The following is a 91,207-nucleotide window of genomic DNA, read 5'->3' on the forward strand; positions in this document are numbered from 1 at the left end:
AAGCCTATCACCTTTCCCTTTTCCGCCGGTCTTATTTAATCCACGTTCCTTAGTGCCTGCAATTGCGACCGCACCGATTGCCCCACAAATCATTCCAGCAACGCTGAACGGTCAACCCGTTTATGTTTTGAACATGACTCGTAGTGGCGATAAAGTGTTAGTGCGTTGCTATCCAGGACAACAGCCCAAAGTCGTGGTGCAAGCCAAACCAAACGGAACGAAAGAAGGAACATTGACCTGCGGAAACTAGACGCTGCGCTGAATCATAATTCTGGTTGCAAAGGGTCGAATTTCTCACTGAGTGACAACAGGCTGATAAAGTTTCATAGAAGGCCGGATTGGAGCGACACAAGCAGAAAAAATAGGGTGAAACGAAATGATTCATCCCGTTGATTGAACCCTAACATTGTCCCCAGCGCAAGCTGGATTAACCGGATCGATGTCCGTTCTGCCAATGGTCATCTGCGCCGCCGCAGGACAAAGGCAAATCAACTGCCTCGGTAGGTGCTGTAAGCCCAAGGAGAAGCCAGCAATGGAATATGGTAGTGAGCCGTGGCATCGGCAACACTAAACTGAATCGGAACCCGATTTAGAAACGGTGGATGCGGCAAGTCATGGCTTCCTTTAGCAAAATAATCTCCGATCGCAAAAACCAACTCATAGGTTCCGGGCTGGAAGGCGTCATCAACGAGCAGGGGTTGCTCGGTGCGTCCATCCGAGTTTGTCGTCGTGGTTGTTAGGCGGGTTCTCTCGCCCGATGATTCATCGATCCACCAGAGTTCGATCCTCAGGTCAGCCGCCGGGCATCCGCAAGCCGTGTCTAAAACGTGAGTGGTAAGTTTGCCCATCAGTTTAGCGGCCCACCTAGAATTGTGTTGGCGATCGCAGCCATAATATTAGAGCCATCTTCCCGCTTTAGTTCTTCATACCATTGCTGCGTTTTTTCTGGCTGTTTACCGTGGGTCATATCAGACCGTTTGCGAGCACGTTGAATGATGTCAGCGACCCGATCAATTCGAGCCGCTTCATATCGCTTGAGTGCATCCTCTACGCTCACATTGGTAGTTTGTAGATAATTTGCTAAAACCAACGCATCTTCCAGTGCCTGACAGCCTCCTTGTCCTACATCGGGTGCAGTGCCGTGGGCGGCATCTCCGAGCAACGCAACTCGACCCCGCACTAACGTCGGTAACGGATCAACATCATGGATTTCGACCCGGCTGGTTGTCGTCGGATCGAGTCGTTCAATCAAGGTTTGAACGGGAGATGCCCATCCTTTGAAGAAGCTGAACAGTTCTTCTTGATAGGTTTCAGGCCGGCTCACCGTACCTTTGGGGAGCGGAACATCAAGGAAAAAGTAAAAGCGATCGCCTCCGCCAAGCTCCGAAGGATCGCGTCCAACAGGCATCAGCGAGGCTCGTTTGTGTTCACCCACATACAGCACCCAACTGTTCTTAGGGGCAAGATCTTCACTTGCGGGGACTAATCCATTCCAGTTAACGTAACCGACATAATTACGCTCAATTGGATAGCCCAAAACATAGCTACGCAATACCGAATGGGTTCCATCGGCTGCAATTAGCACGTCACCTGTGGTTTGATGCCCGTCTTCAAAGAACGCGGTGACTCCCTTCTCATCTTGCTCAACGTTTAGGCATTTAGAATTGAGTCGCACCGTCTCCACTCCAACCGCACGGAGTAATAGTTGTTGTAGCTCGGTTCGGGTGACTGGGTAAGGGCGTTGCCCAACTTGGTCAATTAGCGGCTGCAAACTAAAATCAGTCAGCGGTTCACCGGTGGAACTGTAGTACGCTGTTCGATCCATTTGTCCGCCGACCTGTGCGATCGCGTGACCCAATCCGAGTCGGTTGAGAACTTTAACGCCATTTGACCACAGCGAAATTGCTGCACCTGCGGGACGGAGTTCTTTGACGCGATCGTAGATCTCAACGCTATATCCTGCTTGCTGAAGCGCGATTCCAGCCGTGAGTCCTCCCATTCCTGCACCAATGATGATGACTTTTAAGTTCTCCACAGCAATCTCTCCCGATTTGGATTTGGTGCCAATCAAATTCTTTCTGTATTGTTGGCAACAGTGGATGCTTTAGCAGTTCAGACTGGACAATTCCGGTTTGGAGAGTTGAGTTGCTGAGCGATCTTCCTCGTTTGTTTTTTTGACTTCTGTTGGAATCATTTTAACCACATCTACAGAATTGCTGTTAATTATCGGCTAGTGCAATCAAATTCTGATTCACAAAAAGCTTCTGCTTCTGTTCGGAGGCCATTGCAGTAAATATCTCCTTTCGCGGTACTAGCGATCGCGGCTTATGTTAAACATGCGCGTCAATCGTCCGTCGCTTAAGTGAGTCAAGTATGGTCTCTACTTGAATCGATCGATTCTCAAACAGTGCCGCTGATCGGAGTGTCGCGATCGGAACGCTGAGCGCGATCGCGTTAAATTCATGCCCAAAATTCTACAAGACTGCTGCATTGGAATTAGATCTGGCTGAAACCAGATCTAATTCCAATGCAGCAGATCTGTTCTAATGCATCAAACTACGAATCGCTTCTAGAACGCCTCGCGCTTTACTCAGCGTTTCTTCGTATTCCGTTTCGGGTACAGAATCGGCAACTAGACCTGCTCCCGCCTGAACGCTGACCGTATGTTTGCCATTGCCTAACGATCGAACCACCATAGTACGAATCGCGATCGCGCTGTTCAACTGTCCCTCGAAATCGTAATAGCCATAGACGCCAGAATAAACGCCCCGGCGACAGGGTTCGAGATCATGAATAATTTCCATTGCCCGAATCTTCGGCGCTCCGCTCACCGTTCCTGCTGGAAAACAGGCTTTGAGCAAGTCCCAAGCGGTTTTACTTGGCGATAGTTGACCGACGACGTTACTGACAATGTGCATCACGTGAGAATAGCGCTCAATCACCATGAGTTCGTCTACCTGAACCGAACCGTTGATGCAAACTCGACCCAAATCATTACGACCGAGATCAATCAGCATCACATGTTCCGCGACTTCTTTTGGATCAGCCAACAAATCCTTTTCTAACGCCACATCTTCTGCGTGAGTTTTGCCGCGACGACGTGTGCCCGCGATCGGGCGGACGGTCGCAATTTTCGGCTGAGTTGGATCGCTGGCTAACTCTGCTTTTACCATCACTTCAGGACTCGATCCAATAATCTGCCAGTCGCCAAAGTGGAAGTACGCCATGTACGGTGAAGGATTGACCAACCGCAGCGATCGATACAGTCCAAACGGCTCACCGCTATACTCTGCCGATAGCTGCTGAGAGATGACCACCTGAAAAATATCACCTGCTCGAATGTGATCCTTCGCCTTCTCGACGTTGGCGCAAAATTGCTCTTTCGTAGTGTTGCTTGTCCACTGAAGTGCTGCTGTTTCAGGCGTTGGGGCTTTCCACGGCAGCAGATGGGCTTGCTCGGATAGGGGAGACTGGAGTTTGCCCACAAGTTGAGAGACGCGATCGCAGGCTTGCCCGTATGCCGTCTCTAGATTCACGTTCGGATCGCGCAAATCGGCATATGCGATCGCCCAAATCTTCCGTTTCACCTGGTCAAAAATCAGCAGGTTATCGATCTGCATCCACAACCCATCTGGCACGTCATTCTCAGTCGCAGAATAAACCGGAACTCGTGGCTCCATCCATTGAATCAATTCATAGCCCCAAAACCCAAACAGCCCGCCAATTCCAGGCGGTAGCTGTGGTAACTTCACGGGGTGAACCGACTCAAGGCATTGAGACAACGCATCAAACGGATCACCTTGGTAGACCTGCTGCGTTCCGTCCCGCTGAGTTTGAGTCGTGCGATCGCCTCGTGCTTCTAATACCCAAAGCGGATCGCAGCCCAAAAAGCTGTAGCGACCAAGCGTTTCTCCGCCTTCCACTGATTCCAACAAAAAGCTGTAGGGCTGTCCTGCACAAACTCGATACCAGGCCGACACTGGGGTATCTAGATCCGCCACCCATTCTTGATAGACCGGAACAAAATTTCCCTGATTCGCAAGTTCTGCGAATTGAGACAAGTCTGGAAAGATCATAACATTTTTGGAGGGATGAGGGACGCCTTACGGCAACGCTGACGCAAGGAGGGATGAGGGATGAAAAATAGAAGTTGCAAAGTTTAGGGTATAACACACCCCTAACAGAACTCAAACGTCCTGTTTCATCTCTCATCCCTCATCCCTAAAAATTAGGAGCCAAACTCCAGAGCAGAAACTCTGAGATGGCTCCTAAAATGATGTCAACTAGAAAACGTGTGATTTAGGGATCGTAGGTTTTCTTGCTGCTGAACTTCAGTCTAACGGGTTCTCCATTAGCACCGATGTTGCGCGGTACGCTGTTGACCGCAACGCGACCAGGATTTACCTTTTCGGGGAATACACCATCTGCAGGGTGCAAATACTGCAATTCGCCATTGGGGAATTCACGATAGATCTTGTAATCGGTGATTTTGAACTTCGTGCGAAGTTGTCCACCGAGGGCAAGACAGTGTTCCTTGCGAGCTAAATACAGTAAGTTGTCACCTTGACGCATTTTTGCAGCGCCACTGATCGGCATCTCAAAAACCTGTTCTTTGGGACTAGACCAGGTAATGGCATATCTTTCTTCTACTAGGGCTTTGGTAAGCAGTCCGCCTGTGCTGCCACCAAACAATGGAGCTTGTCCTTTAAGAGTTTCTGACATAAGGTCTCGCTCTAAACGTTTTTAGGCATCCTATCACCGAGGGTTTACTTCAATGTCGAAACTGTAATAGTTGTTAATAGGAGAGGAATGCCGAGTGCTCTAGTGATTGCGTCTTCGGCGAGTGGACATTGACTGCTGTTCTTCGAGCGACACCGTGGGAATGGTGAAGTGAAACTGACTGCCACGATCTTTACCCCCCGATTCTGCCCAAATTCGTCCGCCCCAATTGGTAATAATTTGACGGCAAATCGCCAGTCCAAGTCCGGTTCCTCCGGTTGTGCGACGCAGTGCGCCTTCTTCTTGATAAAAGCGATCAAAGACGGTCTCCAGCCGGTTGGCTTCAATTCCTCGTCCTGTATCGGAGACGGTGACTTCTAGCATCTTGCTGCCGATGCGCTTTGCTGCGATCGTAATTCTGCCGTCAGGATCGGTGAATTTACAGGCATTGTCTAACAGCTTGGTCAACACTTCTACAAGCCATTCTCCATCGACCTTCACTAAAGGTAGCTCGGTCGAAAGTTGGGTCACAATTTGTGGAATTGGATCGGCAAATCGGCGGGCTTGAACGCTGCTCAGGGCGAGATCAACACATTCCCAAAGGGGCAAAGGCTCCATTCTCCATTCGACGCGTCCGCTCTCTAGGCGTGAGAGCGTTAGGAAGTCTTGAATGAGCTTCCGCATTCGCTCCCCGTCCGTCAGAGCGGAATTTAACAGCACTTGCCGCAGATCAGGCGACATGTCAGGCTCACTGGCAAGACTTTCTAAACAAACCTGGATGGTCGATAAGGGGGTACGGAGTTCGTGTCCGGTGATGGCGATCAAATTGCTGCGCGTGCGATCGAGGGCTTCTAGCTGCTGGTTGAGGTCTTCTAGATTCTCGAACGCTTCGGCTTGGATTAAAGCGACGCCAATTTGACTTGCGATCGCTTCGATCATCTCTAGTTCATGCTCATTTAGTTCGTGGGGTGTTGGGTTGCAGAAATGCAGCTCTACCATGCCCAGAAGTTGATTTTGATGCAGTACCGGAACCATCAACCACGAGCGAATATGCCACCTTTGCGCTAGGGCTTGAATCGTGAATTCTCCGTCTTTAATCACCGAGAGTCGGTCATCGGCTTGAGTGTCTTGAATGTAGACGGGTTCTTGCTCCTGCACCACTTGCTCAAACAGCGGATTGCCTTGCAGCGTCCAAGTTCGACCTGCCAAGGACGGCACAGGCTCATCGCAGACAGAACCGAGATATTCATGATCAAGCGTGGCGCTGGTGTCGATCGCTTTACAGCGATAAATCAAACACCGACCTACGCCTAATACCTGTCCGAGTTCCGTCGCTGCTACTTGGAGAATCTCGTTGGGGTTGAGCGATCGCCGCACAGCGGCTGTAATCAGGTTAACCAATCGCTCTTTTCGTTCTTGCTCCGCGATCGAGCGGTAGGCTTTTGTCAGTTTGTACTGTCCTGCCTGAAGATACGTCACCAATCGCTGCGCAAAGGGAGCCGGGTCAACATGAATGCCACCTGAGCGCGCTTCGGTTTCAATGTGCTCAAGAATGCCATCTGTTTTAGATTTTAATTCCGGGCGGTACTGGGCAATTCGGTGCAGTAACAATTCGGCTGCTTTGCAAACCATTGCGCGATCGAACGTCCAAATTCCTTCAAAGCGCCGAGCCTGATCGACATGTAATTCAGGAGTGTCAGTCCGCAGTTCTGGCAATTCTCGCTCTTTGCAAATTAAACACGAGGCGTACTGCTGTCCTAAAACGACCAGGTGCCACTCCTTGCTGAGCGCGTCTTTTGGCTCAAAAGCGATCGTTTCATAGTGATTCGATTGATTTGTGAAATCGGTTTCTGGAGCAGCTAGAACGTAGACTTGATCCGTTCGTTCAGAAATGCGTAAGTAGCGATGTGCCTCTTGCCGATAAAACCGTTCTCGCTGAAAGCTCGCAATGACCAGTGGATGATCGTCTCCCGCCAAGACTTGGTCTTCCATGGCATGAGAGAGAGCCGTCATGGAAGATTTGAAATACATTTGGGGATGCATCTGAGGAAGCGCTTTGAGCAGGGCATCCAGGACGGAATCGGAGATGATCATTAATCGTGTTACGAGCCAATCATATCGATCTTGGCAGATAAGTAAGCGGGTGATGATAGTCTAGCGGGTTGAGCTTCATAAGGTGGAAATACTGTAAAACTCTGTAACGCAATTTGTTGAAAACACAAAATGCTCGACGCAATCGAAAGCGAACACTATCAGCAGGCATTGCCCCTCAACTAGGTGCGATCGCACATTGAGAATTTGCAAATCTACTGAATCATCACCGTTGATTAAATCTACTTGTGAAAGCTTGCGCTGTTGCAGCGTCATTGCTGCCTAATCTTGTCCTGAAGCGTTGTTCAACGTATCGCTAACAACAGATTAAAGACGATGCTCTACATCAAATTAGGTGCGCTCTTGTCTTACTGAAGAGTGACGCACAAAAAACGTCTAGCTAGTTACCTAGGAAGAAGGAATGAAACAGACGCCAAGCCAAATAAAGTGGCGCGCTAAGTGTTGCTACAGACGCTTTTTATTCTCGTCTGGCAGCATATCAAACGCAGAAATTTAAGTCAAGGAGATTTTAATGTTTTATCACACAAAACGTTTACAATACTTTACTCCACCAACGAATCCCGATCCGGTTTATGCCAAGAGGCTGCAAGAACTCATCGGCGGTAGCTTCGGGGAAATGACCGTGATGATGCAGTACCTATTCCAGGGCTGGAACTGTCGCGGACCTGCTAAGTACCGAGATATGTTGCTGGACATTGGGACTGAGGAAATTGGTCACGTGGAGATGCTCTCCACGATGATCGCCCATCTACTGGACAAAGCACCGATCAAAATGCAAGAAGAAGGTGCAAAAGATCCTGTAGTCGGGGCGGTTATGGGAGGCACAAACCCACGAGACGTGATTATGGCGGCAATGAACCCCCAGCACGAAATTGTTGCTGGTGGTGGTGCCATGCCTGCTGATAGCGTTGGTTTCCCCTGGAATGGTCGCTTTATTGTTGCTAGCGGCAACTTGTTAGCAGACTTTCGTTCTAATCTTCATGCGGAATCTCAAGGTCTCATGCAGGCTGTACGGTTGTATGAAATGACCGATGACCCAGGTGTGAAAGACCATCTCAGTTTCATGATTGCCCGCGACACGATGCACCAAAACCAGTGGTTGGCCGCGATCGAAGATCTGCAAAGTGAAGGATTTGGGGAGACCGTTGTTCCTAGCATCGCTTACGAATACGGGAAAAACGAGCATGCTTATCAGTTCTGGAACCACTCTGAAGGACAAGAAAGCGCCGAAGGTCGTTGGGCAAAAGGACCTTCTATGGATGGCAAAGGTGAGTTCCAATATGTGGCCGATCCGCAGCCTATAGGTCCACAACCCGAACCACCACAGCCTGATCCGCGCTTGCATGGTACGCCCATGAAGCCAGAGGATATCCAGAAAACTGCGACCAAAAAACCGAACATCGTCGATCGCGTGGTTGAGGCGGTGGATCGGATCACTCCTGGCGGTCAAGAGTAGTAGGCAGGGTTAAAACATCAGGAGTTAGGAGTTAGAGCAGTCTATGTTTGCTGAGTCTAGTGGGGCAATACCTCTTTCCCAGGCTCTTTGATTCCTACCCAATTTCTTTGCTTACAGAGGATCGATACAACAACGCACTGTAAAAAGTTGAGGTTAGGAGGATTAAACATAATCCTCCTAACCTTGTAAAGACTCTATTAATCGTGTCTTTACGACCGGAATTGAAGCTGATTCATTAGGTCTACAACACTGTCAGTTAGCAGATTTAGTGATAGTGATGCTGCTAATCAGGATTTGGAAAATGATTCTGCCATTTCTGCACCCATTCTGCCAAAGCCGCTTCTAGCTCAGGCGGTGCAGAGTTCTGAGAGACTGCGATCGATTTCCCCGAAGACGCACTAGAACCTTGTTTTGCACCTTGAGCAGTCGTTGAAATATTAATCCACAGGCAACGGGTATCGCGTAGAGGAGCTTGTCCTAGCACCCACGGAAGTAAACGCTTTATCACCACTGATGGATAGGTTTCATGGCGGCGAAACTCGCTGTCTCGGACTAAAGTTTTACCGTGGGATGCAATACAAGTGCTGAGGTGCGGAATTCCTTGCTCATAAAACAAAACATAGGTGCCGACCCCTGCGCGATCGCGGATCAAAAATTCGGGTTGATTTAGCGTAAGGGTAGACTCTTGAAGGATCGAAGGCACGTCTACATAGCCTCTCATCAGATACCGTGTCTCAACTGAAATTGGGATGTCCTGACGCAAGTATTGGTAGTGACGACCCGCGATCGTGAATTCATCCAATCGAGACACCAAAGCGGGGCTGATGGTTCGCTGCACAGCGATTGGATCACTCTGAAGGATCTGCCAGCCTGGAATTGAGACGTTTGCTGGAAAGGCGTAGGTTGATGTTTGGGTTGATAAAGTATCGGTTGGTATAAAGGTTTTTGCGATCGCAAGAACGCTTGCACCCAGTACGATCGTTAACATCCCGTTTTGAAGCCGTTCCCCGTGTTTCATGTCCTGCGTTGAGACAACTGATGGTAGTTGAATTCACCTTATTCAATTAATCGAGCGATCCTGAGGTTCTCCGGACAGAATCACTGGGGATTGGTCGCGCTTTCGATTTCGCCTTCAGCTTGCAGCGCGATCGCTCTAAGGTGATCTAGCGTTTGTTGATCCACGTGTTGCCATAAGCCTCGCTGGTTGGCTTCTAGCAATCGCTCTGACATGTCTCGCAGTGCCCACGGGTTTTTCTGCTGCACAAAGGCTTGCACAGTCGAATCGAAAACGTACGCTTCAGCTACACCTTGATACATATAATCTTCAACACATTGCGTTGTGGCATCGTAAGCAAATAAATAATCCACTGTTGCTGCCATTTCAAATGCGCCTTTGTAACCGTGGCGCATGACTCCCGCAATCCATTTGGGGTTGACCACACGAGAGCGATAAACGCGGGCGATTTCGTCTTTGAGCGATCGCACTTTTGGATTTTCTGGCAAGGCATGATCGCCAAAATACGTTGCAGGATTTTTACCTTGAAGCGATCGCACGGCAACCGTCAACCCGCCTTGAAATTGGTAATAGTCGTCGGAATCTAATAGATCATGCTCTCTGTTATCCTGATTGTGTAAAACAATTTGCATATCTCGCAACCGATTTTCAAATGCTTCTGAAGCAGAATGAGCAACACCAGAGCCAACATAAGCGTAACTGCTCCAGTTAATATATGCACGAGCAAGATCGTGATCGTCTGTCCAGTTTTGCGCCTCAATCAGTCCTTGCAGTCCAGCACCGTAAGCTCCAGGCTTTGAGCCAAACATCCGGAAGCGCGATCGCTCCTCCGCTTGGTCTTGAGTGAGTCCCAGTTTTTGCCAATTTTGAACTTCTTGTTGAACGGTTGCAGCGAGTGGATTCTGTTCAGCAGGTTCGTCTAAGTTAGAAACCGCGATTATGGCTTGATCGAACAAACTAATCAGGTTAGGAAAAGCGTCTCGAAAAAATCCAGAAATTCTCAGCGTCACATCGACTCTAGGACGACCTAAAAGCGATAGAGGCAAAATCTCAAAGTCAATGACGCGACGAGATGCGCCATCCCAAACAGGTTGAACGCCTAATAATGCTAGGGCTTCAGCGAGGTCATCGCCACCTGTTCGCATCGTCGATGTGCCCCACATGGAAAGTCCAAGAGTTTTGGGATAGTCGCCGTGTTCTTGCGTGTACCGCTCGATTAGGGCTTCTGCGGCTTTGCGTCCGACATCCCAAGCGCTTTCAGTAGGAATGGCTCGAATGTCCACAGAGTAGAAGTTACGTCCGGTTGGAAGAACGTCCGGGCGTCCGCGTGTAGGTGCGCCAGAAGGAGCAGCAGGGATGTAGCCGCCGTCTAAGCCGTGGAGGAGATTGGTGAGTTCTTGGGAGGTATTTTGGAGGGCAGGAAGAAGTGTAGTTTGAATCCAGTGGAGTTCAGGATGAAGATGCTGGAAGTGAGGCGGTACGGATTTGAGTTGAGGATCGGCTAACAATCTTTCAATGATGTTAGCCGCTTGGTCTTCCAACGCGGCGATCGCGTCTCCAACCGTTCTCCAGTCGCGATCCAACATTACCTCTGTTGACGCTTCTGCTGGATCAGCCGTTAGCGGATCGAAGTCTAGGTTCCAATCTTTTGCTAAAGCGCGGGTGAATCCCAGGCGTCCAGGTTGAGGATGACGAGCGATCGCAATGATTAAATCCCGCAGTTGTCGCCCTTCTGGGCATTTGCCAAAAATATGTAATCCATCGCGGATCTGGGCTTCTTTGAGTTCGCAAAGATAGCGATCTAAATTTGTAATCAGATCATCGACGGATTCGATCGCGAATTCTTGGACTAAGTTTTCTTGCTGCACTAAAGCAATGATGCGATCGCGAATCACGGGCAATCGTGTTGGATCTAAACTTTGCGCTTCGTAGTATTCGTCAATTAACGCTTCTAACTTTTGCAAGCCGCCGTACAGTTCCGCGCGAGTCATGGGTGGCGTTAGATGATCAATAATCACGGCTTGAGCACGACGTTTGGCTTGAGCACCTTCACCCGGATCATTGACGATAAACGGATAGAGATGAGGAAGGGCGGCGATTGCAACTTCGGGATAGCAATTCTCAGAAAGCGCAATGCTTTTACCCGGCAACCATTCTAGGTTTCCGTGTTTGCCTACATGCACAATGGCGTTCGCGTGAAAATGCGATCGCACCCAGTAATAAAATGCCAAATATGAATGTGTGGGTTCTAAATCTGGAGCGTGATAATTTAACGATGGATCAAGATCATAGCCACGTGCGGGTTGGATGCCAACAAACACATTCCCTAACTGAATGCCTGCGATTGGAAATTCTTGATCAGTTAAATCATTCCAGCGATTTGAAATGCCTTTTTGAACCAAGTCGGGTAACGTTGCAAAATATTCTTGATACTCTTCTACCGATACTCGTTGCTGTATTTCTCTTAATTCTCTTGCTTCTACATCGTTTGTAATTCCCTGTGTTAATCGTTTGATTAGCTCATCTGATGTCTCTGGTATGTTCTCAACGGTATAGCCCGCTTGTTCTAACGATTTTAGAATCTCTACGCAACTTTGAGGAGTATCTAATCCAACACCGTTTGCAAGGCGACCGTCACGAGTGGGATAGTTCGCTAGAATTAGCGCGATTTTTCGGTCAGAAACAGGAGTTTGGCGGAGTCGAGTCCAATGAGCAGCTAGATCAGCAACAAATTGGATGCGATCGCGCACAGGCTCATAGGTGACAACATCCGTTTGCAGTTCGGGGTGACGAGCTTGCACCGTCTTAAACGAAACCGCTCGACTAATAATTCGTCCATCCACTTCGGGAAGCGCTACGTTCATCGCGGTATCCCGTGGTGAAAGCCCCTGAAAGTTCGATTGCCATTGTTCAAGCGTACCGCCGCTTAGAATGACTTGAAGTACGGGAACATCAAGCATTTTCCAAAAATCGGATGGGGATGATGGAGAAGAAATTGAGAAACTGGTGGTGTTGAGCAAGACATAAATACTTGATTGAAAATAAGTTAGCAGTTCGGCTTGAACGTCGGGATCACGCAACGACGACACAAACACTGGAACTGGAGTTAAACCACAATTTACTAATGCCTGACACAATGCATCGATTACATCTGTGTTTCCAGAAAGATAATGCGCTCGATAAAATAAAATTCCAGCTTTAGGACAACTTATTAATGTGGTTTTAGCCTCTTGCCATTGATATAGTCCAACCTTTGGTACAACGCTAGGAGAAACGACTTCGTAATCCCGGTTCAAACAAGCATTAGCAAGAAATTTAAGCGCATTCTGACTATTTTGAATGCCGCCCTCTGTAAAATACTGCCAAATCTGATTGGTCACCGACAGTGGCAGCGTAGAATGGCTCATCAAATCTGGATCAGGTCGATCGTCCCCTGGCAACACGATCAGCGCCGCCCCACTGCGATCGCATGTTTCTTTAACGACTTCTAAGCCGTATGACCAGTACGATCGTCCGCCCAACAATCGCAACACAATTACTTTTGCATGGTCTAGAACGTCTTCAGCGTAGATATCGATCGTTAGCTGTTGTTGCAGATTCAACAAGTTCGCAACACGCACCGCCGGAAAGCCCTTTGGCAAGTCAGAAACCGCTTTGGCTAGGGTTTGAATTTCGGTATCGGCAGCAGTCAAGATAACGATCGGAGCGGGCGTTTGTTCGATAAACACAACGCCTTCTGTGTCAGGATTCCAACCGCCGGGAATTGCCGCTAAACGATGCATAAAATAATTTGTAGATTGGGGAACGCAGGTTAACGGTAGAAATGACGGTGCAGATGCAATCAGTCAGGTGGCGATATCCATTGTAGAGGCGCGAATTGTCGCGCCTTTACCCGACGGTATGCCAACAACCTGAAATTCCAGGACAAATTGGCACAACACCATCACCGACCAATAATCATCGATTCAAATTATCGATTCATGTGTTCCTGCAACAACCGCTGTGCCCTAGGCTTGTACAACAGATAAAACAACGATTCGATATAGCGCAGCATGTCCTCTCGATTCTCTTGCGAGGAATAATTCCAGAAGCCGTAGATCTTAGCCAGCGACAGCAAGCGACTTGTATGAATCTTCCAGGTGTATGTGCTGTAGACGCGATCGATACTCTTCTGAGAAATTTGATCCCAATAATTCGGAGTGCGATCGCACTGCTCAAGAAATTCTACAACAACCGATGCAACCTCTTCGTGATCGGTTGGGTTAATGTAAAACCCATTGACTTTGTTCTGAATAATTTCTAACGGGCCGCCAAAGCGTGTAGCAAAGGTTGGCAATCCGGTAATCATCGATTCGAGAATCGTTAATCCGAACGCTTCAAACAATGCTGGCTGCACAAAAATGCCCTTGCGATCGGCAATGACTCGATAAACCTCTCCCGTATCGCTCTTCGTTAGCCGCACTCCAAGCCAGCGAATCTTTCCATGCAGATTGTATTGATCAATCAAATGGTATAACTTCTCGATTTCGCTAATTTCTTCGTGATCGGTTGAATCCTCTGTGCGGAGTTTACCTGCGATGAGGATCAAATTGCAGCGCTCTTGCAGTTCGCTGCTCTTGCCATACGCTTCGACCAGTCCAGTCAAATTTTTAATTCGATCCAGCCGCGCCATTGAAAACAACGGGCGCTTGTTCGGATCGTCTAACTTGCCAAAAATTTGCCCTGGATCATCATCGTTAAACAGAAGATTTTCTAAGCGATCGCGCTCAGTGTTCAACCGCTCTTCGTCTCGCGTGAAGGGGAAAAATACGACTTCGTTGACTCCCGGCGGCACAACGTTAAATTTAGGACTAAACAAATCAACGCCGCTCACAACGTGATACAGCTCTGGCATCGTAAACGACTTGTAGGACTCATACTGTCCCACACTTTCAGAGGTCCCGACAATTTCCTGATAGGTGCTGCCAATCACAAAATTAGCTGCATTCATGGCAATGAGATCAACGGTAAATTGCAGCGAGAAATGATACTGTTCTTCTAAATCTTGCCAATAGAGATTACTAAACAAATATTTCGATTTCTCTAACGCATGGGCAACAATGCAATGCGTCACTTTCAAACGGCGAGCTAATAAGAATGCGACTAAGTTGCCGTCAGAATAGTTGCCCACAATCAAATCTGGCGCTCCTCGAAACTCTGCTCTGAGTTCTCGTTCTGCATCCACGGCAAAGGTTTCGAGATAGGGCCAAATTTCAAAGCGAGAAATCCATTCTTGCGTCAGTTTCGGGTTAAACTCGCGGAACGGAACTCGCAAAATCCAAGCATCATGAGTGCCATGAATTTTTTCTAAACGCTGATTACACGTAGTTCCATCACTGTTAGGAATTAATCGCGTCAGCACCATCACTTTGGGAGAAACGTTCAAAACTCCCAGCCCAGCCAAGTGCAAATCTTCCTGAAGCTGCTTCTCTAGACTTTTAACTTGATCCAACACATAGACAACTTGACCGCCCGTGTCCGGTCTACCTAACACGCCTTCTTGCCCAAACCAGCCGTGAACTGAAACTAACACCACTCGAAAGATCATCGGAATGCGCGAAATGAACGCTTCCAACGCTTGGTGATCGGGCGAATCGATTAAGCCATCTAAAATCTCTAGCGTCTGCTGCACTCGCTGCGCTGTGTTGCCCCATCCCGGCTCAAATCCGAGGTTCTGTAAATCAAAGCGAAAGGTTTCATATGCCTGATCGGGGCTAAAACGGCTGACCATCTCTAGTGCCTGTTTCACTCGCTCCGATAGCTGCTGCTGGGTCTGAATCCGCTCGTTAATCAGCAGTTGAGAGCCGTCATAGCAATGCAGCCGCAAAAAATTAAACAGTAAGTCTTGCCCCTGACGCGGGTCATTAAATAGTTTGCTCGACAAAAATCGATTCAGATAGTCTACGCCCTTACCAATATTTTTTGGATCGCGAAGTGAGGGCGAATAGTCGTAGAACGGCTGAAAATCGATTTCAAAGGTGTCACCATCTTGCGGATTGTAGTGATTGACAAAGCGATCGCGCAAATCTAGCAATTCTTGGATAGTGATCGGCTCAACCGAGAGATCGTCAAGCAGCCGATACGCCTCTTGTTGAGCAATTCGCGGACGGATAATCAGATACAAACTCTCATCATCCAGAATGATTTCTTGAGTAAAATAAATTAATTTTCCTAATTGCGAAGATGTATAAAATTGCTGAGACTTTTCGTTACGTTGGCAATAGTCTCCAAAGGCTTGCAGAATTTCGTTTCTTAAGAAATAGCGCTTGTCTGATGCTCGTAAAAGACTCGCAAACTCCCGATAATCTATTCTTTCGTTGCTGCTCAGAACGGCTTGAATTAGCTCCGACATTGTGACTCCTTTTTCAGTGATCCAACTAGAGTGTAAAGGACATATGTAACTAAAGATGCCAGTATTGCCTTTAAAGTCCAAAGGCTAAAATGGTTCAATTAGACTCAAGCCTTTATCTGCTTTGAGCTTGCGACTCTGTCTCCTAATGTAGACATTTCAAATATCTTTAGGGTTGAAAGAGAACATTTACCGTTTTAGCTAGATTCCTTGTGATTTTCAAATATCTCAACAGCCACCTATCCTCCTGATCTCTACCCTTGCAATAAGCTCCGCGAATCAATATGATTTAGTCCGTTAAAGCCCTGAGTTCCGGCATGACTTCTGACACATCTGTTTCTACTCCGTCTGATCCCCCACCTCCGACTGAGACATCTTCTAGCCCTTCAAAGCCCCCTGTTGAGGTTTCTCCATCTGAGGCTTCTCCATCTGAGACTTCTTTAACGTCGTCTAGTCCAGTAGAACCTGTAATGGAGGAATTGCCGAAGCTCCTCGATATTCCTCAGAGTATGCAAGTCCGTCTGAAAAATGAGGACGGAAAGCTATTGCTGATTTTGCCCCCCGATGCAGAACAGACCAAATCGCCTGTTGGCTTCTCTTGGAACGAGATTTGGCAACAGTTTAAGCAACAGTTGCTTGGCCGTGAGCGATTTTGGCAACCCAACACGGCAGTGCATTTAGTAGTGGGCGATCGCTTGCTCGACACTCGCCAACTTCAAGCGATCGCAGACGAACTCGCCGAACTGCAACTCCAACTGCGGTGGGTTTACACGAGCCGTCGCCAAACTGCCGTGGTTGCTGCCACGGCTGGGTATTCTGTCGAGCAGCAAACCGCTGTCGCTCCAGGAGCAAAACCGGTGGGCACCTCCTCTGGGCTGGAAGAGCCGCTTTACGTGCAGATGACCCTGCGATCGGGCACCGAAATTCGTCATAACGGAACTGTGGTCGTGTTGGGTGATCTCAATCCTGGCAGTTCTGTGATTGCGGGAGGAGACATTTTAGTTTGGGGACGATTGCGCGGCGTGGCGCACGCAGGGTGTAAAGGCAATAGTCGTTGCCTGATCATGGCACTGCAACTCGAACCAACTCAAATTCGGATCGCTGATTTTGTTGCTCGCGCTCCCGAAAATCCGCCCGCACAATACCATCCAGAAATTGCCTATGTCTCTCCAAAAGGGACAATTCGGATTGCTAGAGCTGCTGATTTTCAGCGTCAGAGTGGCAACAGCAAGGATGAGAGATGAAAGCGGGTTAAGAGAAGAAGCTGTTTTTCTGGCATGACCATGAGCATACTCAGACGATTGAGCGTAAGCATCTCACGCTCAGTCCGAGTACAGAGCGCTTAGCTTGTAAAATCTATTCTTCCAAATCGGAATGGCTGCATGACGTTGTCATTGGCTAGTGAGAATCGTCATGGATTTGGACAAGCGATTTGATGTTGATCCTCATATCTAGAACATTACCTTCTACCGATTCGACTCTAGCTTTGGCACCGTTTTTTATCTAATCAAACTCATCTCACTAAACTGACGCGGGTAAAGCGCCAACACATGAACCTTGCTCACTCCTAGAGCAAGCTATTTGCGCCGTGCTGTTTGAAATTTTGCTACGGCAGGAGGATAGCTTTGAAATGTTCCATCTCTTATCACTTGACTCAGATCGCTTCTCAGATTTGAAGCTTCCTTATCTTTCAGCAAGTTGAAGTAATATCCATAGAACTGTATGGGAATCTAGCGATCGTGCAGCGAAAGTAAGCCTAACCTAGGTTTCTGCGATCGGTCAATTTCTGAGTGTTTTGTATCGGAATGTCACAATTCCCACTTTTCATTAATAAGTGTTGCGACTACTTGATTCCTTTGTTAAGGTATGCAGGTCAAACGATTACAGATTGATTCTTGTATTTAGGAGTTGCATCTCATGCTTTACCTCACTCTCGGCTCTAACCCCATCCTCTAAAGTCCAGAATTGTCTGTGGGAGTGGAGCGTAACGAAATGTAGATCGCTCTAGCAGCAGGTGCTCACTTAAAGCCCCACTCAAAAATAAAGCCCCACTCAAAAATTTCCCTCAGTTCTTTGCATCCTCTATCAGTTCAACAAAGGCTGAGAACACCTAAAACCTCAATACTTGGAGGCTTTAACATGAATATTCAAGGAAAGACCGTTCTGATCACGGGCGCTTCTCGTGGCATTGGACGAGCGATCGCGCTGGAATTTGCTCGACAAGGAGCGCAACGACTGATTTTAGTTGCACGAACGCATGAACGATTAATCGAGGTGGCAACTGAAATCGAAGCCCTAGGAGTTGAAGCTGTTCCTCTGGCTTTAAATCTAGCTCACTCTGTAGAAGTCAATATTGCTGTCGCTCAAGCTTGGCGCGATTACGGACCCATTCATCTTCTCGTTAACTGTGCGGGCGTTGCCCACCAAGCGCCCTTTTTGCAATCCCAACTGCCGAAGGTGCAAGAAGAGATTGCCCTTAATCTTATGGGGATGTACACCATTACTCGGCTGATTGCGCGACGGATGGCAGTGCAACGACAAGGAACGATCGTGAATGTGTCGAGTCTCATGGGAAAAATTGCTGCCCCGACAATGGCAACGTATTCCGCGACCAAGTTTGCGATTTTGGGATTCACTCAAGCGTTGCGGGGCGAACTTGCAGCACATAATATCCGAGTCGTTGCCCTACTACCCTCTCTGACTGATACAGATATGGTTCAGAACTTTCAGTGGTTTCGATGGGTCATGCCGACCACTCCTCAAAAAGTAGCTCAAACCCTGGTTGTGGGACTCAACAACAAATCGCCCGAAATCTTGGTGGGATGGCAAAGTCATCTTGCAGTGTGGGGCAATCGCCTGATGCCTTGGCTGGTCGAGAATGTTTCACGATTAGCGGCTCCCCTTTCCGAGAACCGTCAGGCACTTGATGCAAGACTGAGAGAAGCTAGAGCAGATTCTCGTTGAAGCATCCTAATCAACAGTTTCAAGGTTCCGCACTTGAAATACTGTTAAATCTGTTAACAAGTAACCACTGTTAACAAGTCGAATCTCATTCACGAAAGCCTCCCAAACTATGGGAGGTATTCTTATGCTCACTCTCCCCCTGCTCCTAGAACAAGTCCTTCAATCGTATCGATCGACAAGGGTAAAATTTCGGCCTTGCTGATTTTGTAATGGTATCGCTATCCCAAAGGCGGATTTCTTCGTGGAAAAATCATTACTTTTCAGCAACGCCGAAATTTGTAATAGTGATGGAAACGAGCAAACATCTCTAAAATCATTCTGCTTTAGGCTTATCTGCACCTGGTAATCCATCCGGAGTGTAGACAGCCTCTTTGACCTCGATTCGTCCCAGAATGGTCAACCCAGTTGTGGCTAGAACGACAACGATTTGCGACACGCTATTCGGGTCAATTCTGCCTGTATTTTGATAATTTTCGATGTTCTTGGCAACGACGGGAGCGAGGGACGCGATCGCGGTGAGGACGGCTCCCCAAAACGTCTTACTGTGAAAAATGCTTTTTGTAGGGACAACGGCAGCGGAATGGCTAGTCTGCATGGTAATGGCTCTTGAGAAGGGGGACAGTAATTGCATCAGTGACGAGAACCACCGCTACGGAAAACTTGAATTACCCTTTTGGGTACTTTGTGAGCTGAGTTCCATCTAGCGATTACCCCTTTGGGGAACTGCGAAGCAACCGCTCATCTTCGTTTGCGGCTCATCAGTCTCCACGAGCATTACTTCTCCGATGTGATGCGCCAAATCATGCATTAGAAGGTGATGTAAGGCGATCATCAAATTTATCTGATTTTTCGGACTCGAGTCTTGGCGGTAAACCTTGCTGTTGTCTTGTATCTCTATTGAACGAGCATAAGATATCTAGCCGATGAACCGTTTTTTCACCCTGTTTTTGACTACGATTCTTTGGATTGCAGCCTGCTCAGGTGTTGTATACCCTGCTTCTCGATTTGGTGTGATGGCACAACTGCCACACCCTTTGCAAGCTTGTCGTTCAAATGCTCCAGTACCGTCTGCTGCACCCTTCCCAACATTGCACCCCGATGCTTTGAACGCGAGAGTGCCAGTCCTGATGTATCACGACATTCTGCCTGCCAAGAAAGTCGCTTATGACTTAACGCCTCAAGAATTAAGACAGCACTTTGAGCGAATAAAGTCGAGCCAGCTCACGCCAATAAGCATCGATCGCTTGATTGCTCATCTGCGCACAGGCAGTCAGTTACCTGAAAAACCAATCTTACTGACCTTCGATGATGGCTACGGAGGGCACTATCAATACGCCTATCCACTCTTGAAAGAATATGGGTATCCGGCTGTGTTCTCGATTCATACCAGTTCGGTTGGTGTGAATGTTGGCCGAACGCATGTGAGCTGGCAAGACCTGAAAACGATGGCAAAAGATCCGCTCGTAACCATTGCCTCTCATAGCAAAACTCATCCTGCACTAACCAGACTTTCGGATCAAAAGCTGACCCAAGAAGTTGTGAACTCGAAGAAAATTCTTGAATCAAAGCTCGCTCGTCCGGTGCGGTACTTTACTTATCCATATGGCAATTACGATGCCAGAGTCAAGCGAGTTGTTGCGAATGCTCACTATCTTGCCGCGATCGCGTTTGCTATGCCAACGGAGCGCTTTGCGAATCAGTCACCAGATTTGTTGAGTCTGGCTCGATTTGAAAAATCTCAGCTTGAAAAAGTAATTCCTCGAGCTTGGGGTGGTTCTCCAAAGCAGTGCCAATGAACTGCAAACGGCTGGTGCGATTTCACTCGGATCAAGCGATCATGTCATGACTAATTCTGTCCGGTATCGTCAACTTAACGCAATCTAGCTCTACTGATTGAGAATGAGTACGTTTGGAACCCCGAAGCATCAGCATTCTGGTCTCTGTCAATTCACTCTTGTCTCAACCAAGAAGCTCTTGAACCGTTAAGTTGACGATCCCGATTGATGTTAGAGAAAGCTGAGCCTTCTCTAACATCCTTACGACAATGGTTGCGAGCACTCAAAACTGCGAAGACAAAATTTTGCTACTTGATTGACAACGCAACTTGAAGAGCTTGATCTAAAATTTTTATCGCTTTTGCTCGATTTGTAACTCGGTCTTTGGCATTGTATTGCGTCGCGATCGCGATCAGTGCTTGGCTCTTGTACTCTTTCGTTTGCGTCGTTTGGGCAACTCGTAAAGCTTGCTCAAGCTCTCCAACTTGGGCGAATGATTGAGCTAAAGCAGGCATCAACCAATCTAAATGAGCAGAATCACCAGCAGGCGGTTGAATCGATTGCGCAATTTGCTTTGCTCGCTCCGGTTTCCCTGCCTCAGCATACGCAAGCGCAACTTCGGGTAGAATGCCTTGAAGTCGTTCCCGTTGAGCGATTTGCAGAGCTTGATCATACTGCTGATTGGCCAGATAATATCTCACTATTTCGGAGAGGGTCAAATTTTTTGCAGTTGAGAGCGATCGCGCCACCTTCACCGCCTGAGCAACCTCTCCAGTTTTGGCATAATGCATCGCGATCGCTTGAAATACTCGCTCCCGGTCCATCCGCGTTCCAATTCGACCTGCCAGCTCACGCGCCGTCTGAAGCTGTCCGATTTCAGCATATCCGCTGGCCACTTGTGCCAAGGCAGAATTGCGAAGAGATGGTTTTAATGCCTGTGCTTTGGATTGAGCACTCACCAAAACCGTCTTGGCTTGGCTCAATTGTCCGATGGCTGCGTACTGAGTCGCCACTTTGGTTAGAAGATGGACTCGCTCGGGTGGAAACTGGGTTAATTGCAGTGCCTCAATTTCTGGTAGGACTTGATCGAGTAGTGAGATCGCTTGCGGTTTTTGTCCATTGGCGATTAGCATCTGGGAAATGTGCAGTTTTTGAGTGATGTCCCAAGACTTATCTTCTTGCGATTGCGGTTGAGCGCGAATACTCTCTAGAGCTTGCTGAAGCGTTGGTAGTAGGAAGTTTGATTGCTTGATACGTTGGAGTTCAAAGGTCATTCCCAGAAGAATTTGCCGCCTAGTTCGGAGATCCGGATTGCGTTGAGCAATGGCGATCGCTTCGTCTAAAATTTGCCTCGCTTGGTCGGGCTTTTGATCTTTTTGATAAGCTGCAGCAATTTTTACCATTGCCATCGGGCGGAACCCATTCTCAACTCCTCGAATAATTGACAGCGCAAAATCGTAATAACCCGCTTTTGCGTATTCACCCGCTCTGTTGAGTAATGATTCCTCTGGTGAGGTAGCGCTGAGGGTACAGTTCGCGATCGTCTGAGTGTGCGCAATCTGGAACGCTTTTGTGAGCAATTGTTGACCTTTACTCGTTTGCCCCACTAGCTTGTATCCGTTTGCAACTCGCATTAGAGGGGTCGCTTTATAACAATCACTCAGTATTGTCTCTGTGATGGATAACGCTTGATCCAAAATTTTCACAGCCACTTGAGATTGTTCGATCGCTGCATATTGAAACGCAATCTCAGCCACTAAAGGTGCTTTAGACTCGCTTCTCTCCTTCCCAAATCCTGGCTGAATCGGCAATAGCACCGTAAGCAGAGCAGTAACTGTTAACACTGTGCCTCGTTTGATCCTTAGCGCCATGTCTCCGTCCTCAATTTTGGAAATGTGGTTATAGTTTTAGTAACGCAAAATCAAACGATAAGTTCGACGTTGTTATTCAGTTTCACTTAAGCTTCATCAATGCCTTCAACTGGTATCGTCTGGTGTAGAGCAGGAGATGAATGGATCACAAATCATTTGCCCTTCTGGTCAATAATTTGTTGCTCTACATCGGTCATGCGTCGAGGTGACGGGAGTACGATAGAGTGAAGTAGTGCATTTGTCCTGCTGTGATGTAAGCGGTGTCCGTTCTCCTGAGTTATGCCCACGAAGCTGCTAATTGTCGAAAGTCCTGGCAAAGTCAAAAAGCTTAGCCAAATTCTGGGCTCTGATTGGCTCGTCAGAGCGAGCATGGGGCATGTACGGGAATTGGCTCAGGATGGGATTGATTCGCTGGGATTTGATCTTGGAGATCGGACCGTTCGTTGTCGCTTTGTACCGAGAGGAACGCGTGGCAAAGAGACGATTCATCAACTTAAAACTGCGGCTCGACAAGTCAAAACGGTCGTGCTGGCGACCGATGATGATCGAGAAGGCGAAACGATCGCGTGGCATCTTCAGCAAGCCTTGAATCTGAAACAACCCCAGCGCGTCGTTTACAGCGAAATTACGCCTGCTGCGGTCAAAAAAGCCATTGCCAACCCCAGACCGATTAATCAAGCCTTAGTCGATGCCGGTCTCTGCCGTACCGTTCTCGACAAGCTCGTCGGCTATAAAGGCTCGCCGTTGCTTTGGAAGTTACAGAACGGGGCAAAGTCTATGGGGCGAGTGCAAAGCGCAACGTTACATCTCCTCTGTGAGCGGGAACGCCAAATCGAAGCCTTTGTGCCGCAGGATTATTGGAATGTGTTCGTCGATTATGCTGAGGGATTTCGTGCCTTTTACCGTGGCACCGAGGGAACTGCAGAACCCGAAGCACCACAACCAGATGATGCAATGACAGTGCACGATCGTACCCCTCCAGAATCGGAACGAGTTTTGTCTCAAGCCGAAGCGGATCGGTTAGTCAGACAAGCACACGCCTTTCCGCATCACGTGATGTCGATCGACGGCAAAGTTGTGAATCGCACCCCACCACCGCCCTTTGTGACCTCGACGCTGCAACAAGCGGCGGGCTCGCGCCTCAAGTTTAGCCCCGAAAAAACAATGCAGGTGGCACAATCGCTCTACGAAGCCGGACATATCACGTATATGCGCACCGATAGCATCGACCTCAGCCCAGAGTACCGCGATGCGGCGCGGCAATGGTTGATCAATCACGATGCGGAGAATGTGCCGAAGAAACTGACGCATCATCGTCAGGTGAAAGGGTCTCAGGAGGCACACGAAGCGATTCGCCCCACCGATATCCATCGTGCCTCAGCTCAATTGAAAGTCGAATTGTCGAGTGATGCCTTTGCGCTGTATGTCCTGATTTGGAAACGGGCGATCGCATCGCAGTGTCAACCTGCACGAGTACGACAAACACGGATCGTCACGCAATCTGGCACCATTTTCTGGCAGGCGAAAGGACAAGTGATTGAATTTGCGGGCTACAGCAAGTATTGGAATAACTTGAGTGCCGATGTAGAATTGCCCCTCGTGCAGCCCCTTCAGCCGTTGACCTTAACCCAAGCTAACCAGGAACAGAAGCAGACCCAGCCCCCGCCTCGCTATAGCGAACCAAAATTGGTGCAAGGTATGGAGCGGCAGGGAATTGGACGACCCAGTACCTATGCCCCCACAATTCAGACGCTAAAGGAGCGGCAGTATGTGGACGTGCTCAAAGGTGCATTGCAACCCACGGCTTTGGGACGGGAGGTGGATCGCTTCCTCGCCCATGCCCTGCCGGAGTTGCTGCAAACCGAATTTACAGCTCAAATGGAACGCTCTCTCGACGCGATCGCTGAAGGCAAACAAGATTGGCAACAGTATCTTACCGATTGGAACGAAACCTACTTTGAACCCGCTTTACTCAAAGCACAACGCGTGATTCCCCAACATCTAAGCACGACGCCCGCTCCTCGCCCCGAAAAGCAGCTGCAAAAATCGAAAACCCGCTGTCCGAAGTGTCAAAAATCGCTTGCCAAAATTCCGAGTGCAAAAGTCAAAAAGAAATACTTCCTCAAGTGCGTCGAGGGGTGTGATAATGTCGTGCTGTTTTGGTCGGAGTACACGAAACAGTGGGAAGCACCGCAAGCAAAATCGACCTCAAGCGAACAGCCTAAGCCCAAGCGAACTGAGGCTCCTTGCCCCGTCTGTCAGCAGCCGCTCGAGCAGTATGCCTATCAAAAAGACGGTCAACCGAAAGTGCTGTTGCGCTGCTCAAATCCAAATGCACATCGCGACAACAAACACAAAGACGTAGTCTATTTTCAGACCACGACAGGGTGGTGGAGTCCCAAGCTGGGGGAGCTAGACGTTGCCGCATTGCATAACTCCTAGGGTCACAGTCGGCGCTGCAACGATTTCTATCTGCAATTGGACCGATTCGAGGACACTTTCAGCCTAAGCAAAATCAACTGACTGCACAACGCTACCGAGAAAATCTGCGCCAACGAGTTGAGAATTGGCGAGATGTTGTTGGGCTGAAACTGCATAGACTGAGCAATCCTGATTGCTCAAAATCGTCGTGCCGGTTTTTGAATTATCTCGTTAAGTTGACTGCGAAGATAGAAGCGTATTCCTTCGATCGTGCATGCCACTCCAGCTGGATAGGCTCTATCAGTGTGCTACCCAAATGCGAAATCAGGATGAAACGGACTATTGGTTATACCAAGCTTTGCGCCACTGCTCCATCTGATCGATTTCGGTTTGTTGTGAAGAAACGATTGCTTTAGCCAGTTGCTGAACTTCAGGACGCTTTGATTTTTGTTGCGCTTCTTTTGCCATTGCGATCGCGCTTTCATGATGCGGAATCATCGCGTTGATAAAGCGTAGATCGAATTGACCATCGGCTGTTCCCAGATCCATATTCATCATCATGTCGTTCATTTGGTCTTGCGACATTGGCATCATGCTTTTCGTCCCGCTATTCCATGCCATCGGAGTGCTAGCTGCATTCGCATACCACGCCTTGCGCCATTGCTGCATTTGAGCAATCTCTTTGTCTTGATCAGCAATAATAGATTGAGCCAGTTTCTTGATTTCAGGTCGCTTCGATTTCTGTAGCGCCTCTTGCGCCATTTTCACGGCTCCTTGATGATGCGGAATCATGGCATCCATAAAGCGCAGATCAAAGCTTTGATCTGCTGGACCTAAATCCATGTCCATCATGCTACCGTGCTGCATGTTGCCGTGATCCATTCCTGGCGTTCCTGCCATTGGTGAACCCATTGGTGAACCTGTTGCAGTAGGGCTTTGATTAGAGGTTGAATTTTGAGCATTCGAGCAAGCTGTTAGCCCACCAGCAGCAACGACTGCACCAAGCGAGAGTCCAAGTAAACCCGTTTTGAACAGTGAGCGGTTCATACTTAACTTACCAATTTCGTTTACACTTTTATTCTGAACTGTCTAGTTGGCTGGAGAGTCAAGGGCAGAAAGTATATTTCGGATCGATTCCTTAAATGTAGGGTCAACTGTCCAGTGATTCAAGGCAGCACAAAAAGATGAAAGCTGGATGAAACTGCTCTCTATCGATAGCACTGAACTTCTTTAAAAGTTTTGTACCTCAATCGTTAGATGCGATCGCATTAGCAACTTCCTATCGTAAAAGCCAAGAACTGCGCTTCAGCCTTTGTGCTTCAGTTCCCTTGTTGTTTCCTTTAGGAGTTAAGTTATGACAGCGACCCAATCTCATCAATCTCAGCTTCAATCTTGCATCGAAGCCTGTCTCGATTGCCTGCGCGAGTGCGAAAACTGCGCCACTGCTTGCCTTGATAGTGACATGGTGCAGATGATGGCTCAGTGCATTAAGACCTGTCGTGACTGTGCAGATACCTGCGATATCTGCGCTCGATTCATGGCTCGGAACTCTGATCTTCATGCTCAATTATGTAGCGTTTGTGCAGAAGCGTGCGATCGCTGTGCGGCTGAGTGTGCAAAACATGACCATGACCACTGCAAGCGGTGTGCAGAAGCGTGTCGTCGCTGTGCCGAATCCTGCCGCCAAATGGCTGCGGCAATGGTTTAACCGAGCAACGCGGTTCTGTACGGTTGAGGATGTCCTTGTGCTTGAGGGACATCCTCTTCTCGTTGTTTAGGAGAGTTTTCAGTTTAGGAGGGTTTTCAGTACGATCGCTTGACACTCCAGCCGACTAGATGGTTCAGAATAATCAATAACAAAGCTCTCGCTTCAAGGAAGCTCGAATGATGACGTTACACTTTACCGTTCCGAACATGGCTTGTTCTGCTTGCAGTGACACGATTACTCACGCAATCAAAGCGGTTGATCCCAGCGCAAAAGTAAATGCTGATCTAAAAACGAAGCTGGTTGATGTTGAAACGCAAGCTTCAGAAACCAGCGTTAAGCAAGCTGTAAGTGAGGCTGGATATACTGTTGCTTAGTTCAATCTGTTTTTGATTACGCGATCGCGGTGATGATATGCCGCCCGCGTCACTCTAAATTCGATGCTTGAGGAGTGCGATCGCCTTCGATCGTACTCCGCCTTAATCTCACTCTTAATCTCACAGTAATAACCGCGATAATAGAATTAATTCATTGAGGCTAGATCAATGGTTGCCACCCAGCCACCAAAAATAGCGACTACAGAACCTTCTACAGAAGAACAGTCTTTGTTCTCGTTAGAAGATTTCATGCTTCATCCTCCAAATCACATGGAGTGGATTGATGGAGAATTAGTGGAGACAACCGGAATGACCGTTCGACATGGCACTTTACAATCTAGGCTCTCTCGATTTTGGGGCAATCACGTAGATTCTCAGAAATTAGGAGGAGAGGTCGTTACTGAAACAGCCTGTCGTACTCTCAATCAAGGTCGTCGTCCTGATGTTGCCTATATGTCACCAGAACTTGTAGCTCAGTATGGACAAGCAGCAGGCTTGCCGCGTAGCTTCCCACTCATCGCAGAAATCGCTTCGCCAGATGACAGTGCAGAAGGTTTGTTTGCGAAAGCGATTGAATATCTAGAATCGGGTTGCCAAGAAGTATGGCTCGTATTTCCAGAGGCAAGAATTGTTCTGGCAAAAACAGCGGAGACGGCTTGGCAACTGTTCAATCCTGGGGATGCGATCGCAACTCAAACAACGCTTCAAGGATTTAGTATTCCACTCGATGAACTACTAGCGTGAATGCTAACAGCTGCGCAATCGTGTCAAAGCAACTACAGCTTCATCAACAGCACTACGAACTGTCGAGGCAGAATAGCCAGAATTAACAAGAATACTAAATACTAACGGCGAATAGCTGCGCGGTGTAACATAACCTGAAAGCGAAACAACACCAGAAATAGTTCCCGTTTTAGCAGCAACAATACCTCGAGCAGACGTATTGCGAAACCGATCTGAGAGCGTTCCACTGACGCCTGCAACAGGCAGAGATCGCCGATAAATTTGAGCTTCTGGCAACAGCGCGATCGCTTGCAAAGTTTGCACAAACGCTTCAGAACTCGCTCGATTACGACTGGCTAATCCTGACCCGTCTACCATGCTGTAGCGATTTGGGTTCACTCCCATCTCAGTCAGAATCGATTTCACAGCAGCAACACCGCTCGTGTTGGTATTGAGACTGGTTGGATCTTGTAGCCGACCCAGCGTTTTGAGCAGCGTTTCAGCGTAGACATTGTTGCTCTCTTGATTCGTTTCAAAAATCAAGCTCGATAGCGGTGGCGAGGTGACAGACGCGAGCGCTACTTCACCTGCTGGGGCAGGCGTGCGCTTCACGAGGGTTGAAGCCGTTACTTTAATGCCAGTTTTGGTCAACACGTTGCGGAATGCACCAACAAAATAGTTTCCAGCATTCGGAACTGCACCAGTGTAGATATTATTTTCATTCAACATCAGACTGTTGATCGGAGCCGCATAACCCTGCCCGCGATCGCCTTCGTTCCAGAATGGATTAAACGGTTCTCCCTGAAAAACCGTGTCGTCACCAATTAAGAGATTAGTTTGACGAATGCCACGTTGACGCAACTGTTGAGCAAGCGAATTTAGTTGAGTGGTGCTAAGGCTCGGATCTCCTTGTCCAATCACTCTTAGGGTAGCTAACTCTGCACCTGAGCTATTGCCGTAGACAGGCGTGGTGATGCGATACCCAGCACCGAGTTTCTTGAGCGCGGCAGCAGTCGTAAAAATTTTGTTATTAGAAGCGGGGACTAACTGCGTAGCCGCATTTCGCTCATAGACATTGCGCCGAATGCCAACTGCGCCTTGAGTCTGCACCAGCATACTCAACTTTGCGCTAGGAATGCGGGCAAGGGCACGATTGACGGCTCCTCCAAGCTGCGCTGGGCAAAGCGTACCCGCCGCAGCTTGAGCACGCACTGGACTAGGAACCATTAGACTCGTCGCGGCGAGCGTGGAAATGAATGCAGGACGAAACAGACGGGTAGGGTTCATACGATCGCACATCGCCTCTATCAAATACAACGCCTTTGACTGAAGACAGGCCAATTTTGTTGCAAATCTGATATTACGCGATCAAAGCAATTTTAGAACCCTAACATCCTCAGCATTTAGCGACTCATCTCTAGCATTCGTTGCATCGGGCGGAGAGCCGCTAACCGAGTTGATTCGGGTAGCGTGATTTCCGGCTCTCGGTTTTTCATCGCTAGATACAGTTTCTCCAGCGTATTGAGCCGCATGTGAGGACATTCATTACAGGCACAATTGTTGAGCGGCGGTGCAGGAATAAACTGCTTGTCAGGTGCGGCTTTCTCCATTTGGTGAATAATGCCCGGTTCCGTCACCACAATGAATGACTGACTCGCGCTTTGCTGGCAACATTTCAGTAGTGCAGTTGTAGAGCCAATATAGTCAGCATGCCGCAAGACACTCTCTTCACATTCTGGATGAGCGATCACCTCAGCGTTGGGATACTGAATTTTAAGCTGCACCATCTTCTTTTCGGAGAAAGTTTCATGCACCATACAGCTTCCCTGCCACAGCACCATGTCTCGCCCCGTTTGCTCCATGACGTATCTGCCAAGGTTGCGATCGGGCGCAAAAATAATCGGCTGATCTTCAGGAATTTGATTCACAATCTTCACGGCGTTAGCGCTGGTGCAAATGATGTCACTCATCGCTTTGATATCAGCGGTGCAATTTATGTAAGAAATTACCAAATGATCAGGGTGTTTTTCCTTGAATTTAGCAAATTCAGCGGGCGGACAACTGTCGGCAAGAGAACAGCCTGCTTCTAGATCGGGCAGCAGCACTAATTTGTTAGGATTGAGAATCTTGGCAGTTTCTGCCATGAAGTGGACGCCTGCAAACACAATGACATCTGCATCCGTTTGGGCAGCTTGTTGCGAGAGCCCTAGCGAATCTCCCAGAAAATCGGCTACATCCTGAATGTCAGGATCTTGATAGTAGTGCGCCAGGATCACTGCGTTGAGATCGCGTTTCAGATCGGCGATCGCGCCAAACAAATCTTTCGGCAGTGGCGGTTTGGACGGAGCAAAAGGTGCTGTAAACACAAGATTACCTGAGCGTTGGAATACCGCTAATTATAGTTCAAATTACCAAAATTAGAAAGATGATTTTATCTGAATCTACCAACTTGAATAATCCATTAGCGCGATCGCGCTGAGGACTCTTAATTCTCCCCCAAGAGATTCTAGCTTTTCGGTTTTTACGACTCAGGATTTGAGTCCTTGATCTGACATACTCGTAGAATGGATCTAATGGGCAATACCTTGCCCTCCTCGTCTTCTGCAACAGAACCTATTGCCACAGAACTTATGTTTGACGCTCTCGCCGATCGCTTAGAAAACGCCTGGAAAAAAGTTCGCGGTCAAGACAAAATCTCTGAATCTAACGTCAAAGAGGCTCTGCGGGAAGTCCGACGAGCGCTGTTAGAAGCAGACGCCAACCTACAAGTCGTCAAAGAATTTGTCGCAGAAGTCGAACAAAAGGCACTGGGAGCAGAAGTCATTTCTGGCGTTCGCCCCGATCAGCAGTTTATCGAAATCATTCACAACGAACTCGTTTCCGTTATGGGGGATGCCAATGTTCCCCTGGCTCATGCTGAAACTGCCCCGACGATCGTTCTCATGGCAGGCTTGCAGGGAACAGGTAAAACGACAGCCACCGCAAAGTTAGCCCTCCATCTTCGTAAAGAAGAACGCAGCGTCATGATGGTCGCAACGGATGTGTATCGTCCAGCCGCGATCGATCAGCTCATCACGCTCGGTAAGCAAATCAATATTCCTGTCTTTGAGATGGGCAAAGATGCTGATCCGGTCGAAATTGCTCGCCAAGGCGTAGAACACGCCAAAGCAGAAGGCGTTGATACGGTCATCATCGACACCGCAGGTCGCCTGCAAATCGACGAATCGATGATGGGAGAACTGAAGCGGATTAAAGACACGATCCGACCGCACGAAGTTCTGCTGGTCGTAGACGCGATGACCGGACAAGAAGCCGCCAACTTGACTCGCACCTTCCATGAGCAAATTGGTGTCACGGGTGCAATTCTTACCAAAATGGACGGGGATACTCGTGGGGGCGCAGCGCTCTCCGTCCGGCGGATCTCAGGTCAACCGATCAAATTCATCGGCGTGGGTGAGAAGGTCGATGCCTTGCAGCCGTTTTACCCCGATCGCATGGCATCCCGCATTTTGGGCATGGGCGATGTGCTAACGCTCGTCGAGAAAGCCCGTGAAGAAATTGATTTAGCCGATGCTGAGAAGATGCAGGAGAAAATCCTGTCGGCAAAATTTGATTTCACAGACTTTATTAAACAAACCCGCTTGCTCAAAAATATGGGGTCGCTCGGCGGCGTTCTCAAGCTGATTCCAGGCATGGGCAAGATGGTCAATGAAGAACAGTTGCAAAAAGGGGAAGAGCAACTGAAAAAAGCAGAAGCGATGATCGGCTCAATGACCGTTGCTGAGCGTCGTGACCCAGACTTGCTGTCCAACTCTCCCTCCCGTCGTCGCCGCATTGCCAGAGGTTCTGGACATTCTGACAAAGAAGTTACTGAGTTAATTAGCAACTTCCAGAAGATGCGATCGATGATGCAGCAAATGGGATCGGGTCAGATGGGCTTTCCCGGCATGGGTGGTTTCCCTGGTATGGGCGGCGGAATGCCAGGAATGGGCGGCGGCAACCCTTACGCACGTCAGCCCATGCCCGGACAACGAGGCTACGCTGGAGGCAATATGAATAAAAAGAAGAAAGCCAAAGACAAGAAGAAAAAAGGCTTTGGCACGCTGTGAGAATTAGGGATGAAGGATGAAGGATGAGGGATGAGGGATGAAAGTAATTACAGCCGTTCTGCTATTCCTGTTTACATAGCGTTGCTAAACTATCCTCCCTTTTTCATCCCTCATCCTTCATCCCTCATCCCTCTTTTAGAACGGCAACTGATTCAACGATGGATGCCCCTTCGACGGCAGTGCCTTGAGGTAGTGCAAGAACTCTAGCAACTCATCTTCGGTCAGTTCAGCCCGAGTCTTCTTACTGTAGGTTTGCTGTAAGTAGGTGCTGCCCTGTTTTTTCGTCCAGCCGATGCGCTCGATCTCGGTGCCAATTTGGGCGATCGCATCCGACAAATCGATCGGCTCACTCGATAGATCGGGAAGCGTCTCTTTCATTGGCTCATCTGCATCCGTTTCTGCTTGCAGTGGCTCCTCAGAGTACTCCGGTTCACTGGAATAGTCATCCTCAACTCGCTCAGGAAGTGACTCAAACGAGTCAAAACCTGAGAACGAGAGTAAGTCGCTTTCAGCAGGAACCTCTTCTTTTTCTTTCTTTCTCCGGCTACTCTTCTTGGCAGGTTCAACGACTTCAGGCGTCTCTTCAAACTCAGGAAGCGTTGAGTCAACCATTGATTCAACGGATGGCAGAGAATCTGGAATGCCCTGCTCTTTGAGCGATTCTTTCACTAAAGGTTGAGCCTGCACTTCAAAGGTAGGCGACATCAGCGGCGTTCTACCGACTGCCGGAGCAATGCCCAGAACTGCCATTGCTCTAATTCTGGCCCGATCTTCCGCCTCTTCAACTCGGTCGGCGGCGGCCATTGCTGTCGCTAGGGTTGCCGTCCCAACCTGCACTAAAGCCCGGACTACAAATTGTCCATCGTGAATTTGGACTAGCTCAGACAGCAATGCCCCAGCGGGATAGTGTTTTCTCAACTGAGCAAAGAGACTATGGCTCTCTGACTGGGACGCTGCGGTCAGGTTTGGCTCCGCTACTGTAAACGACAGTGAATGATCAGAAGAATACATGGCAGAAGAAGTCAGCATAGAGTTTGCGGCGATCATGTTCATTCTAAGCAGGAGTGAAGGGGTAGTGCAGATTTGTCGCGCCTTCGACGGCATGAGCGATCTAACTTACTTACAGAGAAGTTGGCGATATGATGGAAACAACCGATAAAAAAACGGATTATCGCAGATTACGATCGCATTAAATCCAAAATCTTTAAAAAGTCTTGCTCGATACCAGCTTTTCTTTAGCTCAGTTGTTATAGTTAAGCCTCAATAACATAGAACGCCGTAAGTCTTCATAAGTGTTTATGCAGTCTGAGTCAATGATTAATAAAAGCGTTTTTCCTGACGGTCAAGAACCCATGCGGATTCGTTTCGAGCGTCAGATCAAGCGTATCCAGCGCGATGTGCTGCGGATGGGTGCATTAGTTGAGAACTCCTGTTTTCTGGCACGTCAGGCCCTGTTTGACCACGACCTGGAAGCCGCTGGTAAGATTGCTCGACAGGATAAGCAAATCGATCGCCTCTACAAACAGATCGAACTCGATTGCGTCAACCTTATCGCGCTTCAGTCTCCAGTGGCTCAAGATTTGCGGTTGCTCAGCGCATTGATGCAACTAGTGCGCGATCTCGAACGAATTGGTGACTACGCCAAAAATCTGGGCGATATCGCCATGCGGCTCTTTTCTTACCCCGTTTCTCCCTATATGGAGCAGATTAAGCAAATGTTCGATCGCAGCCAAGCCATGCTCGCGATCGGCTTAGCGTCGTTGTCAAATCTCGATGCTCAATCTGGGTTGGATATGCGTGATCGCGACGATGCGATCGATTTAGATTACGATACGCTCTACGCCTTACTTGCTCAGCAGCAGGACGTTCCGGGCGTTGTCGAACCGATTATTCTGCAAGTTCTCGTGATCCGTCATCTAGAACGAATGGCAGACCACGCCACCAATATTGGTAAGCGCGTCGCCTACATCGTCACGGGTCAGCGTTGAGATAAGCGATGTTAACCTCAAGTACCCCTTGACAAAATTTGACAGTTGGGGGATCGATGCGGAAAGATAGAGAGGGAAGGAGCAGAGGTTTTAATTAGTTGAACTCTGGATCTTTCAAGCTCAGTTTTCGAGGTTTGATACAGCCGTTTCTCAGAGTGTGGTGATATTCATCCAGGTTGTTGCGGGCTGCGGCTGGTTTTACGACTTAAATTCTGAAGCCGGAGTGTCAGGTTGGCAATCTTGAGCGAGAATGAGTGAGGCAATTCTTTAGCTTTGGAACTCAACCCTTTCGATTGAGCAACCTTAGTTTGAGTTGCTCCATGGCTGTATCATCTTTTGACAGGATGATGGTTCTTCTAGCGCCGCGATTAGTGTCTATAGCGCTAACTCCGCAAGATGCCTGGCGAGTGAAGACCCGTTGGCTGGTCTCTTTCGAGGGTCTGAATCTTGAGCAACGAAGAAACCTTGCAGCCACATCTTGAGCAGAACCCGGACTGCCAAAATCGGGAATTCGCAGACTAGACTTGATTTACACGAGGGTTACTGCCTCTCAAATTCAGACTGTAAACTCTAAGCGTTGATCGAAGGGTATCGGGTAGAGTTTTGGGTCATGGGTCGTTTGAGAAGTTAGGGACATCGAGTAAGGGAATGCCAATGAAGTCTGCGAACGTCTGAACCACCCAACAAGAACGACCATCACGAGGACAGATCGCTTCATGGAATTCTCGATCGCTGAACTACTGGCCAATTTCATAGATGACAAGTTGGTCGCACCCAAGGCCCTAGAGAAGAAGTTAGAGTGCCAAGATGAGACAAGCTTACAAAAACTCCAAATTGCCCTAGATGTGTTAGAGAAGGTCGGCATCTTAACCAAAGAGCGCGGAAAATATCGCCGACTGACCGAAGATGGCGTGGTAGAAGGAAAGCTTCGGTGTTCTAGTAAAGGCTTTTGCTTTGCCATTCAAGATGTGGAAGGATCGGAAGATATCTACATTCGAGAGAGTCAGTTAAATCACGCTTGGAACGGCGATCGCGTTTTGGTGCGCGTCATCAAAGAAGGCAGTCGACGGCGCAGCCCAGAAGGAGAAGTGCGGCTGATTCTCGAACGGGCAAATCCCTCAGTCTTAGCTCGAATTAAGAAAACAGAGAGTGGTGACTTTCATGCCGTTCCGCTGGATGATCGGCTGTTGTTTGAGTTAGACCTGACCGAGGACAGCGATCTGAGCGATGCGATCGATAACCTGGTTCATGTCGAAGTTCAGCGCTACCCGATCGGACAAAATCTTCCTTTAGGAAATATTGCCAAGCTGCTAGGCAGCGATGAGGAAGCGTCAGATGTCGATATCGTTTGCTGCAAGCACGACCTACCCCGTGACTTCTCAGAGGCTGTCCTAGGATCTGCCAAAGCTCTACCGAACAAAATCACGAAAGCTGAGATCAAAAAGCGCGTTGACCTGAGAGACGTTCCGACAATCACCATCAAAGCGAGCGACGCCGATAGCGCCGATGATGCGATCACGCTAGAAGAACTGGAGGATGGCAACTGGCGATTGGGCATTCATATTGCCGATGTTGCTCATTATGTTGAGGCGGGTTCTCCCTTAGACCGAGAAGCTCAAAGACGAGGCGTATCAGTTTACATGGGCGACTTGGTTTTACCCATGCTGCCTGAGCAGATCACCGATCAGCTTTGCTCGCTCCAGCCTGAAAAAGATCGATTGGCAATTTCAGTTCTCATCACCTTAGACGAACAGGGACAGGTGATTGAATTTGAAGTTCAGCCCACTGTCATTCAAGTAGATTACAGACTGAGCTATGCCCAATCAGAGGCAATTTTGGCAGATCAACACACCGACGATGTGAGCGAGTTTGAATCCATTTTTGGGATGGTGGCACAACTCGATAAACTTAGCCATGCCATTAAAGACCAACGTCGCCAGCGTGGTGCGTTTGAACTGAATTTGCCAGAGAAGATCTTTGCTCGTCCTGACGGTTCAGAATCGCCTGAAGAAGCAGGCAAGTATACGTTTAGCAAGTTTCACTACGATGATGAGGGCATATTGGGGGCGGTTGTGGTTTCGTCAACCTTGCCAATTCACTCGATGATTGTGGAACTGATGCTGCTGGCCAATCAAACCGTTGCATCTCATCTCCAGGCATTAGGCGTTCCAGGGGTGTACCGAGTTCATCCAACACCCGATCCAGACGATGTGCAGGAACTTGTCAAGCTGGCGGTGAGCATGGGATTAGAACTGAGTTTAGAACAAGACGACGAAGTTCATGCGCAAGACTACCAACGCTTTACAAAGAAATTTGCAGAGTCTGATTCTGAGCGAGTGTTGACCTACTTGTTGCTGTCAACGCTTAAACCTGCGTTCTACAGCACTCAGCCCAAAGCGCACTTCGGATTGGCGCTAGAGCAAGGCTATACGCACTTCACGTCTCCGGTGCGGCGCTACCCCGATCTGCTCGTGCATCGAGCGCTGCATGCCGTGTTTGAAGAAGGGCGCGATCGCAGGTCTACCCGTGTTAAAGAAAGCGTCGATTTGCGCCATAGCTCCTGTCACGGTCAAATCAACTGGAATGTGCTTCCTACTGACCTGCATCAAGAACTTGACACTCACTTCGCGGCTGTCGTAGTGCATCTTACCGAGCGGGAGAAACTCGCTCAGGATGCTGAAAATGATTTAGAGGGCTTGAAGAAAGCCGAATTGATGAAAGAGCGCACAGGCGAGATTTTTCACGGATTGATTACAGGCGTTCAGTCTTACGGTTTGTTTGTTGAAATCGAAGAACTCTTAGTCGAAGGCTTAGTTCACGTCAGTTCATTAAAAGACGACTGGTACGAGTTCCGATCGCGTCAGCAAACCCTGGTTGGGCGAAAGAACCGCAAGCAATATCGCTTGGGCGATCGCATTGAAGTTCAAGTGAAAAGCGTCGATTACTATCGTCAGCAAATCGATCTCATTGCTGTGGGTGGCGGCAGCGAAGCGACGGATGATTACTCAGAATCCGATGACGCTGGCTCTGACGAAGAGGAGTTTGATGAGGAACAATAGGTCAGTAGCTGGACACAATTCCAGCACGACTGACTCCGAAACCCCTACCTCATAAATTCTCTGTGTCGCCTATCACTCGTCCTCTAATCATCGGTGTCTCCGGCGCGTCTGGACTGATTTACGCTGTTCGCGCTTTGAAGTTTCTGCTGGAAGCAGACTATGCGATCGAACTCGTTGCCTCTAAAGCGAGCTACATGGTTTGGCAAGCCGAACACACGATTCGGATGCCTGCCGAACCATCGCTGCAAGAAACGTTTTGGCGCGAACAATGCGGCGTGGAACGGGGCGGAAAGCTGACCTGTCATCCATGGGGAGACGTGGGCGCAAACATCGCCAGTGGCTCGTTTCGGACATTAGGAATGTTAGTCATTCCGTGTAGCATGAGTACGGCTGCCAAATTAGCAGCCGGACTCAGTTCCGATTTGCTGGAACGAGCGGCAGATGTGCAGCTTAAAGAAGGGCGTAAGCTGGTGGTCGTTCCGCGTGAAACGCCCTTTAGTCTGATTCATCTTAAGAATTTAACGACTTTAGCCGAAGCAGGCGCTCGAATTGTACCCGCGATTCCAGCTTGGTATCACCATCCCAAAACCATTGAGGATTTGGTCGATTTTGTGGTGGCTCGTGCGCTCGATCAGTTCGAGATCGATTGTGTCAACGTTGAGCGGTGGAAGGAAACTGAGTCAGAGCTTTGACCATTTTATTTCATCTCTATAAAGTGTTCGACTGCGTTTGCACTGATCACCTTACTTAATTTGGTTCAAAAGCTTAAAGTAGTAAGCTACAAACTCAAACTCATCGGTAGGATTATCAAAGTACTCAAGATGGTCGTCTCGAAATTCTTCTGCCGACGTATTCGTTTCACCTCGCCAGAGCCTCTCCGGTATATCGTTCCACATACAAAGCGCTAAGCAAAGAATTCGTATTTTGCACGCTGGCGTTTTATCTAGCTTGTAAACAGTGTAATACTCACCAACTATCAATGCGTGATTATAGTCATCTTCATCACCAAGTTGATCTAGCCACTCACAGCTTGCTGTTTTGTGACCTTGAACAATTTGATCAACCAAATGATCAGAAACAAATTGAATTCGTTTTTCTTGCATTTTTAATGCTTCTTCATTTCGAGACTGAATTGTGAATGAAAATTGGCAAAACAGGTTTTAACTTTAACAACAATCCCCTAGCCATTGATTCAATTTTGGTAGATGTCACTAATGTACCGCCCGGCAATAACCTAGCGGTTAAACGATTCCATCAACTGATCCTGATCATTGCATGGCTGCAACTAGAATCGTGAGCCACCTGTCTGTAGCGCCATGCGATAAGCTGATAACGAGCCTAGTAAACTGCTGATTCCTGATGTCTCTTCTGCGTTTAGTCGTTTTGCTCGTCGTTGTCGGATTGCTGGCGCTGTTTGCAGTGCAGAATTGGTTTGCCCCAATGCAACTCGTCTTTTTGGGGCTGCGATCGCCCGCCTTTCCTCTACCAATTTGGGTATTAGGCGCGATCGCGGCAGGCATCCTCACCACTGTCATCGTCTCAATCCTGTTTAGGCTCAATAGCTTCACTGCCGGACGTTCTGTTCGACGCGCAACCGCACCTCGCGTTTCATCCGAACCGTCCTCTAGTAGTTATTACACTCCGCCCTCCTACACTCAGTCGGTCGAGTCTCCCCGAACCGCTTGGAAAGCGACTCCACCGGAACCATCCTCCACTAGCGAGGACTGGAGCGACGAAGACGCTTCTGACTGGTTTGATGACTCTGACGACTGGACGGACGAACCTCGCGACTCTCGCTCTTCACCCCGTCGCACCGACTACGAAGTCCGCCAAGAGCCGAAGTCAGGCTCTCGGTCAGGTTCTACTTACTCCTATAGCTATCGCGATCCAGAGCCGCCAAAAACTAATCCATCTGATGTGGTGGATGCCGATTATCGGGTGATCATTCCCCCTAATCGCAACTTAGATGACGATGATGCTGATCAACGCTAACCAAGGCGTCTAAAATTCTAAATTCTTAGTGCTAAATTCTGTATGTTAAACGGTGTTAATCTCTATCTCATCGGCATGATGGGATCTGGCAAAACCACAATTGGGCGACTGCTCGCCCAGCACTTCGATTATCAATTTATCGACACCGATCAATTCATTGAGCAAGCCACTCGCCAATCGATTCCCGCGATTTTTGATCAATCTGGAGAACCGGTTTTCCGGCAATTGGAGACGGCGACGCTGGCTGAAGTATGTGCCAGAACGAATAAAGTAATCGCCACAGGAGGCGGAATTGTTCTCAAGCGCGAGAATTGGAGCTTTCTGCGGCACGGTGTAATCATTTGGATCGAGGTGCCGATCGAGGTGCTGCGATCGCGCCTTCAGAATGACTCGACTCGTCCCCTCATACAGCATCAGGACATCCACGAGAAGCTAACTCAGCTATTGAGTGAGCGCCAAGCTCTGTATGCTCAGGCAGATATCAGAATTACTGTAGCTCAGACAGATACTGCCGATCAGGTAGCGCGAAAGACCATCGATGCGATCGCTCGGAAATGCGAAGAAAAGCGCCAGTTAGATCAGCAAACCGAACGCTTGAACGCAGAAATGCCCTTTCAGCTCCATTCGCCCGAAGCCAACTAGATCCAAGCGCATTAGATCCTAAACATTCGTTCTTTTCTCTAGCTTTTTGTGCAACAACATTCGCTGAGGTTGACCAAACAGGAACGAACTCCATCCACTCTGAGTTTCTTCTACCTGATAGCCAGCCTTAAAGTAAAGCTGTCGCGCTGAATTATTGGTTTCCAGCACATGTAAATAAATTTCCTGAAATCCCCAGCCTGTCACTATACGATCGCAGGTCGCCAATAACTTCTTGGCAATGCCGCGACCCCGATAGTCTTCCCGAACCGCTAGGTTAGATAGGTAAGGATAATGATTCGTCCGTACCTGCCACGGACTCTCATTCCGTAATCCAACTTCTACCGTTCCCACCAGACAATCTTCTTCCGTTCCTGACGATCTTGAGGTATCTACCGCAACTAAGCAGGCGTAGTGAGGCGAAGCAGCCCGCAACCGGCTCCGCAAATCTTCATAAATGCCAACGCGCATGACCGGAATCAGCCAGCGCAAAAATTCTGGATTGAGCGGAAAGCTGTCTGCTAACACTCCCGCCGCCTCAAACAAATCTTGTTGCCGAATGGCGCGAACTAGATAATGCGCTTCCGAAAACGATTCTGGTAGATCTTGCTGGTGAGAAATATTCACGTCGCTGCTACAGAGAACTCAATATCTCAGGTTTAGTGTAGACCCTAGACTCAAAATCTGCTCAAAAAATAGCCTGCCTAGCTAAACATATCAGCGCTAGACAGGCTTCAATAGTCGGGCGTCTTCGCCCTATTTGCCAATCCGAGGCGGTTCCCGGAAGGCGATCGCAAAAAAGAGTACGCCTAGTGCCAAGGCAAGAATGAGAATGTAAGCAACGCTTTCCATATCAGAATGTCCTAGTGACTTTAGTTCAGTCTAACGAAATTCAGAAGGTCTAATCGAGATGTAAACATTCCCGATTAGACCTTCTAAACAACCTTTACACAGGCTCTTTCCGACGAGTAGACTTGTCTCCCAACTTCTGGAAGAAGCCCCACTCGACTTGCTCTTCTGACATATCTGGGTCGATACCCGCAAACACATCCCGGAAGATGGTGCGAGAACCATGCCAAATATGACCAAAGAAGAAGAGCAGCGCAAACACCGCATGACCAAAGGTAAACCATCCTCTAGGACTGGTGCGGAACACACCATCCGAGTTAAGGGTTTCACGATCGAATTCAAACGGCTCGCCTAGCTGAGCAGAACGGGCATAGCGCTTCACAACAGCCGGATCGCTGATCGTTTGACCATCGAGCTTGCCGCCGTAGAAACTTGCCGTGACGCCAGCTTGTTCAAAGCTATACTTCGATTCCGCCTTACGGAACGGAATGTCAGCCCGAATCACGCCATCTTCGTCCTGAAGCACAACAGGGAAGTTCTCAAAGAAGTTCGGCAGACGGCGAACAGACAGCACGCGACCTTCGCTATCTTTGAACACCGGATGCCCGAGCCAGCTTTGAGCAATACCATCTCCCTTGTTCATCTGACCAGTACGGAACAAACCACCTTTTGCGGGGCTGTTACCAACATAGTCGTAGAACGCTAGTTTCTCAGGGATCTGCTCGTATGCCTGTTGCATGCTTGCACCATCGGCAATGTCGTTTTGAACCCGACGCTCAATTTCCTTCCCGAAATAGCCACTATCCCATTGATAGCGAGTCGGACCAAATAGCTCGACCGGAGTGGTTGCGTTTCCGTACCACATCGTGCCTGCCACAACAAACGCCGCGAAGAATACCGCCGCGATACTGCTTGCCAAAACGGTCTCGATATTACCCATTCTCAAGGCTCTATAGAGACGCTCAGGTGGGCGCACGCTCAGGTGAAATAGTCCAGCAATAATCCCGACTACACCCGCTGCAATGTGGTGAGCCACGACGCCACCTGGATTGAATGGGTTAAATCCGGCTGGACCCCATTCTGGCGCGACAGGCTGCACATGCCCGGTCAATCCGTAGGCATCAGACACCCACATGCCTGGACCAAACAACCCAGTTAGGTGAAATGCTCCGAACCCGAAGCAAAGTAATCCCGACAGGAACAAGTGAATTCCGAACATTTTCGGCAAGTCCAATGCAGGCTCACCCGTACGGGGATCTCTGAAGAGTTCTAAATCCCAGTAAACCCAGTGCCAGCAAGCCGCTAAGAACAACAGACCCGACAGAATGATGTGCGCGATCGCAACCCCTTCAAATGACCAATAGCCAGGGTCTGTAAAACTCTCACCCGTGATGCTCCAGCCCCCCCAAGATGAGGTAACTCCTAAACGCGACATGAACGGCAGCACAAACATGCCTTGCCGCCACATCGGGTTTAGAACTGGATCGCTGGGATCAAAGATCGCAAGCTCGTAAAGCGCCATTGATCCTGCCCAGCCCGCAACAAGTGCGGTGTGCATCAAGTGAGTTGCAATCAACCGTCCTGGATCATTAATCAAGACGGTGTGAACTCTATACCAGGGTAGTCCCATTGACTACTCTCCTCCTAATAAATTACGTCTACTGCAACGCTTCTTTCAGCCTTTTGTTAAAAGTGCCGGATATTGGTAAATTTACCAGACTAGAGCCGACTTCTAACCGGGCCATGTCTGCCTCTTAATACTCTCCCCTTGGAAGTATGTAGACAGGTTGACCCTGTATTTGGGAAAATCAAAGTGTATAAAGAAGTGTAACCAGTGTTAGAGGCGATTGCAAGCAAGTCTAGTTTGCCTGAGCAATTGATAAACGTTACACTTGAGCTGTTAATATTTCTTAACTTTCAGACATACTAACTACATTCACGTCTCTTTGTTCGATTGTCCTAACGAGTCCCGTTTCTTTGAAGAGCGACCCTTATGCAGCCAGTAAACTCTGACCTTCAATCTGCTAACGATGATTTACCATCCCCCGAAGCTGAGATAGTTCAAGAGCCTTCAAAATCCAGCTTCCAATCTGCCAGCATCACATTTGTGAAGGAAGACAAAGTCGCTTTTGCCACCCAAGGCGCGAATTTACGCCTCAAAGCGATCGAGAACAACATTGACCTATACACCTTCACTGGCAAAATGATGAACTGTGGTGGATACGGTCAGTGCGGGACGTGCATTGTTGAGGTTGTTGAAGGTATGGAAAACCTTTCTCCTCGTACCGATGTTGAGAATCGTAAACTTAAAAAGAAGCCAGAGACCTATCGTTTGGCATGTCAGACGCTAGTCAATGGCCCGGTTAGCGTTAAGACAAAACCTTAGTGGTATTCTGTAAAGTGTTGATGCAGCAGTTAGGAAGGACTGATTTTTATGCAAGTTAACGATTTAGGATTTGTTGCCACCATTCTGTTTGTGCTGGTTCCCAGCGTTTTCTTGTTGATTCTTTACATTCAAACCGCCAGCCGTCAAGCCGACGACAAGTAGAAGTTGATTGCAACTTCACTAAATCTATACTCTAAGCGCCGAGAATCGATTGTGCGATTGGCTTTGCCAAGCTCGAAGGATCGCGGCGCTTTTTCGATGGAACCCGCAACTACTTGGAGCTACCAGCATCGGGTGCGGTTCCTTCAGCAATGGTGGAGTGAGTTGTATCCCCCTCCAAATTTTTCAGAAATGCTTGAATCCGCATTCTGCAAATGTAAGGCCATCCTCCATTTGCCTCAATATCTTTTAGCAAAGCATAAAGCGCTTGCCGATTATTGGGCAACGAGTCCTGGAACAGCCCTTCGCTGATCTCACGATGCAGACTTTCCAAGAATCTGAGCAAAGACAGTAGCTCTAACGTTTCTCCTCGGGATTCTCCCGCAATCTGCTTAACTGACTTTCTAATTTGTTCTAGCTCTGGTGATTCTCCTATCACTCTAGGCTCTGCGTCATAACTCATAAATCTTTATCCTCTGAAACATTGACCGTGGTTTTACAGACTAGGGCAATGGTGACCAAACTGATTTAGAGTACCTTATTTCGATTTGTAAAATGTGCTTGACGAAAACTAGCTGTGCAAATTGCTGAAGGTAGCTGAAATGGGGCAATTTTTTTAGAAATCTGTTTTACAAAATTGGATTCTTAAAAAGTTTACTAAAGTCTGTAAAATGCTATGAGAGGTTTGATTTGAATCATCTTCAGAATTTATAGAAATTCCATCACACCTGACAGCCGCTTAGGGATTTTTCCTGACACTTATGGCACGAAATCTGAGATGTCATTTTTCAAGGAGTAACCGCTTTGTCAAGGCGGTGATTAAGGTCATACCCCTTCCTTACTGTCAGATAATGTCAGACCGACCCGAACGCACTGCTAGGACTTTTTTACATTGACTTTGAGGTTGACCATGAGGTATCGCGCTTTAATCGTCACATTTTTGGCATTTTGCCTAAGTGTGCTAACTGCTTGTAGTGAAGCTCCCGCCGCTAGTACGGAAGGGTTAACCTATGAGCAAATCCGAAATACAGGATTGGCTAACTCCTGTCCACAACTCGAAGAAACGTCTCGCGGTTCGCTTCCGCTTGACAGCAGCAAAACCTATTCTATTAACAACTTGTGCTTGCAGCCGACCACTTTCTTTGTCAGAGAGGAAAGCTCAAACAAGCGCAGGGAAGCTGAGTTCATTCCTGCTAAAGTGATGACTCGCTACACATCGTCAATTGATGCAGTGTCAGGCAAATTGAAGATCAACTCCAATGGGAGCCTGACGTTTGTTGAGGAAGACGGGCTTGATTTCCAACCTGTTACTGTTCAGCTACCGGGTGGAGAGCGGGTTCCATTTCTATTTACCATTAAAGGTTTAGTGGCGACTAGCGAACCAGGTTCAGGAAACATTAATACGTCTACTGATTTGACGGGTGAATTCCGCGTTCCGTCTTACCGGACATCTAACTTCCTTGATCCAAAGGGTCGTGGCTTAACGACTGGCTACGATAATGCGGTCGCTCTACCAGGAGGAGGTGCGGACAGCGACCAACTGCTAAAAGAGAATGTCAAGCAGTTTCAGTTGGACAAAGGAGTGATTTCTTTACAAGTTGCTAAAATCGACAGCGCCACTGGAGAAATTGCAGGAACGTTCGAGAGTGTCCAGCCTTCTGAAACCGACATGGGATCTCACGCCGCAAGTGATGTGAAAATTCGTGGACTGTTCTACGCACAAGTTGCGCCTGAAGTTTGATGCTTCAGTAGTGACAAGGTGTTCTGTTGCAAGTCGTTAAGTTTGTAAGTAGAACGTTAGATTAATACTCTGATTTTTGGGGCTTTCAACTAGCCCCTTTTTTATTACTTAAATTTATTGCTTAAATCTCTACAGAACCTTCTAGATGGAGTCCTCCTAGAGTAGGAGCGTCTTATCAAGCACTTAATGGATACAACCTATTCACGACTTCATATCTCAGTGGAAATGCAGTTGTAAGTATTCAGGGCAAAGAAATAAGTTTGAATTAATACAACTAGCTTCAGTAGCCCCCTAGCTGTAGAGTCTGTTGAGTTTTAAGAATAGAACGTTTTTGACCGTGATTAGCGCAGAGCGCAATTTCGGAAAAAATGACTTTGCCAAGCTCTCCACGATCGCGTCAGCCTTCCTCGATTCCAACCTTGTGTCACCGCTAGGCGCTGTGTGTTGCAGCACAATTCTCAGCGCGAGCATCGACATGAGTTGACGTAATGTTAGCGACTGCTCTACCCACTGAACTTCGTCATGCCAAATTTTGTTGCAGGTGAATTGAGGAGTGAAACTCTACACCGTTTGCGAGACTATCAAGTTGCTCCTTCCTCGGAGACTCGCAATCAGCTTGTAGAACTTAATTTTGGGTTAGTCCGAAAAGAAGCTCATCACTGGACTAATCAATGTACAGAAAGCTATGAGGACCTGCTCCAAGTTGGGTGCATTGGGTTAATTCGAGCCGTTGAGCGCTTCGATATTTCTAAAGGACACGCCTTTAGTTCTTTCGCAATTCCTTACATTCGAGGTGAAATTCAGCACTACCTCCGAGATAAAAGTCCATCAGTTCGTATTCCTAGGCGTTGGCAAGCCTTGCAGCGGCAAGCGGTGTGGATGATTCGAGAATTTCAGTCAGAACAGCACCGTCATCCGAGTGATCTTGAAATTGCCGAAGCGTTAGAGATTCCGCTCGTGGAGTGGCAAGATATCAAACTTGCGTCTCAAAATCGATCGCTGTTGAGTCTAGATGCCCCGATCGGTGATGAAGATGAAGGAACCGCCTCTTTAGGCGATCTTGTACCTGACACCCAATACCGTAGTTTTCAACTTGCTCAAGAAGACCAACTTCGGCTTCAACAGGCACTCGTTCAGCTAGAAATGCGGACACGACAGGTTATCGAGTTTGTCTTTTTATATGACTTAACTCAGAAAGAGACGGCAGAGCGGTTAGGAATTAGTGCCGTAACCGTTTCTCGACAAGTCAAGAAAGGATTGAATCTGCTTCAAAACTTGATGACGGTTGCTGAAGAATAGGCTGTCTTAATTAGGTGAAATCACTAAGATATTCCTCCGTGCTATCCAAACATGCGGATTTTTCATGACGCGAATTGTTTGTCGCAAATTCATCGTGTAGTAATAAAAATGTCAAGGACGGGCATACTTTGGCAAAGGTCATTGGAGTAGAGTTTTGGGGATAGGAAATGGATAAGCGATCGCTAGTAATGTGTGCAGGAGTGGTAACACTCATGATGAGTGGATGTAGCACGGGCGACGATGCAAGTAGCTCGTCCAGTCCTTCCCCATCCGTTGCTCAAAGCTCTGTTAATCAAGGCTCAACAGCAACACAATCCTTCTCTAAGCCGCTTGTGGCAGAGAAAAATGCAACTAAAAGCAATAGCCGTGCCCGCGTTGCGGGTTTACTGCAATCAACCGAGCCTCTAGAGCGGGCACGGCAAGTTCAGGCAAGAATCAACAAAAAAGGGCAAAAAGACCCGTTCTCTGGGTTGCCTCCCGTTTTGTCTTTCAATCTTCCAGCGAGTAATGCTCCTTCTCAAAGCCCGAGTAATGGTTTGCCATCGTTACCAGCATTCCCTGTCGCTCCAGAAGTGTTGCCCTCGTTTCCAACTGTGGCGACAGCCTCTTCTGGTGGGACAGCTTCTCGTGGATCGGCTACTCGTGGGACAGCTTCTGGTGGGACAGCTTCTCGTGGACTAAGCCCTTCAAACCCTGGGAAATCCGCGATCGCTGCATTACCACCACTCCCACTACCCACGTTGGCTGAAGCCGTAGAGGTGTCAGGTGTGATTGTGGTGAGTGGAGTGCCGCAAGCCATTGTCAAAGCGCCAAACGAATCAACGAGTCGCTATGTTGGAGCAGGGCAACGCCTCTCCAATGGACAGATTCTCGTCAAACGCATTGAAATGAACAGGGGTTCTGATCCGATCGTGGTTTTAGAGCAGAATGGCGTTGAGGTATCGAGAGGGGTTGGTGAAAAAGCAACGCCAACTCAAGGCACACCCACTGCCATGATGAGAGCTAAAAATATCCCTCAAGTTTCTTAAGGTCAGCCCTAACTACAATTTGCAACAGTTTACAGCAACCTCTGGGAAACAGACGTTAGAGTGAAAGTACTGCTTTGACCCTTCGCACATTTTTCCCGGAGTTGTTGTTATGACAGCGACTAACCAGCCTAGAGATGTTTGGAGTTCTCTTCTTCCGGAACCTCTGCCGACTCAAGATACAGAGTTGCTAAGACAAATTGGGTTTATTCCTGGACTGAAAGAACTGTTGATGGTCAGACAAGTTCATGCATTAGAACACGCAACTGTCTGGGTTTTAAGTGGTGCTTCTGATCCGTCGATTCCTGACATCGATTTCAATGCGAACTGGACTGATACAGGTAATCTCGGTGGACTATCGACGGAACAAGGATTTTATCTCTACGGTCAGGTTGAAACTTCGGAGGTCCGGCGGGCGGCTAGAGAAGCACTGACTCGAATGAAGGGCGGAGAATGGAACTTAGCCGTTCATCCGCGCTGTGGAACTAATTTTTCGGTCGGAATGCTATTGACGGCATCGCTGGCATTTAGCGTTCATTTACTGTTGCCGCGAGGTCCGATTGAACAATTATTGGGATTTGGGTTTGCCGCTTCTACAGCGACTCAACTGACTCCAGAACTTGGACGTCTGGTACAGCAGTATATTACAACTGCCGTTCCATTCAATTTGACGATCCAGGACGTTGCGGTTATCGCAGATCGCAAGGGCGAGCCAGATGCTTGGGGACGCCCTACTCATTTCATTCAAACGGCATGGGTTAATTAACATTGTTGATTAGCAATAAGGAAAGAGTGACTAACCACTAAAAAAGTAGCCCCCACGAGGCTACTTTAGTTAGACGAGGCTAAAACTAAGCAGACTAGCCAATTTCAACCTGTCCAGTATCCACAGTAGAAGATCCGTTCACATTATTAGCAATTTCAACGAGCCGATTGAGGGTATCTTGACTCGGGGCTTTGCCCTTGAGAACCACAGTGCTTCCAGTCTGAGCTACCCAGACGGTGTCACAATCCGCAACTTGAGAATCTTGGTCAAACGCTAGAGCAACTCGCTTTGCTAATCCACTTTGATCGTATTCTCCGTTTAGACCTATCCGTTCGGGCGCGATCGTTTCCCCTGCCGGAGCTTGGGCAGTGGCTTGAGGAGCCGCTTGACCACTAATTGCCTGCTCAGGGTTTTGGGGCTTTTCCATGCCGAACAGTCGTTTTAACCAACCCATAACTTTACTAACTCCAAAACAGCTTTCTAGACCTGAACATAGACGGTAGACGATTAGCCCGTCCTACTAGATCCGTCGTAGGAGAGAAAAATCTTTGCGTTCAAGGTTCACGAGTTCTAGCAAGTGCAATTGCTTTGCAAGTTCTGAAAGAGTTCTCAATGCAAACTTGATTGAACCGCAAAAATTCCATCTGATGAATGTAATGTCAAGATTTCTGTAAAAAGCAGCTTGAGGCGGCGAGAAGAGCTTGGGGATAATTACGTTGCGCGATAAAATGAACTTTCATAGGTGGTGCAAGCTTAAACAGTTTGCATCGTTAGCCTTTATAGACAAAGCCGATCGTGATGAAGCACACACTCTCTGTTCTAGTTGAAGACGAAGCCGGAGTTCTATCTCGGATTGCAGGATTATTTGCTCGTCGGGGCTTCAATATCGAGAGCTTGGCAGTGGGTCCGGCAGAGCAGATGGGGGTCTCTCGAATTACGATGGTCGTGCCAGGGGACGATCGCAGCATTGAGCAATTGACCAAGCAACTCTATAAGTTGATCAACGTGATCAAAGTCCAGGACATTACGGAAGTACCGTGTGTTGAGCGGGAATTGATGTTGCTCAAGGTGAACGCCGGTAGCACGCATCGCTCAGAAATTGTTGAGTTGGCACAAATCTTTCGAGCGAGAGTCGTAGACGTTGCGGAAGATTCTCTGACGCTAGAAGTAGTGGGCGATCCGGGAAAAATGGTCGCGATCGTACAAGTTCTCAATAAGTTTGGGATTCGAGAAATCGCGCGAACAGGAAAAATCGCTCTGACTCGGGAATCGGGAGTTAATACAGAGTTTCTCAAATCTTTGGAAGCGAAAGTGTAGAAGTTATTCTATCTACCCGCGATCAGTACGACAGAATAAATTGCCCTCCCATTGTGCAAAAATCTCCGATTTCTCGAAGAAATCGGAGATTTGAATACGCCGCTCTTTAAATTCACGGACTTAGCGATCGTTATAGAACTCAAAATCCTACTGGATCAATGGTTTGCGGAAAGCGAGTGTTAGGGCGTATACGGGACACCTTGCCGCATCTCACCTGAGAATCTTCGACCATCGGCAAAAGTGAGCGTTCCTCGACCATCGGCAACGCCTTGCCGCAGTTCGCCTGTATAGCTGATATAGGGATATCCGGGCGGGAAGGAACATGTTCCTTTGCCTTCTAAAGAGCTGTTGTAGTATGTCCCTTGACAGCGAATGCCGTTTTTAAAGGTGATTGTTCCATTGCCTTTCGCTTGACCTAGATAAAAGCCACCAGTGTAAATGTTGCCACTGCTATATATGAACTTGCCTTGCCCATGAGGATGCCCGTTTCGCACGGCTCCGGTGTAGCGATCGCCGCTGGCAAAGATGAAGCTTCCGTACCCGTGAGGCTGACCGTTTCTCATCTCGCCTTCGTAGCGATCGTTATTCGCAAACAGGAACATGCCGCGACCACTGGGTACACCATTGCGCACCGTGCCTTCATAGCGATCGCTGTTGGAGTAGACCAACACTCCCGATCCATTCGGTAATTTATTGCGGACTTCGCCTGTGAAGTACTTATACTTCGCGGGTGCTAGATCCTTATCACCGCTACTGTAGACGCAAGTGACGTTGGAGCCGGATGAAGCTTCACATGTGGGGCGAAGCGCGGCGTCCGCTGAAGCGGCTGCACTTGTGGGCAGCGCATGAAGAACGAAGGCGATGCCTAGAGTAGAAGCCGCAAGACTTCCAAAGTGATGTTGACGAATCATAAGTAATGCGCTCTCTTCGATTGGCAAAAAAGCTGATTGGGATTTGTAACAATGCCTTATGAATACAGAGTGCCCGAAGAATTTTTAGAGATAACGCAAACCCGCCAAACGAAGGTAGTTTTGTAGAGCCTATGGTTTGACGATCGTAGCGCCCTTGTAAAGATGCGATGCATTGCGTCTTTACAACACGGCATCAGGGTTGATCAACAAGGTTTACACTACTAGCAACGACAGGATTAAAACCAAAAAATCAGCATTCTTTAAGGATGCTGATGAAATTGTCGTTCGAGTTAGACAAATCTAACGCATCAAAAGTCACTTACCTATCAAGCATCGGGAAGTTCTAGTAAGGATATGCGATCGTCACACCCGTACCACCATCTGCGCGATCAGCAAGTTCAAACCGCTCAATGCGCGGATGCTGTCGCAAAAATTCGTGAACTCCCTGGCGCAGTTTTCCGGTTCCATGACCATGAATAATCCACATCGCACCCTGAATTTCTGAAATCGCTCGCTCTAGCGCCACTTCTGCATCAGGCACACGACTACCGCGAATATCGATCGTGTTTCGAGCCGTTCGGATCGCCGGAGCAGGAGGGGGTGGCGGGGGGGCAGGAGCCATCTTTTTAGCGTCTTGAGGTTTGGGTTCTTTCTTGACGGGCTTCTCACCGTCTAGCGATTCTACATCGTCGATCGGAACGGTCATCTTCATCAAGCCGAAGCGGACGCTCAGTTCTTCATCATCTGAGATGGCGAGAACTTCAGCCGTCTGACCGAGACGAGGAATGCGGACGCGATCGCCCACTTTTGGACGGTATCCGGGCTTCGGCTTCGGCTCCTGCTTCGATGGTAAGCGGTGCGCAGCGATCCGGTTTAGAGCATCTGTTGCCTGTTGCGCGTCTTGAGCGGTGACATTGCCTTGCTGAAGCTTGCGAATGACTTTAGCGATTTCTGACTTGGCTTGCGCGATCGCCTCTTGCACGGCTAATTCTTGCTGCTGTTGAAGTTGTCGTTCACGATCGCGCAAATTCGCCGCTTTTTCAGACACTTCTTGATAGAACCGTTCGGCTTGCTGCACCAGTTGCGCAGCTTCTTGGGCTTTGGTTTCTTGCTGGCGACGTTGAGCTTCGAGTCCAGCAATGACTTGATTAACATCTTCAGTCGCGCCGCCAACGTGAGTTTGCGCCTGCTGAATCACAGCCTCATTTAGTCCTAGACGACGCGCGATCGTGAGGGCGTTGGAGCGTCCAGGAATGCCCCATAACAAACGATAGGTAGGAGAAAGCAATACGTCGTCAAATTCGACAGAGGCATTCTCAAAGCGATCGTCGTCATATTTGAGGGCCTTCAATTCGCCAAAGTGGGTCGTAGCGATCGTTAAGGAGGCATGATCCGCGAGGTACTTGAGCAACGCGATCGCTAGAGCAGACCCTTCAGTTGGATCCGTACCCGCCCCGACTTCATCAAGGAGTACAAGCGAATTGGCGGCTTGATGCGGCGCTTCGGCTGGTGTTTCGCTTGCGGCTGGGGCAGCCGTGTCAGGGACTAGTGCATTGAGAATTCGGCTAATTCGGCGGATATGACCTGAAAAAGTGGATAGACTTTGTTCTAGTGATTGCTCATCCCCAATATCGGCTAAGACCTGATCAAACCAAGGCAACTCAACAGGTTCACGGGCTGGAATGAATAGCCCTACTTTTGCCATCAGAACGGCTAGTCCTAAGGTCTTCAGCGTAACAGTTTTGCCACCTGTGTTTGGACCCGTGATAGCAACCACGCGGGTATGAGGCTGAATTCTTAAGTCAGTCGGAACAACTGAGTTTCCTTGCTCATGCTGTTGCTGCCATATCAACAGCGGATGGCGCAGTTGACGCAATACGATTGGTTCAGACCGCTGACCAGCTTGATGTCCAATGAAGCGCGGCGGATTTGCACCGAGCCAATAGCTGTATCGCGATCGCGCGGTTGCTAAGTCCAGCGTGGTGCAAATTGCTAACAGCCGCTCTAAATCGTCCTTAACGGTCGCCACTTGTTCGCTTAAGACTCGTCGTACCGCTTCTTCTTCAACCTGCTCTTGGCGCTGAAGCTGACGAAGCTGATTATTGAGCTGCACAGTTTGATGCGGCTCAACATACAGCGTTGCTCCGCTCATGGACGTATCGTGGACGATACCAGAAATGACATCTTTATGCGTAGCTTTGACCGGAACGACAAACCGACCTTCCCGCTGCGTGATCAATTGCTCTTGAACAGCGCTGGCATGTCGTCCCATCAGTTTTTGCAGCAGGTCATGGATGCGATCGCGCACCTGACGTTGTTTATCTCGAATTTCAGCTAACTTCGGGCTTGCCCGTTCACTCACCTTACCGTCATCATTGATGCATCGATAAATTTCCTGCTCGATTTCAGGGTAGGTTCGCAATTCTGATACCAAATCGTTCAGAATGACGATATCAGAATGGTTATCGATGGTGCGTCTTAACGTTCTTGCACCCGATAATGTTGTTGCGATCGCAAGTAATTCATATCCAGACAAAATGCCGTGCCGCACAGCCCGCTCTAACGAACCGCCAATATCATCAATTCCATCAAAGCTGAGTGCTGTAGTAAGCTGATTTTCTAGCTGATAAACGTCCTGCGTTTGCGCCAGCAGCACTTCTGTCTCTACCTGAGTAGCTGGAATTTTAAGCTGACGAGCCGCGATCGCGCCCAACTTGGTCGAAGCAAAGGTCGCTAAATGTTGGCATAGTCGCGACCACTCCAGTAATTCTAAAGTTTCGTTTTGAATCAAGGTGCAACTGTTTCAATTAAAGCCACTATCTTAAATTTAGAAGGTTTTAGAGAACTTTGCACTGTCGCAAGGATTATTTCAAATCACCACTGGTTCTCAATGCATTTCTTAACCCACTAAAGGCTAAAAGAACAGAGGATAAATAGACACCCACCCTACTTTTGGTCTGGACGAAATAAATGTAGAACTTCAAGCGCAACCCAAGACTCGCATCAAAGAAAAGCTGCTGCGCGATTGCAATCTGCATACGATCGTCCGGTTGCCCAATGGTGTGTTGCCCCTACACCAGCATTGGGCAACCGGACGTTCTGTTCTTCACCAAAGGGGAGCCAACGAGTGAGGTCTGGTATTATGAGCATCCCTATCCACAGGGAGCGCAGTCTTATAACAAGACGAAGCCAATGCGCATTGAGGAGTTTGAGGTGGAAAAAGCTTGGTGGGAGAACCGCGAGGAGACGGAATATGCTTGGAGAGAGTCGGTTGAAAGCATTATTGCGAATGGCTATAACTTAGATATTAAGAACCCTATGCGATCGCAGACAGCCACGAAGACCCACTGGTGCTGAAGCAATATCAGGAAGCTGCAGCAGCGGCAGACCAGACGCGGTTAGCATTAAAGGCAGCATTGCAATCGTGTTTAGAGGATCGAACGGGAGGCAAACAATGAGTGAAAATCTTTTACAACGTATTACTCTCAACTCAGAGATTTGTCACGGAAAGCCTTGTGTGCGGAATTTAAGGTATCCAGTTGAGTTTTTGCTAGAGTTGCTCAGTTCGGGGATGACGACTGAGGAAATTTTGGCGGACTACGACGATTTAGAAACAGAGGATATTCTGGCTTCGCTGTTGTATGCGGCACGTTTAAGCCAGGTGAAGAGTATTTATAAGTTTGCCTCATGAAGTTTTTGGTGGATGCCCAGTTACCTGTGCGGTTAGCACAATGCTTACGAGATGCAGGTCACGATGTAGTCCATACCCGAGAGTTACCTGACCAAAACGCAACACCTGATTCTGTGATTAATCAACTTTCAGTCGATCAGGAGCGAGTTGTGATTACAAAAGATGCAGATTTTTTGGAGTCGTTTTTGCTTCAACAACGTCCCTACAAACTTCTGCTGGTGACAACAGGGAATATCAGAAACTCTGAATTGGAGACATTATTTGGGAATCATCTGACTCAAGTTATTGAGCTATTTGAGCAGTATAATTACCTCGAACTCAGCCGTGATGCATTGATTGTGCATTGATAAATTTAGAACACTTCTATACGATCGCCCAAGCACCCAACGGCATCGCAAAACTACGATCGCTCATCCTCGATCTAGCAGTACGGGGAAAATTAGTCCCGTAAGATTCAGAGGATGAACCTGTAAAAAAACAAAACGACCCAGTATCGCTACTAGATCGTCTTTTTAGTGGAGCTGACGGGAGTCGAACCCGTGTCCAAACTAGGTATTAGTACGCCACTCATTCACAGGTTTAGCTTTTCTAGTCCTCAAAGCGGGAATCGTTCATTATCCCGAACGATGGGATTCTCTAGTATTGTCTTAACTAGCCGACCGACCAGAGGCGAGCGTCTAGAGCAGCCGTTGGGGTTAACTCACAATCCTTAACGGCGTCGAACTGTGAGTGCTCAAACCTAGAAGAGGTTTTTAATTAGGCAACTGCTGCTGCCTTGCGAGCAAAAGGAACGATGTTGTTTGCATCTATTCTTTTGAGCCTGGATTTACGAGAGTAGACTCCCTCTCGACCTGCATAGCGTATCGTTCGCTAGCCCGTCGAAACCGTTACAGCCCCAAGTGTTCCTCAATTATAGCGCGAAATTTTGGGATTTGAAAAGTTGTCTGGATGCCCAATCATCAGAATGGTGCATGATTTGAGGGCAGCATTAGACGCAGCAGACTCAACAAAAACAGTGAGGATCGGGTGGATGACGGGAAAGAATTAAGGTAGCGATCGCGCACAACAACCAATTAGGCGAGTCCTCCAACTCAACATTGCGTACGTGAGATAACACAGCTACCAAAAACTATGGAATGGTACTGTAAGGTCAGCGGTAGGGTTGCAGGAATCAGAATGACAACGGTAAATTATTAATTAGAAGAATAGAATCGGGTCGCTTTGCCACGCAGAATTAGGCAGCGTTTGCTCTGCCTAAATGCCAGTTCTTTGCATCTGCTCAAATACCTTTCAATACTTTCAAGGCGGAGATTCTTTGATGACTAAACTGTTGTTGAAGTTTGGGATTGGGTTAGTGCTATCCCTCAACGTAACGCCTGCTACCCTTGCTGCTGTCCAATCTGCTCCTGTTCAAGAAGATTCGCCCGTCGCTTGGTCTCAGGTGATTAACGATCCGTTTGATGGTTCTGTTGTTTACGATAAGCACTTCACAAATAGGTTCGCTTTTATCAGTAGTTGGTCAAAGCAAGGAATTCGCGCCACCTATGTTAAAAAAGATTCAATTTTGATCGGCTACGAGACTGTTTGGGAAACTCGATGGGTTCCTGATGCCTACTGCGATCGTCGTAAGAGCAATCGATGCAAGTCTAGAAAAAGACAAGAAAGCTATCCCACTCAACGAGCCGTGTATCGCGAAGTTCGGACTGACTTGACTCCCCGGAGAATCTTACTCGCTGTTCGAGGTCAAGTTTATACCTACGAATCGGGTTCTGTTTCTCCTGATCTGGCGATGGCACTCTCCAATGCTCCAGATGAAAATACACGAATTCGATTAGAGTGGGAGAACGGCGGAACTAGCGATATCGAAATTGGAAAAGGCACTGTAAAAGCTTGGAGAACGATCTTTAAAGTGCAAAAGTAGGGTCAGGGCGTGGTTCTTGCTGGTAGAGAATGTCTGCAAAGGTTGCTCGCTGGCAGCGGACTAGATAGCGAATGTAGCAAATTAGCTTCTAAGATCTGTTACGACTTTTACCATGCTTGCTGCCAACATATTGTGACTACTGATAACCTGCTGCTTGAAGGGCAAATAAGTGTGCATACCGCCCCTTCAAATCTAATAGCTGTTCGTGACTTCCTTGCTCGGTTACTTCTCCAGCAGACATCACCATAATTCGATCTGCCATTCGCACGGTGGAGAATCGATGGGAGATGAGGATTGCCATTTGGTTGGGCGTCATTTCTCGAAACCGCTCGAAGATTTGAACTTCAGACTCAGCATCCATTGCAGAAGTCGGTTCATCTAACACTAAAATGTCGGCGCTGGTTCGCATAAATGCGCGAGATAAAGCGATCTTCTGCCATTGTCCGCCTGAAAGTTCTCGACCTGCTTTGAACCAACGACCGAGTTGCGTGTCGAATCCATCCGATAGTTCATCAATGAATGGTAATGCATTGCCTTTATCTGCGGCAACACCCCAGCGATCGCGATCGTCTAAATTGACGACATCACCAACCCCAACATTTTCACCCACGCTAAATTGATACTTCATGAAGCTCTGAAAAATCACACCGATGCGACGCTGTAGAACAGCCGTGTCCCACTGTTCTAGCTTCAATCCATCTAAGAAAATTTGTCCAGAAGTAGGCTCGTAAAGCCTTGTTAGAAGTTTGATCAGCGTTGTTTTACCTGAGCCGTTTTCACCCACGATCGCAAGCTTCTCTCCCGGTTTGAGATGAAACGACACATCATTGAGCGCAGGCTTTGGGTTTCCAGGGTAGTAGAACGTGACGTGTTCAAATCGTATTCCGTCTTGCGGTGCAATGCCTTGGACTGCCTGCCCCATTGGTTCGGGAACTTCTTCTTCTAGAAACTCGTACAGGTTGGAGAGGTACAGCGAGTCTTCATACATACCTCCAACTGCCGTTAAAATCGAGGCAAACGCTGTTTGTCCTTGCCGAAACACCACGAGATACATCGTTAGTTCGCCAAGCGTTATTTGTCCGGCGATCGTTTCCCAGACAATCCAAACATAGGCCCCATAGAATGCGATCGTACTGACCAAGCTCAGCAGATAGCTCCACACGCCGCGCCGAATCGTCAGGTCACGATCTTCTGCGTATAGACGGTAGAAAATCGCTCGATAGCGATCGAGTAGCATTCGTCCCAACTGATAGAGCTTAATCTCCATCGCAGGAGCTTCATTGGCAATGAGCCATTCTAAATAATTTTGCTGTCTCGATTCGGGTGTGCGCCACTGAAACAGCCGAAAGGCTTGTCCAGCGAATCGCGTCTCAGAAACAAAGGCGGGAACGGCAGCAAGCATCAGCACCACAACGGCCCAAACCGAAAACTGGATCAGCAGTCCCCCATAGGTGATGATGGTGAGCGAGTCTTGCACCAATCCAAACGTGCGCCCGACGAGGCTCAATGGCCGACTGGACGCTTCTCGCCGCGCCCGCGTCATCTTGTCATAGAATTCTGAGTCTTCAAAGTGAGCCAGATCGAGAGTGAGGGCTTTTCCTAAAATCAGTTCATTCACCTTCTGCCCGAGCAACACTCTCAGTAGCGACTGACACAAGGCGATACCTTGGCGGCTGCCCGTTTGCACTGCCACGACAACGGCTTCAAATCCCAAATATCCGATCGCTGCCCAGCGATCGCTAGCAGAGCCAGTGCGAGATGCCAGTACCACAGTATCGACAATCAGCTTTCCGGCGTAGGCAATGATCGCCGGAACCAACCCAGAAATTAGGGTAAACAGGGCAAGTACGATCGTCAATCTGCGATTGGTCGTCCAAACTAATTGAATCGCTCGTCCACAGTAGCGAAATGTAGATAAAAGCTGAGAGACACCGCGAATCATGTTCAACAATTACTAGTCCATTTGTTTCAAAGAGAGCTATCACTCCCTATATTCCAGTATCTCGAATCGCCCACCCTTGTCTCGTTTGCAGGGGGTTTGGGGGAGGCAACCGTCCCCCAATGGGGTTTGGGGGCAAGCCCCAAGGGTCGGACACCGAGATTCAGGAAGAGTCAAATACCTTCTAGCCTACACTCAGCCTCTTGAATCGCAAAATTGTTGCAGAACCCAACGCTATCCGAATCACTACGTCCAGTACAAGATCTTAGCGCGAGGAAACCGCCGCCCAATCTCGCGCTCAAAAAACTGACGCAACTCGCGCATCGTCTTCGCGTCATAGACATACTTCATGCCGCCGAACTTATTGCGCTTCACCACCCGCGACGACTCATCCAAATCTAACTTGGTGTTGGGATACCAACTAAGCAAGACATCCTTCGATCCAGGAGTAAACCGATGGGTGATCAGCTCCACCGTCAGATCGCAATCGAAATCCAACTCCTCAGACATGTTATCGAGCAACTGGGTATATTGCTCTTGCCAATCGGGAATCGGCATAATCGGCGCAATCACTACTCCGATCGGATACCCGCCTTCTAAACCTAAGCGCCGCAATCCGCGAAGTCGAGCCGAAACAGATGCTGTACCGCCTTCTAAGCGATCGCTAATCGATGCCGCATTCACGCTAGAACGGCAACGCGTGTGTCCATGATGAGGCAGGTCTAACAGACCCTCAACATTGTCAAACTTCGACACCCAGCGCAAATAGCCATCCTCACGAGTACCAAAATAGCGAATCGCTTCAGCTAAGCTTCCGGTCAAGTGCTCAATGCCTAGCGGATCGGTATAACAACTCACTTCATAGCTCGTCTCGCTGCCCGATCGTTCATAGGCAGCTAAATTACCCAAAATTTGCGGCAGGTTAGCATACACCCGAATCACAGGCGGCCCTTGCAAGCTGCCTGCTAAATAGCAATATTGGCAGTGGGCAGGGCATCCCTCTGCAATGTGAAACTGCCAATCGGCAGAAGGAGGAATCGGACTCAGCTTAAACTGTCCTTTGGGCGCATTCACAACTGCTAACGTCCGCTTTGCAGTGGCATAGGTCTCTCGCTCAGTGTCGCCACGCAAGCCCGTCAATCGATTCTGCTTCAACTCGTTCATGGGCAAGCCTAACGCCTGCACCCGCTCAAGAATCTGCTGTCCCCACGGCTCCTTCAGAGCGTCAGGGGTAAACATCACCCGCTCTGGCATCCACAAACGCGCCTTGCGAATTCCACTATCAGAAGCATCAGCAATCGGTGAAGCAACCATCGTCACAGAACTAGTCATGCTTTCTCTATATGTCTCAATAGCTCTATTATGACAACGATTCTAATTGCTGTAATCTACACGCTGAGCGGCTTATACGCTACTTGAGATAGAGGTATCTTCCGTTGATCTGCTGGAGCAGTGCAGGGATAGTGAAGAGGTCAGTTGTGAGTATGAACGGTAAATTTGGGTTGAAATGTTAGGCATTCTGTTGAAGAAGTTGCCAAATTTGCTTCAGCGTAGAGTTGACAAGAATTTTTTCTGCGATCGTACCGTCTGCTTTGTCAAACAACGGCACAACACGGGTAGTGTATTCGTTTGTAAATCCAAACGCTATCAATTCTTTGGTGTAAGACTGTTCTCTAACCGGATCGCGTCCTTGGGCTAATAGATCTAAATACTCCCTATCCGACAGTTCTAAATCAACAACCTGTGGTTCTTGAGATAACACCGTTTTAGCCTCTCAATAATTTTATCTAGGTAGCATATCAGATTTGAAGGTAAATGTTACCAAGTTTGTCATCTACCTATAGCAGTAGTAAATATGGTGCTTGATGCGATCGCAGTTGAGCGCCACTGCGCCAAGGCTTATACAGCAATATCCAAGAAGTAGCGCTTGATACCTAATTGTTCCAAGTCGCTCATATCCACTGACTTGCAAAGTCCGTTAGTTCTTCAACATCCAAATAGTCAGCGATAAAGCTTTTGCGTAATAGCTCAGGTGGAATGTATTCATCGTATTTCTGCAATGTTGGAACCTCGTCTGGATCAAGGAATTCCTCTAGATTGAAGCGTCGTTCCGAGAGAGACTGTAGCTCATAGCGCAAGGTGTCAAGCGAACAGTTACCCAAGCGCACGACGAGAAAGTAGGGCGATCGCGCTTTGATACTTTTAATGCCGAGGGATGGTTTGCCGTACGATCGCAAGAACCTTTCCAAAGTACGGAACGCGATCGTACCCATCCACGGAAAAATACAGCAAACCTTTTCGTCTAAAAATTGTATTGGATGATCTAAAATTCCGGCTGACCGAGAAAACGCTCTCGCGTCCTGAAGCCGCTGGCTTGCATTCGGCGTTAAGTAGGAATATAGCGTTGTCTCTTGCAATACTTTTTTTATTCTCTGTAGCACTCTAGTATGAACTTCCCCAGATGTGCCACGCCATGAACTTGATGTGACAGATTTTGTTGACAGTTTAACTTCAATGATTTTCTTTTTGCTATCAACTGCATGAACTTCCCACGTGCGTCCTGCAAGAGAAAAGCGATCGCCTTCCACAGGCGGAATGATAATACTTCCGATTGCTTTTCCGTTATGTTTAACTGAGTATTCCTCTGTGTCAGGAAAGATGGCATAGAACTTAAAATTATTGATGACTTTCTCTCCTGCAAGTCCGACAATTAGCCCCCCTTCTACTGTTCTCTCAATATGATCAATCTCAATTAAATGTCTTAAGAACACTCGAAAATCGTCTTGTGAAATTGAGCGGAACGGTGGCAGGGTTAGAATTTGCTGCGCGATCGCGGCAGGAGACAGTTCTCCTAAAGACGCCAATACGCTCATCGTTTGGTGATACAGCAAACTGAAGGGATACTGCATAGCACGCGGTGGTTCAATCCATTTCTCTTCCAGGTAAAGCTGAACTACAGCAATGCACTGCAACAACTGCCAAGGAATTTGCTCAGGCAACGACTCTTCACCTGTGGGCTTATCTTCCACACAGATAAGCTCCATTTCAGATACGCCGCTCCGTCTGCCAGAGCGTCCCAATCGCTGCAAGAAACTGGCAACAGAGGCAGGCGACTCTAATTGAATCACCCGATCGAGGTGTCCTAAATCAATTCCCATCTCGAAGGTCACGGTTGCGGCTGTAACAGTGGGCATATCAGAATTTCGCATTGCCGCTTCTGCCGCTTCTCTAAGGGGGGCAGAGATACTACCATGATGAACGTGATAGAGATCTGGATGTCCTTTCGCTGTCGCAATCTCTCGCATCACGGCGATCGCGTCTTCTGTTGCCGTTCGTCCATTGGCAAACACTAAACTTTTCTTGCCCTGCGTTTGGTTAAATAGATGCAAATGATAAGGATTAAACGCTTTGTCTCGGGTGTCTCCTTTTGCCCGCACGACTAGTCCCGGATCGTAAAAATGTTCTAGTGAAAGCTGAATCTTTCGCTGAGCAGTTTCTAGCATTGGTGTAGTGACAGATTGAAAAGTGTCACCCTTCAACCACTCTTCAGCTAGAGAATAGTCGCCCAATGTTGCTGACAGTCCAATTCGACGCGGCACGTTTCCGGTTGCCTTAGCAAGACGAGACAGTTGGCATAAAATTTGACAGCCGCGATCGCTGCCAATGAATGCGTGAATTTCATCAATAATTACAAAGCGCAAGTCTCCGAATATACCAGAAAGATGAGCGCTTTTATTGATTAATAAACTCTCCAACGATTCGGGTGTAATTTGCAGAATGCCTTGGGGGTTCTCAAGCAGCTTTTTCTTGCGGCTTTGCGTTACATCTCCATGCCAAGCCCACACAGGAATATCAGCATTTTTCAATAAGTCGGTTAAGCGATCGAACTGGTCATTAATCAGTGCTTTGATAGGACTGATATATAGTGCACCAACCCCGTTAGGAGGCTGCTCATGCAACATAGTCAATACAGGAAGGAATGCTGCTTCAGTTTTTCCAGAGGCCGTTCCTGCTGCAATCAATAGATGATTTGGTGTGTCAAATATAATACGACACGCTTCTGCTTGAATTGGCCTAAGTGAAGACCAACCATTGGTATAAATATATTCTTTAATGAAGGGAGAAAGACGAGAATACGGATACTGCATTATCAGCGTTTTAACTGTAAATGGAAGAAATCACTTAACAGAGGTTGTGATGTCATTGATTACAGGAGAATTGTAAAGAGAGGCGAGATTGAAGACTTCTCTCCTTCAACCTGACAACCATGTGCCGATCGAGAATCTGTCTGGCAGTTGGTTGAGGTAATTAGTGGTAGTTTAGTAGGGTTCACGGTGTTTACACATTTTGAATTTAAAGTTGACGAAACTTTAGAAGTTTGCGGCGTTCGAGTCTTTTAGTTAAGTCACGCCTGTCAGGTTGCTAGAAAGCCTAGATATTGACCTTATATAGTTTGGAGATGAACGTGAGCATGTTGAAGCCTATTGCTGCTGCAAGTGTTGTTGCAATCTTAGCGGGTTCCCTATTCCCTGTTGCTGCGGAAACACTGTCGATCGCGAAAGATACCAAAGGAGCGGTTCAAACAGAGAAGCTCGTCAAGATGACACCTTCTGCGCCAGAAGGATCTACGATCGCGCAGTCTACGCCCGATTCGTCCACGCCTGGATCGCCTGTAAATCCCGGCAGCAGTGGTGGCACAACCTCTTCACCCCTTGACCCAGGTCCGGGCAGCAATGTAGATCAAAGCACTCCTGACACCAACTCGACGCCTTCTACAACTCCGACCTCGCCTTCTACAACTCCGACCTCGCCTTCTCAGCCGGAATCGCCCGCTGATCAAGTGACTCCGAATACGCCTAGCAATGGGACGACACCGACGACGCCGGACTCGACGCCTTCTACAACTCCAACCTCCCCATCTCAAACGGAATCGCCCGCTGATCAGGGAACTCCGAATACGCCTAACAATGGGACGACGCCAACGACGCCAGATTCGACGCCTTCCACGACTCCCACATCACCTCCACCAGCAACACCGGCTCCAGCGCCCTCTGGAGAACAATCCACTACGCCCTCTACTCAGCCCAGTGCAACCACAATGGTGCTAGAGGAGGAAACCATTACCGGCATTAAGCAAGTCACTCTACCAACGCCGCCTGTGACACCTGCTCGATTCACTTTGCCAATGGATATTAAAGTTGTGCAAGAGGCGTCAGTTACTAGCAATACGCCTATTACTGATAAGTTGTCTAAGGACTTGCCAAGCTGGGCATCTGCGGTGCAAGCCTGCTTGCAAGATAGACCTACCTTTGTCCGTGTTGTAGGAGATCAGCAAGTACCCTTTATGGTCAATGGAACTGAAGGGAAGATTAAGTTGAATGCAAACAATCGTCCGGTTTGCACAGCGGGTCTGTAAGAGGACTCACCATGTCGTTTCAAGTCCTTTTGATAGACAGAAGCGATTCTAATTGAATTACAGTCTGTCTTGACTGCTGAGAGGCTTTATCAGCCTCTCAGCAAAAACTGGTTTAGTAGTAAGCCATTGGAAGAATGTGTCTATTGGCAGTAAACCAAGTTTGAGCCAGGTGTATTGATAAAGCCATTGGAAACCCAGCCTGCGATCGGTCGATTGATCTCGATCCAAATCCGACCATCCGCTTCAGTTTTAGAATTGGGAGGATTTCTCGTCACATACACTTTTGAGTTGTACGCTACGCTACCGACATAGGCAGAACTCACGCTAGGCCCACGGCGAGCAATCAGTCCCTGTTGTGCGCGAACGGAGCGACATAAGGCATTAGGAGACGGGGACGGGGACGGAGACGGAGACGGTGATGGAGACGGGGACGGAGACGGTGATGGAGTACCGGGACAGAGCTTCAGATTGACGGTTTGCACAAATCCTGGAGATGGGGCACTGACACCAATAAAGCCAGCTTGAGCCGCATTTTCGGAAAGCGTTACAGATTGATTGGTGGTTAATGCCCTAACCACTGCACTGGTTGCAGTACGATCGCCGAAAATGGCAGTGGGCTGCTTAGCACATCGCCTCTGACCAACCAACGATCCTTGAGCAACTAGAGTATTAGATGTAGTTTGAGTCGTTTGGGAAGATTGGATTTGGGCGAGTGCAGCACCACTAACGGTAGACACTGCCAAAACAACCAAAGCACTGACTGATTGACGCCAAGCCTTCGCTTTCATCATGGTATTAAACTCCTCACGGAATAGAAGGGTAGGATCACGTACCCATGTAAATATCCTGCCTGAGATTATAAGGCAAGTCGATCCGGAATTCGTGATTTGTAAGGGTTCCTACTGCTGATGCTGCGATATAGTTTCAAAAATCCAACGTTCCGCAGAACGACCCATTATTCCAGCCCATGACTTTTGCCGATCACCCAATGTCGTCGAAAGAAACGAGCGAGGGCAGATTCTTCTAAAGCTAGGTAGATAGGACGTCCGTGCGGACAGGTACGAGGATTTCGAGTCTGCTGCCACTGGTTGAGCAGCGTTTGCATGTCTGCGAGGGTCAGAGGAGTACCATTCCGAATCGCACTGCGGCACGCGATCGCAACTTGTGCCGTTTGCAAATCGCCTCCTAAACTGAGTTCTAGTAATGCCTCCGCGCGGTCTTCTCGCTCAGCCAAAAGAGTAGGAATTGAGCGCACTGCCCATAGCTGGTCGCCAAAGCGTTCTACCGTCAGTCCGAGATGCTGTAACTGCTCAACTTGGGCATGAGTGAGTTGATTGAGAACGATCGCAGGTTCGAGAGAAACGACTTGCCAGCGATCGCAGATCTGCTCATACAACACCCGTTCATGGGCAATGTGCTGTTCGACGAGCCACATACCGCTGGCGTGTTCTGCCAAGATATAGCGATTGTGAACTTGCGCGATCGCTCGCAGCGGGGATAGCGTCGGCGCAGCAGGGGCAATCTCTCGATGAACAGTATAGCCTCCTTCAGATTCTGCGGCTTTTAGCAAAGTCCCGACTCGACTGGAGTATAGATCGTCAGGCAATGATTTTGGGTTGAGCCGAAAGGCTTGCTCGATCGCGCTCGTCACTTGTTCTTGCCAATAGTCGAGGTTGTGCAAATAGATTTCCGCCTTGGCAGGATGGCGATTCCAGTCGATATGGGCGGGCGGGAGATGCAGATGCAGAAAGCAAACCGGATAGCGATCGCGCGGTAGAGTGCGGCGAAACCCCGCCAGTAGCGTCTGCTCTAATTCGGGCATGTGTATGAGCCGTCCATTAACCGCCACTTTTACCCAGTCAGGGCGACGACGATGACAGCGATCGGGCAATCCCAATAGTAGATAAAGCGATGCCTCAGATGTTGATGCCTCAGATGTTGATGACTTACTCAACGTCAACTGAACTTCTTGTAATTCCTCTCCGCGCACGCCGCGCACCATTTGTGGCAGGCTTTGTTTGGGCGTGCGGCTTGCCCATAGACTGATCCACTCGCGCTCCCCCTGCTGAACCTGCCAAGTGACGTGAGGATGGCAGAGCGCTAAATGGTAAATCATCGTCTGAACCGCTTTTAGCTGTTGCGCGGCAGACGGCAACCCATCCCGGCGAGCCGCCCAAGTTTCAAACAAGCGATCTACAGTGATAATCGTGCCGGGCGCGATCGCAACGGTTTCGGTTGTGATCGGATTGCCCCCCGCGTCGTAAACCACTCGCCAGCCTTGCTCAGCCCCAGCACGGCTGAGAATTTCCAGGTTAGAAAGCTGAGCTAAGCTATATAGCGCTTCTCCGCGAAAACCGAGACTTTGAATGGTTTGCAAATCAGCGCGATCGCGAATTTTACTTGTCGTGTGAGGCAGTGCCGCTTGCTGCAAATTCTCTAGCGTCATGCCTGTACCATTATCAGAGACGCGCACTCGCCATTGGTCTGCCCAGATCGAAACCGAAATTCGAGTTGCGCCTGCATCCAACGCGTTTTCCACCAATTCGCGTACCACTGCTGAGAGCGAATCGATCACTTCTCCAGCAGCCATCAGATGCACAACGTCGATTGGAAGTGGCTGAATCGTAAACCCCATTCTTTTAGTTTAGAAGATAGGGAGGAATACCTGCGCCACTGCTTCAGAAGCTTCAGTCTCAACATCAGGGGTTAGTGCTCGTCCACCCAAGAATGAGAGATGAAGTAAGCATCGTCATTCTTTCATTTCTCTCTAAACTCATCAATCTAAAGTTGACAGCTCACTACCACTCTAGAGAACTAAATAGCGTGATAAAAGCTGCTAGACCAAATATCACATTAGCCACAATTCTAGGATTAGGGATGGAGGAGTATAGCGTCAATCCCAGTGCAATTCCGATGCAAAGAACCGATATCATCAGTCCTAAAATACGCTTGTACTGAGTCATAGCCATTCTCCTTGCTCGAGCTAAGGAATCTTCAAATTGTTAAATTTAATACCCCTTCTTAAAAGGGGATCGCTATTAATAAATTGAAAGCTCGAAGTACTCTTCCTGCAAGGATTACGCTTGGGATGACAACTTAATTTCCTGTGATAACAACTTAATTTGGAGTGTAGTTAATATTTCAGGAAGCTGGAACTCTAGCTAAAAATTGCCGTTCTTAACCTACTGGTATTAAATTTCAACCATGTTTCTATTACAGGCAATTCAAGAATTTGCGATCGGGTTTCTTCAAGCAGCAAAACAAGCTTGGTGGGTCGAGGTTTCTACCCATGAGCCGTCTTGCGTTTACTATTTTGGTCCATTTGATCATCCAACAGAGGCGGAAGCCGCTTGTCCTGGTTATCTGGAAGATCTTAACGGCGAAGGCGCGATCGGCATTCATTCCATCATCAAACGCTGCCATCCGACAGCGCTCACCCTTGTCGACGGACAGCCCTATTAATTTCCGATCAATTACAGACTAGGAAAAAGAAACGATTACGATCGAGTCCATTCTTTTAGTGCTGTTTCAACTCGCTTAGCATCATCAGATTGACCTTGCTGCTGGTAGAGAGTTTGAGCTTTTTGCAACGCCTCGATTGCTTCCTGAGTGCGATCGCGCATTTTCAAAACCATGCCCAACTGATAGTAGGCTCGTGCACTATTGGGGGATAGACGAATCACTTCGCGGTAGGCAAGCAGCGATCGCATCGTTTCCTTTTGTTCAAAGGCCAAATCTGCTAAAGCAAGTTGAGCCTCTGCTAAATCAGGGCTGGTATTTACCGCTTTCTGGTAAGCTGCCAGCGCTCCCTGCCCATCTCCTGTTGCTTCTAAAGCATTGCCAATTTGCAAATGGAGCTTTCCATTATCGGGAGCGAGCCGTGCCGCACGATTGAATGCGGCGAGTGCCGATTCCCGATTGCCTTGGCTCAACCACGCTAGTCCTAAGCCCATTTGAACACTGCTGCGGCGAGACTCTAAAGTTGCAGCAGCTTGCAGAGCCAGAATTGCCGCTTCGGTATTGCCCTGCTGAAGGTAGAGTAGCCCGATCGCTTCTTGGGCTTCTGCATTTTTAGGCTCGACCTTGATGAGTTGCTTATAAGTCCTGATTGCCTCATCATATTGTTCTTGACGCGCCAGAACAGTGCCCAATCCTAGATAGGCATTGGCATTTTTCGCATCTAGCTTGATGGCTCGACGATAAGAAGTGGCTGCCGCCGAATCATCTCCTGCACTAGCCAAACTGAAGCCTAAAGCGTACTCAAAATCGGCATTATCTGGATCAAGCGCGATCGCTTGACGGTAGGCAGCGGCTGCTTCCTCAAAGTTACCTGTTTGAGCTTGGATATAGCCAATTCCCGAAAAAATTCGAGCATTTTTACCATCCAAAACCGCCGCCTTTTGAAACGCATCAAGCGCTCCTGCCCAGTTCTTTGTGTCAGCTAGCTTTCGACCTTGCTCAACGAGTGCATTGAGTTCTTGATCTGCATCCAACCGCGAAGATGGATCACGCTCTGGAGATTGAGCCTGTCCAATTTGAGATGAGAAAACAATAAAGCCAGCAAAGAGAACATTGACAGTGACTCGAATCGGTTTTTTTAGAATGGCGCTCTGTGCTAATCGCTCTATCATGCAAACTGCCCAAGACAAGGTTTTATTACGATTCATTAATTACCGATTACCATACCTTTGCTACAAACTTCAAGCTGTTCGCTATTTTTATTAGTCATAGTTTAATAAACAAGAAGAAATGTTAGTATCCTTTAACCTTATTGCAAGGAGAAGAGCATGATTTTAACGACAACTGATGTAGTTCAAAACGCAGATATTGAAGCGTATCTAGGCATTGTCACGGCTGAAGTTGTGTACGGTAGCAATGCTCTAAGAGATTTTTTTGCGGGCATTCGAGACATTATTGGTGGGCGGACTGCTGCCTATGAGCGTGTGTTTGAGCGTGGACAGCGTGATGCCATGGCGGAGTTAGAAAAGCGCGCTCAACAGTTGGGAGCACATGCAGTAATTGGCATTGAAATCGATACTGGCACAATCAATATGGATCAATCAGGAGTGTTGTTATTGATTACAGCAGTCGGAACAGCAGTTAGACTTCGCTAAACACCAATGCACGCTTCTGTACTGAATATCAATTTGACAAAACCTCTTGCTGCATTTCTGACCTCAAGCGCTCCTAAACGGCATCGGCAATAGGCAAGGATTGTCATTTAATTCGCACCTTTTCAGCAAAACTAGAAACTTTTGTCCTAGTTCAGAGATTTACGTGTCATTCATACACACAGGTTCTACAAATCATATCTAACCAATGGTAGACCAGGTATTTCACTAAGATTCTCACTACTGATAGAGATATGTGATTAAAACAAAGCCTAAAGTGATGCTCAAGTCTAAATTTTCTGTAAAAGACTATCACTTTTGGGAGCTAATTTACATGGCTTATACTAACCGACCAATTACCGAAACGGCAGCAATGATCCAACCGGTGGCAGACTATCACGATCGCGTTCGTTGGGGTCCGATTATCGCAGGACTTTTCGTTGCCCTAGTTTCTCAGTTAATTCTTAGTGCATTAGGTGCTGCGATCGGGGCAACGTCGATCGCTAACTCTGGCGCACCCAGAACTGATGCTCCTGATGTGGCGAGTGCTGTTGGCTGGTGGTCAATCCTCAGCTTACTGATTTCACTATTTATCGGCAACTGGGTAATGGCTCGCGCCTGCGGCCCAATGAACCGTAGTACAGCTCTCTTAAATGCTGCAATTTTGTGGGCAACCACCTTAGCTCTCAGTGCTTACTTGTTGGCAAGTGGTGTTTCTGGCGCGTTTGGCGTTCTAGCATCTAATGCTGGCGAAGTGGCAAATCAGGTAGTTCCTCCAGGTGGTGTTAATCCTAACGCAATTCCAACCACTCCTCCTAATGTGACGGCAAACCAAGCTCGCGACATTGCAGGCAATACTTCTAAAGCAGCTTGGTCTTTTGTATTGGGTTCATTGCTAGGATTACTTTCTTCCTTGATCGGTGCAGTTGTGGGCGCTCGTAGCCCTCGTGCCGCTCACAACAATGATCGCCCTGTTTACACTGAACCGAACCGTTAGTTTCTAGCTAGAAATCAATAAGTTGCTGAAATCCCCTTGCTAGGTCTAGCAAGGGGATTTTTAATAGAGAAGGAATTGACACAAAAAACAGAAAAGGGATGTACCTCTTCTTGGTACATCCCTTTTCTGTTGTAACGGGCTAGGAGGGATTCGAACCCCCGACACCGTGGTCCGTAGCCACGTGCTCTAGTCCACTGAGCTACAAGCCCTTGCGCTTCACTAGAAATCTATACTATCACATCAAGTGTGGTGACACAAATGTTTGAACCTTCATTTTTTTGAGACCTCATTCTTATGGAAAATCATCAATCTCTGTCTCATCTCGATCCTCAAGGACAAGCGCAAATGGTGGACGTTTCGACAAAGGAGCTAACGGTTAGAGCTGCGATCGCTCAAGGGCGAGTCAGAATGTTGCCCCAGACGATAGCCGCGATCGCAGCAGGCGATGCGCCAAAAGGGGATGTTTTGGGAACGGCAAGACTTGCAGGCATTATGGCAGCCAAACAAACAGCAACTCTGATTCCGCTGTGTCATCCGTTGCCGATTCAAAAAGTCGAGGTTCTCATTACGCCTGATTCAGAGTTACCAGGTTACACGATTCGGGCTGAGGTAAGAACGAGAGCAGAAACGGGAGTTGAAATGGAAGCACTAACAGCAGTATCGGTGGCCGCACTGACGCTATACGATATGGCAAAGGCGCTAGAGAAATCAATTCAGATCGAGCAAATTTGCTTGATTAGTAAAACAGGCGGCAAATCTGGCGATTACAGAGCACCAGATTTGCCGCCATTAGAAGAGGCTAAACCGCTCTAAATCACGCCGCTTGTTGAATCCTCATGACTTGCTCGGGAACGCCCGAACGTCTGGCGGATTGGTAGCTCTTGAGATTAAGACCGACCAAAGTAACAGATTTGCCTAAGCGATCGTACTTGGCCACAACTTTCGCGATCGCGTCGGCAGCGGACTGATCCCAAATATGCGAGCGCGCAAAGTCGATCACGATCTGCTCAGGATCGCTACTAACCCGAAACAGGTCTACAAAATTAGCCGCCGATCCAAAAAATAGCTGTCCTGACACTTCGTAGAGCTTGACGCCATCTGGATCAATCGCGCTTGTAGCGTTGATTTGAGCGAGTTGCCAACCAAACAGCAACAGACTGAAGAGCATCCCCGCTAACACGCCTTGGGCTAGGTCATGCGTACAGAGAGCAACTGAAACTGTAACTGGCATGACTAGAATTTCAGGAAACGGCGACGTTTTCAGGGTCTTGAGCGATTTCCAACTAAAGGTTTCGCCCGCTACCATGATCATGACACCGATTAGGGTTGCCATCGGAATTTGTTGCACAACATCTTGCAGCACAAAGATGGAAAACAATAGAAAGACTCCAGAAACGGCAGTTGAAAGCCGTTTTCTACCCCCCGAGCGCACATTGATCAAGGTCTGTCCGACCATGCCGCATCCTGCCATGCCGCCAATGCAGCCCGTGACGAAATTCGCAATGCCTTGACCTCGCGCTTCTTTGTTTTTAGAGCTTTGGGTATCGGTGAAGTCATCCACCAGAGCCGCTGTCAGTAGAGATTCGAGCAAGCCAACGATCGCTAGGGTAATTGCGTAAGGCAGAATGATGCTCAGCGTTTCTAGAGAGACACTGACTTGAGGAAGATGAAACATCGGCAAATTGCGCGTGATCTCTCCGATATCTCCCACCCGGCGAATGGGTAACTGGAGAGACATTGCCGCGATCGTCATCACCACAATAGCCACTAACGGTGACGGAATGGCTGTTGTAATCCGAGGAAACAGATAAACGATGGCGAGCGTAACCGCGACCATAGCATAAGCCTGCCAAGGCTCTCCAGGAAGCTGTTGAATTTGAGCTAGAAAAATCAGAATTCCGAGGGCATTGACAAAGCCTGCGATCGCAGCTTGAGGAATAAAATTGAACAGCTTACCGAGCTTAAACGCTCCAATTAGAAACTGAAGCATTCCCGTTAACATTGTGGCGGCGAACAGGTACTCAACGCCATGCTTCTCAACGAGGCTAACCATTAAGAGCGCCATCGATCCGGTTGCGGCAGAAATCATGGCAGGACGCCCCCCTGCGATCGCACTCACGATCGCCATACAGAAAGAGGTATAGAGCGCCACCATCGGAGGAACCTTGGCGATCGCGGCAAATGCCAACGATTCGGGAATCAGTGCCAATGCAACCGTGATTCCTGAAAGCACTTCTGTTCTGATTGTAAGCAGATGGCGATGGTGCAGACTCCAACCGAACGCTGAAGAAGTGTGCCCTTTGTTTAGCAGCATGAGCAATGTTTTGTAGAAGACGTTGATTAACCGTGCCTGGACAGGTTTGGTCATGTAATCGTAGCTGATTTTGGTTAAGCAGCAGACAATGACCCAAAGCCAGTCATACCTTAAACTTGCCCTATTAAAGCTGAAGAATTTTACCGAGGTAGTGACGTCATCTAAGGCTTAACGGTCTCTTCACCCAATTTTCTACAGAACGAAGTTTTAGTAAATTTACGGAGTGCTGTGTAATTCCCTTATCCTTCTACCCATGCCACAACTGCGAACACCAAAAACAGAATTCCTCCTAAAAGCGTGACCGTCCGTTCAGAAATATGTTTTGCAATTAAACGCCCTCCCATAACGGCAATCAGGGCGCAGATCGTGTGACCTGCGATCGCGCCAAGCGTTACCCCCATCGGATCGTTGGATGTGGCTAGTGTAATGGTGGCAAACTGAGTGCGATCGCCCCATTCTCCTGCAAAGATCAAAACAAACGCTTCTAAACAAATGGCAAACGGTGTTTTCTGAGTCAGTTTCGCCTCCGCTTCGGCGACGGCTTCTAGAGCTTCGCGTTCTGCATCAGAGGCGCAGTTTGCTAATGTCTCATCGGAAGCCAAGGATTTGCTATGGCACTCGGCGCGCATTTTACTAGCATCGTAGAGTAGTTTGAAGCCAAAGAACAGAAACAGCCCAACTTCGGCATAGTGCAACCACTGTTGAGGCAAAAGTGCAGCCGTTTTGCCAAGCAGAACCGAAAGGATGGTCATTGCAGCTAAAGCTGCGATTGTGCCGATTAAAACGTACCGCCGTGAATGATACATGGCTAGGCACATTGCAATAAAAAAGGTTTTATCGCCTAATTCACTGACGGTAATGAGTAATAATCCGGCTGTAAAGGCTGTTAACACGCGCTCAGGCTCCTCAAGATCAGGGTATCGTACCTGAGTGAGCTTGAGGAGAACAAAACACTCCACCAAGCTCACATCAGAAGTGAACTCAGTGAAGGTCTCGCTTACAAATTAGAAGTGCTTTAATCTGTCACCTAAACCAGGCTCATCGCCAGTATGTTGATTTAGGTGGGCTGGGTGATCCAGCAGCTACTCCCCTTCAAATATTCCAAAATTATACACAGACAAACCGCGATTTGGATAGAGTTGTGTGACACGAGCATTGCGCTGCTTTGCTCAAAATCATTGTTTACCTAGTCAGATTCACGTCTCAACGGCTCAGCTTTGCTTAAATGGCAGCGATATTTATAGAGAAGGTCGCGACTTTTTGGTTAAACCTCTGGAGCGAATCGATCAACGGAACGAGGTTGATAACGACGGTCACGACTTTTTTCTCAAACTTCTGGAGGTTCTCTATCAATGGAATTAGGTTGATAGATAAGGTTGCGACCTTTCGATCAAACCTTTGGAGGTCTTCTATAAATGGAGGCCGTTCTGCCCGAACCTTGCGGCCTTCGCTCTAATTCTCCCTAAAGTGTGTGATGCGCATGAAGCAATCTTGATTAATTCTTCGTCCTACTTCTCGTACTGTTCGTATGCTTCTACAATGCGTTGCACAAGTGGATGACGCACAACATCAGACTTGTTGAAATTGCAGAACGCAATTCCTTCTGTCGATCGCAGAATTCGTTCTGCCACCGCTAACCCGGAATTTTGGTGCGAGGGTAGATCGGTTTGGGTTAGGTCGCCCGTCACCACCATTTTGGATTTAGCCCCAATGCGCGTGAGCAGCATTTTCATTTGCGCAGGCGTTGTATTTTGTGCTTCATCTACAATCACAAAGGCATTATTTAAGGTGCGCCCTCTCATATAGGCGATCGGAGCCACTTCAATCACTCCCCGCTCCATCAATCCAGCAATCTTTTCTGGATCAACAAACTCATACAACGCATCATAGAGCGGACGCAGATAAGGATTGACTTTCTGCTGCAAGTCTCCAGGCAAAAACCCAAGCTTCTCACCCGCTTCGACTGCCGGACGAGTCAGAATCAATCGCTCATACTGATTATCTAGCAGGGCTTGCACTGCCATCACAGCGGCAAGATACGTTTTTCCGGTTCCAGCAGGGCCAATGCAGAACGTCAAATCGTGTTTGCGAATGGACTGAATATAGTTTTTTTGACGAAAAGTTTTTGCCCGAATGACTTCACCACGCCGAGTCCGTGCCAGCACATCGCTTTGCAGATCATGGAGTGCTTCTTCCTGATGCGTATCTAACGCATGACGCGCGGTTAGAATATCAGCGCTGTCGATCGCTTTGCCCTGAGTCCAATACTGCTGAAGCGAATAGACTAACTGCTGCGATCGCTCCACCTGATTTGCCGTTCCTGAAATCATCAGTTCGCGTCCACGCAGCACTAGCTTCGCGCCCGTTTGCTGTCCGATCGATTTGAGGTTTGATTCTTGAACTCCGGCAAGCGCGATCGCGCTCTCATCACTAGGCAATTGAAGAGTAACCGTTTCGCTCATGAAGAGAAGGTAAGAGGGTGAATTCTAATAACCAGTTGTTGATAGTGTTGCACTTAGTAAGTGAAATTTTAACGAATAAAGGCATCTGAATAGGATGTTTCAGATGCCTCCAGAAGCTCAGTTGTGCAAGATCTTGCGTATCATCACGATTCACGACGCGGGCCCGATCGCGGCTTGGGTAAGCTTTTAGAAGGACGGGGACGCGGCTCTCGCTCTGAGCTTTCTTCGGCTTGATGCCCTCCGTAGATTTCAAGGGTTGCCGACTGCCCAGCCGCCTTCGCCACGCTAGTCAATACATCTCGAACTGCCTGTACGTTCCGCCCGCCTCGACCAAACATCCGCCCTTTATCCGCCCCTTCAAATGCCATCCGCACCCAGATGCGGGAGCCATCAGCACAGTTTTCACAGTCCACCCGCAAGGCTTCAGGCGTATCGAGAAAAGGCTGCATCAAAAAACGCAGTAATCCTGCGTAGTCGGGCTGCGGTTGCAGAGAGTGAGTCATAGGTCGGCTTCAAGATCTAAGCGTTTACTGGCTCGGCCTTTACTGGCTCAAGCACGTTGGCTTTTCTAAGGATGCTCCGGACTGTTTCTGTGGGCTGTGCGCCTTTCTTGAGCCAATCCTCGATCGCGGGCACATCAAGCCGCACTTCATCACTTCTAGGATTGTAGAATCCCACTTCGGCTAGGGGACGACCATCGCGGCGAGTTGTGCTTTGCATCGCGACGATGCGGTAGCTGACTTCGCGTTTTTTGCCGAATCGCTTTAATCGCAGTTTGACCATGCTGGGGAAGTGAACTCCTTACGGGTTACAAGGGTTTGACAAAAGATTCCAAGTTAATCATCATATCACAGCCCAAATTCTCTGAAGCTTTGATACAGAATTTGACTCGATGAAAGAGGGCAAACCAAAGCTAAACGTCTCGGTTTACCCTCAATCACAGGCTAAATGTGCCTATGCAACCAAAGCAGGTCTCATCGCTGAAGGACGCCGATCGATCACCTGATCAATCAGGCCATACTCTTTGGCTTCCTCAGCAGACATGAAGAAGTCCCGCTCTGTATCTTCTTGGATGCGCTCTAACGGTTGACCCGTGTGATCGGCAAGCAAGGAATTCAGATACTGCTTGTGATAGAGAATTTCTTTTGCCTGAATTTCGATGTCTGTAGCTTGACCTTGTGCGCCGCCAAGCGGTTGGTGAATCATGATGCGGGAGTGAGGCAGGCTCATGCGCTTGCCCTTAGTTCCAGCACTTAGAAGGAACGCGCCCATGCTGGCAGCAAAACCGACACAGATCGTCGAGACCGCTGGACGAATCTGCTTGATGGTGTCGTAGATGCCCATGCCTGCCGTGACCGAACCGCCCGGAGAGTTGACATAGAGATAAATGTCTTTGTCAGAATCTTCTGACTCAAGAAACAGCAGTTGCGCGACAATCAGATTTGCAACATCTGAATCGATCGCTTGTCCCAAAAAGATGATTCGCTCTCTCAGAAGCCGAGAAAAGATGTCAAAGGCGCGATCGCCGCGACCTGAACTTTCAATAACGGTAGGAATCATGAAGCCACGCCAGTAGTTTTTTCTATTTTAGCGAGTTGTGAGAGATGCAGGGGTGGAGGAATACCAAGATGAGAGGTTTGGGAATCAGGGGAAGACAGGCTATCTTGAGAGGAAATTGACTTGTTGAGAGTATTTGAGGTAGCTGTGAAAAAGATTGGATTTGTCTTATTGGTGCTGCTAGGTGGCACACTGTCAAGTTTGTATTATGTCTGGCATCAAGCAACGAAGCTTCCAGACTGGTATCAGGGGAATGCCGAGCCATCACCGAATGATGTTCAACAACGTACAGCGCAGGTTGAGCAAAAGATCCAAGCGCAAATTCAGCAGAATCCTAGAGCAAATGGTTTGAGTTCAAATAATGTGAACGGCAGTAATCTTAGAGCATCTAATAATGCCGTCAATAACACGCCTGATAGCTCATCGAACGCCGTGTCTAAAGCATCCAACCAAGCGGTTGATAAGCGCTCTAGCAAGGATGTAGAAGTGCAGCTTGATCAGCAAGAACTGAATGATGTACTCGTTGCAAAAATTGCTGAGAAGAGCCAAACGAAAGCGCTGCCAAAATCGGTTAAAAGCATTCACACTACAGTTGAACAGGACACTTTAAAGACAGGTGCAGTAGTGGATATCAAGGCCCTAAAAGACAGCAATTTGGGCGCTCAGGAGAAGACATTTTTGAACGAAGCGGCTCAGAAATTTCCGGGCTTGAACGATCGCAAAGTCTACATTGGCATCGAGGGCAAACCCTACGTTCAAGACGGGAGAATGCAGTTTGACGATCAGACGAGAGTTCGAGTTGGAAACTTGAGCCTCTCCGTTGCAGAGCTTGCTCAGCGGTTGGGCGTGTCTCCTGAGCAGGTAAAAGAACGGCTCAAACTAGAACTGCAATTGAATCAACTTAACGTCGAAGGCATCGAGTTGCAGAATGGTTCTGCCATTCTTCGCGGTTCGCCGACGTCTCCTTAATCAGGAGCTTTTACGGTCAGGATAAGACCATAGCCATAGAAGGATGAGAAAAGAGGGACAAACGCGAAAAATTGTGGTGTGTCCCTCTTCCCAGTGATCCCATGCCGAATCGTCTTGCCCAAGCTCAAAGCCTTTACTTACGAAAGCATGCCAACAATCCGATCGACTGGTGGACGTGGTGCGATGAAGCACTAGAAACCGCTCGGCGAGAGGACAAAATTATTTTTCTGTCGGTCGGGTATTCAAGCTGTCACTGGTGCACGGTGATGGAAGGCGAAGCGTTTTCGGATCGCGCGATCGCAGATTATCTCAACGCTAACTTTCTACCAATCAAGGTCGATCGCGAAGAACGCCCGGATCTCGATAGCATTTACATGCAGGCTCTGCAAATGATCACAGAGCAGGGCGGCTGGCCGCTTAACATCTTTCTTTCACCCGACGACTTGGTGCCGTTCTATGGAGGAACCTATTTTCCGATTAATCCCAAATACGGACACCCCGGATTTTTGCAAGTGCTTGAGGCGATTCGTCGCTATTACGATCAAGACAAAGGAAAGTTAGACGGCATCAAAGCCGAAATTTTGACCAATTTGCAAAATTCTGCCCTGCTTTCCGCCTCTAAGCTCAGTGAGAATTTACTAAGACACGGATTGGAGTACAGTGCTGGAATTCTTTCATCCAAATCGCCGGGTCCTAGGTTTCCCATGATCCCTTATGCAGAAGCCGCCCTGCGAGCGACGCGCTTCAACTGGGATACTCAATACAACCCGCACGACGTGAGTATTGAACGCGGTATGAATTTGGCGCTTGGCGGCATTTTTGACCATGTGGCTGGTGGGTTTCATCGCTACACCGTTGATCCCACTTGGACAGTGCCGCATTTTGAGAAGATGCTTTACGACAATGGACAGGTTGTGGAGTATCTCGCGAATCTGTGGGCGATGGGTGTTCAGGAACCTGGATTTGAACGAGCGATCGCGCTTACTGTAGACTGGCTGAAACGAGAAATGACTTCACCGGAAGGCTATTTCTATGCGGCTCAAGACGCGGATAATTTCGCTACAAGCGATGCCGCAGAACCTGAAGAAGGAGACTTCTACGTTTGGAGCTTTACAGAATTACAGCACCTGCTCACCTCCGAAGAACTGGTTGAACTTCAAGCCCAATTCACCATTACTCAACCAGGTAACTTTGAGGGCAAAACCGTTCTACAGCGACAGCATCCCGGAAGACTATCCGACGCGGTAGAAACAGCGCTCGGTAAGTTATTTGCAGCAAGATACGGAACCTGCGTCACAGAAGCGTTTCCGCCTGCTCGCAATGCCGATGAAGCACGATCGATTGCTTGGTCTGGTCGAATTCCGCCAGTGACGGACACTAAAATGATCGTCGCTTGGAATAGTCTGATGATTTCAGGACTGGCGCGATCGTATGCGGTCTTTCGAGAAATAGAGTATCTAGAACTTGCCGCCCAAGCTGCTGAGTTTATTTTGCAAAATCAGTGGATTAACAACCGATTTCATCGCGTTAACTATGACGGCACTGTAGAAGTTCTCGCCCAATCTGAAGATTACGCCCTATTTATCAAAGCCTTACTCGATTTGCATCAAGTCTCGCGCAGCATTCGAGCGCAAGCTCCTGAAAATGAGACCGATTGGTTGGCGGCCGCCCTGCGCGTGCAAGACGAATTCGACGAATATTTGTGGAGTGTTGAAATGGGAGGCTATTACAACACGGCGAAGGATGCGAGTCAGGATCTGTTGATTCGAGAACGAAGTTATGTGGACAACGCCACTCCGTCTGCCAATGGCATTGCGATCGCGAATCTTGTCCGGCTCTCTCTTCTCACCGAAAACTTAGATTACTTCGACAAAGCCGAACAGACCTTGCAAGCGTTCGCCAGTGTAATGGAACAGGCTCCATCTGCTTGTCCCAGTTTGTTTACCGCATTGGATTGGTTTCAGAATCAAACGCTGATTCGGACAACCCGGGATCAAATCGCGATTCTTGAAACGCAGTATCTTCCGACAGCAGCATTTGCGGTGATGGATGAAATGCCGGACGGCGTAGTTGCGTTAGTCTGCCAAGGACTTAGCTGCAAGGAACCCGCTCGAACTCAAGAACAGTTGCAAAGACAACTCCAGCAAAGTTTAGTTAGAAGCTCTTAAGGAAAAGAATCGACAGTTGTGAGTACCATCGTCTGAATTCAGGCGGTGATATTCCTCAACCGTCCATCACTTCAGCGAAAGCTGCGTTATTACCTCAACTTTAGATTGAGCTTGCAGCACGATCGCACTTTACTCAGAAAGCTTCTGATTTTTCCAGAGCACAAACAAAATAGAAGCTCAACACCTTAAATCGGCTGTATTCTCCTTTGCTCTAAACGCCGCAATCACAAATGCCGTTCCGATAATATTGCCACACGTAAGTGCTTCATTGGGTTGGAGACGGGCTTACCTCAGCGCTTGGACTTGCTGCTGGAGCAAGGCTTTCCGTCGGGCTGGCTCCAGGAGTTGGAGTAACACCCGGAATTGGCTGACCTGTGGGTTGACCTGTAGGTTGACTGGGCGGAATCTTATCCAAAGTAATCAGCGCATCGATTACCGATTTGACGATCGGAGCCGCTACTGTTGAGCCAAAGGCATCTTCACCTTTCGGCTCATCAATCACGGCTGCCACCACGTAACGCGGATTCTCCACCGGGAAGATAGATACAAAGCTCGTGATTTTAGCGTTTTCCTGATAGCCACCGCCAGCACTCGCCTTTTGTGCCGTTCCCGTCTTTCCAGCGACGCGATAGCCCGGAACGCGAGCCGCTTTGCCGCTGCCATTTTGCACCACCGATTCCATCATCTGAAGCACAGTTTGCGCTGTTTGCGGCGAGAAAATTTGCTTCGGTGGATTTTGATTTTGGATTGGTTGCCAATAGGGTTGTCCGGCATCGTCATACAAGCCTTGCACCACATGCGGGGTGATCAGTTTACCGCCGCTTGCCAAGATGCCATGCAGTTGTACAAGCTGAATCGGCGTCAGCGAAAAGCCTTGTCCGAAGGCACTCGTTGCCGGATCGATAGACGATTCGGTAAAGGTTTTGCGATCTTTAAGCTGTCCGGCAATTTCAAAGGGAAGATCGGTTCCCGTGGTTTGTCCAAGTCCAATTTTTTGCAGCCAGTTGTAATATTCGTTGGGCTGCATCTGTTGAATGATGTGTACCATACCCACGTTGCTAGAGCGCTCTAGAATTTGGGTTACGGTCGTCATTCCACGTGCTCCTGCTGTGGAATAGTCAAAATTTTGGATGGGCCACTGGTCCACGTAGATCGAGCCTTCATCGTTGAACACCTGATCCGGCTTAATCGATTTGGTTTCGAGCGCGATCGCAACATTAAGCGGCTTAAAGGTCGAACCCGGCTCATACAGGTCAGTCATCGCCCAGTTCTTAAATCGCTCGACGTTCGCTTTGTAATACTCGTTCGGGTCGTAGGACGGCTCAGAGACCAGGGTTCGCAGCGATCCATCCGTAGCATCCATCACCAAAACGACGCCGCGTTTTGCCCCATATTTCTTTACCTGCTGCTGCAGCACGGTTTGCGCCGTCCGTTGCACCCGACTGTCGATCGTCAACTGCAAATGCAGGTTATCAATGTGCAAGAAGCCGCCCGGAATTCGATCGGGCATCATCGAACCGAGTCCTGTCCGGCTTAACCGCACGGATTTAATCGATCGCTCTAATAAATTCTTGTGGCTATATTCAACACCTGCCTGACCTTGCTGATCGACATCGACGTAGCCAACTACATCAGCCGTGAGATTTTGCTGAGGATACAAGCGCTGCTGCTGTTGCGGCAGATCGATCCCGTCAATCTGTAAATCTTGCAGCCGATCCGCCGCATTCTCAGACAGCGCCACTTCTAACCGAATGCCGCTATCTGCGGTATCTAGCTTGCGTAAAATTTCTCCGGGAGACTTACCCAAAATCGGAGCCAACTTCTCCGCCACAACGGTTTTAGGCTCTTTGAAGGCAATGGGATGGGCGTAGAGTGTATAGACCGGATGATTGATCGCCAGCACATTGCCCACGCGATCAAGAATGGGACGACGAGGAATAAAAGGGCGCAGAAAAATTGTTTGCTGCGATCGCGCCTGCTTTAACAAATCTGGAGCCTGAACCACCTGAAGCCGCACTAAATTGAGCAAGAGCAATACCATTGCCCCCAGCAACACCGCCCACACGATAAATAATCGACGCAGGCTGGGTTTAGCGTGCGCAGTACGTAGACGCTCCATGAGCCTCGCTGCTCTGGATGTACCATGGCATGAGTCTAAAAGCTCTAATGCGACGCGAGAAGAAGTTTCCCTCAAGTCCGATAGAAGATCCGAAAGCGTACCAGAATAACCTGAGCCATTGGATCGAATAGACCCAGATGGATGTTGCTTTGGATGCGCCAACCGCGAATTCTTAATGGGTCTACCCCGCTTCACCATTCGTTTGAGCTCCTTGCTGTTCACCCCTCATTCGTTCAATAGCCTAGGGGCGCGGTCCCTTTAGAGTCAGCCTCTACACCCGAGGGCGGTGCTTGAGGAGAGGCCGTAGCCACACTCCCTTGGCTAGAAGCAGGTGTCAAGAAAATCATTTTATCTGGACTTTGCGGCGTTAATACTGTCCCTGGACGATTGCCCTGTTTGGCAATTTGATCCTTCAGCATTTCTTTGTTGGTGGTAAGTTGCCGCTCGTTGCGTCGAAGGGTTTCGAGATGCTGGTACTCTTTTCCCCACACCTGCTGAGAATAAACTGTCCAGCCATATACGGCCAATACAGAGCCTGCCAGCGCAAATGTAGCGACAACCGATGCCCGCTGCACCATTAGTAGCGATCGCACCCACGTTGGAACAATGTCTTGCGACGGCAAACGCTTAACGCCAATTGGGCTGAAGGTTGCGGTGCGGCGAGCATCTAGAGCACTAGGGTAAACCTGAGAGTGGTTTGAAGCAGAGCGTTTGCGTCGAGACGACTTCAGCACAGCAGACATAAGCGTTACCAGCATTCCTATAGCAGTGAAACCAATCCACCCTGGATCGAAGCGTCAGTATTACGGAGACAGCCCGAGCACTGCCACAAACGCCCTTTATTGTATCGACAGACTTGCAAAGTGTACCGAAAATTTAGGAATCTGATGATTAGCCGAGCGGTAGAACCAATCGACTCATGAGTCGTCCGTCTTCTAGTTTGTAAAGGTTGAATTCTGCACCCAGTTGCTTCATCAATGACTGACAGATGGCGAGATGCAGACCAGGCGATTTGTCAATCATAGACGGGGCTAATAAATCAACAGCTCTGCCCGTTTCTAAGTCTTCAATTAAACGCGGCTCAATCGTTCCATCATCGGTGATCGAGACTTCTACGCAGCGTGAATCTAGAGGACGACACCAAATATCGATGCGTCCGCCAGGGTGCGATCGCCCACCCGCGAGTAACAGCAGTTCATACAGCACGAGTTCGATTTTAGTGATGTCCCCGGTGATCATCGGGTTCGTCTCGTTGTGAACCTGTGACCAGAGTTGTCGCTGTTTAATCAGATGATCGACGCGATCGAGGGCGCGACGGAGCAGACTGATCAGTGGTACAGTGTCCGTTCGCTGGGCCAATTGCCACTGTTCATCACGAATCACGGCATTAATTGGTACGATCTCATCCTCCATCTGTCGGAGAATCTGCTGCTGACGAGTTGCCATGAGCGGATCGGGATGCGGGCTAGGAATTTCCTTCAGTCGCTTCACACTAGATTTGACGGTTCGATGCAGATCTTCTAGACGGCGATGCTTGTACCAACTGAGACGCTCCAAGCGATCGCGCTGAGTCTTTAAGCTTTCAGACAGCATCAGGTAGCGCCGCGACCAGGCAAACTGACTCACCAAAATCGTCAAGGCAGCGACTTGACGATCAAGCCACTGGCGCTCTAAAACATCTACCACAATCAGCACGGCCGATGGCTCATGCTCACTTGCCGTTCGCAGCGCCATCACCAGGAGTTGTCCGGCATCTGGTACATTCAGCCATTGACGAGTTTCAGCCGGGATATCGTCGATCGAAAGTGGCAAAATGCCATCGTGGGCAAGGGCGCGATGCATCAACACATCTGTTTCAAGAGACACCTTCAAGACAGGATTGCAGCTAAAGCTTGGATCGGTTTCAATCGATTGCATTAACCGTCCGGATTGTTTGCCGGGAAACCACGACACGAGGAGAGCGATGGGGGCTTGCAGGACTTGAGCAATATAGTGCAGAGCAGAGCGTTCTAATAGATCTAAATGCTGAGTTTGTTGAATCGACGCCAGCCCCCACTGAACGGTTTGATAGATCTTCTGCTGTTGTTCATATTGCCGTTGCAGTTGCCACTGCCGCAACATTAAGCCGATTTGCCGCGCCACGGCTTGAGTCAATTCGCCTTCGGGTTCACTCCACGATCGGGGAGCGTCATGGGCAATAATCAGTAATCCTTCTACCGATTGTTCAGGAGCCGTGTTACAGACCAACAGCGATCGCACGCCTAAACCAAGCAAGGTATCGCGCCATGCTGCCAAGCGTAAATCCTCTTCCAGGTTCTCGATGGCGATCGCGCCTTGTTTGCGCTCTAACATGTCCCAATCAATTGGACTGAGACTGCCCAGCATCGTTGTTAGTGTCCGTCGGTTCTTGGGATGGCTCTGATAGCAAACCTCAAAATGTCCCTGCTCTCGGTCATAGAATAGGGCGAGAAAGCGATCAGTGCGGAGGCGTTTGCCCACTAGCTCTGCTGCATTCTTCAGGGTAACTTTCCAATCGCTCGTGTCATAGATCGAGTGAGCAATTTCAGCCGTCAATGCCTGATCGAGCCTCGTCTGCTCAATCAGTGTCTCCATACCTTCGAGCGGAGCGACCAAGGCGATCAGTTGGGCAGCTCCTCGAATAAAATTTTTCTCCCCTTCTTGCCAAATTCTGGCGTCGCTGCCTTCGGCGGCAAGAAAGCCTAGGAGTTCGTTGCGGTAAAGAATGGGTGCAGCCAACAGCGATCGCGCTTTGATGTTCTGCATTAAGCGGCTCGTGGCATCAGCTCTGAGCGAACTCGTCGCTTCTCCAATGGACACGACTTGGTCTGCCATCAGAGCCTGGTAGAAACTACTCATCTCCTGCACCGTCATTCCCGAAATGGGCTGGTGTTCGTTCAGTATTCCCTCGGAGTTTGGCGCTAGGCGAGTGGCGGTTTTTTGGGTCGTCACTCTCCGCCAGAAATAGCGACGTTGGCGCTCAAACCAGTACACACTGGTGCGAGTGGGCTGAATGAATTGATGAGTACTATCAACCACAGCATCGAGACGCTGACCCAGATTAGAGCGCGATCGCAGTTGAGCCAGTAACCGCAGGAGTGGCTCATCTAGCTGCTTGATTTGCTGTCGTTGCCATTCTGTTTCAACCGCATCTAACGCACTGGCTAAGCCGCCCAACACCATCGACAGCAAGGCTTTATCTTCGGTTTTAGGAAAGTTTCCCCACAACCGCGATCCCAGCATTGCCACACCAAAGCACTTCTCCTGATATGAGATCGGGAACATCATTGTGCCTTGAATGCCAGATCGCTGAGCTAATTTGCGCCACTCGTTCGCTCGAACTTCTTCTCGCAGATCAGGAAAGGTGAGCGGACGTTGCTGCATCACGATTTGCTCTAGCACGTCGCCTGACGTGAGCGTGAGGCGCTGCCTTAGCAACGGCGCATCACCGCCTAAAGGACTGACCCCGCCTTTGCCAGAAAGCCGTCCACTGACGCGATCGTAGAGTCCAATCCAGATCAGATCGTAGCTAAATTCAGCTTTGAGATAGGCCAAGACTGCATCGACAAGCGCATCAGTGGTTGTTCCTTCACGTAGAGTCTGCAACACGTGTCCCAAGGTAACGAGGTGCTGGTCATAGGCGGTTGGCTCTTTTGTCTGACCCATAGGATCTGGCGGTTAAAACTAGCGATAGCGGTGCAACTTTTGGGCAATGCAATTGGGCAATGCAACGAAAAAGAGACGAAAACGCTCGTACTCCTGGCTTAGAGTGCCCTGGAAGGGAGTGAGATGCGCTATGGTGATTTTTGGGTTCGTGAGTTGCGATCGCAAGACTGAGGTTCTGTTGGCTGATTTGTATCGAGCAATTGTGCGTCCGGTTCTATTTTCAGGAGTGAACGCTGATCCAGAATGGTTGGCTCAGCAAACGCTGCGATCGCTCAGTTGGTTTAACACCAATTCTGCTCCGAAGCGCTGGGTGCGATCGCGACTGGATCGGCTCTATGGCTTTCAGAATGCTCGGCTGGAGCAGACGCTGTGGGGACAGGCGTTCTCAAATCCGATTGGACTGGCGGCAGGATTTGATAAAGATGGCGTAGCCGCCAATATTTGGTCAAATTTTGGCTTTGGCTTTGCAGAAGTCGGAACAGTCACGCTTCATGCTCAGCCCGGAAATCCGCAGCCTCGCTTGTTTCGCTTGCCAGAGGATTTCGCAGCACTCAACCGCATGGGCTTCAACAACCAAGGCGCAGCCGCCCTAGCAGAGCGATTGATACATCGAAAGGGCGCATTTCCGGTTGGGGTGAATCTAGGGAAGTCGAAGATCACGCCGTTAGAAGACGCCGCAGAGGATTATTTAGGAAGTTTTCGGCTGCTGAAAGAATTAGGAGATTATTTTGTCGTCAATGTTAGTTCTCCCAACACACCGGGACTACGATCGCTGCAAGCAACCGATCAGCTAGAACCAATTTTGTCTGCCTTACAACAGGAAAATAGCGCTGCCAAGCCGCTTCTCATCAAAATTGCGCCTGACTTAGATTGGGCAGACATTGCTGATGTGGTGAATCTAGCTCAGCGCTATGCTCTGTCAGGAATCATCGCGACGAATACAACGATCCGTCGCAATGGATTGAAAACGGCGACGATCGCGGCAACCGGGAAACCCGTCACAGAAGAAGCAGGCGGCATTAGTGGTATGCCAGTGAGAGCGCGATCGACCGAAGTGATTCATTTCATCTACAAACAAACGGGTGGCAAGCTGCCGATTATTGGTGTCGGAGGTGTTTTCACTCCAGACGATGCCTGGGAGAAAATCGCGGCAGGGGCAAGTCTCGTTCAAGTTTACACAGGCTGGATTTACGAAGGCCCTGGCATGGTTCGCCGTATTCTTCAAGGCTTGGTGCAGAAGCTAGACCAGCACGGAATAACTTCAATCGGAGACGCGATCGGGTTGGCTCACCATTAACCGTTCATCACCATTAACCGTTCATCATTGACATCAGGGTAACTTCCCAGACGAGCTGCGGCTGGACGTAGGCTAGCAGGTATTTTCGAGCATCTTCGAGCAATTGGAGCGCGGTTGCACTACCTGATTGTGACCAATACACCTGCTGGAGATAGTCCACTAGCCACAACTGCGCGTCACTGTCTAAGGTTTTCGCGATCGCGCGGGCAAGACTCAATGCCTCCCGCAATGTCCGAGGCAACGTCAGCGCTGAGAGCAAGTCTGGTGGAATCGTTTCGAGTTTTTGACGATGCGCGATCGCAGCTCCAGGACTCCCTTGCGCCAGGGCTAAAATTTGCGGCTGAGACAAAATCTCTTCCTGTCCCACTTGCCGCAGAACTTGCGTCATCGCAACGGGATCTAGGCGGTAAAAGGGAATGCGCTGGCAGCGAGAAACGAGCGTTGGTAGCAGCGCTTCGACACTTGGAGCGAGCAAAATAATCGTTGCTTTTCCAGGTTCTTCTAAGGTTTTAAGGAGCGCATTCGCCGCCGATTCGGGCATGGTTTCGGCAGCATCGATGACCACCACCGATCGGGGCGCTTCCATTGGCGGACGACCAAGGAACTGCGTAATTTCTCGAATCTGCTCTAGCCGTACCATCGGCGGAGTTTTGCGTTTTAGCCCTGCTGCGTCTGCCTCAATCGGAGAGAGCCGTTTGCCTTGGTAAAGATAGGTCGGCTCGACCCACAACAAATCAGGATGATTTCGTGCCGTGATGCGGTGCTGAAGGGAGGGCGCGATTGACAGTCGAGGCGATGGAGACAACAAAAGTTTCAAGAAGCATTGAGCCGCTAAGCGTTTGCCAATGCCCGAAGAACCCGCGAAAAGATAGGCGGGCGCAACGCGATCGCGAGCAATGGCTTGTGCCAGCAGTTCCACGGCTTGGGGTTGTCCGATCAGAGGAGCAAAGACAGACATACAGAAACAGACAGAGATTGAGAGAAGCGTATTCAGTGTAGCGCTACGAATCAATGTCTACGAATCAATGTCTACGAATCAACGTCTACGAATCAACGTCATAGCTGGCAAGGTTAAACCACTGCGTCAAGGAATGATTTAAAACAGACTCAATGCGTTCAGCCACCTGAAGCTCACTGCCTCTTGCATCGACTTGAATAAAACGCTGTGGCTCCGTCTGAGCCAGATGAGCAAAGCCTTGACGGACTCGCTGATGAAAATCGAGGTCGGCTTGCTCGATGCGGTCAGGTTTCCCTGTGCCGGAGGCATCGCGCTTGCCGCGCTGTTGCATTCTCGCTAATCCTGTTTCTACATCCAGATCCAGCCAAATCGTCAGATCGCTTTGTAGATCTTGCGTTGCAATTTGATTCAGTTGATCAATGAGCGTCAGATCCAATCCTCGACCGTAACCTTGATAGGCGATCGTAGAATCTGTGTAGCGATCGCACAGAATTAGATCGTTTTCTTCTAAGTGAGGCCGCAAAAATTGCTCGACATGCTGAGCGCGATCAGCCGCATAAAGTAATAATTCTGAGCGATCGTGGATTGGTTCTTTTGTAGGACTTAGAAGCAGCTGCCGAATGCCAATGCCTAGCTGAGTTCCGCCCGGTTCGCGAGTCAAAACTAAATCTTTGATCAATCCTTTTTGCTGAAGTGTTGGCAGCCACCGACTTTGCAAAAGCCACTGGCGCGATCGTTCAAGCTGAGTCGTCTTTCCACACCCTTCTGTTCCTTCAAAAACAATGAATTTACCAGTCATGTTAAGTTCTCAATTCGCCTTCAAGAAACTATCCCACACAATGCAGAATCCGGTATAAAGGTCGTAGGGTTTCTCTCTGTGACTAGAACACTACTGTCTATTTTCTCTACGCAGGGGGACGACAGACACGTATGATAAAGATTCATTTGTTGCACGCTTAGGGTTAGTTATGGCTCGTTACACCTGTCTCTTTACACTTGGCGCTTCGCTGGAAAATCTGATTCCGCTGCTGAACGAAACCCTCCAGTCGTGCAATCTCAACGTGATTTACTCCAATGCCGATTATATTATGGCGAAGGAAATTCCGGGGAAAATTCCCTTTCCCAAGCTCGTCACAGTCGAAGTGCTAGTCGATCGCACAACGGCGACAGATCAAGAAGTAAAAGTAAATTTGGTCAGCAAAAACGAAGAGTTACCGCTCCAGGTGGATAACCACTGTCATCAGATGTTTGATGTTGTCACAAAAGCGATCAGCGAAGACAAAAACTGGCGACTGATCGAAACGGTAAGATGACTCGCAAGGCATTGGGTTAGAGAGTTAACTGGCATTGTATTGCCCCTACCTATTGTCTGATATCCCTTATCTAAATGGGGGACGCCACTTAGGAACATCAATCGTTCAGTCAAAGAATTAAGGATTTGAAAGATCAAAAATTTATAGAGGCGTGTCCCGCTTACGCCTCGCCCGAGCGCGAAGGCTCGTGAGATTAATCCTCAGGATCGCCCACCATATTTGGGCTAATCAGGGTAATGTCAAACTCGTCAGGTGGCACGGTCAAGACAGCATCGCGCTTTAGTAAGTAGTAAATCGCTCGAACCTGCGGGCCAAACACCACTTCATCTTCATTCCGCAGGTCATACTGCTGAAGCTTGCGACCATTGATCAGCAGCCCATTCGCGCTGGGCTTTCCTTTGAGGTTGCCATCTACGATTCGGTAATAGTAAGTCCCATCTTCGTTGGGCAACTGCAACAGCGTTGCGTGACGACGAGACACAAATTGTGACACCAACCGAATGTCACACTTCGGATCTCGCCCAATCGAGTACACAGGCGCGTCTAAGACAAATTCTCGGCGTCCTTTATCGTCTTCGATAATCAATAAGTGATTCTGGTGGGGTTCTGAGGGCATTGAAACTCAATAGGGGTAATGAGCGACAGTGAGGAGAATCTGCAACCTACCTAAGATAAAATACCCGATCGCAAGTTGAAAGATTCAGTACTAGTACTTTGTTCGGAGCAGTTTTAAGGAAGATCAGGACTGTTCTTTAGGATAGATGACCGACTGCATCCTAACAGAGTTTCAGCGATCTACGCATACGTAAGTTTAGGCATGAGAAAGAACGGACGCTTGCGTTAGCGTTAACGCAAGGAGGGATGAGAAGAGGAAAAGGATTGCCTGAGCAACAAAGAATTGGTGACGACGCTAACAGAGCTAAATGCCATGAATGCACCTGCTGCCGCTGGGCTGAGCAACAGTCCTAGCGAGGGAAGCAGTACACCTGCAGCAATCGGAATGCCTAATAAATTATAGGCAAATGCCCAAAACAAGTTCTGCCGAATTTTACGAAACGTCGCACGACTAAGGCGAATCGACTCCACCACATCGCTTAAGCGATCGCGCATCAAAATAATGCCAGCCGTCTCGATCGCAACTTCTGTTCCCGACTTTAGAGCGATACCCACGTCGGCCTGTGCTAAAGCAGGCGCATCGTTTATGCCGTCACCCACCATGCCAACGCAATGCCCTTGAGCTTGCAGTTCGGCAATTTTGGCCGCTTTGCCGTCAGGCAGGACTTCTGCCAGCACCGAATCGAGGTTAAGCTCTGCCGCGATCGCATTTGCGGTAACGCGGCGATCTCCGGTCAGCAAGATCACCCGAAGCCCCATTGTTTTCAGCGCTTCTATGGTTGCTTTGGCATCGGTTCTAAGCGTGTCCTTAACGGCAATTAGCCCGACGAGTGATGAGGATAGCGCAACATAAACAACGGTTTTGCCTTGGGCGGCTAAAGTAGTAGCTTGACCCTGAACCGCTTGAGGCACATCCACTTGATGCTGCTCAAGCCAAGCGGCAGTTCCTAGTAAAACGGGTTGAGAGGTTCCATCCAACCAAACGTTGGCGGAAACCCCAAATCCTGCCTCAGTATAAAAATCTTGAGCAGTTAGGAGCGATAAGTTTTGCGCTGTCGCCGCTTGAGCGATCGCTTGAGCTAAGGGGTGACGAGTTCCACTTTCAACGGTTGCAGCAAGTTGAAGAAGCGGTACACCATCGCTGAAGGCAATCGAGTCTGTGACCATCGGCTGTCCGCTAGTGAGGGTTCCAGTTTTATCAAAAACGATTGTATCGAGATGATGAACCTGCTCTAAAACGTCTCCTCCTCGAATCAGTAAGCCCCGCTCGGCTCCGATGCCTGAGCCAACCAGAATGGCGGTCGGTGTGGCAAGGCCGAGAGCGCAGGGACAGGCGATTACCAGCACCGCGATCGCGAGCTTTAAGCTCAGCAGCAGGGGCGTGGGATGTGGGGTATAAGAGGCAGAGACATGCATCATGGCATGTTCTGCCCCCAGCAACGAATAGTTGGAGTGCATCAACACCTCTGACCAGAGGTGCGAGCCGACAAAGAACCAGAACAGAAAGGTCAGCGTCGCGATCGCCATGACGCCGTAGGTGAAATAGCCTGCAACGGTATCGGCTAGTTTTTGAATCGGGGCTTTGCGGGCTTGAGCCGATTCTACTAACCCGATGATTTTAGCGAGGGTAGTATCTTGTCCAGTGCGAGTGACGCGCAGTGCGATCGCGCCCGATTGATTGAGCGTTCCTGCCGCGACGAATTCTCCAGGCTGTTTCTGAACTGGAACGGGTTCACCCGTGAGCATCGATTCATCAACTGTGGTTTGTCCTGCCACAACTTCGCCATCGACCGGAATTTTTTCTCCAGGCAGGACTTGTAGCCATTCCCCAAACCGTACATGTGCGATCGGCACTTCGATCGGAGTTTGAGTTGCTCCGGCTCCTTGGGCAATCAATTTAGCAGACTGAGGCTGGAGGGCAAATAGCGCTTGCAGAGCAGACGCGGCTCGACCTCTTGCTCGTTGCTCTAGGGTGCGTCCTAACAAAATGAAGCCGACCAGCATCACAGGCTCATCAAAAAAGCATTCCCATCCTAACTGCGGAAACAAAAGGGCAACTAGGCTAGCAGTGAAGGCTGTGATCGTGCCTAGGCTTACTAAGGTGTTCATATTAGGCGCGTTGCGACGCAAGCCTTGCCAACCGTCCACAATCATCGAACGTCCGGGAAAGGCTAATGCTGCCGCCGCTAAGCCGCAATGAAACCAAATATTGCCGAGTCCTGGAATCAGGATTCCGGTGAGTTGGTTGAGATGTCCAATCGTTGAAAATATCAGTAAGAGAATTGCGATCGCGAGTCGTCGATTTTGCTGTTGATGCTCTTGCTGTCGCCGCTCGCTAAGATCGACGGCCTCAGACTGACCTTCTGGCGACCTTGGCTGACTCGGAAATCCAGATTCTGTTAAGGCATCAGCAAGACTAGCTGGATCGACGCTCGGCTCGCATTCGACCGTAGCCAGTTCTGTCACTAGATTTACAGTCGCGCTCAGAACACCGGGTTGCTGGGTCAATTGTTTTTCAACCGCGCTAACGCACCCCGCGCATTTCATCCCCGTCACATCAAGCGTGACGGTCTCGGTTGAGGATGGCTTCTCTTCTGTTGCGATTGACAAGAGGTTCTCAGGCAAAATGTCAGGCTCCACACAAGCGTCTATCTTGAGCGTAGATGATGTTTCGCCATATTGACGCGCGATCGCCAACTTTTCTACTGATCATTAACGCGATCGTCTAATGTAAATCGTAAAATTGGCAAAATTTGAAACTCTTGCTAAGGATTTTTGAAACTTTATATTTGCGGCTTGAATGCGCGAATACGGCAATGGCAGAGGAACTTCAGCCCAATCCACAGGTCAGTTTTTTAGAGGATGTTTGAGAAGTCTGGTAAACAGTAAAAAAGCTCACTCAGTGTAAGC

Annotated in this window: 80 protein-coding genes, 1 tRNA gene and 1 other RNA gene; 37 read left to right on the forward strand and 45 right to left on the reverse strand. The window is 48.7% G+C overall.

Going from position 1 to position 91,207, the window contains the following annotated elements:
* Positions 1 to 250: hypothetical protein (locus tag AC5JLB_RS16035; protein WP_495874832.1), on the forward strand; the 250-nt coding region annotated here is incomplete at its 5' end.
* Positions 251 to 488: 238 nt separating this feature from the next.
* On the opposite strand, the gene uraH is transcribed toward AC5JLB_RS16035, so the two are convergent.
* The 5 genes from uraH to AC5JLB_RS16060 form a co-directional block, all read right to left on the reverse strand.
* Entirely contained in the window at positions 489 to 848 is a 360-nt protein-coding gene (uraH, locus tag AC5JLB_RS16040) for a hydroxyisourate hydrolase (protein WP_495874833.1), read from the reverse strand.
* Positions 848 to 2,035, reverse strand: a complete 1,188-nt coding sequence (gene hpxO, locus AC5JLB_RS16045) for an FAD-dependent urate hydroxylase HpxO (protein WP_495874834.1) — start codon at positions 2,033 to 2,035, stop codon at positions 848 to 850. The genes uraH and hpxO overlap by 1 nt, the downstream gene beginning before the upstream one ends.
* 508 nt (positions 2,036 to 2,543) lie before the next feature.
* A complete protein-coding gene (gene trpE, locus AC5JLB_RS16050; protein WP_495874835.1) occupies positions 2,544 to 4,076 on the reverse strand; it encodes an anthranilate synthase component I in 1,533 nt (510 codons plus the stop codon).
* Positions 4,077 to 4,299: 223 nt separating this feature from the next.
* Positions 4,300 to 4,722 carry a photosystem I reaction center subunit II PsaD gene (locus AC5JLB_RS16055; RefSeq protein ID WP_495874836.1) on the reverse strand — a complete coding sequence of 141 codons (423 nt, stop codon included), beginning with the start codon at positions 4,720 to 4,722 and terminating at the stop codon, positions 4,300 to 4,302.
* A gap of 99 nt (positions 4,723 to 4,821) precedes the next feature.
* Positions 4,822 to 6,813 carry a DICT sensory domain-containing protein gene (locus AC5JLB_RS16060; protein ID WP_495874837.1) on the reverse strand — a complete coding sequence of 664 codons (1,992 nt, stop codon included), beginning with the start codon at positions 6,811 to 6,813 and terminating at the stop codon, positions 4,822 to 4,824.
* 529 nt (positions 6,814 to 7,342) lie between these two features.
* Between AC5JLB_RS16060 and AC5JLB_RS16065 the strand changes: the two genes are divergently transcribed.
* The gene (locus tag AC5JLB_RS16065; RefSeq protein ID WP_495874838.1) at positions 7,343 to 8,287 is read left to right on the forward strand and encodes a manganese catalase family protein; all 945 of its coding nucleotides are present in this window, start codon (positions 7,343 to 7,345) and stop codon (positions 8,285 to 8,287) included.
* Positions 8,288 to 8,570: 283 nt separating this feature from the next.
* On the opposite strand, the gene AC5JLB_RS16070 is transcribed toward AC5JLB_RS16065, so the two are convergent.
* The 3 genes from AC5JLB_RS16070 to AC5JLB_RS16080 all read right to left on the reverse strand — a co-directional run bounded on the left by AC5JLB_RS16070 (position 8,571) and on the right by AC5JLB_RS16080 (position 15,693).
* A complete protein-coding gene (locus AC5JLB_RS16070; RefSeq protein WP_495874839.1) occupies positions 8,571 to 9,305 on the reverse strand; it encodes a cyanoexosortase A system-associated protein in 735 nt (244 codons plus the stop codon).
* An 80-nt stretch (positions 9,306 to 9,385) separates the two neighbouring features.
* Entirely contained in the window at positions 9,386 to 13,084 is a 3,699-nt protein-coding gene (cobN, locus tag AC5JLB_RS16075) for a cobaltochelatase subunit CobN (RefSeq protein ID WP_495874840.1), read from the reverse strand.
* 188 nt (positions 13,085 to 13,272) lie between these two features.
* Positions 13,273 to 15,693, reverse strand: a complete 2,421-nt coding sequence (locus AC5JLB_RS16080) for a sucrose synthase (RefSeq protein WP_495874841.1) — start codon at positions 15,691 to 15,693, stop codon at positions 13,273 to 13,275.
* Between the two features lie 314 nt (positions 15,694 to 16,007).
* Here AC5JLB_RS16080 and minC point away from each other — a divergent pair, with 314 nt between their 5' ends.
* Both minC and AC5JLB_RS16090 read left to right on the forward strand, forming a co-directional pair.
* Positions 16,008 to 16,934, forward strand: a complete 927-nt coding sequence (gene minC / locus AC5JLB_RS16085) for a septum site-determining protein MinC (RefSeq protein WP_495874842.1) — start codon at positions 16,008 to 16,010, stop codon at positions 16,932 to 16,934.
* Positions 16,935 to 17,829: 895 nt separating this feature from the next.
* On the forward strand, positions 17,830 to 18,654 hold the full coding sequence (locus tag AC5JLB_RS16090; RefSeq protein WP_495874843.1) for an SDR family NAD(P)-dependent oxidoreductase: 825 nt from the start codon (positions 17,830 to 17,832) through the stop codon (positions 18,652 to 18,654).
* 313 nt (positions 18,655 to 18,967) lie between these two features.
* Here the strand turns inward: AC5JLB_RS16090 and AC5JLB_RS16095 are convergent, their stop codons facing one another.
* Positions 18,968 to 19,249, reverse strand: a complete 282-nt coding sequence (locus AC5JLB_RS16095; RefSeq protein ID WP_495874844.1) for a hypothetical protein — start codon at positions 19,247 to 19,249, stop codon at positions 18,968 to 18,970.
* A gap of 328 nt (positions 19,250 to 19,577) precedes the next feature.
* Here AC5JLB_RS16095 and AC5JLB_RS16100 point away from each other — a divergent pair, with 328 nt between their 5' ends.
* A complete protein-coding gene (locus tag AC5JLB_RS16100; RefSeq protein ID WP_495874845.1) occupies positions 19,578 to 20,450 on the forward strand; it encodes a polysaccharide deacetylase family protein in 873 nt (290 codons plus the stop codon).
* A gap of 287 nt (positions 20,451 to 20,737) precedes the next feature.
* On the opposite strand, the gene AC5JLB_RS16105 is transcribed toward AC5JLB_RS16100, so the two are convergent.
* A complete protein-coding gene (locus AC5JLB_RS16105; RefSeq protein ID WP_495874846.1) occupies positions 20,738 to 22,300 on the reverse strand; it encodes a tetratricopeptide repeat protein in 1,563 nt (520 codons plus the stop codon).
* 279 nt (positions 22,301 to 22,579) lie between these two features.
* Between AC5JLB_RS16105 and topA the strand changes: the two genes are divergently transcribed.
* Positions 22,580 to 24,742 (forward strand): type I DNA topoisomerase, encoded by a 2,163-nt coding sequence (topA, locus tag AC5JLB_RS16110; protein ID WP_495874847.1) that lies wholly within the window; start codon positions 22,580 to 22,582, stop codon positions 24,740 to 24,742.
* A gap of 318 nt (positions 24,743 to 25,060) precedes the next feature.
* Here topA and AC5JLB_RS16115 read toward each other — a convergent pair whose 3' ends face one another.
* The gene (locus AC5JLB_RS16115; RefSeq protein WP_495874848.1) at positions 25,061 to 25,768 is read right to left on the reverse strand and encodes a DUF305 domain-containing protein; all 708 of its coding nucleotides are present in this window, start codon (positions 25,766 to 25,768) and stop codon (positions 25,061 to 25,063) included.
* Positions 25,769 to 26,075: 307 nt separating this feature from the next.
* On the opposite strand from AC5JLB_RS16115, the gene AC5JLB_RS16120 reads away from it, so the two are divergent.
* The 3 genes from AC5JLB_RS16120 (at position 26,076) to AC5JLB_RS16130 (ending at position 27,547) form a co-directional block, all read left to right on the forward strand.
* Entirely contained in the window at positions 26,076 to 26,429 is a 354-nt protein-coding gene (locus AC5JLB_RS16120; protein WP_495874849.1) for a four-helix bundle copper-binding protein, read from the forward strand.
* Between the two features lie 176 nt (positions 26,430 to 26,605).
* A complete protein-coding gene (locus AC5JLB_RS16125; protein WP_495874850.1) occupies positions 26,606 to 26,803 on the forward strand; it encodes a heavy-metal-associated domain-containing protein in 198 nt (65 codons plus the stop codon).
* A 168-nt stretch (positions 26,804 to 26,971) separates the two neighbouring features.
* The gene (locus AC5JLB_RS16130) at positions 26,972 to 27,547 is read left to right on the forward strand and encodes a Uma2 family endonuclease (protein WP_495874851.1); all 576 of its coding nucleotides are present in this window, start codon (positions 26,972 to 26,974) and stop codon (positions 27,545 to 27,547) included.
* A gap of 3 nt (positions 27,548 to 27,550) precedes the next feature.
* Here AC5JLB_RS16130 and dacB read toward each other — a convergent pair whose 3' ends face one another.
* Both dacB and nadA read right to left on the reverse strand, forming a co-directional pair.
* Complete coding sequence (dacB, locus tag AC5JLB_RS16135) at positions 27,551 to 28,813, reverse strand: D-alanyl-D-alanine carboxypeptidase/D-alanyl-D-alanine endopeptidase (protein WP_495874852.1); 1,263 nt, start codon at positions 28,811 to 28,813, stop codon at positions 27,551 to 27,553.
* 116 nt (positions 28,814 to 28,929) lie between these two features.
* Positions 28,930 to 29,892 (reverse strand): quinolinate synthase NadA, encoded by a 963-nt coding sequence (gene nadA, locus AC5JLB_RS16140; protein ID WP_495874853.1) that lies wholly within the window; start codon positions 29,890 to 29,892, stop codon positions 28,930 to 28,932.
* 264 nt (positions 29,893 to 30,156) lie between these two features.
* On the opposite strand from nadA, the gene ffh reads away from it, so the two are divergent.
* On the forward strand, positions 30,157 to 31,635 hold the full coding sequence (ffh, locus tag AC5JLB_RS16145) for a signal recognition particle protein (RefSeq protein WP_495874854.1): 1,479 nt from the start codon (positions 30,157 to 30,159) through the stop codon (positions 31,633 to 31,635).
* A gap of 135 nt (positions 31,636 to 31,770) precedes the next feature.
* Here ffh and AC5JLB_RS16150 read toward each other — a convergent pair whose 3' ends face one another.
* Complete coding sequence (locus tag AC5JLB_RS16150) at positions 31,771 to 32,664, reverse strand: slr1353 family protein (RefSeq protein ID WP_495874855.1); 894 nt, start codon at positions 32,662 to 32,664, stop codon at positions 31,771 to 31,773.
* A gap of 284 nt (positions 32,665 to 32,948) precedes the next feature.
* Between AC5JLB_RS16150 and phoU the strand changes: the two genes are divergently transcribed.
* From phoU to AC5JLB_RS16165, 3 genes are all read left to right on the forward strand, one after another.
* Positions 32,949 to 33,623, forward strand: coding sequence for a phosphate signaling complex protein PhoU (phoU, locus tag AC5JLB_RS16155; protein WP_495874856.1), 675 nt, complete (start codon positions 32,949 to 32,951; stop codon positions 33,621 to 33,623).
* A 716-nt stretch (positions 33,624 to 34,339) separates the two neighbouring features.
* Complete coding sequence (locus AC5JLB_RS16160) at positions 34,340 to 36,682, forward strand: ribonuclease R family protein (protein WP_495874857.1); 2,343 nt, start codon at positions 34,340 to 34,342, stop codon at positions 36,680 to 36,682.
* 62 nt (positions 36,683 to 36,744) lie between these two features.
* Positions 36,745 to 37,374: a flavin prenyltransferase UbiX gene (locus AC5JLB_RS16165; protein WP_495874858.1), complete on the forward strand. Its 630-nt coding sequence runs from the start codon at positions 36,745 to 36,747 to the stop codon at positions 37,372 to 37,374.
* A 51-nt stretch (positions 37,375 to 37,425) separates the two neighbouring features.
* Here the strand turns inward: AC5JLB_RS16165 and AC5JLB_RS16170 are convergent, their stop codons facing one another.
* Positions 37,426 to 37,785 (reverse strand): hypothetical protein, encoded by a 360-nt coding sequence (locus AC5JLB_RS16170; RefSeq protein ID WP_495874859.1) that lies wholly within the window; start codon positions 37,783 to 37,785, stop codon positions 37,426 to 37,428.
* Positions 37,786 to 37,820: 35 nt separating this feature from the next.
* Here AC5JLB_RS16170 and AC5JLB_RS16175 point away from each other — a divergent pair, with 35 nt between their 5' ends.
* The 3 genes from AC5JLB_RS16175 (at position 37,821) to AC5JLB_RS16185 (ending at position 39,316) form a co-directional block, all read left to right on the forward strand.
* Positions 37,821 to 37,979, forward strand: coding sequence for a hypothetical protein (locus AC5JLB_RS16175; protein WP_495874860.1), 159 nt, complete (start codon positions 37,821 to 37,823; stop codon positions 37,977 to 37,979).
* 62 nt (positions 37,980 to 38,041) lie between these two features.
* Entirely contained in the window at positions 38,042 to 38,674 is a 633-nt protein-coding gene (locus tag AC5JLB_RS16180) for a LapA family protein (RefSeq protein ID WP_495874861.1), read from the forward strand.
* 42 nt (positions 38,675 to 38,716) lie between these two features.
* Positions 38,717 to 39,316, forward strand: coding sequence for a shikimate kinase (locus AC5JLB_RS16185; protein WP_495874862.1), 600 nt, complete (start codon positions 38,717 to 38,719; stop codon positions 39,314 to 39,316).
* An 18-nt stretch (positions 39,317 to 39,334) separates the two neighbouring features.
* On the opposite strand, the gene AC5JLB_RS16190 is transcribed toward AC5JLB_RS16185, so the two are convergent.
* The 3 genes from AC5JLB_RS16190 to psbB form a co-directional block, all read right to left on the reverse strand.
* Positions 39,335 to 39,940, reverse strand: coding sequence for a GNAT family N-acetyltransferase (locus AC5JLB_RS16190; RefSeq protein ID WP_495874863.1), 606 nt, complete (start codon positions 39,938 to 39,940; stop codon positions 39,335 to 39,337).
* A 129-nt stretch (positions 39,941 to 40,069) separates the two neighbouring features.
* Positions 40,070 to 40,165 (reverse strand): photosystem II reaction center protein T, encoded by a 96-nt coding sequence (locus tag AC5JLB_RS16195; protein WP_083622085.1) that lies wholly within the window; start codon positions 40,163 to 40,165, stop codon positions 40,070 to 40,072.
* A gap of 94 nt (positions 40,166 to 40,259) precedes the next feature.
* Positions 40,260 to 41,792, reverse strand: a complete 1,533-nt coding sequence (psbB, locus tag AC5JLB_RS16200; protein WP_495874864.1) for a photosystem II chlorophyll-binding protein CP47 — start codon at positions 41,790 to 41,792, stop codon at positions 40,260 to 40,262.
* Positions 41,793 to 42,155: 363 nt separating this feature from the next.
* Between psbB and AC5JLB_RS16205 the strand changes: the two genes are divergently transcribed.
* Positions 42,156 to 42,548, forward strand: a complete 393-nt coding sequence (locus AC5JLB_RS16205; protein WP_495874865.1) for a 2Fe-2S iron-sulfur cluster-binding protein — start codon at positions 42,156 to 42,158, stop codon at positions 42,546 to 42,548.
* 48 nt (positions 42,549 to 42,596) lie between these two features.
* The gene (psbM, locus tag AC5JLB_RS16210) at positions 42,597 to 42,710 is read left to right on the forward strand and encodes a photosystem II reaction center protein PsbM (protein WP_495696840.1); all 114 of its coding nucleotides are present in this window, start codon (positions 42,597 to 42,599) and stop codon (positions 42,708 to 42,710) included.
* Between the two features lie 109 nt (positions 42,711 to 42,819).
* Here psbM and AC5JLB_RS16215 read toward each other — a convergent pair whose 3' ends face one another.
* Positions 42,820 to 43,170: a hypothetical protein gene (locus AC5JLB_RS16215; RefSeq protein ID WP_495874866.1), complete on the reverse strand. Its 351-nt coding sequence runs from the start codon at positions 43,168 to 43,170 to the stop codon at positions 42,820 to 42,822.
* A gap of 447 nt (positions 43,171 to 43,617) precedes the next feature.
* Here AC5JLB_RS16215 and AC5JLB_RS16220 point away from each other — a divergent pair, with 447 nt between their 5' ends.
* The 4 genes from AC5JLB_RS16220 (at position 43,618) to AC5JLB_RS16235 (ending at position 47,538) form a co-directional block, all read left to right on the forward strand.
* Positions 43,618 to 44,448, forward strand: a complete 831-nt coding sequence (locus tag AC5JLB_RS16220; RefSeq protein WP_495874867.1) for a photosystem II manganese-stabilizing polypeptide — start codon at positions 43,618 to 43,620, stop codon at positions 44,446 to 44,448.
* Between the two features lie 522 nt (positions 44,449 to 44,970).
* A complete protein-coding gene (locus AC5JLB_RS16225; protein WP_495874868.1) occupies positions 44,971 to 45,747 on the forward strand; it encodes an RNA polymerase sigma factor SigF in 777 nt (258 codons plus the stop codon).
* Between the two features lie 167 nt (positions 45,748 to 45,914).
* Positions 45,915 to 46,775 carry a hypothetical protein gene (locus AC5JLB_RS16230; RefSeq protein WP_495874869.1) on the forward strand — a complete coding sequence of 287 codons (861 nt, stop codon included), beginning with the start codon at positions 45,915 to 45,917 and terminating at the stop codon, positions 46,773 to 46,775.
* A gap of 109 nt (positions 46,776 to 46,884) precedes the next feature.
* Complete coding sequence (locus tag AC5JLB_RS16235; protein ID WP_495874870.1) at positions 46,885 to 47,538, forward strand: DUF6391 domain-containing protein; 654 nt, start codon at positions 46,885 to 46,887, stop codon at positions 47,536 to 47,538.
* 94 nt (positions 47,539 to 47,632) lie between these two features.
* Here the strand turns inward: AC5JLB_RS16235 and AC5JLB_RS16240 are convergent, their stop codons facing one another.
* Positions 47,633 to 47,992 (reverse strand): phospholipid-binding protein, encoded by a 360-nt coding sequence (locus tag AC5JLB_RS16240; RefSeq protein WP_495874871.1) that lies wholly within the window; start codon positions 47,990 to 47,992, stop codon positions 47,633 to 47,635.
* A gap of 344 nt (positions 47,993 to 48,336) precedes the next feature.
* On the opposite strand from AC5JLB_RS16240, the gene ilvN reads away from it, so the two are divergent.
* Positions 48,337 to 48,855: an acetolactate synthase small subunit gene (gene ilvN / locus AC5JLB_RS16245; RefSeq protein WP_162422217.1), complete on the forward strand. Its 519-nt coding sequence runs from the start codon at positions 48,337 to 48,339 to the stop codon at positions 48,853 to 48,855.
* Between the two features lie 179 nt (positions 48,856 to 49,034).
* On the opposite strand, the gene AC5JLB_RS16250 is transcribed toward ilvN, so the two are convergent.
* Both AC5JLB_RS16250 and AC5JLB_RS16255 read right to left on the reverse strand, forming a co-directional pair.
* Positions 49,035 to 49,766 carry an MORN repeat-containing protein gene (locus AC5JLB_RS16250; RefSeq protein ID WP_495874872.1) on the reverse strand — a complete coding sequence of 244 codons (732 nt, stop codon included), beginning with the start codon at positions 49,764 to 49,766 and terminating at the stop codon, positions 49,035 to 49,037.
* Between the two features lie 343 nt (positions 49,767 to 50,109).
* Positions 50,110 to 52,557: an endonuclease MutS2 gene (locus AC5JLB_RS16255; RefSeq protein WP_495874873.1), complete on the reverse strand. Its 2,448-nt coding sequence runs from the start codon at positions 52,555 to 52,557 to the stop codon at positions 50,110 to 50,112.
* A 266-nt stretch (positions 52,558 to 52,823) separates the two neighbouring features.
* Here AC5JLB_RS16255 and AC5JLB_RS16260 point away from each other — a divergent pair, with 266 nt between their 5' ends.
* From AC5JLB_RS16260 to AC5JLB_RS16270, 3 genes are all read left to right on the forward strand, one after another.
* Entirely contained in the window at positions 52,824 to 53,123 is a 300-nt protein-coding gene (locus tag AC5JLB_RS16260) for an N-6 DNA methylase (RefSeq protein ID WP_495874874.1), read from the forward strand.
* A gap of 97 nt (positions 53,124 to 53,220) precedes the next feature.
* The gene (locus tag AC5JLB_RS16265; RefSeq protein ID WP_495874875.1) at positions 53,221 to 53,457 is read left to right on the forward strand and encodes a DUF433 domain-containing protein; all 237 of its coding nucleotides are present in this window, start codon (positions 53,221 to 53,223) and stop codon (positions 53,455 to 53,457) included.
* Complete coding sequence (locus tag AC5JLB_RS16270) at positions 53,454 to 53,804, forward strand: DUF5615 family PIN-like protein (RefSeq protein ID WP_495874876.1); 351 nt, start codon at positions 53,454 to 53,456, stop codon at positions 53,802 to 53,804. The genes AC5JLB_RS16265 and AC5JLB_RS16270 overlap by 4 nt, the downstream gene beginning before the upstream one ends.
* Before the next feature lie 166 nt (positions 53,805 to 53,970).
* On the opposite strand, the gene ssrA is transcribed toward AC5JLB_RS16270, so the two are convergent.
* Positions 53,971 to 54,354, reverse strand: a transfer-messenger RNA (tmRNA) gene (ssrA, locus tag AC5JLB_RS16275).
* Positions 54,355 to 54,775: 421 nt separating this feature from the next.
* On the opposite strand from ssrA, the gene AC5JLB_RS16280 reads away from it, so the two are divergent.
* Complete coding sequence (locus AC5JLB_RS16280) at positions 54,776 to 55,378, forward strand: hypothetical protein (RefSeq protein WP_495874877.1); 603 nt, start codon at positions 54,776 to 54,778, stop codon at positions 55,376 to 55,378.
* A gap of 136 nt (positions 55,379 to 55,514) precedes the next feature.
* Here AC5JLB_RS16280 and AC5JLB_RS16285 read toward each other — a convergent pair whose 3' ends face one another.
* The 4 genes from AC5JLB_RS16285 to AC5JLB_RS16300 form a co-directional block, all read right to left on the reverse strand.
* Complete coding sequence (locus tag AC5JLB_RS16285; protein ID WP_495874878.1) at positions 55,515 to 57,320, reverse strand: ABC transporter ATP-binding protein; 1,806 nt, start codon at positions 57,318 to 57,320, stop codon at positions 55,515 to 55,517.
* A gap of 243 nt (positions 57,321 to 57,563) precedes the next feature.
* The gene (locus AC5JLB_RS16290; protein WP_495874879.1) at positions 57,564 to 58,649 is read right to left on the reverse strand and encodes a spore photoproduct lyase family protein; all 1,086 of its coding nucleotides are present in this window, start codon (positions 58,647 to 58,649) and stop codon (positions 57,564 to 57,566) included.
* 178 nt (positions 58,650 to 58,827) lie between these two features.
* Positions 58,828 to 59,079 carry a hypothetical protein gene (locus AC5JLB_RS16295; protein WP_495874880.1) on the reverse strand — a complete coding sequence of 84 codons (252 nt, stop codon included), beginning with the start codon at positions 59,077 to 59,079 and terminating at the stop codon, positions 58,828 to 58,830.
* Positions 59,080 to 59,269: 190 nt separating this feature from the next.
* Entirely contained in the window at positions 59,270 to 61,465 is a 2,196-nt protein-coding gene (locus AC5JLB_RS16300; protein WP_495874881.1) for a DEAD/DEAH box helicase, read from the reverse strand.
* A gap of 323 nt (positions 61,466 to 61,788) precedes the next feature.
* Here AC5JLB_RS16300 and AC5JLB_RS16305 point away from each other — a divergent pair, with 323 nt between their 5' ends.
* Entirely contained in the window at positions 61,789 to 62,733 is a 945-nt protein-coding gene (locus tag AC5JLB_RS16305; protein ID WP_495874882.1) for a hypothetical protein, read from the forward strand.
* Positions 62,734 to 62,873: 140 nt separating this feature from the next.
* Here AC5JLB_RS16305 and AC5JLB_RS16310 read toward each other — a convergent pair whose 3' ends face one another.
* The 3 genes from AC5JLB_RS16310 to AC5JLB_RS16320 all read right to left on the reverse strand — a co-directional run bounded on the left by AC5JLB_RS16310 (position 62,874) and on the right by AC5JLB_RS16320 (position 65,696).
* Positions 62,874 to 63,524, reverse strand: a complete 651-nt coding sequence (locus AC5JLB_RS16310) for an SH3 domain-containing protein (protein ID WP_495874883.1) — start codon at positions 63,522 to 63,524, stop codon at positions 62,874 to 62,876.
* Between the two features lie 164 nt (positions 63,525 to 63,688).
* Positions 63,689 to 65,368, reverse strand: coding sequence for a DNA mismatch repair endonuclease MutL (mutL, locus tag AC5JLB_RS16315; protein WP_495874884.1), 1,680 nt, complete (start codon positions 65,366 to 65,368; stop codon positions 63,689 to 63,691).
* 163 nt (positions 65,369 to 65,531) lie between these two features.
* Complete coding sequence (locus AC5JLB_RS16320) at positions 65,532 to 65,696, reverse strand: hypothetical protein (protein WP_495874885.1); 165 nt, start codon at positions 65,694 to 65,696, stop codon at positions 65,532 to 65,534.
* Between the two features lie 241 nt (positions 65,697 to 65,937).
* On the opposite strand from AC5JLB_RS16320, the gene AC5JLB_RS16325 reads away from it, so the two are divergent.
* Positions 65,938 to 66,195, forward strand: coding sequence for a DUF1816 domain-containing protein (locus AC5JLB_RS16325; RefSeq protein ID WP_495874886.1), 258 nt, complete (start codon positions 65,938 to 65,940; stop codon positions 66,193 to 66,195).
* 35 nt (positions 66,196 to 66,230) lie between these two features.
* Here the strand turns inward: AC5JLB_RS16325 and AC5JLB_RS16330 are convergent, their stop codons facing one another.
* On the reverse strand, positions 66,231 to 67,400 hold the full coding sequence (locus AC5JLB_RS16330; protein ID WP_495874887.1) for a tetratricopeptide repeat protein: 1,170 nt from the start codon (positions 67,398 to 67,400) through the stop codon (positions 66,231 to 66,233).
* A gap of 120 nt (positions 67,401 to 67,520) precedes the next feature.
* Here AC5JLB_RS16330 and AC5JLB_RS16335 point away from each other — a divergent pair, with 120 nt between their 5' ends.
* Entirely contained in the window at positions 67,521 to 67,847 is a 327-nt protein-coding gene (locus AC5JLB_RS16335) for a YbjQ family protein (RefSeq protein WP_495696821.1), read from the forward strand.
* Between the two features lie 331 nt (positions 67,848 to 68,178).
* Positions 68,179 to 68,841 (forward strand): hypothetical protein, encoded by a 663-nt coding sequence (locus tag AC5JLB_RS16340; RefSeq protein ID WP_495874888.1) that lies wholly within the window; start codon positions 68,179 to 68,181, stop codon positions 68,839 to 68,841.
* 135 nt (positions 68,842 to 68,976) lie between these two features.
* On the opposite strand, the gene AC5JLB_RS16345 is transcribed toward AC5JLB_RS16340, so the two are convergent.
* Positions 68,977 to 69,050 (reverse strand) — tRNA-Arg (locus tag AC5JLB_RS16345).
* Positions 69,051 to 69,135: 85 nt separating this feature from the next.
* Here AC5JLB_RS16345 and moaC point away from each other — a divergent pair.
* Positions 69,136 to 69,654 carry a cyclic pyranopterin monophosphate synthase MoaC gene (gene moaC / locus AC5JLB_RS16350; protein WP_495874889.1) on the forward strand — a complete coding sequence of 173 codons (519 nt, stop codon included), beginning with the start codon at positions 69,136 to 69,138 and terminating at the stop codon, positions 69,652 to 69,654.
* A 1-nt stretch (position 69,655) separates the two neighbouring features.
* On the opposite strand, the gene AC5JLB_RS16355 is transcribed toward moaC, so the two are convergent.
* Both AC5JLB_RS16355 and AC5JLB_RS16360 read right to left on the reverse strand, forming a co-directional pair.
* Positions 69,656 to 71,209 carry a SulP family inorganic anion transporter gene (locus tag AC5JLB_RS16355; RefSeq protein WP_495874890.1) on the reverse strand — a complete coding sequence of 518 codons (1,554 nt, stop codon included), beginning with the start codon at positions 71,207 to 71,209 and terminating at the stop codon, positions 69,656 to 69,658.
* Between the two features lie 185 nt (positions 71,210 to 71,394).
* Positions 71,395 to 72,048: a TMEM165/GDT1 family protein gene (locus AC5JLB_RS16360; RefSeq protein ID WP_495874891.1), complete on the reverse strand. Its 654-nt coding sequence runs from the start codon at positions 72,046 to 72,048 to the stop codon at positions 71,395 to 71,397.
* 250 nt (positions 72,049 to 72,298) lie between these two features.
* On the opposite strand from AC5JLB_RS16360, the gene AC5JLB_RS16365 reads away from it, so the two are divergent.
* Positions 72,299 to 72,517, forward strand: coding sequence for a hypothetical protein (locus AC5JLB_RS16365; protein WP_495874892.1), 219 nt, complete (start codon positions 72,299 to 72,301; stop codon positions 72,515 to 72,517).
* A gap of 146 nt (positions 72,518 to 72,663) precedes the next feature.
* Here the strand turns inward: AC5JLB_RS16365 and AC5JLB_RS16370 are convergent, their stop codons facing one another.
* The 4 genes from AC5JLB_RS16370 to clpP form a co-directional block, all read right to left on the reverse strand.
* On the reverse strand, positions 72,664 to 73,617 hold the full coding sequence (locus tag AC5JLB_RS16370) for a PhoH family protein (RefSeq protein ID WP_495696815.1): 954 nt from the start codon (positions 73,615 to 73,617) through the stop codon (positions 72,664 to 72,666).
* Between the two features lie 143 nt (positions 73,618 to 73,760).
* A complete protein-coding gene (locus AC5JLB_RS16375; RefSeq protein ID WP_495874893.1) occupies positions 73,761 to 74,120 on the reverse strand; it encodes a KH domain-containing protein in 360 nt (119 codons plus the stop codon).
* Between the two features lie 16 nt (positions 74,121 to 74,136).
* Positions 74,137 to 74,400, reverse strand: coding sequence for a 30S ribosomal protein S16 (gene rpsP, locus AC5JLB_RS16380; RefSeq protein WP_495874894.1), 264 nt, complete (start codon positions 74,398 to 74,400; stop codon positions 74,137 to 74,139).
* A gap of 171 nt (positions 74,401 to 74,571) precedes the next feature.
* Positions 74,572 to 75,177 carry an ATP-dependent Clp endopeptidase proteolytic subunit ClpP gene (clpP, locus tag AC5JLB_RS16385; RefSeq protein ID WP_495874895.1) on the reverse strand — a complete coding sequence of 202 codons (606 nt, stop codon included), beginning with the start codon at positions 75,175 to 75,177 and terminating at the stop codon, positions 74,572 to 74,574.
* A gap of 144 nt (positions 75,178 to 75,321) precedes the next feature.
* Between clpP and AC5JLB_RS16390 the strand changes: the two genes are divergently transcribed.
* A complete protein-coding gene (locus AC5JLB_RS16390; RefSeq protein ID WP_495874896.1) occupies positions 75,322 to 76,143 on the forward strand; it encodes an Lrp/AsnC family transcriptional regulator in 822 nt (273 codons plus the stop codon).
* 101 nt (positions 76,144 to 76,244) lie between these two features.
* Positions 76,245 to 78,311, forward strand: coding sequence for a thioredoxin domain-containing protein (locus tag AC5JLB_RS16395; protein WP_495874897.1), 2,067 nt, complete (start codon positions 76,245 to 76,247; stop codon positions 78,309 to 78,311).
* 265 nt (positions 78,312 to 78,576) lie between these two features.
* On the opposite strand, the gene AC5JLB_RS16400 is transcribed toward AC5JLB_RS16395, so the two are convergent.
* The 3 genes from AC5JLB_RS16400 to AC5JLB_RS16410 all read right to left on the reverse strand — a co-directional run bounded on the left by AC5JLB_RS16400 (position 78,577) and on the right by AC5JLB_RS16410 (position 84,114).
* Positions 78,577 to 80,430: a penicillin-binding transpeptidase domain-containing protein gene (locus AC5JLB_RS16400; RefSeq protein WP_495874898.1), complete on the reverse strand. Its 1,854-nt coding sequence runs from the start codon at positions 80,428 to 80,430 to the stop codon at positions 78,577 to 78,579.
* Between the two features lie 233 nt (positions 80,431 to 80,663).
* Complete coding sequence (locus AC5JLB_RS16405; RefSeq protein WP_495874899.1) at positions 80,664 to 81,188, reverse strand: hypothetical protein; 525 nt, start codon at positions 81,186 to 81,188, stop codon at positions 80,664 to 80,666.
* A 133-nt stretch (positions 81,189 to 81,321) separates the two neighbouring features.
* The gene (locus tag AC5JLB_RS16410) at positions 81,322 to 84,114 is read right to left on the reverse strand and encodes a GAF domain-containing protein (RefSeq protein ID WP_495874900.1); all 2,793 of its coding nucleotides are present in this window, start codon (positions 84,112 to 84,114) and stop codon (positions 81,322 to 81,324) included.
* 130 nt (positions 84,115 to 84,244) lie between these two features.
* Here AC5JLB_RS16410 and AC5JLB_RS16415 point away from each other — a divergent pair, with 130 nt between their 5' ends.
* Positions 84,245 to 85,411, forward strand: a complete 1,167-nt coding sequence (locus AC5JLB_RS16415; protein WP_495874901.1) for a quinone-dependent dihydroorotate dehydrogenase — start codon at positions 84,245 to 84,247, stop codon at positions 85,409 to 85,411.
* Between the two features lie 13 nt (positions 85,412 to 85,424).
* On the opposite strand, the gene AC5JLB_RS16420 is transcribed toward AC5JLB_RS16415, so the two are convergent.
* Both AC5JLB_RS16420 and tmk read right to left on the reverse strand, forming a co-directional pair.
* On the reverse strand, positions 85,425 to 86,369 hold the full coding sequence (locus AC5JLB_RS16420; RefSeq protein ID WP_495874902.1) for a DNA polymerase III subunit delta': 945 nt from the start codon (positions 86,367 to 86,369) through the stop codon (positions 85,425 to 85,427).
* A gap of 85 nt (positions 86,370 to 86,454) precedes the next feature.
* The gene (gene tmk / locus AC5JLB_RS16425; RefSeq protein ID WP_495874903.1) at positions 86,455 to 87,168 is read right to left on the reverse strand and encodes a dTMP kinase; all 714 of its coding nucleotides are present in this window, start codon (positions 87,166 to 87,168) and stop codon (positions 86,455 to 86,457) included.
* Positions 87,169 to 87,337: 169 nt separating this feature from the next.
* On the opposite strand from tmk, the gene AC5JLB_RS16430 reads away from it, so the two are divergent.
* Positions 87,338 to 87,682 carry a hypothetical protein gene (locus AC5JLB_RS16430; protein ID WP_495693203.1) on the forward strand — a complete coding sequence of 115 codons (345 nt, stop codon included), beginning with the start codon at positions 87,338 to 87,340 and terminating at the stop codon, positions 87,680 to 87,682.
* Positions 87,683 to 87,875: 193 nt separating this feature from the next.
* Here the strand turns inward: AC5JLB_RS16430 and AC5JLB_RS16435 are convergent, their stop codons facing one another.
* Together AC5JLB_RS16435 and AC5JLB_RS16440 are read right to left on the reverse strand one after the other, a co-directional pair.
* Entirely contained in the window at positions 87,876 to 88,298 is a 423-nt protein-coding gene (locus tag AC5JLB_RS16435) for an FHA domain-containing protein (protein ID WP_495693202.1), read from the reverse strand.
* A gap of 230 nt (positions 88,299 to 88,528) precedes the next feature.
* Entirely contained in the window at positions 88,529 to 90,907 is a 2,379-nt protein-coding gene (locus tag AC5JLB_RS16440; RefSeq protein ID WP_495874904.1) for a heavy metal translocating P-type ATPase, read from the reverse strand.
* Positions 90,908 to 91,207: the final 300 nt, after the last annotated feature.

Source organism: Myxacorys chilensis (assembly GCF_059505265.1).

Coding starts and splice junctions, on each gene's coding strand:
- uraH (WP_495874833.1), bottom strand. CDS start 848: ATGGGCAAACTTACCACTCACGTTTTAGACACGGCTTGCGGATGCCCG.
- trpE (WP_495874835.1), bottom strand. CDS start 4,076: ATGATCTTTCCAGACTTGTCTCAATTCGCAGAACTTGCGAATCAGGGA.
- AC5JLB_RS16055 (WP_495874836.1), bottom strand. CDS start 4,722: ATGTCAGAAACTCTTAAAGGACAAGCTCCATTGTTTGGTGGCAGCACA.
- AC5JLB_RS16060 (WP_495874837.1), bottom strand. CDS start 6,813: ATGATCATCTCCGATTCCGTCCTGGATGCCCTGCTCAAAGCGCTTCCT.
- AC5JLB_RS16065 (WP_495874838.1), top strand. CDS start 7,343: ATGTTTTATCACACAAAACGTTTACAATACTTTACTCCACCAACGAAT.
- AC5JLB_RS16070 (WP_495874839.1), bottom strand. CDS start 9,305: ATGAAACACGGGGAACGGCTTCAAAACGGGATGTTAACGATCGTACTG.
- cobN (WP_495874840.1), bottom strand. CDS start 13,084: ATGCATCGTTTAGCGGCAATTCCCGGCGGTTGGAATCCTGACACAGAA.
- AC5JLB_RS16080 (WP_495874841.1), bottom strand. CDS start 15,693: ATGTCGGAGCTAATTCAAGCCGTTCTGAGCAGCAACGAAAGAATAGAT.
- minC (WP_495874842.1), top strand. CDS start 16,008: ATGACTTCTGACACATCTGTTTCTACTCCGTCTGATCCCCCACCTCCG.
- AC5JLB_RS16090 (WP_495874843.1), top strand. CDS start 17,830: ATGAATATTCAAGGAAAGACCGTTCTGATCACGGGCGCTTCTCGTGGC.
- AC5JLB_RS16095 (WP_495874844.1), bottom strand. CDS start 19,249: ATGCAGACTAGCCATTCCGCTGCCGTTGTCCCTACAAAAAGCATTTTT.
- AC5JLB_RS16100 (WP_495874845.1), top strand. CDS start 19,578: ATGAACCGTTTTTTCACCCTGTTTTTGACTACGATTCTTTGGATTGCA.
- AC5JLB_RS16105 (WP_495874846.1), bottom strand. CDS start 22,300: ATGGCGCTAAGGATCAAACGAGGCACAGTGTTAACAGTTACTGCTCTG.
- topA (WP_495874847.1), top strand. CDS start 22,580: ATGCCCACGAAGCTGCTAATTGTCGAAAGTCCTGGCAAAGTCAAAAAG.
- AC5JLB_RS16115 (WP_495874848.1), bottom strand. CDS start 25,768: ATGAACCGCTCACTGTTCAAAACGGGTTTACTTGGACTCTCGCTTGGT.
- AC5JLB_RS16120 (WP_495874849.1), top strand. CDS start 26,076: ATGACAGCGACCCAATCTCATCAATCTCAGCTTCAATCTTGCATCGAA.
- AC5JLB_RS16125 (WP_495874850.1), top strand. CDS start 26,606: ATGATGACGTTACACTTTACCGTTCCGAACATGGCTTGTTCTGCTTGC.
- AC5JLB_RS16130 (WP_495874851.1), top strand. CDS start 26,972: ATGGTTGCCACCCAGCCACCAAAAATAGCGACTACAGAACCTTCTACA.
- dacB (WP_495874852.1), bottom strand. CDS start 28,813: ATGAACCCTACCCGTCTGTTTCGTCCTGCATTCATTTCCACGCTCGCC.
- ffh (WP_495874854.1), top strand. CDS start 30,157: ATGTTTGACGCTCTCGCCGATCGCTTAGAAAACGCCTGGAAAAAAGTT.
- AC5JLB_RS16150 (WP_495874855.1), bottom strand. CDS start 32,664: ATGCTGACTTCTTCTGCCATGTATTCTTCTGATCATTCACTGTCGTTT.
- phoU (WP_495874856.1), top strand. CDS start 32,949: ATGATTAATAAAAGCGTTTTTCCTGACGGTCAAGAACCCATGCGGATT.
- AC5JLB_RS16160 (WP_495874857.1), top strand. CDS start 34,340: ATGGAATTCTCGATCGCTGAACTACTGGCCAATTTCATAGATGACAAG.
- AC5JLB_RS16170 (WP_495874859.1), bottom strand. CDS start 37,785: ATGCAAGAAAAACGAATTCAATTTGTTTCTGATCATTTGGTTGATCAA.
- AC5JLB_RS16175 (WP_495874860.1), top strand. CDS start 37,821: ATGAAAATTGGCAAAACAGGTTTTAACTTTAACAACAATCCCCTAGCC.
- AC5JLB_RS16180 (WP_495874861.1), top strand. CDS start 38,042: ATGTCTCTTCTGCGTTTAGTCGTTTTGCTCGTCGTTGTCGGATTGCTG.
- AC5JLB_RS16185 (WP_495874862.1), top strand. CDS start 38,717: ATGTTAAACGGTGTTAATCTCTATCTCATCGGCATGATGGGATCTGGC.
- AC5JLB_RS16195 (WP_083622085.1), bottom strand. CDS start 40,165: ATGGAAAGCGTTGCTTACATTCTCATTCTTGCCTTGGCACTAGGCGTA.
- psbB (WP_495874864.1), bottom strand. CDS start 41,792: ATGGGACTACCCTGGTATAGAGTTCACACCGTCTTGATTAATGATCCA.
- AC5JLB_RS16205 (WP_495874865.1), top strand. CDS start 42,156: ATGCAGCCAGTAAACTCTGACCTTCAATCTGCTAACGATGATTTACCA.
- psbM (WP_495696840.1), top strand. CDS start 42,597: ATGCAAGTTAACGATTTAGGATTTGTTGCCACCATTCTGTTTGTGCTG.
- AC5JLB_RS16215 (WP_495874866.1), bottom strand. CDS start 43,170: ATGAGTTATGACGCAGAGCCTAGAGTGATAGGAGAATCACCAGAGCTA.
- AC5JLB_RS16220 (WP_495874867.1), top strand. CDS start 43,618: ATGAGGTATCGCGCTTTAATCGTCACATTTTTGGCATTTTGCCTAAGT.
- AC5JLB_RS16225 (WP_495874868.1), top strand. CDS start 44,971: ATGCCAAATTTTGTTGCAGGTGAATTGAGGAGTGAAACTCTACACCGT.
- AC5JLB_RS16230 (WP_495874869.1), top strand. CDS start 45,915: ATGGATAAGCGATCGCTAGTAATGTGTGCAGGAGTGGTAACACTCATG.
- AC5JLB_RS16235 (WP_495874870.1), top strand. CDS start 46,885: ATGACAGCGACTAACCAGCCTAGAGATGTTTGGAGTTCTCTTCTTCCG.
- AC5JLB_RS16240 (WP_495874871.1), bottom strand. CDS start 47,992: ATGGGTTGGTTAAAACGACTGTTCGGCATGGAAAAGCCCCAAAACCCT.
- ilvN (WP_162422217.1), top strand. CDS start 48,337: ATGAAGCACACACTCTCTGTTCTAGTTGAAGACGAAGCCGGAGTTCTA.
- AC5JLB_RS16250 (WP_495874872.1), bottom strand. CDS start 49,766: ATGATTCGTCAACATCACTTTGGAAGTCTTGCGGCTTCTACTCTAGGC.
- AC5JLB_RS16260 (WP_495874874.1), top strand. CDS start 52,824: ATGGTGTGTTGCCCCTACACCAGCATTGGGCAACCGGACGTTCTGTTC.
- AC5JLB_RS16265 (WP_495874875.1), top strand. CDS start 53,221: ATGAGTGAAAATCTTTTACAACGTATTACTCTCAACTCAGAGATTTGT.
- AC5JLB_RS16270 (WP_495874876.1), top strand. CDS start 53,454: ATGAAGTTTTTGGTGGATGCCCAGTTACCTGTGCGGTTAGCACAATGC.
- AC5JLB_RS16280 (WP_495874877.1), top strand. CDS start 54,776: ATGACTAAACTGTTGTTGAAGTTTGGGATTGGGTTAGTGCTATCCCTC.
- AC5JLB_RS16285 (WP_495874878.1), bottom strand. CDS start 57,320: ATGATTCGCGGTGTCTCTCAGCTTTTATCTACATTTCGCTACTGTGGA.
- AC5JLB_RS16290 (WP_495874879.1), bottom strand. CDS start 58,649: ATGACTAGTTCTGTGACGATGGTTGCTTCACCGATTGCTGATGCTTCT.
- AC5JLB_RS16300 (WP_495874881.1), bottom strand. CDS start 61,465: ATGCAGTATCCGTATTCTCGTCTTTCTCCCTTCATTAAAGAATATATT.
- AC5JLB_RS16305 (WP_495874882.1), top strand. CDS start 61,789: ATGTTGAAGCCTATTGCTGCTGCAAGTGTTGTTGCAATCTTAGCGGGT.
- AC5JLB_RS16310 (WP_495874883.1), bottom strand. CDS start 63,524: ATGATGAAAGCGAAGGCTTGGCGTCAATCAGTCAGTGCTTTGGTTGTT.
- mutL (WP_495874884.1), bottom strand. CDS start 65,368: ATGGGGTTTACGATTCAGCCACTTCCAATCGACGTTGTGCATCTGATG.
- AC5JLB_RS16320 (WP_495874885.1), bottom strand. CDS start 65,696: ATGACTCAGTACAAGCGTATTTTAGGACTGATGATATCGGTTCTTTGC.
- AC5JLB_RS16325 (WP_495874886.1), top strand. CDS start 65,938: ATGTTTCTATTACAGGCAATTCAAGAATTTGCGATCGGGTTTCTTCAA.
- AC5JLB_RS16330 (WP_495874887.1), bottom strand. CDS start 67,400: ATGAATCGTAATAAAACCTTGTCTTGGGCAGTTTGCATGATAGAGCGA.
- AC5JLB_RS16335 (WP_495696821.1), top strand. CDS start 67,521: ATGATTTTAACGACAACTGATGTAGTTCAAAACGCAGATATTGAAGCG.
- AC5JLB_RS16340 (WP_495874888.1), top strand. CDS start 68,179: ATGGCTTATACTAACCGACCAATTACCGAAACGGCAGCAATGATCCAA.
- moaC (WP_495874889.1), top strand. CDS start 69,136: ATGGAAAATCATCAATCTCTGTCTCATCTCGATCCTCAAGGACAAGCG.
- AC5JLB_RS16355 (WP_495874890.1), bottom strand. CDS start 71,209: ATGACCAAACCTGTCCAGGCACGGTTAATCAACGTCTTCTACAAAACA.
- AC5JLB_RS16370 (WP_495696815.1), bottom strand. CDS start 73,617: ATGAGCGAAACGGTTACTCTTCAATTGCCTAGTGATGAGAGCGCGATC.
- AC5JLB_RS16375 (WP_495874893.1), bottom strand. CDS start 74,120: ATGACTCACTCTCTGCAACCGCAGCCCGACTACGCAGGATTACTGCGT.
- rpsP (WP_495874894.1), bottom strand. CDS start 74,400: ATGGTCAAACTGCGATTAAAGCGATTCGGCAAAAAACGCGAAGTCAGC.
- clpP (WP_495874895.1), bottom strand. CDS start 75,177: ATGATTCCTACCGTTATTGAAAGTTCAGGTCGCGGCGATCGCGCCTTT.
- AC5JLB_RS16395 (WP_495874897.1), top strand. CDS start 76,245: ATGCCGAATCGTCTTGCCCAAGCTCAAAGCCTTTACTTACGAAAGCAT.
- AC5JLB_RS16400 (WP_495874898.1), bottom strand. CDS start 80,430: ATGGAGCGTCTACGTACTGCGCACGCTAAACCCAGCCTGCGTCGATTA.
- AC5JLB_RS16405 (WP_495874899.1), bottom strand. CDS start 81,188: ATGCTGGTAACGCTTATGTCTGCTGTGCTGAAGTCGTCTCGACGCAAA.
- AC5JLB_RS16410 (WP_495874900.1), bottom strand. CDS start 84,114: ATGGGTCAGACAAAAGAGCCAACCGCCTATGACCAGCACCTCGTTACC.
- AC5JLB_RS16415 (WP_495874901.1), top strand. CDS start 84,245: ATGGTGATTTTTGGGTTCGTGAGTTGCGATCGCAAGACTGAGGTTCTG.
- AC5JLB_RS16420 (WP_495874902.1), bottom strand. CDS start 86,369: ATGTCTGTCTTTGCTCCTCTGATCGGACAACCCCAAGCCGTGGAACTG.
- tmk (WP_495874903.1), bottom strand. CDS start 87,168: ATGACTGGTAAATTCATTGTTTTTGAAGGAACAGAAGGGTGTGGAAAG.
- AC5JLB_RS16430 (WP_495693203.1), top strand. CDS start 87,338: ATGGCTCGTTACACCTGTCTCTTTACACTTGGCGCTTCGCTGGAAAAT.
- AC5JLB_RS16435 (WP_495693202.1), bottom strand. CDS start 88,298: ATGCCCTCAGAACCCCACCAGAATCACTTATTGATTATCGAAGACGAT.